A 112,828-nucleotide genomic window follows, 5' to 3' on the forward strand; every position below is an offset into this window, starting at 1 on the left:
CACCGGCTCGACGAGCTGGTCGCCCGCACCGGCGCGCGGTCGCTGGGCCTGGCGCAGCTGCGGGAAGACGACTCGCAGGCGCTGCTGACCGCGTTGCTCGGCGACCGGACCAGCGCCGAGCCCGAGGCGGCGGCCGAGCTGGCCCGGCTCTGCGGCCACCACCCGCTGGCGCTGCGGATCGCCGCGGCGAACACCGGCGTCGCCAGCATCGGCGAACTGGTCGACGAACTGCGCGGCGACCCGCTGGCCCAGCTCGGCTTCGACGGCGCCGAGGAAAGCGCCGTCGCCAAGGCGTTTTCGGTGTCCTACCAGGCACTGCCGGCCGCGCTGCGGCAGACGTTCCGGCTGCTCGCGCTGGTGCCGGGCGCCGACTTCACGCCGATCGCCGTGGCGGCGCTGCTGGAGGTGCCGCCCGAGGAGGCGGCCCGGCGGGTGCGCGGGCTGGCCGCGGCGAACCTGCTGGAGGCGCACGCGCCCCGCCGCTACCGCTTCCACGACCTCGCCCGCCGTTACGCCGAGCAGTGCGTCCGGGCCGAGGAGGACGAAGCCGCGCGCGAAGGGGCGTGGGAGCGGCTGTTCACCGGCTACTGCGCGGCCGCCGACGCCGCGGTCGCGCTGCTCGGCGCCCGGATCGTTTCGCTGCCCCGCGAAGACGCCCCGGCGGCGCCGAGCCCGATCGCGTTCGCCGACGCCGCGGCCGCCGTGGCCTGGCTGGACGTCGAAGTCCCGAACCTGTCGGCGGCGCTGCGGCAGGCCGCGACGCGCGGGCCGTACCCCGGCGCCTGGTACCTCGCCGACGCGCTGCGGCGGTTCTTCCACGACCACGGCCGCCGCGCGGAGTGGCTCGAACTGGCCCCGATCGTCCTGCGCGCGGCCCGCGACCACGGCGCCCAGCCGGCCGAGGCGCTGGTCCACCTGTCCATCGGCGGCGCGTACTTCCGCGAAGGCCAGCACGAAGCGGGCATCCGGCATTCGGAGAAGGCGGTGCTGGCCAGCCGGGCGTGCGGCTGGCGCGAGTGCGAAGCGACGGCCGTCGCGAACCTGGGCTCGATGCTGGAGTGGACCGGCAGGCTGTCGGAGGCCGTCGAGCACAGCCGTCGCGCGATCCAGCTGTTCCGCGAACTGGCCAACCGCTCGGGCGAGGCGCTCGCGCTGAACTCGCTGAGCTGCCACTACCGCCAGCTGGGCCGGCTGGAGCAGGCGGAGGACTGCCTGGTCGAGGCGATCGCGCTGGCCCGCAAGGAAGACCTGGGGTTCTGGGAAGCGGCGAACCTCGCCGACCTGGGCTGGGTGCTGCTGGCCACCGGACGGCTGACCGAGGCGGGCGAGGTCCTCGACCAGGCCCTCACGGCGTTCCGCGACCTCGGCACGAGCTTCGGCGAAGCGACGGCGCTGAACGCGGTGAGCGCCCTGCAGATTGCCCGCGGCGACCACGCCTCGGCGGCGCGGTCGGCGGAAGCGGCCCTCGAATCCGTCCGCCGCGACGGCGACCGGCAGGTCGAAGCGGCCGCGTTGATCGCGCTGGGCCGCGCGGAGGAAGGCCGGGGCGACCTGCCCGCGGCCGAGCGCGTCCTGCGTGAGGCCCGGGAGCTGACGGCGGAGTCCGGCCTGCGCGGCCAGCTGGCGGAGGCGGCGGCGACGCTGGCCCGGGTGCTCGCCGCGGGCGGCCGCGCCGGCGAGGCGGGCGAACACGCGCGAGCGGCCCTCGACGCGGCACGGGCCGGCGGCTTCCGCGTCGTCGAGGCGGAGGCGCTGCTGGGACTGGCCGCGGTCGAGGCCGCGGCGGGCCGCTCGACGCTCGCCGAGGGAACGGCACGGGAGTCGCGGTCGCTGTACCGCGCGGTCGGGCACGTCACCGGCGAAGCCGCCGTCGAAGATTTCCTCACCGCGCTGGCCGGCCGCGCCACCGGTTGACCGGAGTTCGTGACACGCGGACGCCCCCGGCGCGACATACTTAAGGCATGCCCCGTCCGAAACACGTCCCCGCGAGCGATCTCCGCCTCCCGGACGCGCTGCAGCCGGGGCGGCCGAAGGGCGATCAGCTCCGCGAAATCCTCGAAACCGTCGCGACGGAGGCGGGCCCCGGCCGGCTGATGCCGTCGGAGCGGTTCCTCGCCGAGCACTTCCAGGTCGCCCGCGGCACCGTGCGCCAGGAGATCAACCGCCTGGTCGCGGACGGTGTCCTGTACCGCCAGCACGGCACCGCGACCTTCACCGCGGAACGCCAGGCGGCGCACATCGACATGCTGACCTCGTTCACCGAGGACATGAAGGCCCGCGGCGTCGTCCCCAAGACGAAGGTGCTGCACGCCGAGGTGGAGAGCGCGAACCAGCGCATCGCCGGCCGCCTCAACGTCCCGCCGGGCGCGCGGGTGTTCCGGCTCGAGCGGCTCCGCTACGTCGAAGACGAGCCGTTCGCCGTCGAGCGCACCAACCTGTCGGTCGACCGGTTCCCGGGCATCGAGCTGTTCGACTGGGAAACCCAATCGCTGCACCGCACGATCGAGGAGCGCTGGGACGTCCGCGCGGAGTGGAACGACACGGCGATCTCGGCGGTCCTCCCGAACACCGGCGACGCGGCCCTGCTCGGCATCGAGGCCACCCAGCCGTGCCTGATCATCGAGGGCACGCTGCACGACCAGAGCGGCGGCGTCATCGAAGCGGGCCGCTCCCTGTACCGGGCGGATCGCTACACGGTCTTCACGCAGGCGCGGCGCAGCCCGGCCTAAGCGGGGCTCAGCTGGTGCGCCCGCAGCACCTTCAGGCAGTGCTCCACGAGCACGTCCGCGGCATCCGGGCCGAACAGCGTCACGTACGACTCGTAAATCCCGTCCCGATGCCCCTCCGCGTCCGGCAAGTACCCCAGATAACCATCGGTGTAGCCGATCACCCGCGTGTGCCGGAACGGGCTCCCGCGCCGGATCCGCAGCCCCAGTGACGCGAACAGCTCGAACGGCGTGTGCAGCCACGCGATGTCCCCCAGCGACACCACGCTGACCGGCACCTCGGCGCACCCCGTCGGCCGGTCGGTGGCCGCCATCGCCGCGAGCATCGCGCAGCCCTCGTAGCGGGTCTGCGCGATCCGGACCGCCGGGTGGTCCTCGCCGTGGCAGGCCAGCTCGCGCTGCCACTCGGCCTCCGCCGATTCGCGCAGCTCCAGGCTGTGCTCCAGCGACGGCACCTCGCGGTAGGGCAGGTGCAGCGACGACCGCGTCAGCCGGACCGGGCCGCTCGCGCCGATCGCCGACGCCGCCGCCAGCGTGCGGGCGATCGACGTCGCCAGGTGGCCGCCGAGGGTGCGGACCTCGGCGTGGTCGCGGCCCCGGCGGACGAAGCGGGAGCTCGCGTCGCCGGCCGCGCCCTGCAGGAACGCCGCCACCGGGCGGCCGATCAGCGCGGCCAGCTCGCGCCGGGTCGCGCCCGGCCAGTCCGCCGACCAGGCCAGGTTGTCCGGGCCGAGCACGGTCGGGTGGCTGGCGTAGTCGAACAGCAGCGCCGCCGGCGTGCCGTCGTCGCGGCTCAGTTCCAGCACCCCGAACGACGTGTCGTGCGGCCCGTCCGGCCGGTAGCGGTTGCCGCCGACGGCTTCGGTCGAGCCCGCGTGCCAGCGCGCCCGGACCCGGGAGCGGCAGGCGCGCAGCCGCAGCGCGGCCCCGGTGACCTTCTCCGCCATCCGGCCGACCAGCCCGGGGTCGCGCTCCCCCGGCAGGCCGGGGTGCAGCGGGCCGGTCCAGCCCTCGGGCCCGGAATGCGTGTGCGACGCGCAGACGAGCACCCGCTCCGGATCGACGCCCACCGCCGCGCCGACCGCGTCGGCCAGCGTGCGCGTGAGGCCGGCGTCGACCGCGAGCGCGTCCAGTGCCACCCAGACCACGCCCGGGTCGTCCTCGGTGGACAGCCAGATCAGCGACGCTTCGAGCTCGTCGTGCGTGCCGGTCGCGACGCCGTTTCGGGCCAGGTAGCCGCCGAGCGGGTGCCCGGGCTCCGGGGTGATCCGGACGTCTTGCGCGGCGAGCAGGAGGGCGGCGGTCACCAGGTCGATTCCAGGACGTCGACCACGCCGTCGCGGCCGGCGGCGCGGGCCACGCCGGCGAGCTCGGTCACGTCGCCGGTGGTGTGCAGCAGGACCTCCAGCAGCATCGGCAGGTTCAGCCCCGACACGAGCTGGATGCGCGGGTGCACGGCCGCGAGCGTGCGGACGGCGTTGAACGGCGAGCCGCCGTGCAGGTCGGCGAGCACGAGCACGCCCTCGGCGTCGCCGGCCAGCGCGAGCACGCGGGCGCCGAACTCCTCCGGGCTGTCGCGCGGGCTCAGCTCGCAGACCTTCAGCCGCGACTGCGGGCCGAGGATCATTTCGGCGGCCTCGCCGACGCCGGAGGGCAGCCGGCCGTGACCGGCCAGGATGATCGGGACGGACATGGCGGTTCCCCCTAACTCTTCGCCGGGGCCGACGGCGCGAACCAGCCGAGCCACCCCAGGACGACCCCGGCGACGACGACGATGCCGATGACCCAGACCGGCCGCAGCCGCATTTTGGCCGTCAGCAGGTACACCCCGGCGGTGACCAGCACCGGCAGCAGGAACGGCAGCAGCTCGTCGAGCCGGTCCTGGATCGCCACCGACTGGGTCACCGGCTGCCCCTGGACCGTGGTGGTCTGCCGGTAGGTCAGCGTGGTGACGACCTTGACGATCGACGGGATGAACCCGCCGAGCACGACGAACCCGAGCACGGTCGCCCCCTGCGCGACGCGCGCCAGCGCGCCCGCGGCGAGGTGCCCGGCCAGCCGCTTCCCTTCACGGTAGGCGAACCCGAACTGCCAGCGCCGCACCAGCGCGTACGGCACGAGCACCATGACGGCGGCGAACGCGGGGCCGAGCCAGTTGCCCTGCAGCGCCCACGACGCGCCCATGGTGAAGACGATGCTGTTGTACAGCGCGAAGACGACGGTGTCGCCGATGCCGGCCAGCGGCCCCATCAGCGCGACCTTGGTGCTCGCCGCCGACTTCGGCGTGCCGGCTTCTTCGAGCGCGACGCTGGAGCCGAGGATCAGCGGGCCGCCGACGAGCACGGACGTGTTGAAGAACTGCAGGTGGCGCTGCAGACCGGCGACGTAGTCGGCCTTCTCCGGGTACAGCCGGCGCAGCACCGGTTCCATCGAGTACGCGAACCCGAGCGCCTGCATCCGCTCGTAGTTCCAGGAGATCTGGCTCGACCAGAAGTACCGGCGGAACACCCGCCGCAGGTCCTGCTTGGTCAGCCGGGGGTCGACGGCGGTGTCCCCGGCGGGCTCGGGCTCCGGCACGGCGAGGGCCGGTTCGTCGCGCTTGAGCGTCACGAACAGCATCGCGACCGCGACGCCGACCAGCGCGATCCCCAGCACCGGCAGCTTCAGGTAGGCGTACCCGACGAAGCCGATCAGCAGCAGGTACCAGTACCGCGACAGCTCCATCATGCCGAGCAGCAGCGCGAAACCGACCGCCGGCAGCAGCGACCCGGCGAGCGTCATGCCCTGCACGAACCCGGCCGGGATGCTCGCGGTGATGTCCTTGACCAGGCCGCCGGACGCGGCGAGCGCGGCGAGGAACGTCGGGATCGCGCGCACCGCGACCCACGGCACCAGGCTGACCCAGTGGATCGTGGCCAGGCCGCGGGCATTGCCGTCGGCGGCGTAGGCGTCGGCCCGGTGCACCAGCGCGGTGGTGACCATCTTGCCGACCGGGTCCAGGGCCGACAGCAGGATCGCGGCCGGCAGCCCGACGCCGATCCCGACGGCGACCTGGGCGGACGTCCCGCCGGCGGCGCCCGCGGCCAGCGCGGTGCCGACGATCGCGCCGGTCTGGTAGTCCGGGATGGTCGCGCCGCCGTAGGTGTAGACACCGAGGGCGGCGAGCTCCAGCGTCGCGCCGATCAGCAGGCCGAGCAGCGGGTTGCCGGTGATCAGCCCGGCCACCGAGCCGGCGATCAGCGGGCGCTGGGCGTAGATGAGGAACGGGCCGAGCCCGTCGTAGGTGCAGTAGATCGCCCAGATGGTCAGGGCCAGCGCGACGAGCATGCGGGGCTAGAGCCCTTTCCGGTCGAGCAGTGGGACGAATTCGGCGGGCTTGTCCTGCGGCATCAGCTGCGTGACCAGCGGAACCCCGGCGGCGAGCTTGCGGTAGCCGCCGGCTTCGTCCGGAGTGACCGCGATCGAGCGGGTGACCATGGTGTACGCGGTGCCCGGGCGGGGCGCGACGTTGCCGACGTTGACGACCTCCGGCCGCAGCCCGCCCTCGACGAGGCGGAAGGCGTCCTCGGGATCCTTCGCGATGATCATGACATCCCCGTCGAGCGGGACGGTGAGCGCCGCGGCCACCGACAGCACGGCGGTGGGCAGCCCGCGGGCGGCCTGCGGGAGCAGCACCTGCTGCAGGTCGTCGGCGGCGACTTCGTCGTTGCAGACCAGCAGGCGGCGCACGCCGAGCCGGCGGGTCCAGGCGACGGTGACCTGCCCGTGGATCAGCCGGTTGTCGATCCGGACGTGTGCCCCCGCCATCTTTCTCCTCCCGGACGGCAAGAGACATACTGGTTCGTACCAGTATCTGTGTCAACTGCCGGTGACCGGTCTTCGCGCGGCCGACGGAAGGACCCCTCAGACCTTCCGTCGGCCCACGAGCGCGAAGCCCCCCTGGTGTTACCCCGGACCCTCCCATAAAGGTATATACCAGTATGGACGGTCGTGATCGACTGTCAAGAGCGAAAACCCGAAAATTATTCGACCGGGCGGCCGATCGAAATTACCTGGTGGGAGGTTCACCCGGAGCTGTCCGGTCCTGTCAGTGACGACCCCGGGAGCCGCTTTTATCATCCCATTGGTCTAGACCGCACTTCCGGCCCGAACATTTCGGCGATCGGGCGCAACCTGACCAGGCCGCCGTCGTTAACGCATCGTCGCATGAGGGAGGGGAAGGCATGCCGGCCGTCACATCGAACATCGTCCCGCTCCGGCACGCGAAGCCGGGAGTGGTGGCTTACGTGAAGAGCCCGGCCGAGTGGTTCGTCGCCAACAGCGGGTGGATCCAGGGCAGCGACGGCGTCGTGCTGATCGACACCTGCGGAACCGAGCAGGCGACGCTGGAGCTGGTGCGCGACGTGCGCAAGTACGCGGGTGACCGTGAGCTCACGGTCGTCATCACGCACGCGCACGGCGAGCACCACAACGGCCTCGGCGTCGCCCTGCGCGACGGCGGGACGGCACTGGCCGCGCCGGGCGCGCTCGACCTGGTCAAGGCCGGGCCACAGACGTACGGCAACGTCTTCACGTACACGCGCTGGGGCGTCCTCGAGCCACCGGAGCCGGACGCGGTCCACGCAGTCACCGGCTGGCGGCGCCTCGACCTCGGCGACGCGGCGGCCGACGTGGTCGCCGTCCCCGGCGTCGCGCACACGGCGGGCGACCTGGTGGTGCACGAGCCCCGCTCGGGCACGCTGTTCACCGGCGACCTGGTGGTCATCGGCGACACCCCGGTGGCGGTCCACGGCTCGATCCCGGGCTGGCTCGACGCGCTCGACTGGCTCCAGGACACGTTCCGCCCCCGCACCCTGGTCCCCGGCCACGGCCCGGTGGCCAACCCGGGCCACACGGCGTTCCACGCGATGCGCGTCTACCTCGAGTGGCTGCTGGAGGTGACCGAGCGCCAGACCGACTTCACGAAGCTGGCGCGGCAGGCGTCCCTGCGCTGGCCGTCGTGGCGCAACCCGGAACGCCACATCGGCAACCTGATGCGCGCGTACGCCGACCAGCACGGCCGCAAACTGGACGTGGACCTGGCGATCGACGCGATCCTGGCGGCGGCGGGCGGCCGCATCGACCTGGACTACCTGCTGGACGGCGAACCGGTCCGCCAGATCTCCTAGGACCCACTCAGGCTCTCCAGGAGCGTGCGCAGCGTCGCGGCGAGTTGATCGCGCTCGCCGGGGTTCAGCGCGCTCAAGATCCGGTGCTCGTTCTCGACGTGCTCCGGCAGCGCCCGGTCGATCAGCTCACCGCCCGCGTCGGTCAGCGCCACGCGGACGCCGCGGCCGTCGGTCTCGTTCGGCGTGCGCTTGACCAGCCCGCGCGCCTCCATCTTGTCCAGGCGCTGCGTGATCGCCCCGGACGTCACCATCGCCGAGCGCATCAGCTCGGTCGGGGTCAGCCGGTAGGGCGGGCCGCTACGGCGCAGGGTCGCGAGGACGTCGAAGGTCGCGCGGTCGATCCCGTGGCGGGCGAACGTGCGGCGCAGCTCGGCGTCGACCAGCGCACTCAGCCGGGACAGCCGGCCGATCACCGCCATCGGCGAGACGTCGAGGTCGGGGCGCTCGGCGTGCCACTGCGCCAGGACGCGGTCCACGTGGTCGGCCATCGGCCCAGCGTAGCCGATTCCTTAGCGCTAAGTGAGCGGTGGCCATTTACCTTAGCGCTGAGGTAAACTGCCTTAGTGCTAAACAAACAGCTTCTCGCCACCGCGCTGGCCCCCGCGATCTGGGGCTCCACCTACCTCGTCACGACCGAGTTCCTGCCGCCGGACCGCCCATTGCTTGCCGCGGTCGTCCGGGCCCTGCCCGCCGGGCTGCTGCTCGTCGCGCTCACCCGCCGTCTCCCGAAGGGCGACTGGTGGTGGCGCGCGCTCGTGCTCGGCACCCTCAACATCGGCGCGTTCCTCGCGCTGCTGTTCGTCGCGGCCTACCGCCTCCCCGGCGGGGTCGCCGCCACCCTCGGCGCCCTGCAGCCGCTGATCGTCGCCGGCCTGTCGACCGGCCTGCTCGGCGAACGCCTGACCCCGCGGACCGTGCTCGCGGGCGTCGCGGGAGTCGTCGGCGTCAGCCTCCTGGTCCTGCAGTCCGACGCCCGCCTCGACGCGATCGGCATCGCCGCCGCGGCGGGCGGCGCGGTCGTGATGGCCACCGGTGTCGTGCTCAGCAAGCGCTGGACCTCCCCCGCACCCCTGCTGGCGACGACCGGCTGGCAGCTCGTCGCGGGCGGCCTGGTGCTCGTGCCGGTCGCACTGGCCGTCGAGGGCATGCCGCCGTCGTCGCTGTCCGGCGCGAACCTCGCGGGCTACGCCTACCTCTCGCTGATCGGCGCCGCGTTCGCGTACGCCTTGTGGTTCCGCGGGATCCGCGCGCTGACGGCCACGCACGTGACGTTCCTCGGCCTGCTCAGCCCGGTCGTCGCGACCCTGCTCGGCTGGCTCGTCCTCGGCCAGAGCCTGACCCCGTGGCAGCTCCTGGGCGCGGCGATCGTGCTCGCCGCCGTCGTGACCGCCCAGCGCCGGAGCCAGCCGTCGCCGGTCGTCGAGCCGGTTTCCGAGAAGGTCTGATCCCGCCCGGCACCGGGGCCGGTAGAGGACACCCGGATATCCTCGCCGTCTTCGCCCCGCCGGAAGCTCGGAGAAACTGTGGAGTGGTTCAAGGTCAGCCTCGACTTCGTCAGCTCGCTCGCGTGGCCGCTCACCCTCATCGTTTTTCTGATCATCTTCCGGTCGTCCATCGGCACCCTGCTGACCCGCCTGACCAGAGCCGAGGTCGCCGGCCAGAAATTCGATTTCGGCAGCGAACTCAAGGCGGCGGAGAGCAGCACCGAGGCTGCGATCGACGCCGCACAGCGAGCCGGTGAGCCCCCGTCGAGTGATGACGCCGAGGTCTCGGAGGAGGACATCGACGAGGAGTACCAACCTCCCTCGCGCTCGGAAAAGGTCAAGTCCCTGATCGTCGGTTCGCAGCCCACCGGGCTGGTGATGCAGTCGTGGCTCACGATCGAATCGGCGATCGGTGATCTGCACGAGAAGTTGTTCGGCGCCCATCGGGGCACAAAACTCACCACTGTGCAGCGTCAAATCGACGAACTGGTCCCCTACCTCCCGGCCGACGCCGTCGACAGCATCCGGCGCATGCGAAAGATGCGCAACGAAGTGGCCCACGGCAACGCCCAGGTCGACCTGGGCGAAGCCATCGCCTACGCCGAAACCGCCGCCGCCGTCGTGGACCTCATCGGCTACCTCGACCGCGCCACCCCAAGCCGATAGGAGAACCGGAGTCCGGCACCACCGGCGTGTCCCCGAGCAACGCGCACCCGGGCACCCCGGCCCCCGCCGGAACCGGCACCGCCCGGCCGTCCACCGGCTGCCCGCACGCCGTCATTCCCCACACGAGCACCACGAACGCCACCACCCGCACGATCGGCTCACCCCGATCCGTCTCCACCACTCCCACCGCGCACACGGCGCCCGTCCCGGCGGGGTTCAGGTATTTCCCGCGGTCCCACCGGATCGGGGGAACAGGGAGAAAAACGCGAAGGAGTCCCCCGATGGCGTACCCGTCCGAAGGGCCGCTCTTGGCTAGGCTGAGCGGGTCAAGGGGAGGCGAAGTGGACACCACGACCCTGCTCTCAGCGGCCGCGCGCGGCGATCAGGCGGCCTGGGACGCGCTCGTCGAGCGGTACGCGAGCCTGCTCTGGTCGATCGCGCGCGCCCACCGGCTTTCCGACGCGGACGCCGCCGACGTCGTCCAGACCGTGTGGCTGAAGCTGGTCGAGAACCTCGGCCGGATCAACGATCCCGAGCGCCTGCCCGGCTGGCTGGGCACCACCACCCGGCACGAGTGCCTCCGCCAGCTCCGCCGCGGCGAGCGGGAACGCCCGGCCGACGACCACGTCTGGCAGAACGAGCCGGCGCCGGGCGAGCCGGTCGACGCGGGACTGCTGCTGAACGAACGCGACGCCACGCTCTGGCGCGCGCTGGCCGCGCTGCCGGAGCAGTGCCGCCGGCTGCTGCGCGCGCTGATGGCCACGCCCCCGCCGTCGTACGCGGAGGTGTCGGCCGCCCTCGACATGCCGGTCGGCAGCATCGGCCCGACGCGGCAGCGGTGCCTGGGCCGCCTGCGCGAGCGGGCGGGCGCGGCCGGGCTCGGAACGGAGGACCGGACGTGACCGGCGACGACGAACTCATGGACGTCCTGCGAGCGGCCGCGGCCCAGGCGGACCCGGTCCCGGACCTGGTGCTGCGCCAGGCCCGGGCAGCGCTGTCCACCCAAGACCTCGACGCCGAGCTGGCGGAGCTGGCCTTCGATTCGGACCTGGCGGAGGCCGGTGCCGTGCGCGCGGAAGGCGAAGACGTCCGGCTGCTGTCGTTCGAGGCGGCGCGGGTGTCGGTGGAGCTGCAGGTGGAGTACGCGGGCGGCCGCGTTTCCCTGCGCGGCTTGATCACCGGCGCCACGGGCGACGCGGTGATCGAGGTGGCCGGCGAGCGGTACGTCCGCCCGATCGGGGCAGAGGGCTGGTTCACGGCGGCGGGGCTCCCGCGCGGAGCGACCCGCGTGAAGGTGACCGCCGCGGACGGCACGGCGGTCACCACGGGCTGGGCGAGCCTCTAAACGCCCGGCTCGCGCACACACTCCACGTACGGAACGGGCGCCTCCCCGTTCACGTCCTGGACGTGCACCGTGACCGGCTCCTCGACGCCCTCCGGGTGCAGCACCGCTGGGCGGCCTCGAACGCGGAGGCACCCTTGGCTGTCCGGCTGCGACTCGGGCCGCTCGGCGATCCACGCGGGCGACGAGCTGCTGGGCCTGGCCTCGGCACTGCTGGCGCTGGGCACGACGAGCCTGGTGGCGACCGTGCTCCCGATCCCCGACGACGCGGGCCGCGCGCTGATGGTCCGCCATCACCGCCACCTCGCCGCCGGCCTCACCCCGGCCGCGGCCCTCGCCCGCGCCCAGTCGGAGCTACCGGACTCCCCCGCCGCCGCCAGTTACGTCTGCTACGGCGCCGGCTGAGCCAGGCATCATGGAACTGTGCGGATCACGGCTTGGTGGCGCGGCATCAGCCCGCGGCGACGGCTGATGCTGAGCAGCGTCGCCGTCGTCGTGGTGGCCGCCGTCGGCGCGACCGCCATCGCCGCCTCCGGCACGAAGGCCGCGCCGGAGGCCGGGACGCCGGACCAGGCCAAGCCCGGCCCGGTGCTCCTCGTCCCCGGCTACGGCGGCGGCCAGGGCGCGCTGGACGAACTCGCCGCGCGGATCCGCCAGGCCACCGGCCGCGACACCGAGGTGCTCACCCTGGCCGGCGACGGCACCGGCGACCTCGTCGAGCAAGCCGGTGTCCTGGCCGAAGCCGTCGAACGCGCGTACGCGCGGGGAGCGCCTTCGGTCGACGTCGTCGGCTACTCCGCGGGCGGGGTCGTGGCCCGGCTGTGGGTCAGCCGCGAAGGCGGTGACCACCAGGCCCGCCGGGTCGTCACGCTCGGCGCGCCGATGCACGGCACCGGCCTCGCCACGGCGGGCGGCGCGCTGGTCCCGGGCGGCTGCCCGGCCGCGTGCGTCCAGCTGGCCCCGGGCAGCGCCCTCCTGCAGGAGCTCGCGAAGGAGCCGATCCCGGCGACGCTGCCGTGGCTTTCCCTCTGGACCGAGCAGGACGAGACCGTGACCCCGCCGGAGTCCGCCCGCGTCGACGGCGCCGTCAACGTCGCCCTCCAGCAGGTGTGCCCGGGCAACCAGGCCGGCCACGGCGACCTGCCCACCGACCCCGCCGTCACCGAGATCGTCCTGCAGGCGCTCGGCACCACACCGCTCGAAGCGCCCACGGACTGCCTCAGCTCGTGACGTCCTTCGTCGCGAAGTTCGCCCACGCCGCCCCGAAGAACACGACGATGTAGCCGGCCTGCAGCAGCAGCCCGTGGTCGATGTTGCGCCACAGCACCGGATCGCGGAAGAAGTCGATCCAGGACAGCCAGTAGTGCGTCGGCAGGTACGGCTTCACCGCCGCGGCCGCGTCCAGGGTCTCCAGCACCGAGCTGGTGATCAGCACGGCCAGCCCGCACAGCGCCGCGCCCAGCGCCGAGTCGCTCACCGTGGACAGGAACATCGTGATCGCGGCGAACCCGAGCATCGACACGACGATGTAGGTCACCGCGCCGAGCAGCCGCAGGCCCAGCCCGGACGAGCTGAGCGACTGCCCGGACAGCGACGTCACGCCGGTCGGCTGCCCGCCCGGCCCGGCGACGCCGGGGGTGCCGCCGGTGCCGAACAGGAACACCCCGAGCACCAGCGACGTCAGCACGACGATGACGATCGCCGCGGTCACGTACGCCGCGATGGCGACCATCTTGGCGCTCAGCAGCCGGGTCCGGCCGACCGGGCGCACCAGCAGGTACCGCAGGGTGCCGCCGGACGCCTCGCCCGCGATCGAGTCGCCCGCGACCACCGCGACCGCGATCGGCAGGAACAGCGGCAGCACCAGGGCGAGCGCCGCGGCCGGGTACAGCGCGCCGTCGTGCACCACCGCCGACAGGAACGCCCCACCTTGCCCGGGCGGCGGCGCGAAGTCGGCCGTGGCCAGGAAGACGCCGACGACCGCGGGCAGCAGGCACAGCAGCAGCACGCTGACCCAGACCCGGGGCCGTAGCGCGAGCTTGCGCAGTTCGACGCCGATCACCCGGCCGCTCCGAACCGGTCCGAGCCCGGACCCGTCAGGTCGAGGACCACTTGTTCCAGCGTCCGCTGCTCGGCGTGGATGGACGTCACGCGCACCCCCGCTTCGACGAGCAGCGCGTTCAGCGCCGCCGGGTCGGTGTGCCGGATGACCAGCCGGTCGCCGTCGCGGGCTTCGAGCTGCCCGTCGAGGACCGCGGCCGCGGCCGCGGGATCCGGCGTCCCGACGAGCACCCGGCCGGTCTCGGCCCGCAGCGCGGCCAGGTCCTCTTCCAGCACCAGCCGGCCGCGGTCGACGACGCCGACGCGGGTGCACAGCTGCTCCACCTCGGCCAGCAGGTGACTGGAGAGGAACACCGTGGTGCCGCCCGCGTTCAGCGCGGTCAGCAGCTCCCGGATCTCCTTGATGCCCTGCGGGTCGAGCCCGTTCGTCGGCTCGTCCAGGATCAGCAGCCGGGGCTTGCGCAGCAGCGCGCCGGCCAGCCCGAGCCGCTGGCGCATGCCGAGCGAGTACGCCTTGACCGGCCGCTGGTCGACCCCGCCCAGCCCGACCTGCTCCAGCGCGTCGTCGATGCGACGGCGCCGCGTGCGCCGCCCGCCACCGCGCCCGGCGGCGTCGAGCAGCGCCAGGTTCCGCCGTCCGGACAGGTGCGGGTACGCGGCCGGGCCTTCGACGAGCGCGCCGACGTCGGGCAGCACTTCGGCGACCCGCTTCGGCACCGGCTTGCCGAGCACCTCGATCTCCCCGCTGGTCGCGTAGACCAGGCCGAGCAGCATCCGGACCAGCGTGGTCTTGCCCGAGCCGTTCGGGCCGAGGAAGCCGTAGCGGTCGCCCTCGCGGACGTCGAGGTCGACCGCGTTCACGGCGACGGTGCGGCCGTAGGCCTTGGTGAGCGCGCGCGTGACGATCATCGGCTGCCCCGCCGCAGCCGCGACAGCTCGTCCGCGACGGACTTCAGCACGTCGGCCGTCACCGTCCCGGCCAGCAGGTAGGAGCGGCGGGAGACGGCCGAGCGGACGATCGCCAGCGACAACGGCGTGATCGCCAGCTGCACCACGGTCCCGCCGGTCAGCTTGACCTGCACCCCGCCCGCCTTCCCGGCGGCGTCGCTCGCCGCGTTGGCCACCGCGCGCGGCACGGCGATCACCGCGAAGGACGCCAGCCCCTTGCCGTAGAGCGCGGCGCCCTGCACGCCCCCGAAGTCAGAAGACACCACCGGCCGCCCGGCCAGCGCCGAGGGCAGCGGCACCTGGTTGAAGGCGCCGAGCGTGTCCGAGACGTCCGGGGCGCTCGCCACGGTGAAGCCGGACCCGAGCACCGGCCGCGGGGCCTCGACGACCGGCGTGGTCTGGGCCAGCTCCTGGAACTCGGTGACGAGGATCGGGGCCTGCTGCCCGCGCGCGGTCACCTCGACGCGCACGGCCACCCCGGTCGCCGGGTCGGCCCACACGTCCACCCGGCCGATGGTCGTGTCCGGGTCGGCGGGAACGAGCCGGAACCCGGACGCGGCGACGCCGGCGACGTTCCGGCCCGGCAGCGCGCTCACCGGGTCGCCCTGCGCCGCGCGCAGGATCCGCCGCGCGAGTTCGGGCGGCAGCAGGTCCGCGGCCCGCGGCAGCCGGACGGCGGGTTCGCCGATCAGCTCGGTCAGCGTGTTGTCGCCGTAGTCCCACGTGTATTCGCCGTCGGGCAGCCGGTAGAGGTCGTGCTCGCCGGCGGTGCCGAGGATGTCGACCCGGTAGCGGTCGGGCCCGGCGTACCAGACGCGCATCGGCGTCCGCATCGAGAAGAGCGCGGTGACGGCGCCGAGGTTCGGCAGCTCGGGCAGGGCCAGCGAACCCGCGCTTTCGGCGTAGCCCTGGTACGGCCGTCCGGCGGAGTCCAGGACGAGATCCCGCAGCTTGCCGGCGTCGGCCGCCGCGCCGGCGGGGGCGAGCGCGCTGAGCACCGAAGGCAGGGCGACGAGGACGGCGGCCACGGCCGCGACGACCGCCCACCGGCGACGCTTTTCCCGCCGCACCACCGTCATCCGGCATCACCTCTGCACCCTTTGTACGCCACGAAGGCTAGGGTCGAAGGGTGACGAACCCCGTTCATGCCGCCGTCCTGAGCTAGTTCCCCGTCAGGACCTCCCGCACACCCGCCCGCTCGCGGGTGCTTCGACGTGCCCGCGGCAATGAACGGAAACCCTTTTCATGGCTTACCTCGTCGTGCCCGGCGAACCCGATCGCCGGCTGTTTTCCCCTCCCTCGCGCCATGCGGTCGCCGCGGACGACCGCCTTTCCGCCGCGGCCGCCCTGCGCATGGTTTCTTCCGGCGTCGCGCTGCTCTGGCGCGGTGACTACCCGGCGGCCCGGCGGCTCCTGGACGCGCTGGCCCGGCGCCTGCCTTCCCCGCCCCCGGATGACTTCGCGCGCTACCGGGCGGCCCGCGCCCACCGCGCCCGGCTCCTTTCGCTGCTGTACATACCGCTGGATCCGGGGTACCTCGTGCCCCTGCGCCGCGCTCCGGACGTCCGGGCGGCGTGCACCGACGTCTACGGCCCCTCGGACGTCCCCGCGGCCGTGCCGCTGCGGGAACTGCTCGGGGTGCTGAGCGCCGCCGAATGGCGCCGGACGGGCATCGCCGTGCCCGCGCTCGGCGCGCGGATCCACCCGCACTACGGCGTTTTCGCGCCGCTGCGGCCGGAGTACGTCGAGCTGGTCGCGCGAGCGCCGTTGCCGAGCGCGGAGCTGGCGTTCGACATCGGCACCGGCACCGGCGTGCTGGCCGCCGTCCTCGCCCACCGCGGGGTCGCGCGGGTGGTGGCCACGAACGCCTCGGCGCGGGCGGTCGCCTGCGCCCGGGAGAACCTGACCCGGCTGGGCTTCGGCGACCGCGCGGAAGTCGTGCGGACGGACCTGTTCCCGCCCGGCCGCGCCCCGCTGGTGGTGACGAACCCGCCGTGGCTCCCGGGCCGCCCGCGCACCCCGCTCGACCACGCGGTGTACGACCCGGGCCACCGCATGCTCCGCGGCTTCCTCGACCGCGCCCGCCGCCACCTGACCCCGGACGGCGAGGCGTGGCTGGTGCTGTCCGACCTCGCCGAGCACCTGGGCCTGCGCACGCGCGCGCAGTTGCTCGAGTGGATCGAGGCGGCGGGCTTGCGAGTGGTGGACCGGACCGGCACCCCGGCCCGCCACCCCCGCGCGCTCGATCCGGCGGACCCGCTGCACCGGGCCAGGGCCGCGGAGGTCACGTCACTCTGGCGACTCAGTCCCCGGCCCTGACACCTGCCCCCAAGCGCCCCAATGTGGCCTTCGGTGCGTCTGACGCACCCAAGGCGGCCTTCGGTGCGCAAGACGCAACCAAGGCCGCCTTGGGGCGCCCTGGACCGGGGCGGCTCAGTCCACAGTAGACAGACCGGCGACCGCCGCCACGGCTTCCCGCGTCTCGCGGACGTTGTGGGCGCGGAAGACCGCGGCGCCCGCGTGTGCCGCGATCGCCGTCGCCGCGAGGGTGCCCGCCAGGCGGTCGCGGGCTTCGACGTCGAGGGTCTCGCCGATCAGGTCCTTGTTCGACAGCGCGACCAGCACCGGCCAGCCGGTCGCCACCAGGCGGTCGAAGTGGCGGAGCAGCTCGAGGCCGTGGCGGGTGCTCTTGCCGAAGTCGAACGTCGGGTCGATGAGGACGCCGCCGCGCGGGACCCCGGCGGCGACCGTCCGCTCGGCCGCCGTGGTCAGCTCGGCGACCACGTCCGCGACGACGTCGTCGTAGCGCGGCCAGAACGGCCGTTCCGGGGTCGGCGCGGGGTACGGGTCGGTCCGCACCGGCATGCCCCCGACGTGGGAGCAGACGTAGCCCGCGCCGAACTCGGCGGCGACCTCGACCAGCTTGGGGTCGGCGCCGGCCCAGGTGTCGTTGAGCAGGTCGGCGCCGGCCTCGCACACCTGGCGGCCGACCTCGTGCCGCCAGGTGTCGACGCTGATCACCAGCCCGGGGTGGCGCTCGCGCACCTCGGCGACGAACGGCACCACCCGCCTGCTCTCTTCGTCGACGTCGATCTCGGGCCCCTCGCCCGCCTTGACGCCGCCGATGTCCACGATGTCGGCGCCGGCCGCGACCGCGCGGTCCACGGCTTCGCGGGCGGCGTCCTCGGCGAAGGTCGCGCCCTTGTCGTAGAACGAATCGGGCGTGCGGTTCACGATGGCCATGACCAGGGCGCGGTCGCCGGGCATGCGACGGCCCCGGAAGACCACCTCCGGCCGGTGTGACGTCATGACCTTCACCCTGCCAGGTCACGGCTGGGTCCGAAACGCCGCTCCGGGGCCCGCGAGCCGGTTATCCTCGGCGCACACCGAGCAGGGGGAACCATGAACGCGACCAGCGAGGGGCCGGCCCGCAGCGAAGCCGAGGCGATGATCGCCGAAGCCAAGAAGGCCCTCTGGGTGATGGTGGGCCTGCTGGCGGTGCTGTGGGCGGTGCAGATCGTCAACTCGCTCAGCGGCTACGACCTGAGCCAGGAGTTCGGCATCGAGGCGCGCGACCCGGCGTCGCTGCCGGAGATCTTCAGCGCGCCGTTCATGCACTCGAGCTGGGGCCACATCGAAGGCAATTCGGGCCCGCTGTTCGTCTTCGGCTTCCTCGCCGCCTACCGCGGGGTGAAGAAGTGGCTGGGCGTGAGCGTGCTGATCATCGTCGCAAGCGGCCTCGGCGTCTGGTTCATCTCGCCGTCGGACTCGATCACGGTCGGCGCCAGCGGCCTGGTCTTCGGGTACTTCGGCTACATCATCGTGCGCGGCCTGTTCGACCGGCACCCGATCGACATCGTGATCGGGATCGTGATGGCACTCTGCTTCGCCTACCAGTTCACGTCGCTGCTGCCGACCGACGAACGCGTCAGCTGGCAGGGTCACCTGTTCGGGTTCGCCGGCGGCATCGTCGGCGGCTGGCTGTTCCGCGACCGCAGGCCCAAGGTGGTCGCCGCCCCCGACGCGACGACCACCCTGCTCCCCAAGGACCTCAGCTAGGCGGCTCGAGCTCCGCTTCGACGTCGATCCGGACGTACCGGCCGATCACCGCGCGCGGCACCCGCATGCCGAGCGGAGCGCGGTCCAGCGTCCCCGTCGCGCGCACCCCGGTCGCGGTGACCGGCTCGACGGTCAGCGTCAGCGGGCACGACGTCCCGCGCAGCCGGAGGTCGCCGGTCACCTCCCAGCCGTCGCCGCGGCGCCGGACGCCGGTGGCCGTGAACGTCAGGTCCGGGTGGGCGCCGCTGTCGAGCAGGTTCGGCTTCCGCAGGTCGGCGTCGCGGCGGGCGTTCCCGGTCCCGAGCGCGCCGAGGTCGAGCTCGGCGTGGACGGCGGTCACGCCGCCGCCGGTGACCTCGACGCTCCCGGCGCGGACCGGGATCGTGCCGCCGACGCGGTTGAAGCCGAAGTTGCGGACCTCGAACGACGCCGTCGCCGTGCGGACGGTCCACGTCCCGGCGCGGAGCGCGGGAGCGGTGCGCGGGCTCATCGCGCACCCGCCGGCGACGGCAGGGCAGCGTGCGACACGCGGTGGACGTCGACGCGGTCCGGGCCGGGCAGCAGCGCCGGGTCCTCGCCGGGCAGCAGCTCCGTGGCCATGATCGCGTCCTGCACGGCCTCGATCGTGGCCATCGACGCGGTGAGCGCGACGACGACCAGTGACCGGTCTTCGGCGAGCAGGGCGTAGGTCGTCCCGACGCCCTCGAGGTCTCGGACGGCGGGCCAGATCCGCTCGCGGCCCGCGCGCAGCTCGGCGGCCGACTGCTCGGCGCCCCGGGGCCCGTCGAACCAGGTGAGCTGGGCGTACGCGGCCGCGGCGGACGCGGAGTGCACGTCGGCGACCCGGTAGGCGCCGGAGTCGAGCCAGGTGGTCCCGGCAGGCCGCCGGGCGGCGGCTTCGCCCGCGGTGGCGGCGTCGGGCCAGAAGGTGACGACGGCGCCGGCCAGGCCGCCGAGCTGGTTGAGCGTGCAGGCGCCGAGGGCGTCCGCGCCGAAGTCCGAGGTCCCGAGTGGACCCCGGAACTGGTGGATGGTGGCGTGCATGGGGTGCTCCTTCCGCTGTGCCGCCGACTCTCGCCCGCGACGGCGCCCGCGACATCAGTGCCAGTACGGAGAAGGGCACTGAAACCCGGCACGGAGGGGATACTGCTCGGGTGACGCGCAGCGAGCCGTTCGTCGGGCGAGCCGGTGCCGCGGCCGAGCTGCGCGCGTGGCTCGCCGCGGCGGCCGGGGGCACCGGCGCGCTGGTGCTCGTCGGCGGTCCGGCGGGGATCGGGAAGTCCCGGCTGGTCGAGGCGGTCACGGACCGCGAAGCCGTGTGGGGCCGGTGCGTCGACGACCCGGGCGCGCCGCCGCTCTGGCCGTGGCGCCGGGTGCTGCAGGCCCTGCCGGAGGTGGGCGCGGAGGTCTCGCGCGCGCTGGCCGAGCTGGACGGCCACGACGGCACCGACCTGGTCGCGGCCCGCTTCCGGTTCGTCGCGGTGGCCGCCGACGCGCTGGTCGCCGCGGCCGCGCCGGCCGGTCTCGTCGTCGTCCTCGAAGACGTCCACTGGGCCGACGAAACGTCGTTGCGGCTGCTGCGGCACCTCGCGGGCGAGATCCGGCGCTCGCGCCTCGCCGTCGTCGCGACCTACCGCGACACCGGCTCGCTCTCCGAAGCCCTGCCCGACCTGCTCGGGCGGCCGGGGACGGAGAGCCTGCGCCTGGAGCCGCTGACCGAACCCGACGTCCGCGCCTACCTCGCCGAGGTCGGCCGGTCCGCCGTCGACGCCGGGGAGGCGCTGCGGCGTTCGGGCGGGAACCCGCTCTACCTCAAGGCGGTCGCCCGCTCGTCGGCGACGGGCGGCGGCGAGGCGGAGCTGCGGCACCTCGTCCGCACCACCGTCGCCGGGCTCGACGACGGCGCGCGCGAGCTGCTGGCGATCGCTTCCGTGCTCGGTGAGGAGGTCGACGCGCACGTCGTCGCGGAGGTCGCCGGACGGCCGGCCGGCGACGTCGTCCCGGCGCTCGACCGCGCGGTGCGCGCCGGCGTGCTGCTGCCCGCCGAGGCCGGGTCCCGGCGGTTCGCCCACGCCGTCGTGCGCGACGGCATCTACGCCGACCTCGACCAGGGCGTCCGCGAGGACCTGCACGCCCGGGCCGCGGCCGCGCTGGAGCACCGCGCCGAACCGGGGGTCGTGGCCGGGCACTGGCTGCGTTCGGCGGCGACGCCGGACGCACTGGCCCGGGCGGCCGGGTGGGCCGAAGCGGCGGCCCGGGACGCCACCCGCACGCTCGCCTTCACCGAGGCCGCGCGCTTCCTGTCCTTGGCCCTCGACTGCCGTCGCCGCGCGGGCCTGCGCGACGGGCTCGCCGCTTTACTCGTCGACCTCGCGACCGCGGAATACCGGGCGGGCCGCTTCGCCCGCAGCTTCGGCCATGCGCGCGAAGCCGCCGGGCTGACGTCCGATCCGGCGCTGGCCGCCGCCGCGGCGCTCGTCGTCCGCGACACGTCGGCGCCCGACCTGCTGCCCGGGATGGCCGAGCTCACGGCGTCCGCGCTGGCGGCGCTCGGCCCCGAAGCGGACCCGGCGGTGCGGGCGAAACTCCTCGCGCAGGCCGCGGCCGTGGCGGCCGACTACGGGCGGGCGACCGAAGCCGTCAAGACCGCCGACGAGGCGATGGCCCTCGCGGAACTCTCCGGCGACCAAGAGGCGCGGCTCGACGCCGTCCGCGCCCGGCTGAAGATCCGCCCGACGGAGCTGCCGCTGGCCGAACGGCTGCGGCTCGGCTCGCTCGCCGTGGCACTCGGCGGCACGGGACGGCCGCTCGTGGCGCTGTGGGGGCACAAGTGGCGGCTCGACGCGGCGTTCGAGGTCGGCACGGTGCCCGTCGTCGACGCCGAGCTCGCCGCGATCTCCGCGCTGGCCGCGACCACCCGGCTGCCGCTGATCCGGTGGCACGAGCTGCGGCTGCGGGCGTCGGTGGCGGCCTACCGCGGGGCGTTCGCCGAAGCCCGCGCGCAGAACCGGCTCGCGAGCGAGCTCGCGGCGGCGGAACTGGCCGAAGACCGGTCCGCGGCCGGGATGTCGTTCGCGTTCGCGCAGCAGTTCGCCGACCTGGTCGGCGACCCGGCCGAGCTGCCCGCCGGGTACGAGGAGCTGCTGGCGATCGCGCCGCCGTTGCCGATCACGATCATCTCCCGGCCGCTCTGCGCCCTGCTCGACGGCCGCCGCGACGAGGCACGGGCCGGGTACGACGCCCTGCGCCCGCGCCTGCGCGACCCCGACTTCCTCGGCCAGTCCCCGGGTATCGGCCCGAACCTGCTGCCGCTGCTCGAAGCGTTCGAAGACGTCGAGACCGCGGAGTGGCTCGCCAAGCAGCTCGCCGACGCGCCGCCGGTCGCTTCCGGCGGCGCGGGCACCTTCTGCAGCGACTGCTCCAGCAGCTGGTCCGCCCGCCTGGCCGCGTTGCTGGGGCGGCACGACGAAGCCGTGCCGCTGCTCGAAGAAGCGGTCGCGTGGGACGCGCGCCTCGGCGCCCGGCCCTACGTCGTGCACAACCGCGTCCGCCTGGCGGCCGAGCTCCTCGCCCTCGGCGATCTTTCGCGCGCGGAAACCCTGGCGCGGCAAGCGGCGGACGAAGCCCGGCGGCTCGGGATGCCGGGCTGGCTGAGCGAGGCGACCGCGGTGCTCGACCGGGCGCGGACCGCGGCCGACCCGCTGACCGGCCGCGAACGGGAGATCGCGGCGCTCGTCGCCGGCGCGCTGAGCAACCGGCAGATCGCCCACCGCCTGGTGCTTTCCGAGCGCACGGTGGAAAGCCACGTCCGCAGCGTCCTGGCCAAGCTGGGCCTGGCCAACCGGACCGAGGTGGCGGCGTGGGCCCGCCGCCGGGGGCTCACCGCGGGCTGAAGGCGAACACCGCTTCGGTGAACTGGTCCGGGTCGAAGTCCATGGCCTGGTGCGCCTGGCCGTGCAGCGGCACGACGTCGGCGCCGGGAATCCGGTCCGCGACCGCCCGCACGGCCGGCCGGAGGTAGTCCGGGCTCTCCGTGCCGGCGAACAGCCGGACCGGGATCGCGATTTCGGCGAGCCGCCGGGGCCGGGGCGGCGATGCCCTCGCCCTCGCGCCGGATGGCGTACTCGGCGGCCGTTCCCCCCAAACGTCTTGAATGAGTCATTCAGGACGCCCGAAGACCTGAATGAGTCATTCAGGACGTTCGACGAGCCGGTCACCGGCGGCGGAGCAGGCCTGGCCGCGCGACTTTGCCGGAACCCTGGGCGCACCCGCTGTGAGGTCGCTGTGCATCCGCCGCCGTGCGCTGCCGATCCGGCCGACCTGTGGTGATCTGAAAGGGTGGCGATCAAGGTTCTCCGGCCGGCCGCGCTGGCCGTGGCGGCGGTGCTGGTGCTGGGCACCGGCTTGGCCGTCGGCGCGGACACGACCGTCGACGACGCCTACGCCGCCGGTTCCCCGCTCCCGGCCGCTTCGGCGGAAACCACCACTCCGGCGAAAACCGTTTCCCCGGTCGGCGCGTTGTTCGCGAACGGCGGCCATTTCTGCTCCGCGAGCGTCGTCCACTCGGGAACCGGCGATCTGGTGCTGACGGCCGCGCACTGCGTCCGGGACGGAATGGCGTTCGCGCCCGGTTATCACGACGGCGTCGCGCCACTGGGAATGTGGCCGGTGACCGGGACGACGGTTGCCGAAGGCTGGACTTCGTCGGCCGACCCGGATCTCGATTTCGCGTTCCTGACCGTTCAGCAGCCCGGGAATCCGGCTTCACTGGAAAGCCTCACCGGCGCGAACACCCTCGGCGTGAATCGCGGATTCGACCACCGGATCACCCTCACGGGGTACCCCGACACCACTGATTCCCCCGTCGTTTGCGACGGCACGACCACGCGCTCGGACACCTACCAGATGCAGGTCGCCTGCCCCGGTTTCCCCGACGGGACCAGCGGCGGCCCGTGGGTGACCGGCGGCGAGGTCATCGGCGTCATCGGCGGTTACCAGCTCGGCGGCGACACCCCGGACGTCTCCTACAGCGCCTATTTCGACGACGACATCGCGAAGCTCTACGCCACGGCCACGAGCTGAAAACGCGAACCGGGCCCGCGTCCCTGGCGGAGGACACGAGCCCGGTTCACCTCTCGCGAACCCTCAGCAGGTCACGATGAGCCCGGTGAGCGCCGAGCACGTCTTCGACGCGCTGTCGTTGGCGGCGTTGGGATCCGTCGGCGAACTCGCCGTCCGCACCGCGGTCGTGGTGTACGAACCGAGCGCGAGCAGGCCGCCGTTGACCGAGAACTTCGCCGTCGCCGAGGCTCCGCTGGCCAGCGACGCGACGTCGCAGTTCACGCTCCTCGTGGTGCCGACGTGGGCGCAGCCGGTGCCGCTGGCGTAGGACAGGCCCGACGCGTACGTGGCCACGACACGGATCCCGGTCGCGGCGGACGGGCCGTCGTTCGTCACGGTCACCGTGTAGTCGATGCGCGCGTTCAGCCCGCCGTGCCCGGTCGCGGCGAGCGCGACCTTGACGTCGGCCTGGGTCACCTGCTGGCCGACGGTCATGACCGGGCCGTCCAGGATGTCGAAGGCGTAGTTGTCGCCGACGAACTGGTGCTGCAGTGTGAACTGCCCGGGCGCGGCGGTGTCCTTGACCCGCAAGGTCCACACCGTGGTCCTCGTGCCGCCGGCTTCGAGGTCGCCGAACGCGGCGCGGTAGCTGCTGCCGGCCTGGAAGCAGCCGACCGCCGTCGTGTTGGTGCACGACACGACGTCGACGACGTCGGTGATCGCGGTGGGGTTCCCGTAAATGGCACCCTTCGCGAAGGTCACCGTGAAATCGCGGTCGTTGTGAATGGTCTGCGTGACGGTGAACGTCTGCCCCGGCACCACGCTCGTGGTGCTGACCGTGACGGCGCTCGAGGGATCGGCCGCCTGCGCGGCGGGTGCGATTGCGAAAAACGCCGTGGCCAGTGCGGCCACCGCGGACAGGATCGTGGTCCGTCGCCAGCTTCGTTGCATAGTCGTGATCTCGCTGTTCGGGTCCGGGAATGCCGCTATGACAGGTGGTGCGTGCTCTTTTCGGGGACGTCCGACGCTGTTCAGTCGCCCCGATCCCGGAATTCGTTACCGCCATCCGGCGGCCCCGCGGAGCCGCCGTCAGGACGGGCGCCAGCGGCCGTTCATCTCACCCGGGCGCGGCGGCGGGCCCGGCAGATCGGGCGCGCCGCCAGCGGCCAGCCCCTCGACGAGCAGCGCGAGGTAGCGCCGCCGCAGCTGGGTGGTGCGCTCCTGGTCTTCGACGCGGATGGCCGCGCAGCATTCGAGGACCATGCCGAGGTCTTCGGCGACGGCGTCCCGGCGCAGCCGCCCGGTCACGCGCGCCCGCTCGACCAGGTCCCGGGTCAGCTCGTTCGCGCGGCGGGCGTCCTCGCCCATGTCGGGCGTGGGGGTGAAGGTGCCGGCGAGGTGCACGGTCAGCGAGTGCACGTCGGCGTCCACGACCCGGCCGAGGAAGCCGGTGAGCGCCGCCCAGCCGTCGGGCTCTTCGGCGGCGGCTTCGGCTTCGCGGATGTAGGTGCGGAGGCCGTCGTGGCAGAGCCGGCAGAGCAGCACCTCCTTGCTCGGGTAGCGCCGGTAGAGCGCGCTGATGCCGACGCCGGCGCGCTCGGCCACGTGCGAGATCGGCGCCTTCGGGTCGACGAGGAAGACCTGGCGGGCGGCATCGAGGATGACGACGTCGTTGCGGGCGGCCTGGCCGCGGCGGCCGGGCAGGGCGGTCTCGGGCATGGCTCCAGATTAGCACTGGAACGGATCATTCCGCTCTGGTACAGTTCGGAACGAAGCATTCCGTTCCAGTCTTCCGAGGAGCCAGCCATGACCGTCCCCGCCATCCGCCCCTTCCGCGCCGAGATCCCCCAGGCCAAGCTCGACGACCTGCAGAACCGCCTGCGCGGTGCGCTGTGGCCGGACGACCTGCCCGCCGAGTACGGCGTCACGAACGAGCGGGTCCGCGCGCTGGCCGAACACTGGCTGGGCGGCTTCGACTGGCGGGCCTTCGAGGCGCGGCTCAACGCGCACCCGCAGTTCGTGACGGAGATCGACGGCGAGACCATCCACTTCCTGCACGTCCGGTCGTCGCGGCCGGACGCGACACCGCTGGTGCTGACGCACGGCTGGCCGGGGTCGATCGCGGAGTACCTGGACGTGATCGGCCCGCTGACCGAGCCGGAGTCGGCCGACGAGCCGGCGTTCCACCTGGTGATCCCGTCCCTGCCCGGCTTCGGCTTCTCGGGCCCGGCGAAGTCGGCGGGCTGGGGCACCCACCGCACGGCGGCGGCGTGGGCCGAGCTGATGAGCCGCCTCGGGTACGAGTCCTACGGCGCGGCGGGCAACGACGCGGGGTCGATGATCTCGCCGGAGATCGGCAGGCTGGCGCCGGACAAGGTCGTCGGCGTGCACGTCACGCAGCTGTTCTCGTTCCCGTCCGGCGACCCGGCGGAGATGGCGGACCTGAGCGAGGCCGACCAGGCCGCGCTCGCGCACCTCCAGTGGTTCTACGACAACATGTTCTCGTTCAACACGCTGCACAGCCAGCAGCCGCACACGCTGGCGTTCGCGCTGGCGGACTCCCCGCTCGGCCTGCTGGCGTGGAACGCCCAGCTGTTCGGCGAGCACCTGGACGCGGACTTCGTCCTGGCGAACGTGGCGCTGTACTGGCTGACCGGCACGGCGGGCTCGTCGATCCGGTTCTACTACGAGGACGCGCACAATCCGGCCCGCCCGGAGGGCCCCACCACGGTCCCGACGGCCCTGGCGATGTTCGCGGGCGACTTCCAGTCGATCCGCCGCTTCGCCGAGCGCGACCACGCGAACATCGTGAGCTGGAACGCGTACGACACGGCAGCGAAGGAGGGCGGCCCCCGCGACGCGGCCGGCCACTACGCGGCGCACGAAGCCCCGGAGGTCCTGGTGGCGGACATCCGCCAGTTCTTCGCGAGCCTGCGCCCGGCAACGCCGTGGCCGCTCCTGACCCAGTCCCACGAAGCCCTCCGCACGGCGATCGAGGACGTGCCGGACTGGTCGGCCCCGACCCCGTGCGCGGCGTGGAACGTCACCCAGGTCCTCCAGCACGCGGCAGGCGACCAGCTGGGCTACGCGGCCTTCATCACCGGCTCGGGCGGCCCGGACTTCGACCCGTTCTCCCCGTCGGGCACCCTCGCCACCAAGCCCGCGGACTTCCTCGAGCCCACCCTCGCCACCGCGGCAGCCGCCTTCGCCACGATCACCCCGGAAGCGACAGCGGTCCCCACGCCCCTCCCCCAGGGCGCCCTCCCGGCCCCGTTGGCCGTGGGCGCGGCAGCCCTGGACGCGGCGATCCACGCCTGGGACATCGCGATGGCTTCGGGCCGCCCGTCTCCGTTGACCGAGGAACTGGCGGAAGCCCTGCTCCCGGTGGCGAAGCAGCTGGCCGAACCCCTCCGCGGCTTCGCCTACGCCCCGGCCCTGGACGGCCCCGCCGACGACGACGCGGCCTCAGCCCTGCTGCGCTACCTGGGCCGCGATCCGCAGTGGACAGCTTGAACTCCGGGCCGGACAGCCTGCCGGGAACCACCGCGGTGGTTTCCGGCAGGCACACGCACAGGTCTTCCGCCCCCTGGCCACACCCACCAACGTCGCCACGCCAACCGCTCGCCCCACTACACCCGCCACACCAAGCGCCTGCCCCCACACGGCCACGCCCGCCACGCCAACCGCTCGCCCCCGCGACACCCGCCACGCCAACCGCTCGCCTCCGCCACACCAAGCGCCTGCCCCACCCGGCCACCACCGCCGAGGCCATCACGCCGAAACCCCGAGCCCGCCGCGCTCGCGGGTCGGCTGGCATTCCCGCCCCGGTCGCCCGGACAGCCCGAGCCCGCAGCCACCGCCCGCCAGCCGCGGAACCCGCCAGTACCGCGGCCCCAGCAGTCCGCCCCCACCGGTGCAGCCGCTCCGGCGGGCCAGTCGCCCCGGCGGCCTCGGGCCCGCGAGGCAGCCGCATCCACAACCAGGCCCACCGACCGCAACCATCACCCCAGAACTCCGCCCCCACCAAAGCCCCCACCCGGCCACCGGAACGCAAACCCGTCCTTCGTCGCCTCCCCTCTCCCCCGCCCCCTCGGTACCGTGTCCCGCATGATGCGCAAGGCGGTCGCCGTCCGGCGGGAGGAGATCGTGGGGGCCGCGCTCGGACAAATCCGTGAACGGGGCATCGCCGGAGTCCGGGCCGCCGACGTCGCCAAAGCCCTGGACGTCAGCACCGCGCTGATCTTCTACCACTTCGGCACCCTCGAAGCCCTCATCATCGAAGCCTTCCGCCAAGCCGCCGAAACCGCCCTCGCCACCCTCCGCGCCCAACTCGCGGAAGGCGGCCCCACCGAAGCCCGGCTCAACGCCGTCCTCACGCTCTACGGCCCCACGCACCCCGGCCACAACTGGCAGCTCTGGATCGAAGCGCAGGCCGCCGCCATGCGAGATCCCGAACTGCGGGGTGTCCTGCAACGGCTGGACCAGCGGTGGCGGGACGCCGTCGTCACCCTGATCACCGAGGGCGTGCGAACCGGGGTCTTCCGCTGCGAAGACCCGCGCGGGGCCGCCTGGCGGCTGACTTCGCTACTGGACGGCCTGGCCGTCCAGGTCGTCGCGAAGACGGGGTCCGTCACCGCCGCCGACTGTGCGCGGTGGGTCGAGCAGGCCGTGAAGCAGGAGCTCGGGTGACCGCCCTGCTCGAAGTGGCGTGGACCGATCCCGTCACCGGGTGCCGCGGGTACCTGGTGATCGACCGGCTCGTGCGGGGCGTCGCCAGCGGTGGGCTCCGGATGCGCCGCGGCTGCAGCCTCTTCGAAGTCCGCGGCCTGGCCCGGGGCATGACGCTCAAAGAAGGCCTCAACTACGACCCCGCCGGCCGCTACATCCCGCTCGGCGGCGCCAAGGGCGGCATCGACTTCGACCCGTACGACGAGCGCGCCCGCGACGTCGTCGCCCGCTACCTGCACGCCATGCGCCCGCTCATCGAGCAGTACTGGACCATGGGCGAAGACCTCGGGCTGCGCCAGGACGTCATCGACGGCGTCCTCGCCGAGATCGGGCTGCTCAGCCCCGTCCAGGCCGTCTACCCACTGCTCGAAGACCGCGAAGCGGCGACAGCCCGCCTCGCCGACGCCTTCCGGATCGAGGTCGGCGGGCTGGGGCTGGACGAGCTGGTCGGCGGCCTCGGCGTCGCACAGGCCACGCTGACCGGGCTCGAACTGCTCGGCCACACCGGACCGAGCCGTGCCGTCGTCCAGGGGTTCGGGTCGATGGGCGGGGCCACCGCGCGGTTCCTCGCCGAGGCCGGGCTGCCCGTCGTCGGCGTCTCGGACGTCCGCGGGGTCGTCGCCAACCCCGCCGGGCTCGACGTCGAGCACCTGCTGCGGCACCGCGACCGCTTCGGCGGGATCGACCGCGACCACCTCAAGCCCGGCGACGAACTCCTGCCGCCCGAAGCGTGGCTGGACGTGCCCGCCGAGGTGCTGGTGCCGGCCGCGATCTCCTACTGCGTCGACGCCGACAACCAGGCCAAGATCGGCGCGAAGCTCATCGTCGAGGCCGCGAACATGCCGGTCACCGCGGACGCCGAAGAGCTACTCGCCGCCCGCGGCATCCCGGTGGTCCCGGACTTCGTGGCCAACTCGGCGACCAACTCCTGGTGGTGGTGGACGCTCTTCGGCGACGTCGGCGCGGACGCCGAGGAGGCCTTCGGGAAGGTCCGCGCCCGGATGCGCGAGCTGGTCACCGCCGTCTTCGAGCTGGCCACCCTGGACGGCACGAGCCTGCGCGCCGCCGCCTTGCGGCTGTCCGAACGGAATCTCGAAGCCATCCAGGCCCGGTACGGCGAGGGAACGAATCCGCCCGCAAAGTAGTTGAGCGTTGTATGAAACTCGGCATCTACAGCTTCGGCGACCGCGCGCCCGACCCGCGGACCGGCGCGCAGCCGTCCGTCGCGCAGACGCTGGCCAACACCCTCGAGCGGATCAAGCTCGCCGACGAACTGGGCCTCGGCTTCTACGGCCTCGGCGAGCACCACCTCGACCAGTACGCGATCTCGAACCCGGGCACCGTCCTGGCCGCCGCGGCGAGCGTCACCAACCAGATCACGCTCAGCTCCGCGGTCACCGTCCTGAGCACCGAGGACCCGGTCCGCCTCTACCAGCAGTTCACCACCCTCGACCAGCTCAGCCACGGCCGCGCCGAGCTGCTCGCCGGGCGCGGGTCGTTCACCGAATCCTTCCCGCTGTTCGGCAACGACCTCGGCGACTACGACGAGCTGTTCGAAGAAAAGCTCGCGCTGCTGCTGCACATCGACCGCGAAGACCCGCTGACCTGGTCGGGCAAGTTCCGCCCGCCGCTGGAGAACGCGCGGATCCTGCCGCGCCCCTACAACAGAAGGCTGCGCATCTCGGTCGGCACCGGCGGCAACCCCGAGTCGTCGATCCGCGCCGGGCTGCTCGGCCTGCCCGTGGTGTACGCCGTGATCGGCGGCCGTCCCGAGCGCTTCGCCCCGCTCGTCGACCTCTACCGCCAGGCCGGCGAGGCCGGGGACCACCAGCGCGAAGACCTGCACGTGACCATGGGCGCGATCGGCTTCCTCGCGCCGAATTCGCAGGACGCCAAGGAGACGTTCTACCCGTACTGGCTCGAGACGATGAAGTACGGCGCCCGCGCCCGCGGCTGGGCGGTCCCGACCCGCGCCGAGTACGACCAGTACACCGCCGGCGCCCAGGCGTTGTTCGTCGGCAGCCCGCAGGAGATCGCCGAGCGGCTGATCGAGGTCGGCAAGCTGACCGGCGCGGACCGCTACGCGATGCAGATGGACTGGTCCGGCGTCCCGCACACCGAGGTCATGAAGGCCATCGAGCTGCTCGGCACCGAGGTGCTTCCGTTGGTGGAAAAGGAGTTCTAGACGTCGTTCGCGGCGATGTAGCCGAACGTCATCGCCGGGCCGATGGTCGAGCCCGCGCCGGCGTAGCTGTGGCCCATCACCGCGGCGCTCGCGTTGCCGGCCGCGTACAGGCCGGGGATGACCGTGCCGTCCGGGCGCAGCACGCGCGCCCGGGCGTCGGTGCGCATGCCGCCCTTCGTGCCGAGGTCGCCGGGGACGATCCGCAACGCGTAGAACGGCGGCGCCCACAGCGGCGCGAGGCAGGAGTTGGGCAGCACCAGCGGGTCCGTGTAGTAGTGGTCGTACGCGCTCGCGCCGCGGTGGAAGTCACTGTCCACTCCGGACCGAGCCAGACTATTGAAGCGGTCCACAGTGGACTTCAGTGCGGCGGACGGCACGCCGATCTTCGCGCCGAGGTCCTGGATGGTCGAGGCCTTGAACACCGCACCGGCCGCGTACCAGGAATCCGGGAACGGCAGCAGCGGCAGGATGTCGCGGAACAGGTACTTGTTCCGGTAGTTCTGGTCGACGACGAGCCACGCGGGGATGTCCGGCGCGGTCGGGTTCTTGTCGTACATCGTGTGCACGACGTCGCTGTAGGGTGCGGCTTCGTTGACGAACCGCTGCCCGGCCTGGTTGACCAGCAGCCCGCCGGGCAGGGTGCGCTCGGCCAGGCAGAAGTACGGGTCGCCGGGCACCGGGATGGCCGGGCCCCACCACGCGTCCTCCATCAGGTCGAGCGCGGCGCCGGCGCGCTGCCCGGCCCGGATGCCGTCGCCGGTGTTCTCCTTCGCGCCGACCGTCCAATCGGTCCCGATCGGCTGGCGCTGGTACTGCGCGCGCATCCCGGCGTTGTGCTCGAACCCGCCCGAGCCGACGATCACGCCGCGGCGCGCCCGCACCAGCCCCTGCGGCACCAGAACCCCGGTGACCGCACCGTTTTCGATGTTCAGGTCGACGAGCGGGGTGTTCAGCCACACCGGGACGTTCGCCGCGAGCAGCCCGGCCCGCAGCCCGGCGGCGAGGGACTGCCCCATGGTGAGCGGCTTCTGCCCGGCGACCGCGGCGGCCGTGCCGCGGGCCAGGCAGGCGGCCGCGACCGCCGCGCCCTTGGCGTTGACCGCGGCGAGGTTGAGCCACTTGTAGTCCGCGCTGAACACGACCATCCCGGCGGGCGTGGCCAGGTAGGGCGGGTTGAGGTGCGCCAGCTCCGCGCCGAGGAGGTTGCCGTCGAACTGGTCCGGCTCGATCGAGCGGCCGTTCGGCAGGCCGCCGGGGAGCTCCGGGTAGTAGTCGCTGTAGCCGTCCATGAACCGGAACCGCAGCGGACTGTTCGCCAGGACAAAGGAAATCATCGCGGGACCGTTGCGCAGGAAGGCTTCCTGGCGGGCGGCCGGCACGTCCGGCCCGACGACGGCGGCGAGGTACTGCGCGGCTTTCGCCGGTGTGTCGGGTACTCCCGCGGCGAGCAGCACCGGGTTGTTCGGGATCCAGATCCCCGCGCCGGAGCGGGCCGCGGAGCCGCCGAACGTCGGTGCCTTCTCGACCACGACGACGCTCAGCCCGCGCTTGGCCGCCGTCAACGCGGCGGTCATGCCCGCCGCCCCGGACCCGACCACGACGACGTCGTACTCGCCCACCTGCGCCGCGCTCGCGGCGGACGGCGCGGCCAGCGCGGACGTCGCCGCGAGGCCCACGCCCGCCGCGGTGCCGCGCAGGATCTGGCGGCGGGTCAGGTCGGCATCCATGGCGCACTCCTCGCTCGCGGAACGGCGAAGGTCATCGTGTCGGCACCACCCCGAAACTGGAACAGGTTCTACCCGCTTGGAGCAGCCGTGGACGTCGGCGTTGCGCCGGTGGCCTCAACCCATGACGACATTCGCCGCACACCGGAGCGAAGTTGACGACATCCTCAACTTCCGACTAACTTGAGAGCAATCTCAAGTTATTCCACGAGGAGGTTCCCTTGCCCAAAGTGATCGCCGTCCTGGGCGTCGGCCCCGGGCTCGGCCTGTCGATCGCCCGCCGCTTCGGCCGCGAAGGCTTTACGACGGCGCTGGTTTCCCGCACCGCCACCCGGCACGACGCCTATCGCGAGGCCCTGACCGGGATCCCCGCGCACACCTATACCGCCGACGTCACCGACGAAACCCAGCTCCGCGACGTCCTCGCCCGGATCACCACGGACACCGGCGAAATCGACACGGTGTACTTCGGCCCGGCCGACGCGACCGGCGGCCCGGGCATCAAGCCGCTCACCGAAGCGGGCCCCGACGACCTGCGCACGCCGTTCGAGAACTTCATGCTCCCGGCCGCGAACCTAGTCAAAGCGGCACTGCCGCCGATGCTGACCCGCGGCTCGGGCGCCCTGCTCTTCGCCGGTGGTCTCAGCGGCAAGCACCCGATGCCGATGCTCGGCACCCTCGCCCCGGCGTCGGCGGCGCTGCGCATGTACGTCCTGACGCTGCACGCGGCCCTGCGCGAGAAAGGCGTCTACGCCGGCATCCTCACCATCGGCGGCCTCATCGAGCGCGGCGACATCCACCGCGTGTTCACGTCGCAGGACCACGGGTTCACCGCCGGAACGCTGAACCCGGACGACATCGCCGACGAGGCGTGGTCGTTGTACGTCGAGCGCGACACGGCGGAGGCGGAGTTCAACGCGATGGCCGCGGTCTAGTGAACGCACCAGCGGCCGCGCGGCTTTCACCATGCGGATGTACGGCGAGCACGGCGCCGTGCACCACATGGACGTCGTGTTCGAGCGGTCGCGTTCTGGCCGGAAGCGGACTTCGGCGCGACGACGCCGAAGTTCCGGCTCCCGTTCGGCAAGGCGAACGAGCGCGACCAGGCGCGGCCCCCGGACGCCCGCCGCCTGATCGATCTGGCCTGGCTGCACGCCCTGCACGCGCGGTCGAGCCTCGCGCGCGGCCGCGGCTGGCAGGCCGAGTACATGGTCGGCCGGGTCCGGGAGCACACGCTCGCCCTCGCCTGCCTGCGGCACGGCTTGCCCGCCGTCGAAGGGCGGGGGCTCGACCGGCTGCCCGCCGTCGTCACGCGGCCGTTCGAAGCCACCCTCGCCGGCGGTCTCGCCGACGTCGGCCGGGCCTTTCAGGCCGTCACCGAGCTGTTCGTCGGCGAGATCGAGCAGGTCGACGCGGACCTGGCGCGCCGCATCGGCCCGCTGCTGCGCGCCCTCGTTCCCTAAGCCAGGTAAGAAAGTTCCGGGTGCGCGGCGGCGTACGCGTCGAGCAGCCGCCGCGCCACCGAAACCGAGTCGATCAGCGGGTGCAGCGCGAACGCCCGCAGCGCCGCCTCGCGCGAACCCGTCGTCGCCGCTTCGATCGTCGCCCGCTCGACGGCCTTGATCGCGGTCACCAGGCCGAGTGCGTGGCCGGGCAGCGGCGAGACCGCGAGCGGGCGCGCCCCGTTCGCGTCGACGACGCACGGCACCTCGACGACCGCGTCCGGCGGCACGTCCGGCAACGCGGATCCGTTGCGCACGTTGAGGATCAGGTTCGTGCGTTCCCCGAAAGCGATAGCGCGCATCAGCGCCAGCGCGACGTTTTCGTATCCGCCGCCTTCGAGATCGTCACGCTCCCCCTCGCGCGTTTCGGCCATATACGTCGCTTCCCGCTCCAAGCGCGTGCGATCCCACGCCGCCAGCGAAGGTTCGGCGTAGAAATCCCGTTGCTGCTCCAGGAGAAGCGCACCCCGCGAGGCCGACGACGACGCCGCCTCCCGCGCGAAGTAGTAATAGTGCAGGTATTCGTTCGGCACGGCGCCCAAAGCACGCAGCCAGGAAGCGCCGAAGAGCTTCCCCTCCTCGAACGACTCCAGCGCCCCGGGGTCGGCGAGCAGCCGTGGCAGGACGTCTTCGCCGCCGACGCGGACCGCGCGCAGCCAGCCCAGGTGGTTGAGGCCTGCGTAGTCGAACCACGCCGTCGCCGGGTCGATGCCGAGCGCGCCTGCGACGCGGCGGCACAGTCCCACCGGCGAGTCGCAGATGCCGAGCACCCGGCCGCCGAGGTGCGCGGCCATCGCTTCGGTGACCATCCCGGCCGGGTTCGTGAAGTTGATGACCCACGCGCGGGGCGCCAGCTCGCCGATCAGCCGCGCCAGCTCGACCGCGACCGGGATCGTCCGCAGGCCGTACGCGATCCCGCCCGCGCCGACGGTTTCCTGGCCCAGCACGCCTTCCGCGTGCGCGAGCTGCTCGTCCAGCCGGCGCCCGCGCAGGCCGCCGACCCGGATGGCGGAGAACACGAAGTCCACATCGGACAGTGCGTCGGCGAGGTCCGTCGCCACGCGCACCCGCGGCGCGCCGGCCACCCCGGCGGCCTGTTCGGCGAGGACCCGTTCGATCGCGGCGAGCCGTCCGGCGTCGACGTCGTGCAGCACCAGGTCCGTGACGCCGCCGTCGCGCAGCAGCGCGCCGTGCACCAGCGGCACGCGGAACCCGCCACCGCCGAGGATGGCCAGCTTCACCGCAGCACCTCCACCCCGGCGCCGGCCAGCGCGGCGCAGGTCGGTTCGTCGGCCCCGGCGCTGGTGACGACGACGTCGAGCGCGTCCGGTCCGCAGACCTTCGCCAGCCCGGTCCCGGGGAACTTGCCTGCGTCGGCGAGCAGCACCACCCGGTCCGCCGCGGCCACCATCGCCCGCTTCAGCGGCACTTCGACGACCGTCGAGTCCATCACGTGGCCGTCGCCGCGGACCCCGCTCGCGCCGAGGAAAACAGTGCCGGCGCGCACCTGGCGCAGCGCGTCCTCGGTCAGGAACCCCACCATCGAGTGCTGCCCGCGCCGGACGACGCCGCCGAGCAGGACGAGTTCGACGTCGGCGGCGTCCTTCAGCTCTTCGTAGACGGCGAGGCTGCTGGTGATCACCGTCAGCGCGCGGTCGCGCAGGTGCCGCGCCAGCCGGTGCGCGGTGGTGCCGACGTCGAGGAGCACGGTGTCGCCGTCGGCGACGAGCGCGGCCGCGCGCCGGGCCACGGCTTCCTTTTCGTCGGCGTGCTCGGCCACGGGCGCGAACGGCTCGCCGTCGCCGGCCGCCGCCATGGCGCCGCCGTGGACCCGGGTCAGCCGGCCTTCGCGGTCGAGCCGCACCAGATCCCGGCGCACGGTGGCCTGGCTGACGCCGAGCCGCTCGGCCAGCACGCCGACCGGCGCCGGCCCCTCCGCGCGGAGGGCCCGCAGGATCAGCTCGTGGCGACGCTGGGGCAGCATCCGGCGACCATAGCAGTCAACATTGCTCAGTTTCCGGTCAAGAATGCGCAGATCTTGCGGATCCTGCGTGGTTGACGCACTCTCGTGCGCACAGTTGCGCGACTTTTCGTGGAGGCGCCCGTGCCGGTTGAGCCTGTACCCGAAACCGATGTCTTCCTGTCCGGCCCGCTGTTCTTCGACCTGGTGTTCACCGGGCTCGAACAACCGCCGGCGCCGGGCCAGGAGGTGTGGACGGGCGGCATGGGCTCCGGGCCGGGCGGGATCGCGAACTTCGCCGTCGCGCTGAGCCGCCTCGGCCTGCGGACGTCGCTGGCGGCCGCGTTCGGCACCGACGTCTACGGGCGCTACTGCTGGGACGTCCTTTCGCGGCAGGAGCACATCGACCTGTCCCGCTCGCGGCGGTTCCCGGAGTGGCACTCCCCCGTCACGGTCTCCCTCGCCTACGCCGGCGACCGCGCGATGATCACCCACGGCCACGCGCCGCCCGTCCCGGTCGCGGAGCTGGCCGGCTCGCCGCCGCGGAGCCGCGCGACGGTCGCGCACATCGGCCTCGACACCGCGGAGTGGGTCCACACCGCGCACCAGGCCGGCAGCCTGGTCTTCGCCGACGTCGGCTGGGACCCGTCCGAGGCCTGGTCGGCCGCGTTGCTCGACCAGCTCGGGTGCTGCCACGCGTTCCTGCCGAACGACGTCGAAGCGATGGCCTACACCCGCACGGACACCCCGGAAGCGGCGCTGGCGAAGCTCGCGGACCTGGTCCCGGTCGCGGTGATCACCCGCGGCGGCGACGGGGTGCTGGCGGTCGACGGCACGACGGGCGAAACGGCGGCCGTCTCGGCCCTGCCGGTCGACGTCCTCGACGCGACGGGCGCGGGCGACGTCTTCGGGGCGGGCTTCCTCGCCGCGACGCTGACCGGCTGGCCGCTCGCGGAGCGCCTCCGCTTCGCGTGCTTGACGGCGAGCTTGTCGGTCCAGCACTTCGGCGGCGCGCTCGCCGCCCCCGGCTGGCACGAGATCGCCGAGTGGCACGCGCGCACCCGCCGCCCGGACTACGGGTTCCTGGACGAAGTCCTGCCGTCGGAGACGGTGGCGGGCATCCGCCGCGGCCCGGTCACGCTCGGGTTCGGCGACGACAGCTGGCGCTAGCGGCGGGACGAGATCTGCTGGACCGCCCAGGAATTGCCGTCCGGGTCGGCGAAGAAGACGAAGCCCACGTTGTCCAGGTCAGCCTTGCCGTCCCACGGGCCCGCGCCGACGACCTGGATGTCACCCACGTCGACCCCGCGTTCCCGCAGTTCCGCGTGCGCCTTCGGCAGGTCCTTGACCACGAGTTGCAGGCCCTTCATCGACCCCGGCGGCATGTCCGGCACCGCGCCTTTGCCGATCACCACCGAGCAGCCCGAGCCCGGCGGGGTCAGCTGGACGATCCGCACGCCCGGGGCGGGCGCGACGTCGTGGTCGAGGGTGAACCCGAGCTGATCGGCGTAGAAGGCCTTGGCGCGGTCGATGTCGGACACCGGGACCACGACCACTTCGAGCGTCCATTCCATGGGCGCGACGCTACTCGGCCGAAGCCCCGCGCTGCTCGACCACGAGCCGCTGGTGCCGGGCCGCGCGGACCCGGTCGCCGCAGGTCGTGGAGCACCAGCGGCGGCGGGCGTGCTCGCGGAAGAAGAAGCGGACGCAGCCGTGCGCTTCGCACGGGCGGACCAGCCGGCCGAGGTCGCCGCCGACGACGTCGATCGCGTCGCGGGCCAGTGCCGCCACGGCCTCGTCGAGGGTGCCCGGCCGGGTGCTGCGCCATTCGCGCAGCGGGCCGCCCCGCCAGACGAGCTGGGGCGCGGCGGCGTCGGCGCGAGCGGCCGCGTTCACCGCCGACACGGCGGCGGCGTCGGGTTCGCGGTCGTCCACCAGCGCGGCCAGCAGTTCGCGGACGGCACCGCGCAGTTCGCTCAGCCGGGCCACGCCGGCCGGGTTCAGCGCCGCCGCCGGCAGGTCGTGCCGGCGCAGCCAGGCGGCGGCGCCGTGCGGTTCGGCGAGGTCGTCGACGTCGCCGCCCGGGCTCAACCGCCGGGTGTTGACCAGCGCCAGCGCGGGCGAGCGGTCCTCGCCGGGTGCCGCAGTGACCACGTCCGCCTCCCGAGTTCGGCTGCCCAGTTTTCCCTGGCTCGTTGACAGCCTACCTGTCTCATGGATAAATAAGAAAATAACCATGAGACACAAGGAGGATCCGATGGTCGCCGTGCACCACCGCCACGCCACCGTCGCCGGGCACCGGCTCTTCTACCGGGAGGCCGGGCCCGCGGACGCGCCCACGATCGTGCTGCTCCACGGGTTCCCGACGAGCTCGCACATGTTCCGGCACCTCATCCCGGCGCTGGCCGACCGCTACCACGTCGTCGCGCCCGACTACCTGGGCGCGGGCGCGTCCGACGCCCCGCCGGTGACGGAGTTCGCCTACACCTTCGACGCGCTCGCCGACCTCACGCTCGGCCTGCTCGACGAGATCGGCCTGACCCACTTCGCGCTCTACATCCAGGACTTCGGCTCGCCGGTCGGCCTGCGCATCGCGACCGCCAACCCGGACCGGGTGACGGCGATCGTCACGCAGAACGGCAACGCCTACGTCGAAGGGCTGGGCGCCGGGCTGCCGCAGAAGCTCGCCGCCGGCACGCTGACCGAGGACGACCTGCGGGCCATGGTCACCCTCGAAGCCACCAAGGCGCAGTACCTCGACGGCGTGCCCGACCCGTCACTGGTCAGCCCGGACGTCTGGATCCACGACCAGGCCCTGCTCGACCGGCCCGGCGCCGCGGCGATCCAGCAGGCGCTGCTCGCCGGCTACCACCACAACATCGGCCTGTACCCGAAGTTCCACGAGTACTTCCGGACCAGCCAGGTCCCGCTGCTCGCCGTCTGGGGCGCCAACGACGAGATCTTCGTCGCCGACGGCGCCCGCGCCTACGCCCGCGACCTGCCCGACGCCGAGATCCACCTCCTCGATTCGGGGCACTTCGCGCTGGAGACGCACCTCGACGCCATCGCCGGGTACATCCGCGGGTTCCTCGGGCGGGTAGTGGGTTAGTCGACCAGCGCCCCGGCGCTGACGTTGACCGTGGCCGCCGTCATCGTGCGGGCCCGGTCGGACGCGACGAACGCCGCCACCGCCCCGACGTCGGCGAGGGTCGCCGCGCGGCCGAGCATCGTCTTGCCCACGATGTTCTTCTCGATCGCGTCGCGGCCGGGAAAACCGGCCGGGAGCACTTCGGGGATGCCGCCCGTCCGCAGCGTCACCGTCCGGATCCCGTGCGGCCCCAGCTCGGCGGCGAGCTGGCGGCGCATCGCCTCGAGCGCGTGGAAGGCCACCTGCAGCCCGCCGACGGGGTACTCGCGCACGGGATCCGCGTCGCCCCCGAACAGCAGGATGGCGCCGGACCGCTGCCCGATCATGTGCCGCGCCGCCGCGCGCGCGGTCAGGAACTGGGTGCGCACGGCGGTCACCACCGGCCGTTCGTAGTCCGCGAGCGCCATCTCGGCCAGCGGCTTGCCCTGGACGTCGCCGTGCGAGATCAGGTTGAACGACACGTGCAGCCCACCCCGCGCGGCGACGGCGTCGGCGTGCTCGTCGACGGCCCGCTCGTCGAGCGCGTCGACCTCCGCGGTCTCGGCCGCGCCGCCGTCGGCCCGGATCCGCGCGGCGACTTCCTCCAGCCGCGCCCGGGTCCGCCCGGCGAGGAAGACGGTGGCGCCTTCCCCGGCGAAAGCGGCGGCGACGGCCGAGCCGATCCGGCCGCCGGCGCCGTAGACGATGGCGTTCTTGCCTGCGAGCAGGGTCATGAGTCCTCCCTTGTCCGGGTGTGGTCACCCGTGCGTCGAACGGGAGGACCCGGAATCGACAGGGAGGCTCAGGCGGGGCGCGGCAGGATCGCGTGCCCGTGCACTTCCTTGGCCGCGAGGTACCGCACCGTCTCGCCGCTCGGGTCCGGCTGCACCAGCTGGCGCATCTCCGCCTTGATGCCCGCCGCCTCGAGCGCCGAGATCTTCGCCGGGTTGTTGGTCAGCAGCTGCACCGACTTGAGCTCGAGCTGCGCGAGCAGGGCCGCGGCGTCCCCGTAGGACCGGCTGTCCGCCTTGTACCCGAGTGCCGCGTAGCTCGCGAAGGTGTCCAGGCCCTTCTTCTGCGACAGCTCGTACCCCTCCGCTTTCGCGAACAAGCCGGCGCCACGGCCCTCCTGGTCGAGGTAGACCAGCACGCCCGAGCCGTGCTTCCGGATGATGCGGAGGGATTCCTGCAGCTGCCAGCGGCAGTCGCAGTTCGTGGACTCGAAGATTTCGCCGTAGAGGCACCGGGAGTGGATGCGGACGGGGCACCCGTCCACGGGCTCGCCGTAGACCGCCGCGCTCGGCGGGTTCATCCATTCGGGCCCGCCGTCGAGGACGATCGCGCGGAACGCCCCCTCCGCACCCTCCAGCTGGTGCACCACTGCTCCGGTCACGGGGTCTCCAGGGTCTGGTCGGTCTCGAGGGTGCGCTCGACCTCCTCGAGACCCGGCATCGAGTCGGCGATCTCGTCGAGAGTCGGGTTCGTCGCCATCGCCGCGATCGCCCAGTGCAGGGCTTCCTCGCGGCTCCGGCCGGCACCCTCTTGAATGAGTTTTTGGATGAGCGCCGCGGAAAAAGCTTCGCGGACGCCTGGTGCGTCGTCGAGCGGGACCGGCGGGCCCTCGATGTCGCGGGAGATCACGCTCGAGCGGATCCTACAACCAAAATTCTCGACGACACAGACCGCGCCCACTCCCAGCGCGAGCAGTGACCGGGCCAGGTCGTCGAGTGATTGTGGACTGTCCGGATCGGACAGCAGCCGGCGCAGCTCGCTTTCGCGGCCGACGAGGTAGTCGACCCCGCGCAGGAGCCGGTAGAGCTGCTGCGGAGCGGAGCGGGGTGGCGAAGCCTGCAGCAGCACCAGGGGTTTCCGCGCCTGCGTGGCCGCGGCCGACAGCGCCCACTTGATCGTGTCCATCGGCGGTTCGAGGGTGACCAGCACGGCGTCCGCCTCGGCCATCGCGTCCCGGACGCGCGGCGCGCGAAGGTCCTCTCTGGACAGCGAGACCTCGTCCTTGTTCATCCAGCCGAGGTACCGGGTCTCGCCGGTCTGGCTGACGAGCACCAGCGCCCGCGGGTTGGCGACGCCGGGGGTTTCCTTGACCAGCGCGGTCGACAGGCCTTCCTTGCGCATGAACTGCAGCAGGTCCTGGGCCTGGGAGTCGCCGCCGATCGCGGTGACGAGCCGCGCGTCGAGACCGAGGCGCCGCCCGGCCACCGCGAGGAGAAGGCCCTTGCCGCCCGGGTGCACGTCGAAGGACTGCGCCTGGACGGCCTCGCCGACCTCGGGCAGCTCGTCCGAAACCACGACGTGGTCGGTCACCGCGCTGCCGACCACCACGACGGCACCCACGCTGTCGCCGGCGGGCTCGGCCACCACGGGCTCGACGTCGTGGACGCAGCGTTCGGCCAGCACGCCCAGCGTCCGGGTCTCGATGGAGCCGCGGAGGCTCCGGACCGTCGGCGGCGGGTACTCGCTCGAGACGCCGACCAGCGCGTGCAGGGCCTCCCACCCCTCGGCCAGCGCGCGGCGGCGCTCGCCCAGGTCGTCGGCGTACAGGCGGTCGATCTCGGGGCGCTCGCCCACGCGCGCGCGGAGTACACCGAGCGCCAGCGCGGCGTCCGCGATCAGGAGGTCGGCCGGGTCGAGCGCGGCGGCGGCGGAAGTCACGACGTGGACGATCGCTTCGCCTTCGGACTCGCCGGTCTCGCGGGCGCGGCGGCGGACGGCGGGCAGCTCGGCGAGCAGGCGGACGTCGACCTCGGTCGCGTCGAGGCGCTCGACAGTGAGCCCGCTGCGCGTCCTCAGCTTGAGGAAGACGCTCCGGACGCCCTCGACGGTGGCGTCGTATCTCGCCATCGCCTCAGCCTACCCCTCGGATGTCACTTGCCCTTCTCCGCATGGCACTTGCGCGCCGCGGTCCCACCACTCGTCGCAGCGGAGCCGCGAAGTTGCTCCATTCGGCCCGTTTGGGTCCGGCGTTCAGCGCTCTCTGATCGATCAAAGGGCGTCGACCAGGGATCGCTTCTTGATGTCATCGCATTGTCAATTGACATCGTTACAGGGCAAATGACAACCTGAGATTGCTTCATCGACCGTCGGGAGGTCGTCATGCAGCTCAAGAACACCCCGCTCAGCCTGCGGAAGGCGACACCGCGACCAGCGCGTGTCACTCGGTCGGCATTTGCCGGGATGCTGGCACTGGGCGCCGTCATGGGCGGCTGCGCGGTGCCCGCGCGGAACGTCGTCCCCGCCGGCGGGGACCGGGTCGTCGTGGTCGTCAGCGGGACGGCGAACGAGCCGCGGGCCGCCGTCACCGATGCCGTGCTCGCCGTGCTGCGCGACGCCGCGAACAGCGGGAACGTCTCGCAGCAGGGCTCGGGCAAGAGCAGCGTCGTGCTGATCTCGGCCGCGGACGGCGGGGACCGGCGCTCAGTCGTGCTCACCCCGCGGCGGGCCGACGGTTCCCTGGAACACGGCCTTTCCCGGCCGTCGCTGATCGACCGCAACGTGGCGAGCGCGGTCGACGCCATCGGTGCCACGGTGGCGCACAAGAGCGGGCTCGACCTGCTCGCCGGCATCGCCGACGCCGTCCGCGGGGTGCCCGCCGGGACGCTGGTCGTGGACAGCAGCGGCCTGAGCACCGGCGGGGCGTTCGACCTCCGGCAGGTCGGCTGGGCGGCGGACCCGGCGGCCGTCGCCGGGCAGCTGAGCGCGGCCCGGCAATTGCCGCGGCTGGACGGCTGGCACGTCGTCTTCGCCGGGCTCGGGTCGGTCGCCGGCCCGCAGCCGCCGCTGCCGGCGCCGGCGCGCGACCGGCTGGCCGCGTACTGGCAGGCGATCTGCCGGGCGGCCGGTGCGGCCGCCTGCGACGTCGACCAGAGCCGGGTGCCGGCCGAGCCGTCGCGGGCCACCGCGGCGACGCCGGTCGTGCCCGTGCCGGGGGTGACGTCGGTGATCGGCCCGCGGGGCGAGGTCACCACCACGGTTTCGGACGCCGCGCTCGGCTTCGCCGGGAACTCCGCGGTGCTCTCCGAATCCGCCCGCGACTTGCTGCGGTCGCTGGCGGGCAGCATCACGGCCGGCCGTTCGAGCGCGCCGGTCACCGTCCGCGGCTTCGCGGCCGACCCCCCGGGGTCGACCGACGCGGGGCGGCGGGAACTGGCGGAACAACGAGCGCGTGCCGTCGCCGGCGCGCTCACCGGGGCCGGCGTGACCCAGCGGGTCGACGCCACCGGCACCGGCACCGAACCCGGGGTCACCGCGGTGACCGGCGGGCGGTTCGACGAAGCGGCGGCGGCCCGGATGAGGCGGGTGGAGATCACGTACCAGGGCCCCGGCCCGAGCACGTAGACCGACCAGGAGGCACGGCCATGACCAGCACCGACCAGACGAGAAACCTGCCACTCCCCCAGCCGCGGCCCCGCGCCGAGACGCCGGCGGGCGACCTGCTCCTCGCCCGTGTGCAGGAGCTGACCTACCGAGCCGCCCGCGCGATGGACGGCCACGTGGTGGGCCCGCACGGCCAGAACCTGACCGTCGGCGAGGCGCAGGCCCGCGCCGAGCTGATCGACCGGCTCATCGAGCTCGAGCAGCTGCGCGGCAGCCTGCGACACCGCCGCGTCGGCCGCGTAACGCGGGTGCTGACGCTGCTCACGGTGACGGTGGTCGACCTGCCGATCATGTTGTGGCTGGCCAGTTCCGTGTTCAACGTCGACTGGAGCGACCCGCTCGGCCTGCCGCTGGCGATCAGCATCGTGATCTCGGTGCTGGCCACCGGCGGCGCGGCGACGGCGCTGCACCACCTCGGCCACAACCAGCGCCAGCACAAGAACGCCAAGCGGCAGCTGGACTGGCCGAAGCTGTCGGTGGGTTCGAAGCTCAGCCTGGTCACGGTGGGGCTGCTGGTCGGGCTGATGGGCGTGGTGATGTTCGTCCGGGTGTACACGGAGGGCGTGCTGTCCGGGATGAACGACCTCGCCGTGCTGATGGCGGTGCTGGTCGCGCTGGTGATGGTGGTGTCGGCGACCTTGGTGTTCTGGACGGCCTTCCGCGACGGCTCGCTGGAGCAGGACGACCTGCGCCACTACAGCGACAGCGTCCGGCCGTTCCTGGCGGCGAAGCGCGAGTACGAGGACCAAGCGCACGAGCTGAGCTGCCAGTACGACCTCCTGCGCCGCCAGGCGGGCCGCGCGGAGGAATGACCTCGGGGGAACCCGGGGACCCGGGCCGGCGGGAAAGGGGCTGCCCGCCGGCCCGGGTGACGACGAGACGCGGTGTCTTGAATGACTCATTCAGGTCTTCGGAGGTCCTGAATGAGTCATTCAAGACGTGCGGCGCGAGCGTCAGGGGCGGGGCACGCCCATCGGGTTCGGCACCGGCACCACCCCGCTGTCGATCACCGCCCGGCTCAGCGGGACCGCCAGCTCCAGCGCCCGCTCGAGATCCGCTCCCAGCGCGTCCACCGGCGCGGCCGCCAGCCGATCGGTGTCGGCCTCGATTCCCCGCCGCAGCTCCCGCCCCGCCTCCGTCAGCCGCCCCTCCCCATCGAGAACTCCCCGATCCCGCAACCGATCCACCGCCGCGTCCCACTCCTCGTCCGACCACCCGCGGTGCGGCTGGACGTCCGCGCGGCCGATCACCCCGTCGCCGATGTGGGTCAACGTCGTCTCCAGCCCGCTCAAGCCCGCGTGGACCGCCGCCAGGACGTGGCCGTCGCCGCGGTGCTCGCGCAGGATCGTCGTCGCCAGCCACAGCGCCGCCGCCGGGTTCGCGGGCTTCGGGACCGCCGCCCACGCCGCCGCCAGCGGGCGCCCGCCGAAGTCGCACGCCTCGACCGCGCGCCACAGCAGCGCTGCCAGTTCCGGAGCCGGGGGCACCGCCGCCGAGACCGCCTCGAGCCGCGACTCCACGACGTCCGCGGGCGAGGCGAACGACCACGCGTCCGGCAGCGCCCGCGCCACCATCGCGGGCGCGAAGCCGAACAGCACCGACGCCGCCGGCCCGGGGCCGATCGGGCCCAGCGGCGCCAGGCGGCCCGCGAAGTAGCCCATCCAGTACCCGCGCAGGCCCGCCGCCTTGGCCGCCGCCGCGGTCTCGGGCGCGAAGTAGACGACGGCGTGCAACGGTTCCACGGCCGCCCAGAGCCGGCGTGCGGTCATGCTTCTCCTCACGGGGTCAGCCGGTGCAGGTCGCGCGGGAACAGCGTGACCTCCCGGACGTTCGCGGCGCCGAACAGCCGCGCGGTCCAGCGTTCCAGACCGATCGCGAACCCGCCGTGGGGCGGCATGCCGTGCGCGAACGCCCGCAGGTAGTCCGCGTACCGCGGCGCGTCGTCCCCGAGCACCGCGAGGTAGTCGGCGTGCCGGTGCAGGCGCTGGCCGCCGGTCACCAGTTCCAGGCCGCGGAAGAGCAGGTCGAAGCTGTTCGAGTAGCCGGGCCGCGCCGGGTCCGGGTGCGTGTAGAACGGCCGCTTCGCCAGCGGGTAGCCGGTGACGAACAGAAACTCCGAGCCGTGCTCCCGCAGCGCCCACGCCGAGAGCGCGCGCTCGTGCGCCGGCGCGAGGTCCGGTTCGTCGGCCGGCACGCCGAGGAACTCCAGCGCCTCGGCGAAGTGGATCTCCGGGATTTCGGCCGGGACGGCGATGTGCTCGCCCGCCATCCCCGCGAGCACCTCCCGCAGCACCGCCATGACGTCGCGGTGGTCGGAGATGAAGCCCAGCTCGACGTCGAGGCTGGTGTACTGCGCGAGGTGCCGGGCGGTGTCGTGCGGTTCGGCGCGGAACACCGGCCCGACCTCGTACACCCGCTCGAACACCCCCACGAGCGCCTGCTTGAAGAACTGCGGCGACTGCGCGAGGTAGGCGGGACGCCCGAAGTAGTCGATGCCGAAGACGTTCGCGCCGGATTCCGTCGCCGACGCCACGATCTTGGGCGTGTGCACCTCGGTGAACCCCAGCGAGTCCAATGTGGACCGGAAGCCGCGCACCGATTCCGCCGCCGCGGCGAAACGCGCTTTCAGCGCCGGGTGCCGCAACGCGACCGGCGCGTGGTCGAGGATCGTCGGCAGCGAAGCGGTGACCGCGGGCCGGTAGAGGTCGAACGGCGGCGGCTGCCCGGCTTCCCCCAGCGTGCGGAGCTCCGGCGAGGTCAGCTCGACGCCGCCGGGCGCGCGCGGGTTCGCCGTGACGGTGGCGTGCACCTCCACCACGGTTTCCTCCGGCGGCGCGGCACCCCGCAGCACGACCTGCGCGGTCCCGGAGCGGTCCCGGACCACGACGAACGTGACGGACTTCAGCCGTCGCCGCCGGTGCACCCACCCGGCCACGCGGACGCGGGCACCGACGTGCCGCGGCAGTTCGGCGGTCAAAACGCGAGAACTCATCACCCTCCCAACGCGGAACCCCTCGGGAGCGCGGGCGAGCAGGGAAACTCGCGGTGCCACCGCACTTTCACCGCCGGAAAGCGGCCTCGTCGTGGCCCGGTGACGGGGGCCGGCCGGCGGGGCATGGGGCGCGCGGGCGCCGTTCCTCCCCGCACTCCGGAGGGTCTTCACCACCGGGCACGGGACCGCCTTCCCAGCTGCCGGCGGCTCTCTTGACCCGTGCGCTCCCGGGGCTACTCGGCTCCATCAGCGCGTTGCCGGACACGGTAACCCGCCCGCCGGAAAGCCGCCCCCGATTTTTCAGCCCCAGGCCACCGGCAGCTCCCGGACCCCGTACACCAGCGTGTTGTGCTTGAACGCCAACGACTCCCGCGGTACCGCCAGCCGCAGATCGGGCACCCGGCGGAACAACCGCGTCAACGCTTCCTGCAGCTCGACCCGCGCGAGCTGCTGGCCGATGCACTGGTGCGCGCCGAACCCGAAGGCGACGTGCGTGCGCGGCGACTCGCGGTCGAAGTCGAGCTTGTCCCCACCCGGGAACAGCTCCTCGTCGCGGTTCGCCGAGTTCAACGCGGCGACCAGCCACTCCCCCGCCTTCACCGAACGCCCGCCGACCTCGACGTCCGCGGTCGCGTACCGCAGCACGCCGAACTGCACGACCGACAGGTACCGCAGCAGTTCCTCGACCGCCCGCTCCGGCCGGGCGAGCACGACGTCCCGCTGCGCCGGCTGCTCCATCAGGACCAGCGCGCTGAGCGCGATCATGTTCGCCGTCGTCTCGTGCCCCGCCACCAGCAGGCTGAGCCCGAGCACGACCAGCTCCTCCATCGACAGCGGGTCACCGGACGACTCGCCGCGGGAAATCAGCCTGCTGAACAGATCATCCTGCGGATTCCGCCGCTTGTCGGTGAACAGTTCGGCCAGGAAGGTGGAAAGCTCGTCGTACGCCTGCTTCCCCTCCTCGGGGGTGGCGTCGGTGCTGACCAGCAAGCCGCTCTGCCGCTGGAACCGCGACCGGTCCTCGTACGGCACGCCGAGCAGCTCGCAGATCACCAGCGACGGGATCGGCAACGCGAAGTCCGCCACCAGGTCCGCCTGCCCCGGCTTCGCGAGCATCGCGTCGAGGTGGCTCTCCACCAGCTCCTGGACGTAGCCGCGCATCGCCTCCACGCGCCGCACGGTGAACTCCGCGATCACCTTCTTGCGCAGCCGGGAGTGCTCGGCGCCGTCGAGCTGGATGATCGAGCCCGGGCTGACCTCCTCGTCGAGGTCGGCGTCCGGGTGGACGTGCACCGAAGACGCGCCGCGGGAGCTCAGCGCGCGATCGGCGAGCACCGCGCGGACGTCCTGGTAGCGCGTCACCAGCCAGGCGTCCATGCCCGCCGGGCAGCGGACCTGCGACACCGGCTCGGTTTCCCGCAGCTCGGCGTAGCTCCCGGGCGGGTCGAACGGGCATCCGGCCGGTCGCGTCGTCGGGAGGGCCGGGGTTGCGGATGCTGCCGTCACGGCGGATCACACCTCTCTGCCGGTGGACTGGTCTCCCTTCCACCATGGAGAGAACCGGCGCCCCCGTGGGACTTCCGGCCGGCTTGCGACCCGGATGGCCTAGCGGGCCCCGTACGCGCCGCCGTTCACGTGCACGACCTGCCCGGTGACGTGCCCGGCGCCCGGGGCGGCCAGGAACACCACCGTTTCCGCGACCTCGTCCGGCGTGCCGGCCCGCTTGTCGAAGGCGACGGAGACCCGTGCGTTCACCCATTCTTCGGAAACCGTGCCGTGGAAGAACTCCGTGTCGAGGGTGACACCGGGCGCCACGACGTTGGCCGAGCCGGCCGCGCCGAGTTGCCGCGCGAGGTCGGTGTTCCACGCCTCGATCGCGGCCTTCGCCGCGCCGTACGAGCCGGAGCCCTGCTTCGCCGCGATGGAGCCGAGGGTCACCACGCGCACGTTGTCCGCGAAGCGCGGCTTCAACGCGGCCGTCACGAGGACCGCGGAGACGACGTTGGCCTCGAAGTTCGCGCGCCACGCGTCGGCCAGGCCGGCCAGGTCGCCGGGCGCGGGGGCCTCGCGGACGCGGTCGGTGTTGCCGCCGGCGTTGTTGACCAGGACGTCGACGCGCCCGGGCAGCTCGGCCAGCGCCGCCCGCACGGCCGCCGGGTCGCTCGCGTCGAAGGCCACCGCCCGCGCGCCGATCCGCTCGGCCGCGGCCTCGAGCACGTCCTTGCGGCGCCCGGTGACGGTCACCCGCTCGCCCGCCGCCGCGAAGCGGGCGGCGATAGCCAGCCCGATGCCGGTGCCGCCGCCGGTGACCACGATTTCCCGCTGTTCGCTCATGCCGCCATCTTCACCGAAGAAAGCGCTTACTCACCACCGGGTTCCCGCCGACCGGGACACCGGCCCGCATTCGTCAGGAAAGTTTACGAAGTGGGGTTGACGGGCCGCGCCCGCCCGGCGAACCTGGGAGCCACGCCGCAGTCATCGTCCGCCCAGTCCCCTTCCGGAGGCAGCATGACCCGGCGCGCGCTCGTGCTCGTCGTGACCCTGTTCCTCGCCCTGGCCACCGCGCTCACCGCCGGTGGCACGGCGAACGCGGCCACCACGCAACCGACCTTCCTCACCTTCTACGGCTGGTGGGACAACACGCCACCCGGCGGCGACATCTCCTACCCGCGGATCCACGACACCGCGGGCGGCAAGGGCAGCTACGCCGACCCGATCACCTTCGCCACCAGCAGCGACGAACTCAAGCCCGGCACCAAGGTCTGGGTGCCGCGGGTGAAGAAGTACTTCATCATGGAGGACGGCTGCGACGAGTGTTCCGACGACTGGAACGGCCAGGGCCCCAACGGCGGACCCGGCCTGCGCCACATCGACCTCTGGCTCGGCGGCAAGGGCGGCAGCGCCTTCGACGCGATCGACTGCGAGGACGCGCTCACGCACTACAACGCCGACAACACGCCGGTCATGGAGCCAGTGGTCGTCGACCCGCCGTCGAACGAGCCGTACGACGCGACGCCGATCTTCAACACCAGCACCGGTGAATGCTGGGGCGGCGCGCAGCCGAACACCACGGTCGGCCAGTACCGCAACAACTCCACCGGCACCTGCCTCGAAGCCCCGGGCAGCGGCACGACGCTGAAAGTGGCCGCCTGCACCGGCGGCGACTCGCAGCGCTTCACCTTCCACGGCGCTTTCCTGGTGATCAACGACAAGTGCGCGGGCATCTCCGGCAGCTCGATCGTGCTGCAGACGTGCACCGGCGGCCCGGCCCAGCAGTGGTCGATCAACCCGGACGGCACGATCTCGGACATCCAGTCGAGCACGAAGTGCTTCCGCGCCTCGGGCACGACGCTCACCGCGGGCAGCTGCTCCGGGACGCAGGCGCGGTGGACGTTCACCGCGGCCGGCGGCACCTCGGGCCTGAGCGTGACGCCGTCGTCGGTGTCGGTCGCGCCGGGCGCTTCGGCGACGGCCACCGTCACGGCCACGGACGCGGTCTCGCTGTCCGCGAGCGGCGCGCCCGCCGGGGTCACCGTGTCCTTCGCGCCCGCGTCGGTGCCGGCCGGCGGGACCTCGACCGTCACGGTCGCCGCCGCCACGACGGCGAGCCCGGGTTCGGCGACGGTCACGATCACCGGCGGCGGAAAGACCGCTTCCCTGGGCGTCACGGTCACGGGTGGCACGGAAACCCTGCTCTCCCAAGGCAAAACGGCGGCGGCGTCGTCAACGGAGTCGTCGTCCTACCCGGCGAGCGCGGCCTTCGACGGCAACCTGACCGGCACGCGCTGGGCGTCCAAGGAAGGCACGGCGAGCGAGTGGCTGCGCGTCGACCTCGGCGCCACGAAGGCGATCACGCACGTCAAGCTGAGCTGGGAAGCCGCGTACGCCAAGGCGTACCGCGTCGAGACCTCCGCCGACGGCGCCACCTGGACGACGATCTACAGCACCACGACCGGCAACGGCGCCACCGACGACCTCACCGGCCTGACCGGCAGCGGCCGCTACGTGCGGATGGACGGCGTCACGCGCGGCACGTCGTACGGCTACTCGCTGTACGAGATGCAGGTGTACGGCCCGGCCTGAGTTGCCGGATCGGCAACACGATTTGCCTCTTCGGTGACGTCGTCCGCATGCTGGGGACGTCACCGAGGAGGACCCATGCCCCACGCACACGACCAGCCGATGATCGTCGAGAACATGCTCAAGCAGGAGTTCTGGGAGTCGATGTACCAGCGCGACGAGCACCGGATCTGGAGCGGGAACGTCAACGCCAACCTCAGCTCGGAGGTCGACGGGCTGAAACCCGGGCACGCCCTCGACCTCGGCTGCGGCGAAGGCGGCGACGCGATCTGGCTGGCCAAGCGCGGCTGGACGGTCGACGGCGCCGACATCTCGACCGTCGCGCTCGCCCGCGCCGAAGAAGCGGCCAAGGAGGCGGGGGTGAGCGTCCGCTGGCTGCACCGCGACATCCTGAAGTGGCAGCCCGAAGAGCAGTACGACCTGATTTCGGCGCAGTACATGCACCTGCCGCCGGCGCTGCGCCGCGACGTCTTCACGGCGGCCGCGGCGGCGATCCGGCCGGGCGGGACGCTGCTGGTGGTCGGGCACTCGCCGAAGGCCATGCGCGAGTTCGACGGCCAGAAGCCGCCGGAGGAGCTGTACTTCGAGCCGGAGGAGATCACGACGTTCCTCGGCGACCCGTGGCAGTGGGTCGTCGAGACGTGCGAGACGCGCGGCGAGGGGCACCACACCGACGCCGTCTACCGCGCGAAGCGGCTGGAGGCATGAGAAAAGCCCCCTTTCACCTGCCCTCGACGCGGGTGAAAGGGGGCTTTTCCGGCTATCAGGCGAGCTCGAGGCCGTAAGCCTGCAGCTCCAGGGTGAGCGGGTAGAAGTAGCTGGTCACGGTGTCGCCGCCGGACAGCGTGCCGAGGCCCTTCTCACCGTCGTACGCCGGGCCACCGGAGTCGCCGTGGTCGGTGTGCGCGGTGGTGCCGAACTCGTGATTGAGCACGCCGACGTCGAAGTTGACCGACTCGTCGACCGAGGTGACCTCGCCGCTGCCGCCACCGGTGGTCGAGCCCTGCTTCTGGATCTGCTCACCGACGGTCGGCTCGGCCGCGCTGGTGATCTGCTGGCCGGTGTTGATCTCGCCAGGGCCGGTCCCGTTCGGCCGGGTCAGCAGGCCGGAGTCGGCGCCCGGGCAGTCGCTCTCGACGACCTCGGCCCCGGAGACGTCCCCGCCGGACCAGGTGCCACCGAGGTTGGTGCAGTGCCCGGCGGTGAGCAGGAACGGCTCCCCGCCGCGCGTCACGTTGAAGCCGAGCGAGCAGCGGCCCTGGCTGTTCTGGATGGCGTCGCCGTCCTGGATGTGCAGCTCGAGCTTGCCGGTCCGGTGCTCGACGCGGACGCTGTCGCCGTACTTCGCGGCGGCCGCGCTGACCTTGTCGGCGGTTTCCTTGCTGGCCGCGTCGTAGACCTTCACCACGACCTGGTTGGTCTTGGTGTCGATGCCCCACGCGGTCTGCGGCACGTTCTTCACCGCGTCCAGCTGGTTCTTGACACCGGTGAGCGCGGCGAAGGTGTGCTTGACCTTCTTCGCGCTGAGCCCGGCGGCCTGCACCTTCTGCAACGCGGCGTCGTCGACGACGTTCACGACGGCCTTGCCGTTCTCCAGGTAGACACCACCGGAGGCGGCGCCCAGCGACTGCGCGACCTGGGTGGCGCTGGTGATGGCGTGGGCCTGCATTTCGGAGAAGGCCAGTGGGGACGCGGTGGCCGCCGACGCGCACACGCCGCTCGTCAGCGCCGCTGCCGACAAGACGGCGAAGGTCTTGAGAGCGGTCTTCCGGGGAGTCATCAACTTCCTCCAGTTTGCCGGTTCGAAGCCTGCGCCGGTCACTTTCGTTGCCGAGCAACCAACGCAACACCGACGAAGGTTGGTTAATAACCAATAGAACCGGACATACCTCTCCTTCTGGACCCGTACGGCCCAGTGCCACTCACGCTTTCGGCCCAGCGGACGGCGCTCGTGTGCCGTGAACGCAAAGACCTCCGGCGACGGCGCCGATCGCCGCTGGTGGCGTCTTGAATGAGTCATTCAGGTCTTCGGAGGTCCTGAATGACTCATTCAAGACCTCGCCGCACCCCCGGCACTCACCCCTTCGGCCACCGAACGTGGTCCTCGTACCCCGGGTGCTTCCGCAGGTACCCCGCGATGAACGGGCAAACCGGCACGATCGTCCGCCCCGCCGCGACGACGTCGTCCAGCGCGCCCGCCGCCAGCGCCTTCCCCAGCCCCTGCCCGGCGAACGCGTCGTCGATCTCCGTGTGCGTGAACACCGTCAGCTCGCCCCGCCGGTCGTAGAACGCCATCCCGGCCAGCTTCTCGCCCACCCACACCTCGTACCGGTTCTCGTCCGGGTTGTCGGTCACTCGGGTCTCGTCGGTCATCAGGTTCTCCTCGCTCGGGTACGTCCCCCATCGTGCGATGCCCGTCCGGCGGGAGCCGACCGGGTCGTGATGGGCGCTGGGCCGGCCGGGGGACGCGGCCGTCCCGTTCGTGTGCAACCCGGCCGGCGGCCTTGGCGGGCACCCGCGTTTTCGGTTGCCTCACAGGGTGCCTGAGCAGCCGTTCGTCCTCCCCGAGTTCTACCTCCCGCACCCCGCCCGGCTGAACCCGCACCTCGAAGGCGCGCGCGTGCACAGCAAAGCGTGGGCCACCGGGTTCGACATGATCGACGTGCCGCAGCACGGCACCGTGATCTGGACCGAGCACGACCTCGATTCCCACGACTACGCCCTGCTCTGCGCCTACACCCACCCGGACGCCGGCGCCGAAGAGCTCGACCTGATCACCGACTGGTACGTCTGGGTCTTCTACTTCGACGACCACTTCCTCGAGCTCTACAAGCGCACCGGCGACATCGAAAGCGCGCGCACGTATCTCGGCCGGCTCGAGCTCTTCATGCCCGCCGAAGGCGAAATCACCGCGGAGCCGGAAAACCCCGTCGAGCGCGGGCTCGCCGATCTGTGGGCCCGGACCGTGCCCCACCGGTCGGCCGGCTGGCGGAAGCGGTTCATCGCGAGCACGAAGGCGTTGCTGGACGAGTCGCTGTGGGAGCTCGCCAACATCAACGAGGGCCGGCTGGCCAACCCGATCGAGTACGTCGAGATGCGGCGGAAGGTCGGCGGCGCGCCGTGGTCGGCGAACCTGATCGAGCACTCGGTGCACGCCGAGGTACCCGATGAGATCGCCGCGTCGCGGCCGATGGAAGTCCTGCGAGACTGCTTCGCCGACAGCGTCCACCTGCGCAACGATATCTTCTCCTACCAGCGTGAGGTGCAGGACGAGGGCGAGCTGTCCAACGGCGTGCTCGTCTTCGAGCGGTTCCTCGGCCTCCCCACCCAGCGGGCGGCCGACGCGGTCAACGACCTGATCACCTCGCGGCTGCACCAGTTCGAGCACACCGCGCTCACCGAGGTGCCCGCCCTGTTCGACGAGCACGGTGTCGACCCGGCCGCCCGCGCCGCGACGTTCGCCTACGTCAAGGGCCTGCAGGACTGGCAGGCCGGCGGGCACGAGTGGCACCTGCGCTCCAGCCGGTACATGAACGACGGAGGCCCGGAGCCGGGCACCGCGACCGGACTCGGGACGTCCGCGGCGCGCGTCTTCACGTCGGTGCTCGCGACCACGCCGCAGCGGCTGCGGTCCTACTCGCACACCCCGTTCGGCGAGGTTTCGACGCCGCGGCCGTCGTTCGAGGTGCCGTTCCCGCTGCGGCTCAGCCCGCACCTGGAGTCCTGCCGCCGCCGCAACGTCGACTGGGCGCGGCGGACGGGCTTCCTCGACGGCGTCGTCTGGGACGAGCGGAAGCTGCGCGCCGCGGACCTGCCGCTGTGCGCGGCGGGCATCCACCCGGACGCGACGGCGGAAGAACTGGACGTCACCAGCGACTGGCTCACCTGGGGCACGTACGCCGACGACTACTACCCGGCGGTGTTCGGCCCGGCCCGCGACCTCGCGGCGGCGAAGGCGGCCAACCTGCGCCTGTCGGCGTGCATGCCGCTGGACGGCTCACCGGCGCCCGCTCCGCTGAACGCGCTGGAGGCGGGACTGGCCGACCTGTGGGCGCGCACGGCACCGGCCGACCGGCTCCCGGTGCGGCGCGCGGTCGACACGATGACGTCGAGCTGGCTCTGGGAGCTGGCGAACCAGGCGCAGAACCGCGTCCCGGACCCGATCGACTACATCGAGATGCGGCGCCGGACCTTCGGCACGGACCTCACGACAGCCCTCGCGCGCCGGGGCGCCGTACCGGCCGGGCTGGCCGGGTCCCGGCCGGTGCGGACGCTGGAAAACAGCGCCGGCGACTACGCCGCCCTGCTGAACGACCTGTACTCCTACCGGAAGGAGATCCGGTTCGAGGGCGAGCTGCACAACTGCGTCCTGGTGGTCCGGAACTTCCTGGACTGCCCCGAGGACCGCGCGTTCGCCGTGGTCGGCGACCTCGCACGGGCACGGCTCGCCGAGTTCCGCCACGCGACGGACGTCGAACTGCCCGTGCTGCTCGCCGGCCGCGGGCTCGCCCCGGACGCCCTCGACGGGTACGTCGAGCGCCTCCGGAACTGGATGACCGGGATCGCGCACTGGCACGAGAGCGTCAGCCGGTACACCGACACCGAACTCGGCCGCCACCCCCGGCTCGGGCAGCCGACCGGGCTCGGGACCTCGGCGCTGCGGATCTCGTCCCTGCTGCCCGCGGGCGGCTGAGGTGCCCTCCGCCAAACAGGTCCGGGTCGCCGAGCTGCTGCACGAGATCGGCATGCACCGCGAGGCCAAGCAAGCGCTCCGCACCGATCTCCGGGCGCGGTGGCGCCGGACGCGAAGACGTCTCCGCCTGCGGTGGTCCCGGCGCCGGCCGCGCGCCTCGCGCTAGCGGAGCCGTCACCGGGCAGCGTTGTCCGCGCCACTCCGCCGGGCGTTCGCGCGGCGCGAAGGCGATACTCGACAGCGTGAGCGGCTTCAACCTGCGATTCCTCGGCCATTCGACCGTCCGGCTCGAACTCGGTGGCCGGGTCGTGCTGACCGATCCCGTGCTCACCGCCCGCGTCGGCGGGCTCACCCGGGTCGTCCCGCCGCCCCCGCCGCCGAGCTACGCCGACGCCGACCTCGTGCTGCTCTCCCACCTGCACGGCGACCACCTGCACCTGCCCTCCCTCAAGCTGCTCGGGCGGAACACCCGCGTCGTCGTCCCGAAAGGGGCCGGGTCCTGGCTCGCCAAGAAGGGCTTCGCGCGCGTCGAAGAGATCGCGCCCGGCGAAACCCTGACCGAAGGCGGGCTGACCGTCACCGCGACCGAAGCCGTGCACTCCGGGCACCGGTGGGGGCCGCGGCTCACCCACGGTCCGCAGAGTCCCGCGCTCGGGCACCTGATCGAGACCGCGGAAACGACCGTCTACAACGCCGGCGACACCGACCTCTTCCCCAGGATGGCGGACTTCGGCCCGGTCGACGTCGCACTGCTGCCCGTCTGGGGCTGGGGGCCGAACCTCGGGCCGGGTCACCTGGACCCGGCCCGCGCCGCGAAGGCCGCCGAACGCGTCCGGGCGCGCGCCGCCGTGCCCGTGCACTGGGGCACCCTCGCCGTGCCGGGGCTGCGGCGGACCGCGCGGATGCGGCGGCTGCTCGCCGACCCGCCGCGGGTGTTCGCGGCCGAAGTCCGCAAGCACGGCATCGCCACCGAGGTCCTGTTCACCGAGCCCGGCGCCGAAGTCGTGCTCCCCGCGCGTGAGGACCGCGCGTGAACTGGACCGACCCGGCCGCCCTCGGTTACCCGGCCGTGTTCGGCGGCGTGCTGCTCGGCTCGATCATCCCGATCGTGCCCACCGGGGCCGTGGTCGGCGCCGCGGCCGCCGTCGCCACCACCACCGACCACCTTTCGCTCCCGCTGGTGATCGTCCTTTCCGTGCTCGGCGCCTATATCGGCGACGTAGTGACGTTCGGGATCCCGCGCCTGGGCAGCGAAGCCGCGTTCCGCTGGGTCAGCCGCCGCCAGCCCGCCGAACGGCTCGAGAAGGCCCGCGACCAGTTCACCCGCCGGGGCTGGCAGCTCATCGTGATCGGCAGGCTCGTCCCGGCCGGCCGGATTCCGGTGCTGCTCGCGGCGGCCGCGCTGAGCTACCCGTGGCGGCGCCTGCTGCCCGCCGCGCTCGTCGCGTGCGTGCTCTGGGCGACCGCCTACAGCCTGCTCGGCATCCTCAGCGGCGGGATCTTCGACTCGCCGCTGATCGCGACATTGCTCGCCACGGTGCTGGTCCTGCTGGTCACCGTGGCCCTGAACCTGATCGCCCGGTGGCGGCGCAAGACCAAGGAGCGAGTGTGACGACGACCGCGCCGAAGGGCAGGCTGCTGCGCGGCGGCCGCGCCGTCGCCCGGATCCTGCTGGTCTGGGCCGCGGTGACCGGCGCGCTGCGGCTGCTCGACGTCCTCCTGCCGGGCTTCCGGATGACGCACTGGTGGCAGCCGACGGTCTGCGCGCTGCTGCTCGGCCTGCTCGCCGGCGTGGTCTGGCCGCTCGTCATGCGGATCGCCTACCCGCTGGCGTTCTTCACCTTCGGGCTCTTCGGGTTCCTGCTGCTCGGCGCGGGCACGCTGGCGGTGTTCAAGACCGTGCCCGGCGTCGAGATCGCCGACCTCCGCAGCGCGGTGCTCGTCACCCTCGGCATGGCCGCCGTCGGCGCGCTCATCTCCAGCCTCCTCGCGATCGACGAGGACGAGATCTTCTTCCGTCGCGCCGCCCGGCGCCGCCGTCGCCACGCCCCTGCCGACGTCGCCGCGGACCAGCCGCCGGGCGTGGTGTTCCTGCAGATCGACGGCCTCGGCTTCGACACCGTCCGCCGCGCGATCCGCGACGGCGACATGCCGACGTTCGCCGCGTGGCTCGCCGAGGGCAGCCACGCGCTGACGCGGTGGCACACCGACTGGAGCTCGCAGACCGGCGCCAGCGTCTGCGGCATCCTGCACGGGTCCAACCACGACATCCTCGGCTTCCGCTGGTACGAAAAGGACCGCGACCACGTGATGGCGTGCGCGCACCCGACCGACGCGGCCGAGATCGAACGGCGGCATTCCGACGGCCGCGGCCTGCTCTCCGGCGACGGCGCGAGCCGCGGCAACCTCTTCTCCGGCGACGCCGACCACGTCAGCCTCACCATGAGCTCGATCCCGGTGCTGGTGCCGAAGAAGCTGCTGCGCCGCCACCGCGACCGGCTCGGCGCGGGCTACTACGCCTACTTCGCGAACCCGGTCAACGCGTTGCGCACGTTCGTCGTCGCGCTGGTCGACGTCTTCCGCGAGATCAACGCCGCGGTCCGCCAGCGCCGCGCCGGAGTCGTGCCGCGAGTCCCGCGCGGCGGCTGGTACCCGCTGGCCCGCCCGGGCACGACGGTGATCGCGCGCGACGTCGTCGTGTCGGCGGTCCTCGGCGACATGCTCGCCGGGCGCCCGGTGGTGTACGCGGACTTCCTCGGCTACGACGAGGTCGCGCACCACTCCGGCATCGAGCGCTTCGACACCCTCTCCGTGCTGCGCTCGATCGACCAGCAGATCGCGCGGCTGCACCGGGCTTCGCGGCTCGCCCCGCGCCGCTACCACGTCGTGGCGCTGTCGGACCACGGCCAGACCCAGGGCCAAGCGTTCTCGCAGCGGTTCGGCGAGACGATCGAGGCGTACATCGGACGCCTGTGCGGCGGCTCGCCGTCCGCTCTCGCCGGCAAACGACGCCAGGCCGAGAGCTGGCAGATCAACGCGGCGCTGGCGGAGGCGACGAAGAGCGGCGGCCTGATCGCGCGCCGGCTGCGGGCCCGGGTGGAAGACGCGGAGTGCGCCGAAGACCGCCCGCGCACGACGTCCGGCTCCCCCGGCGCGGTCACCCGGGTCGCGCCGGGCGTGGTCGCGGTGGTGTCCGGCCACCTCGCGATGGTGTCGTTCACCGAGCACGAAGGCCGCGTCGAGCTGGAGACGATCGAGCGCGAGTTCCCCGACCTGCTGCCGTCGCTGGTGGACCACCCCGGCGTCGGGTTCCTGCTGGTCCGCAGCCGCGAGTTCGGCCCGGTGGTGCTGGGCCGCGACGGCCTGCACCGGCTCGCGACGAGCGTCGTCATCGGCGAGGACCCGCTGCTGCCGTACGGCCCGCACGCGGCCGACCTGATCCGGCGCGTCGACACGTTCCCGCACTGCGCGGACGTCATGATCAACAGCCGGTACGACCCGGACTCGGACCAGGCTTCGCCGTTCGAGACGCACGTGGGCTCGCACGGCGGCCTCGGCGGGCCGCAGCAGCGCGGTTTCGTCGTGCACCCGCGCGAGTTCGGCTTTCCCGGTGAGGTCGTCGGGGCCGAATCCCTGCACCGGGTGTTCCGCGGGTGGCTCACGGACTTGGGCCACCCCGCACCGGTTTCCCCAGCTGTTTCGGAGGTAGTTTCGTGAGTCTTACGGTGTACGGCGCGTCCTGGTGCCCGGACGTCAAGCGCAGCCGCGCCCTCCTCGACCGGCTCGGCGTCGAGTATTCCTATGTGGACGTCGAGGCCGACGCGGCCGCCGAGGCCCGCGTCCGCGAGCTGCAGGACGGCGCGCGCCGGATCCCCACGATCGTCTGGGCGGACGGGACGTTCCTGGTCGAGCCGTCCGACGACGAGCTGAGCGCGCGCCTGTGAAGCTGCTGCGGGAGCTGCCGCTGGGCACCCGGGTCGTGGTCCGCTACCGGATCGAGGGCGGGTTCACCGACGCGCTCGGCGACCTGGTGGCGCGCGACTCCACGACGTGCACTGTGGACACTCGCCGCGGCCCGGTCGTGGTGGCGTTCGCCGCGGTCACCCTGGCCAAACCCGTTCCGCCGCCCCCGGTGCGCCGCTCGCGTTTCGAGGAGCTGGTGGCCGAAGCCGACGCGGTCCCGGTCGACGGCTGGGACTTCTCGTGGCTCGACGGCCGCGCCACGGAGGCCCGCCCGTCGTGGGGCTACCAGCGCCTGCTCGCCGAGCGCCTGGCCGGCGTCCAGTCCGCCCTGGACCTGGAAACCGGCGGCGGCGAGGTCCTGGACGGCTGCCCCACGCTGCCGCCCCTGATGGTGGCGACCGAATCGTGGCCCCCGAACATCGCCCGCGCCGCGTCCCGCCTGCGCCCGCGCGGAGTATCCGTGGTGTCCACATCGGACTTCCCGTTCGCCGACAACGCGTTCGACCTGGTCTCCAGCCGCCACCCGGTGACCACGCCGTGGCCGGAGATCGCCCGCGTCCTGCGCCCCGGCGGCACGTACTTCTCCCAGCAGGTCGGCCCGGCGAGCGTGTTCGAGCTGGTGGAGTTCTTCCTTGTCCCACAACCACTTTCGACCCGCTCGAGCCGCGACCCGTCCCACGCGGTCGCGGCGGCGACGGCGGCGGGGTTCGAGGTGGTCGACCTGCGTTCGGAGTCGCTGCGCACCGAGTTCTTCGACATCGGCGCGGTGGTTTACTTCCTGCGCAAGGTGATCTGGATGGTGCCGGGGTTCACGGTGGAGCAGTACCTCCCGAAGCTGCGGGAACTGCACGAGCTGATCGAGCGCGACGGGCCGTTCATCGCCCACACGACCCGGCTCTTGATCGAAGCCCACCTGATCGAGTGATGAACGTCTGTTCGTATGTCGGTAATCTTGTTGTGTGGACGGAGAAACGGTGTGGCAAGCAGACGCGGAGGCCCTGGCCAACCGCCTCCGCGGGCTACTCACCGTCATGCGGTCCGCCGAAGCGGAAATCGGTGCACTGCTGGCGGAAATCGAATCCCGTGGCGTGCTGGAACTGTTCGGATACCGTTCCGCAGCCCGGTTGTTGGAGCATCTCGCCGACCTCCCGCGCGCCGCCGCCGACAAAATGGTCAAACGAGCCCACGCCCTCCACCCCGCCCACTCTCTCGACGCCACCCCCGCCGTCGCTCCCGCCACCGGTGTCGCCGCCCTTGCTGGTCGGTTGAGCACCCCGATGATCGACACCATCATCGACGCCGTTTCCCGCATCCCCGCCGAACACCGCGACACCGCTGAAGCGGACCTGCTGGCCTTCGCCGCCGACGCGGGCCACAAACAAGTCGCCGCCCTCGGCGCCCGGATCCTGGCCCACCTCGACCCCGACGGCACCGCCCCCGACGACACCGAACCCACCACCCCGGTGCGGGAACTCTCCCTGCGCCGCAAACGCACCGGCACCTGGGAACTGACCGGCCGCTTCGACGACGAGACCGGCACCCGCGCCAGCGCCCTCCTCGACGCCCTCGCAGAACGCCGACACGCCGACGACGGCCCGGACTTCCGGTCCCCCCAGGAACGCTACGGCGACGCCTTCTCCGACGCCCTCGACCTGGCCCTCAACTCCCCAGAATTGCCCACCCAAGCCGGAGAACGCGTCCACGTCATGGTCGCGGTGTCCCTGACCGACCTGCGCTCCGGCCTCGGCACGGCGACTCTCGGCGACACCGGCCTGATCTCGGCCGCCGAGGCTCGCGTCCATGCCTGCGACTGCACCCTGATCCCCGCGGTCCTGGGCACCGCCAGCGAACCGCTGAACCTGGGCCGGGCCCGCCGCCTCATCTCACCCGGACTGCGCCGGGCGTTGTTCCTGCGCGACCGCGGGTGTGCGTTCCCCGGCTGTCACCGCCCACCCCGGCATTGCCAGGGCCACCACATCCACCACTGGTCCGAAGGCGGCCTGACCGACCTAGCGAACCTGGTACTGCTCTGCGGGCACCATCACCGGTTACTGCATCGGTCGGGTTGGCAGGTCCGCATCACCCCCGACGGCCACCCCGAATTCCTACCACCCCGGTTCTTGGACAAACGCCGAAAACCCAGGCGCAACAACATCCATCAGCCCCTGCCCTTCGCAGCCTGAACACGGGACAGGCCCGCAGCCACCGGCTACGGGCCTACCCGCACGTCCGCGATCCGCAGACCGACTCGTGGCATTCCTTGGCCGGCCAACACCGAACTCCAGCCAAGAGCCCTATTCGACAAGCTCACCCGCCGGCGGACGTAACGGCCACGATCAGACGCGGCCGGGCATCAGGTGACGTATCCGCCTGGCCTCACGATGCGCCACATCGCCGACGCCGGCCGGTCGGGGCCGCCCCGGATCAGCAACCACATCCGGGCCTGCTCACCGACTTCGCTTCCGAGCTACTGGAAATCCTCTCGCGCGGCGGCGTCCCGCCCGGGATCGCCAAGGGGTCCTTGATGCGCACCCTTTGGCCGGGGCCCTGCCCCAATGCCCGGCATCGGCGTCAGCACCGCAGGCCGCCCCCGCTCGAAGACGGCGACCGCCTCCTCGGGCCATCTGACGGCCTACGCAGGCTTCACCCCGGTCTCCCGCGGGCTACACCCGGCCGACCGCACCCCGGCCCAAGCGACAGTCACCGCCCGTCGATCCGCCGCCGGGCCACCCGCCGCGCGATGACCTCCGCGTCCAGGCCCTCGCATTTCAGCTCCAGCGTCAGACAGCATCGTCGGCCGTAGCCCCAACGGTCAACGAACCCGCACGATCGCCGCCTCGACGCCGTCCAGCAGCAGCTCCAACCCCGCCTCGAACGACAACCGCGCCTCCCGCTCCAGATACGGCTCCTCCGTGTCCACCGGCTCGTGCCCCAGCCGAGCCACCGTCGGGAACCGCGCCGCCAAGTCCGGCACCAGCTCACCCAGCAACGCCGAGCGCGCGTACCACCAGTCCTCTTCGGACTGTCCCGTCTCGGCCGCCGCCTGCCGGGACTCCGCCGCCGCCTGGACCGAGCCGCGGACGATGTTGAACAGCGCCGAGACCACCCAGCGCACCCGAGACAACGGCAAGCCCGTCGCCGACAAAACGGACAGCAGCGTCTCCTGGACGTGAAACTCCCCCGGGCCCAGCACCGGACGCGCCGGCGACACCTGCAACAGCCACGGATGCCGCAAGTGCAGTTCCCACAACGAATCGGCCAGCGCCAACGCGGCCGAACGCCACCCCGACGCAGACGAATACGACGACGGCAGCTCCGCCAGCGCCCGGTCGTACATCAGGTCGACCAGCTCGGTCTTGCCCGGCACGTACGTATACAGCGCCATCGCCGTGCGGCCGAGGCGCTCGCCGACCGAACGCATCGACAGCGCCGCCATGCCGTCGGCGTCGGCGATCTCGATCGCCGCCGACACGATCGCCTCGACGGACAGGCCGGGTTTGGGGCCCGGGCCGGTGCGCGGGGCACCCACCCGCGGCCCCCACAGCAGCTCCATGGACCGGCGGGCGTCGCCCTGACCCGCGAAGACGACCACCTTGCCGACTCCTTACACCCTAAAGTAATGTATCCCGAAGAATCACTTTACAGCCTAAACTATCTAGAAGGACCGTATGACTTCACCCAGGCGGGCCGCCGACACCCACGACGTGATCGAGGTCCGGGGGGCCCGGGAGAACAACCTGACCGGCATCGACCTGGACATCCCGAAGCGCCGGCTCACGGTGTTCACGGGCGTGTCCGGCTCCGGCAAGTCGTCCCTGGTCTTCGGCACCATCGCGGCCGAGTCCCAGCGGCTGATCAACGAGACCTACAGCGCCTTCCTCCAGTCGTTCATGCCGAGCCTGTCGCGCCCGGACGTCGACCTGCTGGAGAACCTCAGCGCGGCCATCGTCGTCGACCAGGAGCGGATGGGTGCCAACTCGCGCTCCACTGTCGGCACCGCGACCGACGCCTACGCGATGCTGCGGATCGCCTTCTCGCGGCTCGGCGAGCCGTACGTCGGCACGTCCGGCGCCTTCAGCTTCAACCTCCCCGAGGGCATGTGCCCGGCCTGCGAGGGCCTCGGCCGCGTGTCCGACCTCGACGTCAACGCCCTGCTGGACTTCGACCTTTCCCTCCACGAAGGCGCGATCCAGGTGCCGGGCTTCACGCCGGACACCTGGTACGTGCAGACCTACCTCTCCTCCGGCTTCTACGACCCCGACGCCAAGATCCGCGACTTCACGCCGGAACAGCTCGACGCCCTGCTGCACAAGGACTCCTGCAAAGTCAAAGTCGGCAAGACCAACGTGACCTATGAAGGCCTCGCGGTGAAGGTCCGGCGGCTCTACCTGCACAAGGACGTCGAGTCGCTGCAGCCGAAGCTGCGCGCGTTCATCGAGCGAGCCGCCACCTTCAAGACCTGCGGCGAGTGCGGCGGCGCCCGGCTGAACCAGGCCGCGCTCTCGGCGAAGATCGACGGCAAGAACATCGCCGACTGCGCCGCGCTGCAGATCAGCGACCTCGCCGACTTCGTCCGGTCCCTCGACGCGCCGTCGATCCGGCCGCTGCTGGGCAACCTGCGCGACACCCTCGACTCGCTCGTCGAGATCGGTCTCGGCTACCTCTCGCTCGACCGCGAGTCCGCGACGCTCTCCGGCGGCGAGGCGCAGCGCGTGAAGATGGTGCGCCACCTCGGTTCCAGCCTCACCGACGTCACCTACGTCTTCGACGAGCCGACCGTCGGGCTGCACCCGCACGACATCGAGCGGATGAACAACCTCCTGCTCTGCCTGCGGGACAAGGGGAACACGATCCTGGTCGTCGAGCACAAGCCGGAGACGATCCGGATCGCCGACCACGTCGTCGACCTCGGGCCCGGCGCGGGCACCGACGGCGGGCGGCTCTGCTACGCCGGGGACATCGACGGCCTGCGCGCGTCCGGCACGCTCACCGGGCGGCACCTCGACCACCGCGTCACGCTGCGGGAGCACGTCCGCGAACCGGCGGGCCACCTGAGGATCAGCGGCGCGAAGCTGCACAACCTGCGTGACGTCAGCGTGGACGTCCCGCTCGGCGTCCTCACCGTGGTCACCGGCGTGGCCGGCTCGGGGAAGTCGTCGCTGATCCACGGCTCGCTGGCGCACCGCGACGGCGTCGTCGTGGTCGACCAGTCCGCGATCCGCGGGTCCCGCCGGTCCAACCCGGCCACCTACACCGGCCTGCTCGACCCGATCCGCGCCGCCTTCGCCAAGGCCAACGGCGTGAAGGCGAGCCTGTTCAGCGCCAACTCCGAAGGCGCCTGCCCGAAGTGCAAGGGCCTCGGCGTGATCTACACGGACCTGGCGATGATGGCCGGGGTCGCGTCGGCCTGCGAGGAGTGCGAGGGCCGCCGGTTCACGCCGGAGGTGCTGACGTACGAGCTGCGCGGCAAGAACATCAGCGAGGTCTTCGGGATGTCCGTCGCCGAGGCGCGCGAGTTCTTCGCCACCGGCACCGCGCGGACGGTGCTCGACCGGCTCGCCGACGTCGGCCTCGGCTACCTGACGCTCGGCCAGCCGCTGACCACGCTCTCCGGCGGCGAACGGCAGCGGCTCAAGCTGGCGATCCGGATGGCCGAAAAGGGCTCGACCTACATCCTCGACGAACCGACCACCGGCCTGCACCTCGCCGACGTCGACCAGCTGCTCGCGCTGATGGACCGGATCGTCGACGCGGGCAACACGGTGATCGTGATCGAGCACCACCAGGCCGTGATGGCCCACGCCGACTGGCTGATCGACCTCGGCCCGGGCGCCGGGCACGACGGCGGGCGCGTGGTGTTCGAAGGAACCCCGGCGGCGCTCGTCGAGAACGCTTCCACGCTCACCGCCCGCCACCTGCGCGAATACCTGGGGAAGCCGTGAACGCGACCGGACTGCTCGAAGTGACCGCGGTGCGGCGCGTGACCCCGCGCACCACCCGCGTCACCTTCACCGGCGACGGCCTCGACGCCCTGGAGCCGTGGCCGGACCAGCAGCTCAAGCTCCTCTTCCCGCCGCGGGGCCGCCCGGTGCGACTGCCCGAGGCCGACGCTGACGTGATGCGCTGGTACCAGGCGTACCTGGCGATCCCCGAGGACGAGCGCCCGCTGATGCGCAGCTACACCGTGCGGAACCGCGGCAAGAACACGATCGACGTCGACTTCGTGCTGCACCCCGGCGAGGCGGGCCCGGCCACGGCTTGGGCCCGCTCCGCAGCGCCCGGCCAGGTCCTCGGCCGTTACGGCCCGGACGCGGCCTACCGCCGTCCGGTCCCGGCGGCGGACACGGTGCTGCTCGCCGGGGACGAGACAGCACTGCCCGCGATCGCCACCTTGCTGTCCGAAGTGGACAACGCGGTGGTGTTCGTCGAAGTCGCAGACGCGGCCGAGGAACAACCACTGCCGGACGTCCGCTGGGTGCACCGTGACGGCGCCGAGCACGGAACCCGGCTGCTGGCCGCGGTGCGCGACGTGCCGTTGCCCGCCGGTTCGGCGGCGTGGATCGCCGGCGAGGCGTCGACGGTCCGTGCCCTGCGACGGCATCTCGTCGAGCGAGGCCTCGACAAGAGCGCCATCGAGTTCACCGGCTACTGGCGGCGCAAGCTGACCCAGGACGACGCCCCGACCCCGGAAGACCTGGCCGACGCGCGGGAAAAGCTCGGCGGCTGAGCCCGCGTCACCACGTGACCGGCAGGCTGTGCACCCCGTACACCAGCATGTCGTCCTTGAACGCCAGCTCCTCCACCGGAACGGCGAGCCGCAGGTCCGGGATCCGGCGGTAGAGCGTCCCGTACACCACCTGCAGCTCCACCCGAGCCAGCGTCTGGCCGAGACACTGGTGCACGCCGTAGCCGAAGGCCACGTGGTGACGCGCTTCCCGGGTCACGTCGAGGCGGTCCGCGTCCTCGAACACCGCTTCGTCGCGGTTCGCCACGTCCCCGGCCGCGATGATGCCCTCGCCCGCACGGATCACTTCGCCGCCGACTTCGATGTCCTCGGTCGCGACGCGGCGGCGTCCGGTGTGCGTGATGTTCAAGTAGCGCAACAACTCTTCGACCGCGCGGCGCAGCAGGTCGGCGTCGCCGGTGCGCACCAGGTCCAGCTGCGCCGGGTGCTCCAGGAGCGCGACCGTGCCGAGCGCGATCATGTTCGCCGTCGTCTCGTGACCCGCCACCAGCAGCAGCTGGCCCATCGACGCGACCTCTTCGGCGGTCATCCGGCCGGTCGCGTACTGCGTCACGGCCAGCTTGCTCAGCACGTCGTCGCCCGGCGCCGCCGCCTTCCGCTCGACCAGCCCGCCGAGGTACGCCAGCAGCTCTTCGGTGGCCCGCACCGCTTCCGCCGGGGTCGCCGTCGTCGAAACCATCACCTTCGTGATGTCCTGGAACAGCTCCCGGTCCTCGTACGGCACGCCGAGCAGCTCGCAGATCACCAGCGACGGCACCGGCAGCGCGAACGCCGTCACCAGGTCGACCGGCTTCGGGCCGGCCAGCAGCCCGTCGACGAGGTCGTCGACGATGCGCTGGATCGCCGGGCGCAGCGCCTCCATCTTCTTGACCAGGAAGTCGCCGGTCAGCAGCTTGCGCTGGGCCGCGTGCTCGGCGCCGTCCATGGTGATGAACGACTTCGCGCGGTGCCGCCGCGCCGCCGAGGCCGCGCTCTGGTGCGGGTAGCCGGGCCGGTCCGAGTCGGCGCTGACCCGCGAATCGCGCAGCAGCGCGCGGACGTCGTCGTAGCGCGTGACCAGCCACGGCGTCTCGCCGTTCCACAAGCGCACGCGGGAAACGGGCGGCAGCTCGGCGAGTTCGGCGGGCGGGTCGAAGGGACACCGCCGGGTCATCGGAAACGCGGGCACGCCGTCCACCGGATACCTCCCGAAGCTGCCGGAAATTTACATAGCCATGCTAAGCATCTTCCGGCCGTCTCGCCACAGGGCCGATCAGGCGAACACGAGCGACACCAGTTCGTCCACGAACGGCTCCACCAGCTCGGCCCCGGTCCGGTTCAGCGCGCTGTGGAACAACGCGACCCGCCCGTGCGCCCCGACGAACACCACCGCCGCCGCGCGACCCGGCGTGACACGCAGCTCATGCCCCGCCTCGACGCAGCGCTCGAAGCCCGCCGTCAGCCGGTCGATCACGTCCAGCAGCGGGCCCTTCGGGCGGCTGTCCGGCTCGAGGTCGGACGCGCCGTTCGCGAGCATCAGGCGGTAGTGCCCCGGATTCCGCATCGCGAAGGCGCAGTAGGCGTGAATCTGTGCGCGGATGCGGCCGACGGCGTCGGTTTCCACAACGGACTCTTCGGCCACGCGCATCGATTCGGCCAGCCGCGCGTATTCGTGGTCGAGGAGCCCGCGCACCAATTCCGCACGATCGGAGAAATGCTGGTAGATACTCGCCGGGGCGATGCCGACGGCCCGCGCCACGCCGCGGATCGTCAGCCCGTCCTCGCCGCCGAGCTCGGCGAGGAGACGGCCGGCCGCCTCCAGGATTTCCCCGCGCAGCCGTTCGCCTTCGCCCCAGCGGTTCCTCGTTCGGCCGATTCCGGCCGCGACGTTCTCCGGCACCCGCACATTCATACGCCCGGGTAGCACGGCCCCGTATTCCGGGGTGCCGGAAACCGCATTCCGAATGGTCAGGAAACCAGCGCCGGGTACAGCCCGGGAAGCTCGCCGGACAGCCCGGCGCGCACGTTCCGGGTGACGTCGTCGGCGAGCACCTCGAACCGGCCCGCTTCGACGCCGTCGAGCGCGAGCCCGGCCACCAGCGCCGGGTCGACCTTCGGGCCGTCGACGTGCTTGGCCATGTCCGTGTCCATGTAGCCGACGTGCAGCGCGGTCACCTGCGTCTTCTGCGGCGCGAGCTCCAAGCGCAGCGCGTTGGTCAGCGACCAGGCTGCCGACTTCGCCGCGGAGTACGCCGCGACCTGGGGCGCGGTGAACCACGACAGCACCGACAGGACGTTGAGGACCGCGCCGCCGCCGTTGCGCTCGAGGATCGGCGCGAACTCGCGCGTCACGGCCAGCGTGCCGAAGTAGTGCGTGTCCATCTCCAGCCGGATGTCCTCCAGCTTCCCGCCGAGCAGCGTCGACCCGGTGGACGAGCCGGCGTTGTTCACCAGCAGCGTGACGTCCCCCGCGATCGCGGCCGCTTCCCGGATCGACGCCGGATCGGTCACGTCGAGGCGCAGCGGCACCACGCCCGGCAGGTCGACCGACTCCGGGTTCCGGGCGGCGGCGTACACCTTCGCCGCGCCGCGCTCCAGCAGCGCTTCGGTGAACTTGCGGCCGAGTCCGCGGTTGGCCCCGGTGACCAGCACGACCGCACCCTTGATGTCCATGACGAGCTCCTCTCGCACCTGGCTTGCTCATTGCAAGCTAGCTACGGCCGACTGTACGACGTAGACTTGCTCCAAGCAAGCCAGGTAGGAGGGATCACAAATGAGCCGCCGCACCACGTGGGAGGACAACTCCTGCCCGATCGCCCGCGCCGCCGACATCCTCGGCGAGCCGTGGACACTGCTGATCCTGCGCAACGCGACCGCCGGCACCACCCGGTTCGAGGACTTCCGCGCCCAGCTCGGCATCGCTGACAACGTGCTGACGACCCGCCTGGCCAAGCTCGTCGAGCGCGGGCTGCTGACGAAGCTCCCCTACCGCGACGGCGGCCGCACCCGCCACGAGTACCGCCTGACGCGGGCCGGTTCGGACGCGCTGCCGGTGCTGCACGCCCTCGGCGCATGGGGCGACGCGCACACTTCCGCGACGAGCGCGTACGGCCCGATGCAGCTGGTCCACGCCGGCTGCGGACAGCTCACCCGGCCGGGCGAGAAGTGCGACAACTGCGGGAAACCGCTGGTCAGGGACGATCTGGCGTGGCGCGGCTCCTGGCTCAGCCGGGGCGAGATCCCGCTGGCCGACCCCGTCGGCTGAGCCGAACGGCGCATCCTCGTATGCGTCATCACGCATGTCAAGACTCCGCCATGGTTGGTAATTCACCGTTCGCAGCGCAGTACGAAAGTCGGGTCACAAGAGCCGGACAATTCCGTAAGTTCGACACCCAGCGCGCGCAAACCCGGCAAATTCCCCACGGCAAGGAGTCGTTCCGATGTCCAGGAAGTACCTGCTGCCCGGTGCCGCCGTCGCACTGGCGATGATCGCGACCCCGCTGACGGCCGGCCCGGCCTTCGCGGCCCCGGAAGCGGCCACGGTCGTCTACTACGACACCTCGGACGCCCCCACCTTCCGCGACGTGATCAACGCGGGCGCGGCGAACTGGAACGCGGCGGTGTCGAACGTCAAGCTCGAGGAGAGCTCTTCGGGCGCGACGCTGCACTACACGGAGGGCAACGACCCGCGCGGCTCGTACGCCCAGACCGACGGCCACGGCAGCGGCACGATCTTCATCGACTACACCCAGGCCGAGCAGTACAACCAGACCCGCATCGCGGCCCACGAGACCGGGCACGCGCTGGGCCTGCCGGACCACTACGAGGGTCCGTGCTCGGAGCTGATGTCGGGCGGTGGCCCCGGCCCGTCCTGCACCAACGCGAACCCGAACGCCGAGGAGTCCTCGCAGGTGGAATCCCTGTGGGCCAACGGCTTCGCGGGCGCGCGCAAGGCGCCGACCCGCGTCTACGAAGTGACGATGCCGGTCAAGTGACCGGCGTCTGACGTCGTCGGGGGAGGCCGCACCGGGTACGCCCGGTGCGGCCTTCGTGCGTCAGAGGCGCGACAGCAGCCTGTCCCGCGCCACCTCGAGGTGGGCCGTCATCGCCTTCCTCGCCGCGACCGCGTTGCCCGCGATCAGCGCGTCCACGATCGCCCGGTGCTCCGTGATCGTCTGCTCGCCGAACGGCTGGTTGTAGTTCAGCCGGAAGAAGTGCAGGTGGCAGTGGGTACGCGCGAACGCCTGCTCGACCGCGACGTTGCCGGCCAGGCGCAGGATCAGCTCGTGCAGCCGCTGGTCGTGCGCAGTCAGCGCCTTGTAGTCCTTGTACGCGTCTTCCGCCGGGGCCGGCGGGCACGTCGCCAGCTCCGCGTCGAGCAGGGCCACGTTCTCGTCCGACATCGCGGCCGCCGCCAGTGCCGCCGACGGCGGCTCCAGCAGCAGGCGCAGCGCGTACATGTCGTCGACTTCCTTGCGGTTCAGCAGTTCCGTGACGCGGTAACCGCGCAGCGGGAGCCTGCTGACGAGTTCCTCCGACTCGAGCCGGGCCAGCGCTTCGCGCACCGGGGTGCCCGAGACGCCGAGCTCACGGGCGATCTCGTCGATGTTGACCCGGGCGCCCGGCGCGATGCCGTCGTTCATGATCAGCGCCCGGATCTGCTCGTAGACGCCGTCGGCCAGCACCTGCCTGCCCGGCAGGGCCTCGAGCCGCCGTTCGCCCGTCATCGGACCCCTCTCTCCGTCGGTCCAGGCTACTGCGTGGCCGGCTCCATCGTGGCTGGTTCGAGCAGCGGGCCGAACGCGTCGAGCACCGCGCGCAGGTCGTCGGCTCCCCCGGCTTCGTGGCCGTTGTAGTCCCAGACGCCGATCTCCTTCGGCCCCCGGTAGGCGTGGTAGGCGCCGAACACCGTGGAGGGCGGCACGATGCCGTCCATCAGCCCGGCGCTGAACCAGGCGGGTGCCTCGGCGCGCGCGGCGAACCCGACCCCGTCGAAGTAGGCCAGCACCGCGAAGACCCGATCGACGGCGTCCCGGTGCTCGGCCAGGTACCGCGACAGCTCCACGTACGGCCGCTCACCGCCGATCAGGCTCGCGCGCCGGAAGTCGCAGAGGAACGGCGCCTGCGCGTGCAGCGCCGCGACGTCCGGCACCAGTCCCGCGGCGGCCAGCGCGATGCCGCCGCCCTGGCTGTTGCCGAGCACCGCGACCCGCGCCGGATCGACCTCCGGCAGCGCGCGCACGGCGTCGACCGCGCGCGCCGCGTCGGTGAAGATCCGCCGGTAGACGTAGGTTTCGCGGCTCTCGATGCCGCGGGTCAGGTGGCCGGGATAAGCGGGCCCGCTGCCGGCCGGGTCGGGCGTCACCCCGCCCTGGCCACGCACGTCGACCTGCAGGTGCGCGTACCCGGCGGACGCCCAGTGCAGCTCCTGGAGCGCACTTCCCCGGCTGCCGCCGTAGCCGTGGAACTGGACGATCGCGGGCAGCGGCCCGACGTCGCCGCGGGGCCGCCGCAGCCAGGCCCGGATCGGGTGTCCGCCGAACCCGGCGAACGTCACGTCGAAGACGTCGAGGGTGCGCAGCGGCGTCTCGACCGGTGTCACGCGCACGTCGATGTCGTGCGCCCGCGCTTCGGTCAGCGTCGAGGCCCAGAAGGCGTCGAAGTCCGGCGGTGCCTCGTATTCGCTGCGGTAGGCCCACAGCGCGTCGCGGCCGAGGTCGGTCAGCATCACAGTCCTTTCAGGACGGTCGACTCCCCGGTCCGCAGCCACAGCTCGGTGTCCCGGCCGCGGTAGCGCACCCGGACCGGCTCGGCCGGGTCGCCGGAGAGCCGCCGAACGACGGCGTAGCGCAGTTCGCCGTCGCGCCACTCGAGGTCGACCGCGAGCCCGCCGCGGCAGCGCAAACTGCGCGCTTCGCCGAAGGTCCAGTCCGCCGGCAGTGCGGGCAGCAGCGAAACCACGCCGTGCTGGCTCTGCACCACCAGTTCCGCGAGCCCGGCCGGGAAGCCGTAGTTGCCGTCGATCTGGAACGGCGGGTGCGTGCTGAAGAGGTTGGGCAGCAGCCCGCCCCACTCGGAGCCGTCGACGGGGGCGTCGCGGTGGCGGTCGCCGGTGAACGGCTGGGTCGCCTCGCCCAGCAGCTTCCGCGCGGTCTCGCCGTCGCCGAGCCGGGCGCGCAGCGCGATCTTCCAGGCCCAGGACCAGCCCATCGCGCCCGGTCCCCGCCGGTCCAGGACCCGCCGGGCCGCCTCCACCAGTTCCGGGGTGTCGAGCTGCCCCAGCGGGTACAGCGCGACCAGGTGCGACAGGTGGCGGTGGGTCGGATCCTCCTCGGGCAGGTCTTCGGCCCACTCCCCCAGCCGCCCGTCGGGCAGCACGGGCACCGGACGCAGCCGCGGCAGCGCGGCCTCGATCTCGGTGCACACCGGGTCGTACACCCCGAGCGTCTCCGCGGCGGCGAGGCTCCGCTCGAACACCGCGCGGATCAGGACGAGGTCCATGGTCGCCGAATGCGTCAGCGACTCCTTCGTCCCGGCCTCGGAAAGGAACAGGTTCTCCGGCGACGTCGACGGGCAGGTGCCGAGGAAGCCGTCGTGCTCGACCAGCCAGTCGAGGCAGAATTCGGCGCAGCCGCGCAGCAGCGGCCACGCCGTGCGCTCGAGAAAAGCGCGGTCACGGGTGAAGTCGTAGTGGTCCCAAGCGTGCTGGACGAGCCAGGCGCCGCCCAGCTGCCACAACGCCCACGAGGGATTGCCGTGGCCCATGCCCGCCGGCAGCGCCCAGCCCCACGGGTCGGTGTTGTGGTGGGCGACCCAGCCGCGGGCGCCGTACAGCTCGCGCGCGACGCCGGCACCGGTGACGGCGAGCTTGCCGAGCAGCTCGAACAGCGGCTGGTGGCACTCGCCGAGCCCGGTCGTCTCGGCGGCCCAGTAGTTCATCTGGGTATTGATGTTGATCGTGTAGTTCGACGACCAGGCCGGGCGCAGGTCGTCGTTCCAGATGCCGGACAGGTTCGCCGGGGGCGCGCCGGGCCGGGACGCGCTCGCCAGGAGATAGCGCCCGTACTGGAAGAGCACGGTCGCGGTGAGCTGCTCGTCCGGCCCGGACAGCAGCTCGGCGACGTCGTGGGTGCCACCCCGCCGTTCGCCGAACCGCAAGCTGGACGCACCGAGCAACGGCCGCAGGTCGGCTTCGTGGTCCCGCCGCAATGTCTCGATACCTGCCGCCACGGCCCGTTCGGCGAGCACGGCCGCGCGTCGCCGGTGCTCGTCGCGGGTGTGCTGACGGTCGCCGATCCAGGCGTCGTACGCGCTGGTGGAGCTGGCCAGGACGATCAAGAAGCCGGACCCGGTCCGGGCGACCCGGACGGAAACCGCGCCGAACGGGTCGTAGTCTCCGGCCGTGCCGTACCGCAAGGGCTCCTCGACCTGCGGTTCGTGCCGCGGCGCCCCGTCGACCGGGATCTCGATGCCCAGGTCCAGGCCCTCGCGCGACACCTCCCGCAGACGTGTCGACACCTCGACACCGACGTCGACCGGGCCGGACAGCGCGACGCACAACACCTGCGCGGGCCGGCTCACCCAGACCGTCCGCTCGACGTCGTGCCCGCCGATGGTGAGCTTTTCGGTGACGACGCCGCTGTCCAGGTTGAGGGTGCGGCCGTGCGAAGTTCCTTCGGGCAGCGTCAGCCAGAGGTCCACATACGGCAGGAACTCCTGGCTGTACGGGCCTTCGAACGCCATCAGGAGTTCTTCGGCACGCCGGGAGTCCTTCGCGAACACGGCTTCCCGCACTTCGGCGAGCCGGTCCGGTCCGGCGTCGACGGCGGCCAGCGCGGCGGCCGGGCCGTCCGGGGTGCCGGACCAGACCGTGGCGTCGTTGACCTGGATCCGCGTGCGGCCGGCACCGCCGAAGACCATCGCGCCGAGCCGGCCGTTGCCGACCGGCATCGCCTCGGTCCAGTCGCGCGCCGGACGCGGCCAGGAGAGCAGGAGATCCGTCATTTCACCCCGCGAACCCTAGACGGTGATCTTGTCGACGTCGTAGACATAGCCTGCCTGGTTGCCGATCTGGACGGTGTTCGCGCCCGCCCGCAGGTACACCGGGACGGTCGTCGTCTGCGGCGTGTTCCAGTCGTTGTCGTTGCTCCCGTCGACCGGCAGCGGGAACGAGGTCCCGTTCACCGTGACGATCCCGGTGCGGCTGGAATCACCGTCCACGTAGGACAGCTGCAGCAGGTAGGTGCCCGCCTTGGCCACGGTCACCGCCGGCAGGACGACGTACCCGCTGCCGCCGAGGTAGCCGACCTTCTTTCCGTTGCTGCACGCGCAGTCGTAGACGGTGGCACCGCCTTGCGGACTGCCGTTTTCCGCCTCGTACGCCTTGGGTCCGTCGGCGGCGGGCGTGGTCAGGCCGACTTTCTTACTGGGCGCGGACGGCCTGCCGTACCGCTGGTTCGCGACCACCGTGAATTCGTACGCGGTCGAAGGCTGGAGACCGGTGACCGTGGCACCCGGGCCGTTCACCGTGCTGACCTTGCGGCCGTTCACGAGGACGTCGTAGTTCTGCGCGCCCTTCGAGGCGTCCCAGGCCAGGGAGACACTGGTGCCGGTGGTCGTAGTGCCGTGCACGACCGCGGGCGCCTGAAGCGCGGCTCGGTCGCGCGGGGTGACCTTGAACAGCCGGGAACCGTGCGCCGGCAGGTCGGCCGACGCGGTGCCGACGTTCTGGTGCGCCCAGAGGTCACGGATCTCCACCGGGCCGGCGATGCCGAGCTGCGCGAAGTCCGCGCTGACGCGGGCGGGCGTGGCGGCGAGGTTGAACAGCGCGACCGTGTAGCTGCCGTCGGCGTTGCGGTTGTACCAGACCTGCTGGTCGGTCGTCCGGCTCACCGGCTTGGCCGGGATCCCGGCCTGGTTGACCGCGATGACCTCGTCGTTGGTCAGCAGCTTGACGCCGTAGTCGTCGAGTTTGGTCAGGTCGTCGCCGATGTAGAGCGGCGCGGCTTCGATCGCCCACAGCGTCATGTAGCTCTGGCGCTCGGCTTCGGTGAGCCCGTCCATCTCGCCGCTGCCGACGTCGAGGGAGTCGAGGTTGTTCCAGTGCCCTGGCCCGGCGTCGGGGATCCACTGCACGACGTCGTTCCAGCGCTGCTTGACCGAGTTGTCCCAGGTCACCAGGGTGTCGCAATAGCACTCGACGTCGGTGTCGACGCGCCAGCCGTTGGTGTTGGCCTGCCAGACGTCGGCCTGGCGGTGGCTGAGCGCCCAGGAGACGACGAACTCCATCGGGCGGCCGGTCTTGGCGATGGCCTTGTGCCACGCCTCGACGTCGCTGGTGTTGGTGTAGTTCTCGCCGCCCTTGAAGGAGCCGGGGCCGACGCCGTCGAGCTTGAGGAAGTCGACACCCCAGCCGGCCAGCAGCTTCGCCACGGAGTCCACATAGGACTGGGCGCACGGGTTCGTGAAGTCGATCTTGTAGGCGGAGTCCCAGCCGTTGGTCTTGCGCAGGTCCGGGTAGACGAGGTCCCGGGTGTGGCAGTCCGCGGCGCCCGCGATGGGCGAGTTGCCGTCGTTGTAGGCCTTGAGGTCGAGGCCGACGGCCAGGTAGGACCCGAGCTTGAGGCCCTTCTGGTGGACGTAGTCGGCAACGTACTTCATGCCGTCGGGGAACGTCGCCGGGTTGACGACCGGGCGGGCGTACTCGTCGAAGCCGTTGGACCAGCCGGCGTCGATGTTGACGTAGTCGTAGCCGTGCTGCTTGAACTTCGCGGCGAGGACGTCGGCCTGCTGGAGGACGTGGGCCTCGGTGAGCCAGCTGGCCGAGCCGGTCGGGTTCACGCCCGGGTAGTTCGTCGATTCGAGACTCCAGCTGCTCCAGCCCATGTACGGCTTCTGAGCCAAGGGTTGTTGCTGTGGTTCCGCTGCCGTGGCCGGGGGAGCCGCGAGCAGGCCCGCGAGCACCGTCAGTCCGGCGAGGGCACCCAGGGCCCGTCTGCCGCGTGCTGCCATGACCACTCCTTCGAGGTCGGTGGGGACTTCGTCAGACATCGGAGGACCACGGCCGTTATCGAGGGAACCGTGGATCCTATAGGATCGACGGTTACGGATTCTTGCTGCGCTGGCTCACCGATGTCAACGCCCGACCAGGACAAAGATCGGACGAATCTGGAACTGTCGGGGGTGGCGGCTAGGTTCGGGGCATGTTGACCACGCTGGCCGTCGCGAACTACCGCTCGTTGCGCGACCTCGTGCTGCCGCTGTCCGGGCTGACGGTGGTCACCGGCCCGAACGGCAGCGGCAAGTCGAGCCTGTATCGGGCGTTGCGCTTGCTTGCGGACGCGTCCCGCAACGGCGCGGTGGCGGCCCTCGCGCGTGAAGGCGGCCTGCCATCGACGTTGTGGGCGGGCCCGGAGACGATCGGCAGCGCGGTACGCGAAGGCCGCACGCCGGTCCAGGGCACGGTCCGCTCGAAAGCGGTCGGTCTCCGCCTGGGCTTCGCGGGCGACGAGTTCGGCTACGCCCTCGACCTCGGCCTCCCCGTGCCCGCCGAGACGGTGTTCAACCTGGACCCGGAGTTCAAACGCGAAGCGGTCTGGTCCGGCCCGGTCCTGCGGCCCACGGCGTTGCTGGCCGACCGCGCGGGCCCGTCGGTGCGCACACGCGTCGCTTCCGGTGGCTGGGGTTCGGAGCAGTTCAAGATCCGGCTGTCCGACAGCATGCTGAGCGAGTTCGCGGACCCGCGCGCGTGCCCGGAACTGCTGGTCCTGCGCGAGCGCATCCGGTCGTGGCGCTTCTACGACCACTTCCGCACGGACGCCGCGGCCCCGGCCCGCCAATCCCAGCTGGGCACCCGGACGTTCGTCCTGTCCCACGACGGCGCCGACCTCGCGGCGGCGTTGCAGACGATCATCGAAGTGGGCCGCGCTTCGGACCTGGAATCAGTGGTGGACGCGGCCTTCCCGGGCTCACGCCTATCGGTGACTTCCACCGACGGTGCGCTGTCGATCCGCTTCCACCAGCACGGCTTGCTGCGCCCACTGTCGGCGGCGGAGCTGTCGGACGGGACCCTGCGGTACCTGCTGTGGGTGGCGGCGCTGCTGACCCCGCGGCCGCCGGAGCTGCTGGTGCTGAACGAGCCGGAGACGAGCCTCCATCCGGACCTCCTCCCGGCCCTGGCGGTGTTGATCGCCACGGCGGCGAAGGAGACACAGGTCGTGGTGGTTTCGCACGCGGGTCCGTTGATCCGGGCGCTGTCCGAGGTGGCGGAGGTGGGGACGGTGGAGCTGGAGAAGGAGTACGGGGAGACGAAGATAGTGGGGCAAGGGAGGTTGGACCGCCCTTCGTGGCACTGGCCCGCCCGCTGATCCCAACCCGGCCGCTCTCACACTCCAGCCGCCACCACTCTCGCGCTCAGCCGCCCCCACACCTCGGCCTCGCTGGGCCGGCGTCCCGCGCCCGCACACTGCTTCGCGCCAGGCCGCCGTGTTGCTCGCGCGTTTCGCGCCCGCGGTTTCAGCGTTCCACGCCCCGGCAACGGTCCTGAATGAGTCATTCAGGTCACCGGAGGTCCTGAATGACTCATTCAAGACCTCGGCCGACCGGTTCAAGCCGGACCCAACGGCCCTACTCCCCCGCGGCACCGAGCCCGATGGTGGATGGGCACGTTCCCGCGCCCGAAAGCTGCCGATCATGCGGTTTCCCGCCCTCGCCACCGGACTCCTGGCCGCCGTACTCGTGAGCGCCTGCTCCGCGACACCCGCCGCGCAGACCCCTCACCCGGTACCGACCACAGTGACCGCCGAGCCCGTAACCGTCACCGAAACAGCGACCACCACGGCCACCGTCGCGGTCACCACGACCACCACCGCACCGGCACGCAAAGCCCCGGCCACCCGCCCCAAAGCCGAGGACTGCCAGACCGGCAGCTGCCTCAACGCCGCCCGCGGACTCACCCAAGACCAAGTCCTCCGCGAACGGGACGCCTGGCTCGCCACTCACCCCGGCTGGTGCGCGGCCGGCAAAACCGGCGCCGTCGCACCCTGCTGATCACTCCAGCAGCCAAGCCAAAGACCCATCCGCAGCCAGCCCCGCAACCGCCTCCCGCACCGAAGACGGATCCGACGACGGCAGCACCAACAAGTTCTCCGCGTAGAACCGCGTAGGCCGAGGCCGATTCCCGAACCAATGGGTGGTCTCCAGATCCGCCCACCCGAGCGCAACCGCCAGCTCCTCCGGCGAGTAAACCCGCAACGCGAACCGCCGATCACCGAAGGCCAGCCCACCGTCCGACACCGACCAAGCACCCGCGCCCCCCGGCGCGAGCGAAAGCAGCCAGTCGAATCGCCCCTCCGCCGCCAGCCGGCCGATCTCCTCCTCCGCCGCCTCGCGCGTGATCTCCGGCACCACCACGACGTTCATGTCGTAGTAGCGCGGCTCATCCTCGACGACCTGGACGATCCGGGTCGGGTCGAACAGCATCATCGGGAACCGCCGGTCGCCGTACGCCAGGTGGGCGTGCAGCACCACGCCGCGGTCAGCCGCCAGCAGCCAGTCCGGCCGGTCGAAGCCCTCCGGCGTGACGAGTTCCCACTTCACCGCCCGCGCGTACTTTCGCGTATCTCCAACGCGAACGGCGTCTGGATGTCCTGCGCCGGCAACGCCTTGTCCCCCGTGATCCGCCGGTGCACCAGATCGATCGCCGCCTCGGCCAGCGCCGCCTTGTCCGGCGCGATCGTCGTCAGCGACGGCAAGGAAAACGCGCTCTCCTCGTTGTTGTCGAAGCCCACGATGGCCACGTCCTCCGGCACCCGCAGCCCCAGCTCCGCCACCGCCCGCATCGCGCCGATCGCCAGCAGGTCGTTGAAGCAGAACACCGCGTCAGGCGGCGACGGCAACCCCAGCAACGCCTTCATCGCCGCCGAACCCACCGAACGGTGCCACTTCTCGGCGGGCGCAACCAGAGCGTCCGAATAGGACAGTCCAGCGGCGGTCAACGCCTCCCGATACCCCGCCAGACGCTGCGAAGACGTCCCACGAGCGGGATTGCGCCCGATCGCCGCGATCCGCGTGCGCCCCAAGGAAGCCAGGTGGGACACCGCCGTGTGCGCGGCCAGGACGTTGTCGATCGCCACGTGGTCGATCGGCACGTCGACCGCGTGCTCGCCCAGCATCACCAGCGGGATCTCGCCCGGGGACGGGAAGTCCGCCGCCTCCAGGGCTTCCGGGTGCACCAGCGCCCCGTCGACCAGGTGCGGGCCCAGCGACGACAGCGTCTCGCGCTCCCGGGACCGCGTGCCCTGCGTCTGTTCGATCAGGACGCTCCACCCGCGCTTCTGGGCGGCCGTGATGACCAGGCCGGCCAGCTCGCCGAAGTACGGGATGGACAGCTCCGGCACCATCAGCGCCAGGAACCCGGTGCGGCCGCGGCGCAGGTTCCGCGCCCCGACGTTGGGCCGGTACCCCGTGGCCGCCAGCGCCTCCTCCACCCGCCGCCGGTTTTCCGGCTTGACGAAGGCGTAGCCGTTCACCACGTTCGACACCGTCTTCACCGACACTCCGGCGAGCGTGGCCACGTCCTTGAGCGTCACGGTCACGGGCGGCTCCTTCGAGATAGTGAGCCCGAAGCATAGCGACATTTTGCCGGTTTACAACGTTGTTCCAACGATGTAAAAAGTACCTCAAGGCTCCCGCGGTGACTCCGATCACCCCGGTGAGCGGGCCACCACCGTCGCTGCCCGAGGAGTCACCCGTGCCGCTGTCCACCCGTCCCCTCCTGATCGCCGCCACCACGGCCGCCGCCGCGCTCGCCCTCACCTCCTGCACCAGCAGGGAAGAGTCCCCGGCTGCCCCCTCCAGCGGCGGCGGCCCCGCCGCCAGCGCCCAGTCCGTCGCGCCCAGCGCCGACGGCTGCACGCTCCAGAAGACCGGTTACCCCAAGGTCGACCTGAAGACCGCGGTCGTGGGTTTCTCACAGTCCGAAAAGGAAGCCAACCCCTTCCGGATCGCCGAGACGCAGTCCATCAAGGACGAAGCCGCCAAGCTCGGCATCGCGAGCGACAAGCTGCTCGTCACCAACGCCCAGAGCGACCTCAACAAGCAGATCAGCGACATCAAGTCGATGCTCGACCGCGGCGCGCAGCTGCTCGTCGTCGCGCCGCTGAACTCCGACGGCCTCCAGCCGGCGCTCGACGCCGCGAAGGCCAAGAAGGTCCCGGTCGTCACCATCGACCGCAAGGTGACCTCGCAGCCCTGCACCGACTACCTGACCTTCATCGGCTCCAACTTCGTCGAGCAGGGCAAGCGCGCGGCGCAGGAGATGGCGCGGGTCACCGGCGGCACCGGCAAGGTCGCGATCCTGCTCGGCGCGTCCGGCAACAACGTCACCACCGACCGCACCTCCGGCTTCAAGGACGAGCTGGCGAAGACGCCCGGGCTGTCCGTGGTCGCCGAGCAGACCGGCGAATTCGACCGGTCCAAGGGCCAGGCCGTGATGGAGCAGCTCATCCAGAGCCACCCGGACATCACCGCCGTCTACGCCGAAAACGACGAAATGGGCGTCGGCGCCGTCAACGCGCTGAAGACCGCCGGCAAGACGCCGGGCAAGGACGTCAAGGTCGTCTCGATCGACGGCACCCGCAACGCCGTGCAGCTCATCGCCGACGGCAGCTACAACGCCGTGATCGAGTCGAACCCGCGCTTCGGCCCGCTGGCTTTCCAGACGCTGCAGAAGTTCGAGTCCGGCGAAGCGATCCCGGCCAGCATCGTGATCACCGACGACCAGTACGACGAGACCAACGCGTCGCAGAAGGTCGGGAACGCGTACTGATGACGGCAGCCACCGAAGAGGACGTCGCCATGACGACCGCACCGGTGCTCGAGGTGGCCGGGGTGACCAAGCGGTTCCCCGGCACCCTCGCGCTCGACGACGTCAGCTTCGCGCTGCGGCCGGGCGAGGTGCACGCGCTGGTCGGCGAGAACGGCGCCGGCAAGTCCACGCTGATCAAGGTGCTCACCGGCGTCTACCAGCCCGACGAGGGCGAAGTGCGCCACCTCGGCGAGCCGGTGTCGTTCAAGCGCCCGATCGACGCGCAGCGCGCCGGGATCTCCACGATCTACCAGGAGGTCAACCTCGTCCCGCTGATGAGCATCGCCGGCAACGTCTTCCTCGGTCGCGAGCCGCGCACCAAGGCCGGTCTGGTCGACTGGTCGAAGATGTACGCCGACGCCCGCGAGCTGCTCAAGGGCTACGGCATCGACGACGACGTCAAGCGCCCGCTGCACACCTTGGGCGTCGGCGCGCAGCAGATGGTCGCGCTCGCCCGCGCGGTCTCGACCGACGCGAAGGTCGTCATCATGGACGAACCGACGTCGTCGCTCGAGCCGCGCGAGGTCGAGACGCTCTTCGAGGTGCTGAACCGCCTGCACGCGGAAGGCATCGCGATCGTCTACGTCAGCCACCGCATGGACGAGCTGTACCGGGTCTGCGAAAGCGTCACCGTGCTGCGCGACGGTCGGGTCGTCCACAGCGGACCGTTGAAGGACCTGCCGCGCATCGAACTGGTGAGCAAGATGCTCGGCCGGGAGATCAAGCAGATCCGCGAAGAGGGCGTCACGGCGTTCGGCGAGGAACACGACGTCGAGCGCGAGCCGCTGCTCAAGGCGGAAAACCTGTCCGGCATGCGGAAGCTGCACGACGTCTCGGTGAGCATCCGGCCCGGCGAGGTCGTCGGCCTCGCCGGACTGCTCGGCTCCGGCCGCAGCGAGACCGCGCGGGCCATCGTCGGGGCGTTCCCCCTCGACGGCGGGTCCGTGCTGCTGGCCGGGAAACCGCTCAAGAAGGGCCGGATCAAGGCCGCCATGCGGGCCGGGATCGCGCTGCTGGCCGAGGACCGCAAGACCGACGGGATCATCCCGAACCTGTCGGTGCGCGAGAACATCGTGCTCGCCGCGCTGCCGACGCTCTCGCCGTTCGGCCTGGTCAGCAAGGCCAAGCAGGACAAGGTCGTGAAGATCTTCATGGAGCGCCTGCGGATCAAGGCGGCCAGTCCCGAGCAGAAGGTGTCGGAGCTGTCCGGCGGCAACCAGCAAAAAGTACTGCTCGCCCGCTGGCTCGCCACCGGCCCGAAGATCCTGCTCCTCGACGAACCGACGCGCGGCATCGACGTCGGCGCCAAGGCCGAAGTCCAGGCGCTGATCGACGAGCTCGCGCAGGAAGGGCTCGGCGTGCTGCTCATCTCGTCCGAACTCGAAGAGCTGATCGACGGCTCCGACCGCGTGGTCGTGCTGCGCGACGGCTCGGTCGTCGGCGAGCTGACCGGCGACGGCATCACCGAGGAGAACGTACTGACCGCGATCGCCGCCGAAACCACCGAGGGTGACAACGATGTCTAGCGCCACCCTGACGAGAACCCCCGACCGCGCGAAAGTCACGGCGTGGCTGCAGAACTACGGCGTCTACCTGGCCGTCGTGGTGCTGCTGCTGTTCAATGTCGTGTTCACCGAGAACTTCCTGTCCGCGGCCAACTTCCGCACCCAGCTGGTGCAGGCGGCGCCGGTCTGCATCGTCGCGCTGGGCATGGCGCTGGTGATCGGCACCGAGGGCATCGACCTGTCGGTCGGCTCGGTGATGGCGATCGCCGCCGCGCTCATCCCGCTCTACCTCGGCGCGGGCCCGCTGATGGCGATCATCGTCGCCGTCATCGCGGGCGTGGTCTCCGGCCTGTTCAGCGGCTACCTGGTGGCGTACCTCGGCATCCAGCCGATCATCGCGACCCTGGCGCTGCTCGTCGGCGGCCGCGGACTCGCGCTGGTCATCGCCCACGGCCAGCTCGTCCAGCTGCACAACCAGGACTTCCTGGAACTGGGCACCGGAGACCTGCTCGGCATCCCGATCATGGTGATCGTCGCGGGCGTGCTGGCGGTGCTGACCGGGCTGGTCGTGCAGCGCACGACGTTCGGGCGGCACCTGGTCGCGGTCGGCGGCAACCGCCCCGCGAGCACCCTGGCCGGCCTGCCGGTGAAGCGCGTGCTCATCAGCGTCTACGTGATCTCCGGGGCGCTGGCCGCGATCGCCGGCGTGCTGGCGACGTCGCGGCTGGCCGCCAGCGACCCGAGCGACGTCGGCCTGCTCATGGAGCTGTCCGCGATCACCGCGGTCGTCGTCGGCGGCACGCCGCTGACCGGCGGCCGGGTCCGCGTGCTCGGCACCGTGTTCGGCGCGCTGCTCATGCAGCTCGTCCAGGCCACCCTGATCAAGCACAACCTGCCGGACTCGACCGCGCAGATGGTCCAGGCGGCCATCATCGTCGTCGCGGTCTACGTCGCGCGCGAGCGGAGCAGCCGATGACAGCCCAGACCGCCACTCCGGTTCCGGCGCGCAACGCCGCGTTCGCCGGTGTCCTGCAGCGCCAGGGCGCGGCCGTCGTCCTCGTGCTCGGCGTCGCCGCGGCGTGGTTCGCGTTCCCGCACTTCGGCACCGCGGACAACTTGCGCAGCCTGGTGCTGCAGGGGTCGTTCCTCGCGGTGATCGCGCTCGGCATGACGTTCGTGATCATCTCCGGCGGCATCGACCTCTCGGTCGGCTCGAACTACGCGCTCGGCGGCATCCTCGCCGCGTGGGGCGCGCAGTACGGGATCGTCGTCGCGATCCTGCTGCCGCTCGCGGTGTGTTCGCTGATCGGCCTGGTCAACGGCCTGCTCATCGCGCGCACCGGGATGGCGCCGTTCATCGTGACGCTGGCGTCCCTGCTGTTCGCCAGGGGACTCCTGCTCGCGCTGACGTCCGAAGGCTCGACGACGTACAAAGTCGACCCCGGCTCGGCGTTCCTCTGGCTCGGCCAGGGCACGATCTTCGGCGTCGGCGTCCCGGTGTACCTGACGCTGATCCTGTTCGCGCTCGGCGGGCTCCTGCTGCGCCGCACCCGGTTCGGCCAGTCGGTGTTCGCCATCGGCGGTGCCGAGCAGTCCGCGCTGCTGATGGGCCTGCCGGTGGCCCGCACCAAGATCAGCCTCTACACGCTGAGCGGCGCGCTGGCCGGCTTCGCGGGCGTGCTCACCGCCGCGTACCTGCAGTCCGGCGTCACGGTGATCGGCGTCGGCACCGAACTGGACGCGATCTCCGTCGTCGTCATCGGCGGCACGCTGCTCACCGGCGGTGCCGGGACGATCATCGGCACGCTCGTCGGCGTGCTGCTGCGGACGCTGATCCAGAACGTCATCAACCAGATCGGCACCCTCGACTCCAACTACCAGACGGTGGTGAGCGGGGCCTTCCTGCTCGTCGTCGTGGTGATCCAGCGCCTGCTGGCGCGTTCCCGAACCCGCTGAGTCCCCAGCCCCCCACCAGGAGGTCTCAACGATGTTCCGTCCTGCCCGAAATACCCGGAGATGGCTGACCGCGGCCGCCGCGTTCGCCGTCGCGGTGGCCGGCCTCGGCACCGTGCCGGCCGCCAGCGCCGCCGACGCACCCCAGTGGCAGCGGCTCACCCCGCCGCTGAGCACCCCGTGGACGAAGGACGTTTCGCCGGCGAACGCCCTCCCCGACTACCCCCGGCCCCAGCTGACCCGCGACAAGTGGCAGAACCTCAACGGCGTCTGGGAGTTCGCCAAGGCGACCCCGGGTGAGGCCGCGCCGGTCGGCAAGACGCTCGGCGAGCGCATCCTCGTGCCGTACCCGGTCGAGTCCGCGCTGTCCGGGATCATGCGCCACGAAACGAACATGTGGTACCGCCGCACGTTCGAGGTCCCGAAGACCTGGCAGGTCGGCAAGGGCGGCCAGCGGCTCCTGCTGCACTTCCAGGCCGTCGACTACGACGCCACGGTGATCGTCAACGGCAAGACCGTCGGCCGCCACACCGGCGGCTACGACGCCTGGTCCGTCGACGTCACCGACGCGCTGACCACGGCGAAGTCGCAGGAAGTCGTCGTCGGCGTCGCCGACCCGAACGACCAGGGCGGGCAGCCGATCGGCAAGCAGCGCCAGCCCGGCGACGGCATCTTCTACACGCCGTCGTCCGGCATCTGGCAGACCGTCTGGCTGGAACCGGTGGCGTCCGCGCGCGTCGACCGGCTCGACGTCACGCCCGACGTGGCGAGCGGTTCGGTCACGGTGAACGCCGTGGTCGGCGGCCCGGTCAGGCAGCGCGTCGAAGCCGTCGCCTACGACCACGGGCGCCCGGTCGGGCGCGTGTCCGGTGACGCGAACCAGCCGTTGAAGCTCAAGGTGGACCGGCCGCACCTGTGGTCGCCGGACGACCCGTTCCTCTACGACCTGCGCGTGAAGCTGTCGGGCGGGGACGAGGTCGGTTCGTACTTCGGCATCCGGTCGATCAGCGTCGGCAAGACCGCCGACGGCAAGCAGCGGATGCTGCTCAACGGCAAGTTCGTCATGCAGGTCGGCCCGCTCGACCAGGGCTTCTGGCCGGACGGCATCTACACCGCGCCGACCGACGCGGCGCTGAAGTTCGACCTGGAGCAGGAGAAGGCGCTCGGCTTCAACATGGTGCGCAAGCACATCAAGGTCGAGCCGGACCGCTGGTACTACTACGCCGACAAGCTCGGGCTGCTGGTGTGGCAGGACATGCCGGCGATGAAGGACGACGTCGAGCCGTCCGCGGCTTCGCGCGTCAACTACGAGTCCGAGATGAAGCGGATGATCGACCAGCACCGCAGCTTCCCGTCGATCGTCACGTGGGTGCCGTTCAACGAGGGCTGGGGCGACTACGAAGTCGGCCGGATCGCCGACGAGGTCAAGTCGTGGGACCCCTCGCGGCTCGTCAACGCGGAATCCGGCGTCAACTGCTGCCGGTCCGAACCGGACAGCGGTCGCGGTGACATCTACGACGACCACACCTACACCGGTCCGGGCACGCCGATCCAGACCGGGACGCGCGCGGCGGTCGACGGCGAGTACGGCGGCCTCGGCCTGAAGGTCGCCGGCCACGAGTTCGACGCCGCGGGCAGCTTCGCCTACGAGATGGAGCCCGACAGCGCGACGCTGACCCGGCGCTACGGCGAGCTGCAGCAGCGCCTGCTGCTGGTCGCCCAGCGGTGCGGCGTCTCGGCCGGCGTCTACACGCAGACCACCGACGTCGAGAAGGAGGTCAACGGCTTCTTCACCTACGACCGGCAGGTGAAGAAGATGGACTTCGCGGCGGTCCGCGCGGCGAACCTCGCGGTCATCAAGGGCGCCACCGGGGCTCCGGTCTCCGGTCCGTCGGTGCCCGCGGGCACCCCGGGCATCGACGGCATCGCGGCCTACGGTTTCGACGAGAACACCGGTACGACGGCCGCGGACAGCGTCGGCGACCACGACGCCACGCTCGTCGGCGGCGCGTCCTGGACGGCGGGCAAGACCGGCTCGGCGCTGGCGGTCAACGGGTCGGGCCAGTACGCCGACACGGGTGCCGCGCTGGTGAACACCGAAGGCAGCTACAGCGCGGCGGCGTGGGTGAAGTTCAACGCCGTGGGTGACGGCTTCCAGACCGTGGTCAGCCAGGACGGCGACAGCAACAGCGCGTTCTTCCTGCAGTACTCCGGTCAGGACCACCGGCTCGCGATGAGCTTCGTGGGCACGCGGGCTCTGGCGCCCACGGCCCCGGAAGCGAACCGCTGGTACCACGTGGTCGGCGTCCGCGACGCGGCCGCGGGCACGCTGAAGCTGTACGTCGACGGCCAGCTGGCGGCCACGAAGAGCGTCTGCCTCGGCGACGCGTCGACGGGCCACACGGTGATCGGCCGCGGCAAGTACGGCGGCAACCCGGTCGACTACCTCAACGGCGCGGTCGACCAGGTGCACGTGTACGACCGCGCCCTGTCCGACGCGGACGTGAGCGCGTTGTACTCGAGCGGCAAGTAAGCAGTCCCCCGAAATCCGGGGAGGCCGGGCGACCGGCCTCCCCGGATTTTTTCGTCCTCGCGTTTGACCTGGAGCGCGCTCCAGCCCCTAGCGTCGTCCTCGCAACGACGTACTGGGGAAAGGAACCCGCCATGACCGACGAGCGCTTCGAACTCGGCCTGAAGACCCTGTCCGCCATCGACGGCGAGAGCGGGCAGCGCGTGCTCGACAACCTCGCCGACGTCTCCCCCGCGCTGGCGGAAGCCGTCGTGTCGTGGGGATTCGGGGAGATCTACGCGCGGCCGGGGCTCGAGCCGCGCGAGCGCCAGCTCGTGACGCTCGGCATGCTCACCGCGCTCGGGGGCTGCGAGCCGCAACTGGAGGTGCACGTCAACGCGTCGCTCAACGTCGGGCTCACGCCCGCGGAGATCGTCGAAGCGCTCCTGCACTCGGCGGTCTACTGTGGATTTCCGAAGGCGCTGAACGCGACCTTCACGGCCAAGAAGGTCTTCGCCGAGAGGGGGCTGCTGCCGGTGACGAGCGCATGAGGGTCGTCCTGTTCGGCGCGACCGGCATGGTCGGCCAAGGCGTGCTGCGGGAATGCCTGCGCGACGAACGGGTCGAGGCGGTGCTGGCGGTCGGCCGGTCCCCGGCCGGCACCAGCCACCCGAAGCTGCGCGAAGTCGTCGAGCGGGACCTGTTCGCCCTCGAGCCGATCACCGGGTACGACACCTGCTTCTTCTGCCTCGGGGTGTCGTCGGTGGGCGTGTCACCGGAGGACTACGAGCGGATCACCTACCAGCTCACCCTTTCGGTGGCCCGGAAGCTGCCCGAAGACACCACTTTCGTGTACGTCTCGGGCGCGGGCACCGACAGCACCGAGCGCGGCCGCGTGCGCTGGGCCCGGGTGAAGGGCGCGACGGAGAACGCGCTGGCGCGGCTGCCGCTGCGGACGTTCGCCTTCCGCCCCGGCTACATCCAGCCGCTGCACGGCATCACGTCGAAAACCCCGCTGTACCGGGTGCTCTACCGCGTCGCGATGCCGCTGTACCCGGTGCTCAAGCGGCTGTTCCCGCGCGCGGTGACGACCACCGAGGACATCGGGCTCGCGATGCTGGCGGTGGCCTCGTCGGGGTACGAGAAGCCGATCCTGGAGAACGCGGACATCACCGCCCTCGCGCGACGAGACCGGCCAGCAGGTTCGTGAGGTTCTCCGCCACCACGGCCTCGAACCCGGGCGCGCCACCGGCCTCGGCCGTCGCGAGTGCCACTGCCTCCGTCGGGTTCGCGTAGGGCCACGCCCCCGACACCACGACCACGACGGACCGCGCGAACACCCGGGCCGCGTCCGCCGACAGCTCCGGGACGCCGGCGCGGACCAGCGACGCCAGTCGTTCGAGGTTCGCGGCCGCGCGGTGCTTGAAGCCGCGGGCGAAGTCCAGGGAGATGTTGCGTTCCAGCACCGGCGCCATCGCGCTGATCAGCTCGCACAGCAGCCGACGTTCCGCGAGCGTCGATGCAATCGTCCCGGCGATCCGCTCCTCGCGCGCGGAGGGCGGGCCCGGCAGGTCCCCGAACGCCAGCTCGTCGAGCCACGCCGACCACGATCCGTCGAGGACCTCGAGGAAGATCGCCTCCCGGCTGTCGAAGTAGCGGAGCACATTGGACTTCGCGAGCCCGACGCGGCAGCTGAGCTCCCGCAGGCTGATCTCGGCGACCGGCCGCTGCCCCAGCATCTCCCGGGCGGCGGCGAGGATCGCGGTCCGGCGCGCCTCGATCTGCTCGGGACGGCGGGCGCGCTGGAATCCGGCGCTCATGCTCCCCGACGGTACCGGTCAGTCGCGGCGGGCGGCCGGTTCCGCGCGGCGCGCCTTCACCCGGCGGTAGCTCCAGATCAGCAGCGCGAACAGGATCGCCGACGACAGGATCAGGCTCGACCCGGTGCTCCAGCCGCTGAACGGCAGCGACTTCACGGTGCCCCAGACGATCCCCGCAGCCAGCAGCGCCAGCCCGGCCAGCACCGAGCCTGCGATCCGCAGCGGCGAGGACACGCTGTCCTCGGCCGCCTTCATCGCGCGGTCGCGGACCGGGTCGACGTACTTCTCGAGCGCCGGGAACTCCGAGGCGAGCAGCAGCAGCCCGGCGAGCACCAGGAGCAGCCCCGGCCCGGGCAGTACGAGCAGCAGCACCCCGACCACCAGCAGGACCGCGCCCGCCGAGGCGATCAGGACGCGCTTGGCCTGTTTGCCGATGCCCACCGGTGCTCTCCCCTCGTTTCGCCCGATTCTTCCTGGTCGCGGGTTCGCGTGCCACTCACGAGGGCGGATACCCGCGCCAAGGCCACCGCAAAGCCCGCGAGCGCGACCAGTCCGAGCGCGATCACCAGACCCGGCCAGACGTAGAGCACCTGGCCGAAGGTCCCCTGCCGGCCGGCGAACACCACGCCCAGCAGCTGCGGCAGAAACGCGAGCACCGCGAACGGCAGCAACGGCGGCACGACGCGCCACCACCGGGACTTCCGCCGGGCTCGCCGCACCCCCAGGACAGCGAGCCCGGCAGCGATGAGCGCCAAGCCTCCGAGCACCCAGTCGGCCACGACGCCGGCGGGCAGGGACACCTCGGGCGCGCCGCCTTCGAGCAGGTCCGCGAGGCCCTGGGCCAGCAGTTCGGCTTCGTTGTCCAGTGCCATACCGGTGTTCGCCATGACGGCGACGCCGTAGCCGCCGGGCAGCAGCACCTGGGCCGCGGTGTGGGAGAACCAGTCGCCGGTGTGCGAAACCCGGCCGTCCCGGACGGTCCAGCCCAGCGCGTAGCCGCGACCGGGGGCCGGGGTGTGCGCGAGCGCGGCCGAAGCCGGCGAGAGGACGCCACCGCCGTCGCGCTGGGCGATCAGCCACCTGGCCAGGTCCCCGGCGGTGCTCAGGACGCCGTGGCTGCCGCCGGTGAACCAGTCCGGTTCGGACACCGGCACCTCGATCCCGAACGCCCGGACGTACCCGGCGGTCCCGGCCGGCGGCGTGTCCACGGTGGTGCTCGCCGTCATGCCGAGCGGCCCGAACAGCCGGGTGCGCAGGTACTCCGCGAACGGCTGCCCGGCCACCACCTCGACGATGCGGGCGGCCACCTCGTAGTTGGGGTTGTGGTAGTGGAACTCGGCCCCCGGTTCGCTCGCCAGCGGCGCTTCGCGCAGCCGGGTGACCGCTTCGGCGAGGGTGCGCGGCTGCGCCAGCTTCAGGTCGGGGAACGCGGAGTCGGCCATCCCGGACGTCTGGTCCAGCAGCATCCGGACGGTGATCCGGGCGCCCCGCGGGTCGGCGAGCCGGAAGTCCGGGAGGTAGCGCGTGACCGGCTCGTCGAGCCGGAGCTTCCCGGCCTCGGCGAGCTGGAGCACCGCGAACGCCGTCATGGACTTGCTCACCGACGCGATCGGCAGCCGGCTCGCCGCGGTGACCGGCGCGCCCGCGGCGTCGTGACCGTAGCCCGCGACGCGGACGACGTCACCGTTGTGAGTGACGGCTACCGCGGCACCGGGCAGGCCCGTGTGGTCGAGGTAGGCGCGGACGTAGCCGTCGACGTCCGGAGGCGCAGCGGCGGTGGCCGCGGGAGTCGCGGTGGCGAGCAGCAGAGCCGTGAGCACGAGGAAAAGCCTGGTCATGGGGGTAAAGCTAGGGATTTCGCGGGTCCGCCACCGCTGCCGGACGACGTCGGGGACCCCCTACTTTCGGCACCTCCTTGACGGCCGCGGCACCTCGTGCCATAGTCAACGCATCGGTTGATAAACAGATTGGTTGATAAAGATGGCGCTTGACGAGGAGGGACTGAACCGGGCGTTCACCGCACTCGGCGACCCGGTGCGGCGGGCGATCGTCGCCCGGCTCTCTCGCGGCGAAGCGACGGTGAACGAGCTGGCCGAGCCCTTCGAGATCACCAAGCAGGCGATCTCCCGGCACATCCAGGTGCTGGAACAGGCCGGGCTGATCACGCGCAGCCGCGACGGCCAGCGCCGGCCGTGCCACCTCGTCCCGGCCGCCCTCGAAGCGCTGACCGGCTGGATCGACACCTACCGGCTGGCCACCGAACGCACCTACCGGCGGCTCGACGCCGTCCTGGAAACCCTGGAGGAAAACCCATGAGCACCACGATCACCGCCCAGCCCGCCACCCCGTTCATCGAGATCACCCGCGAGTTCGCGGCCTCGCCGGACAAGGTCCTGCGCGCCCACACCGACCCGGAGCTCGTCGTCCGCTGGCTGGGCCCGCGCGGCATGGAGATGGAGCTGCTCGAGTTCGACGCCCGCTCGGGCGGCGGCTACCACTACGTCCACCGCGACGACCGCGGCGAATACCGCTTCCGCGACGTCTACCACACGGTGAGCGCCGACCGGATCATCCAGACCTTCGAGTTCGAGGGCGCCCCCGGCGAGGTCTGCCTGGAGTCGATGACGCTGGTCGACCTCGGCGGCCGCACCCGGCTCGAGAGCCGCTCGGTGTTCCCCTCGGTCGAGGCCCGCGACGCGGCGGTCGAGAGCGGCATGAACAACGGCATCACGCAGTCGTACGAGCGCCTCGACGAGGTACTGGAGAAGGAGGACTGACATGCCGGTCGTCGCGAGCTTTTGCATGTCGCTCGACGGCTTCGTGGCGCGGCCCGACGACAGCGTCGGGCCACTCTTCGACTGGTACACCGCGGGCGACATCGAAGTGCCGATGGTGGGCTACCCGATCACGTTCCGCGTCACGCCGTCGAGCGCGGACTACCTGCGAGCGCAGCTGGAATCGGCGCGCCACAGCGCTTTCGTCTGCGGCCGCCGGGTGTTCGACCACACCCACGGCTGGGGCGGCCACCCGCCCGGCGGCGGGACGGCGTTCGTGGTGACCCACCGGCCGCCGCCCACGGATTGGTCCGCGGAAAACCTGGCGCCGTTCACGTTCGTCGGCGACGTCGCCACCGCGATCGAGCAGGCGAAGGCGGCCGGCGACGGCAACGTCGGCGTCTCCGGGCCGGACATCGCCCGGCAGTGCCTGAACCTGGGCCTGCTGGACGAGGTACGGATCGACCTGGTGCCGGTGTTCCTCGGCGAAGGCGTGCGCTACTTCGAAGACCTCGGCGCCACGAAGGCCGAACTGGAACGCGTGGAGGTCGTGGCCGGCGAAGTCGTCACCCATCTGCGATACCGGGTGCACCACCGCTGACTTCACCTCTTCGTGTGATGAACGACTGTTCGAAGATCGGTAATCTCGAAGACGTGGACACCAACGACCTCCAGCAAGCCGATGCGGCGGCCCTGACCGACCGCATCGGCTCGCTGCTCGCTGTCGTGAGATCCGCCGAGGCGGAAATCGGTGCGCTGCTGGTGGAAATCGAGTCACGCGGCGCACCGGAAACGTTCGGTTACCGATCGGCCGCCCAGCTGTACGCGCATCTCGCCGACGTACCGAAGGCCACGGCCGACGCCGTCATGAGGCGCGCCCGGGCGATGCATTCCCCAGAGGGCGGCCCCACCGAGTCTTTCGCGCCCGCAACGAAAATCGCGGCGTCGGCCGGGCAGTTGAGCACCCCGATGATCGACGCGATCGTCAAGGTCATGGCGCAGGTTCCGCCCGAGCACCGGGAAGACACCGAGCACCAACTGCTGCTGTCCGCCGCTTCCGAAGCAGGGCACCGGAAGGTCGCGGCGCTGGGTTCCCGGCTCCTGTCCGAGCTGGACCCCGGCGACGCCGAGCCGACCGCCCCCGAGCCCGCCACCCCGCCCCGCAAACTTTCCCTGCGCCGCAAGAGATCCGGCACCTGGGAGCTGTCCGGCCGCTTCGACGACGAGACCGGCAACCGCGCCAGCGCCCTGCTCGACGCCTTGGCCGAGCGCCGCGCCGCCGAAGAGGGCGAAGAGTCCCGCACCTCGCAGGAGCGCTACGGCGACGCCTTTTCCGACGCGATCGACCTGGCCCTCGACTCCCCGGACTTGCCGATGCAGTACGGCGACCGCGTCCAGGTACTGCTGCCTGTTCCCGCAGAGGGTTTCGACACCGCCCAGTCCACACTCGACGACACACCCGCCGCCGAGAACCAGACCCACGCCCACGCCGACGCCGACCCGGTCACTCCCGCCGCCACGGACGAGACAACCGAATCCCCGGCCCCAGGCCGCCTCCGCCGCCTGATCACCACCGGCTTCCGCCACGCGGGACCCGAGCGATCGCGCCGGCGCCTCCCCCACCAGCCACAGCCCACGACTCCGCCGCCAGGGCCGCCACGCCCGGCACCGGATCGCTGGCAGCCCGACACGGCGGCGCACCAACCTCCGGCAGCTGCCTGAGCCACGGTGCAAGTTCAGACCGCTGCCCTGGCACCGCGCTGAGACAACCGTTAACGGGAAAGGCCCGCAGCCACCAGGCTCCGGGCCCACACCCACGCGACGGCCGGGCCTACTCGCCCGTCCCCGCCAGCAACTGGTCGAACGGCACGAACTCCGGCTCGGCAGCCACCGCGGGCCGCCCCGCAGCCAGCGAGGCCAGCTCCGCGCCGGCCTTCTCGATCCGCCGCTGCAGCGCGCCTTCACCGCCGCCCCAGTCGGACGAAGCCGCGTACACGCCCGTCGCGACCGGATCCGCCTTCAGGTACCCAAACAGCGGACGCAGCTGGTAGTCGAGCACCAGCGAGTGCCGCTCGGTACCGCCGGTCGCGCCGAGCAGCACCGGCTTGCCCACCAGCGAATCCGCGTCGAGCACGTCGAAGAACGACTTGAACAGCCCGCTGTAGCCCGCCGTGAACACCGGCGTCACCGCGATCAGCGCGTCCGCACCGGTCACCGCCTCGATCGCCCCACGCAGCTCCGGACTCGGGAATCTGGTGAGCAGGTTCTTCGTGACGTCGAGCGCGATGTCCCGCAGTTCGACGACAGTCACGGAGACCGGCTCACCGGCCGCGGCGACGGTCGCCGCGGCCAGCCGGTCGGCCAGCAACCGGGTCGACGAGGGCACCGAAAGCCCCGCCGTCACCACCGCGAGCTTCATGCCTGGCTCCCGACGAGCGCCGCGGCCTTCAGGGACTCGTGGGTCGGCGCGTCCGGGACGTGGGCCGGGCGCAGCGCGTCCAGTTCCTTGCGCAGCACCGGGACGACGTGCTCGCCGAGCAGATCGAGCTGTTCCAGGACGGTCTTCAGCGGCAGGCCGGCGTGGTCCATCAGGAACAACTGGCGCTGGTAGTCGCCGAAGTGCTCGCGGAAGGTCAGTGTCTTGTCGATGACCTCCTGCGGGCTGCCGACGGTCAGCGGCGTCTGGTCGGTGAACTCCTCCAGCGACGGGCCGTGCCCGTACACCGGCGCGTTGTCGAAGTACGGCCGGAACTCGTTCCAGGCGTCCTGGGACTTCGGGCGGATGAACGCCTGGCCGCCGAGGCCGACGATGGCCTGGTCGGCCTGGCCGTGGCCGTAGTGCTCGAAGCGCTGGCGGTAGAAGGCGATCAGCTGCTGGAAGTGCTCCTTCGGCCAGAAGATGTGGTTGGCGAAGAAGCCGTCGCCGTAGTAGGCGGCCTGCTCGGCGATCTCCGGGCTGCGGATCGAACCGTGCCAGATGAACGGCGGGACGCCGTCGAGCGGGCGCGGCGTCGAGGTGAAGCCCTGCAGCGGCGTGCGGAACTTGCCCTGCCAGTCGACGACGTCCTCGCGCCAGAGCTTGCGCAGCAGCGCGTAGTTCTCGATGGCCAGCGGGATGCCCTGGCGGATGTCCTGGCCGAACCACGGGTAGACCGGGCCGGTGTTGCCGCGGCCCATCATCAGGTCGACGCGGCCGTCGGCGAGGTGCTGCAGCATCGCGAAGTCCTCGGCGATCTTCACCGGGTCGTTCGTGGTGATCAGCGTCGTCGACGTCGAGAGGATCAGCTTGGACGTCTGCGCCGCGATGTGGCCGAGCATCGTCGTGGGCGACGACGGCACGAACGGCGGGTTGTGGTGCTCGCCGGTCGCGAAGACGTCGAGCCCGACCTCCTCCGCCTTGAGCGCGATCCGGACCATCGCCTTGATCCGCTCGTGTTCCGTCGGCGTGCTGCCGTTCGTGGGATCGGTCGTGACGTCGCCCACCGTGAAGATTCCGAACTGCATGACCTGCTCCCTTCGCGAGCACCATCTTACATGCGCGTTCAACTACTTCCAAGCAAGACATATTCCGCCCGTCAATGCCGTAGGGGGCACCAAGTAAGGTCAGGGACATGGACGCGGAGCTCGGTCGGCTGGGTCTGGCAGAACGTTCGGTACGACTTCTCACGGGCCGCGACATCTGGGGCTCGATCACCCCACTGCTCGCGCCTCGCCGGAACCTGGTGGCGGCCTTCGGCCACGTCGGGCCCGGCGCGGCCGCGCTGCTGCCACTGGAACCCGGCGACACGCTGATCACGGACGCGAGCCTGGACACGGTGCTGTCCGGCGCGACGAGCCCGCACGCGCTGCTGCACTGGGTCAAGGCTGGCGTGATCGTGCACTCGCTGCGCGGGCTGAACGCCAAGCTGGTGATCGCGGAGGACGACCCGTCGTTCGTGGTGGTCGGCTCGGCCGACGTCACCGCGGCCGGGCCCCGGCAGCTGTTCGAGGCGGTCACGGTCTCGCACGAGAAGCACACCGTCGAGGAGGCCCAGGAGGCCTGGCTCGACTGGTGCGACCTCGCGGGCCCCGCACTCACGGCGGGCGACCTGGAGCCGCTCCTGGAGCAGTACGGCGCCGGTAAGCCGGTCACGGCGCGCCCCACGACGCCGGCCCGCAGCGCACCCGCCCGCTCGGTGGTGACGAGCCGCCCCGCGACGCCGGTCCGGCCCGCGGCCGCGACGCCGCCTCCCTCGCCGGTGCGCCCGGCACCTCCCGCTTCCCCGGTCCGGCCCGCGGCCGCGACGCCGCCCCCATCGCCGGTGCGCCCCGCCGCCGCCTCGCCGGTGCAGCCGGGCACACCCGCCACCGGCTCGCAGCCCGGCGACCCGGCCACGGCTTCCGACTCGCAGCCCGGCGCTTCCACGCCGTCCGCAGCCGAGGCAGGCACCCCGGCCGCTGAGCCCACCGCCACCCCGACCGAAACCCCCGCGGCCACCGCCGGCGCGGAACCGGTTGCGGCGGCGGCCGAAACCGAAGCCGCCGAACCCACCGACGTCCCCCGGCCCGCCTGGCCCCGTCCGGCCGAGCTCTACCTGGTCAGCCTCGTCGAAGGCGGGGAACCGTCCGCCGAAGCCGAGTACCGCCTGGAGGAACTCGGCCGCGACTACACGCACCCCGGCGAGAACGGCGAATCCCCCTTCCGCGTCGAACTGTTCTGGGCCGACGACGGCCAGGGCCAGGACCCGCCGCGCACCCTCCGCGCCGGCGTGCACGTGATCCGCGTCTACAGCCAGAAACAGGGCCGGGCGCTGGTCGGGTCGCGGATCGAGGCCCCCGGCCTGGTCCTGCACGCCTACGCCGACGAGTTCGCCTACCCCCGGCGCACGTACTGCTACATCCTGACCCGGGAGACGGCGGCGCGGCCGGCGTTCGGCGACCTGCGCAAGGGGCTCGCCACGATCGGCGAGAAGCCGAATTTCCGCAACAGTTTCCAGGTCCCGCGGAAGATCGAAGCCCTGCTGGGCCTGTGGCCCGACCTGGGCTACGACCCCCGCTAGCGGGCGGCGCCCGCCACTCCGGGAGCGGGAGCGCGCGGAACTTGTCGGGGTGGGCGGATATCCTGCACTACGGTGCAGGCGAGTCCGCACCACCACCAGCACTTTCGCGAGCCACGATCCGGGAGAACGACCCTGTGACTGCCGAGACCTTGTACGGGGCCGATGACCTGACCCATCTCGAGGGTCTCGAGGCCGTCCGCAAACGACCCGGGATGTACATCGGCTCCACCGACAGCCGGGGCATCAACCACCTCTTCTCCGAGGTGGTGGACAACTCGACGGACGAAGGTGTCGCCGGCCACGCGACGAAGATCGTGGTCACGCTGCACGCCGACGGGAGCGTTCAGGTGGACGACGACGGCCGGGGCATCCCGACCGGCACCCACGCGAAGTCCGGTTTGTCCGGCGTCGAGCTGGTGCTGACCCGGCTGCACGCCGGCGGCAAGTTCGGCGGCTCCGGCTACAAGACCTCCGGCGGCCTGCACGGCGTCGGTGCTTCGGCGGTCAACGCGCTGTCGCACCGCTTCGACGTCACGGTGAAGCAGGACGGCAAGGTCCACCAGATGTCGTTCAAGCACGGCGTCCCCGGCACGTTCGACGCGCCCGGCCCGAAGGCGAAGTTCACCCGCCGGTCCGGGCTGAACCTCGTCGGCAAGATGAAGCGTGGCGAGCGCAGCGGCACGTCGATCCGCTACTGGTACGACGCGCGCTACTTCGAGTCCGGCGCGGCGCTGGACGTCGAGGGCGTCCGGGCGAAGCTGCGCAACACCGCGTTCCTGGTCCCGGGCGTCACGTACGTGCTGCGCACCGCGATCGAAGACACGATCAACGAAGAGACGTTCCACTTCCCGAACGGCCTGGTCGACATGGTCGACTTCCTGACGCCGTCGGGCGAGAAGCCGGTCTGCGGCACGCTGCTGATCACCGGCGAGGGCACGTACAAGGAGAACGCGGCCGACGCGGCCGGCGTCATGCAGTCCAATGTGGAGCGCCACGCCGAGGTCGAGGTGGCGCTGCGCTGGGGCACCGGCTACGAGCGCACGGTCGAATGCTTCACCAACACGATCCGCAACGTCCACGGCGGCACCCACCGCCGCGGGTTCGACCGCGCGGTGGCGAAGGCGTTGCAGGAGGCCATCTCCAAGACCCGCGGGCTGCTCAAGCCCAAGGAGGACATGCCGACGATCGAGGACGTCCTCGAGGGCATGACGGCCGTGGTGCACGTCCGGCTGCCGGAGCCGCAGTTCACCTCGCAGACGAAGGACGAGCTGTCCACCGCCGGCATCACCCGGGTCCTGCAAAGCATCGTCGACAAGCACGTCAAGGCGTGGACCGAGGACCGCAAGACCAAGTCCGAGGCCAAGGTCGTGCTGCAGAAGGTGGTCGACGCCTCCCGCGTCCGGCTGACCCAGAAGCAGCAGAAGGACGCGGCTCGCCGCAAGACCGCCCTCGAAGGCGCGGCCATGCCGCCCAAGCTGGTCGACTGCCGCACCACCGGCGTCTCGCGCAGCGAGCTGTTCCTGGTCGAGGGCGACAGCGCGCTGGGGTCGGCGCGGATGGCGCGCGTGTCGGAGTACCAGGCGCTGCTGCCGCTGCGGGGCAAGATCCTGAACGTGCAGAAGGCGTCGCTGGGCGACACGCTGAAGAACGCCGAGATCGCGTCGATCGTGCAGGTGCTGGGCGCGGGCACCGGGCGCACGTTCGACCTGTCGACCATGCGCTACGGCCGCGTCATCCTGATGGCGGACGCGGACGTCGACGGCTCGCACATCCGCACCCTGCTGATCACGCTGTTCGCGAAGTACATGCGCCCGGTGATCGAGGACGGCCGGCTGTACGCGGCGATGCCGCCGCTGCACAAGCTCGTCACGAAGGGCCGCAACCCGGAGACGATCTTCACCTTCACCCAGCAGGAGATGGAGACGAAGTTCGCCGAGCTGGAGCGGGCGGGCAAGAACATCGTCACGCCGGTGCCGCGGTTCAAGGGCCTCGGCGAGATGGACGCCGACGAGCTGTGGGAGACCACGATGAACCCGGCCACCCGTTCGGTCCGCCGGATCACCATGGACGACGCCGAGGCCGCCGAGGGCGCGCTGGAGCTGCTGATGGGCGAGAAGGTCGAGCCCCGGCGCAACTGGCTGGTCGCCTCGTCGGACCGGATCGACCGCGAAGCCATCGACGCCTGAGTTTTCACAGCTACCAAGGAGTTCTGCCGTGGCACGCCGCAAGGGCACCACCACCAAGGTCGATCCGAGCGCGTTCGACGCCGCCGGGGCGCAGGTCTTCGAGAACCCGCTGAAGACCGAGATCGAAGACTCCTACCTGGAGTACGCGTACTCGGTCATCCACTCCCGCGCCCTGCCGGACGCGCGTGACGGGTTGAAGCCGGTCCACCGCCGGATCCTGTACTCGATGAACGAGAACGGCTACCGCCCGACGCACGCGTACGTGAAGTCGTCGCGCGTGGTCGGCGACGTGATGGGCAAGTACCACCCGCACGGCGACGTCGCGATCTACGACGCGATGGTGCGGCTGGCGCAGGACTTCTCGCTGAACGTCCCGCTCATCGACGGCCACGGCAACTTCGGTTCGCCGGACGACGGCCCGGCCGCTTCGCGGTACACCGAAGCGCGGATGTCGCCCGAGGCGATGCAGCTGGTCGGCGAGCTCGGCGAGGAGACCGTCGACTTCCGGCCCAACTACGACGGTTCGCTGCAGGAGCCGTCCGTGCTGCCGGCGGCGTTCCCGAACCTGCTGGTCAACGGCACGTCCGGGATCGCGGTCGGGATGGCGACCAACATGATCCCGCACAACCTCGGCGAGGTCATCGCGGCGGCGCGGTGGCTGATCACGCACCCGGCGGCGACGCTCGACAAGCTGATGGAGTTCGTGCCGGGCCCGGACCTCCCGACCGGCGGCAGCCTGCTGGGCCTCGACGAGGTCCGCCGCGCGTACGAGACCGGCCGCGGCGTGGTCCGGATGCGCGCGAACTGCGAGACCGGGCCGCTGGAGGGCAGCCGCGGCCGGCAGGCGATCACCGTCACCGAGCTGCCGTACGGCGTCGGGCCGGAGAAGGTGATCGAGAAGATCACCGACGAGGTCAACAAGTCCAAGCGGCTCACCGGCATCGCCGACGTCAAGGACCTCACCGACCGCGAGAACGGCACGCGGCTGGTCATCGAGTGCAAGGTCGGCGTCAACCCGCAGGCCCTGCTGGCGGACCTGTACCGGCTGACGCCGCTGGAGCAGTCGTTCGGCATCAACAACCTGGTGCTCGTCGACGGCCAGCCGCAGACGCTGGGCCTGAAAGAACTCCTCGAGGTCTTCCTCCGGCACCGCTACGACGTCGTCACGCGGCGGACGAAGTACCGCCGCCGCAAGCGCGAAGAGCGGCTGCACCTGGTCGAGGGCCTGCTGATCGCCCTGCTGAACATCGACAAGGTGATCCGGCTCATCCGCGAGAGCGAGAACGCCGCGGCCGCGAAGGACGGCCTGATGAAGCGGTTCAAGCTGTCGGAGATCCAGGCGACGTACATCCTGGACACGCCGCTGCGCCGCCTCACGAAGTACGACCGGCTCGAGCTGGAGTCGGAGCAGGACCAGCTGCGCGACGAGATCGAGGAGCTGAGCAAGATCCTCGACGACGAGTCGGTGCTGAAGAAGCTCGTCTCGGCGGAGCTGGCGAAGATCGCGAAGGACTTCCCGACCGAGCGCCGCACGGCCCTGATCGACGGCGATCTGAAGGAGGTCCTGGCCGCGTCGAAGCCGTCGGGCCCCCTCGAAGTCGCGGACGACCCGTGCCAGGTCATCCTGTCGGCGACCGGCCTGGTGGCCCGCACGGCGGCGGAGTCGGAGGAAGCGACGGAGACGCGCCGCCGCAACGGCCGCGTGAAGCACGACGCGGTCTCGGCGGTGGTCCACACCACGGCCCGCGGCCAGGTCCTGCTGGTGACCTCGCGCGGCCGCGCGTTCAAGACGGACGTGCTGCCGTTGCCGGTGCTCCCGGAGCAGGCGGGCACGGTCTCCCTGCGCGGCGGCATGGCGGCCCGCGAACTGGTCCCGCTGGAGAAGGGCGAGACGGTCGTCGGCATCGCCCCTCTCGGTGAGCAGGCGGCGGGCTCCCCCGGCCTCGCGCTGGGCACCCGGGCGGGCGTGGTGAAGATCTGCTCGCCGGAGTGGCCGGTCCGCTCGGACGAGTTCGAGGTGATCTCGCTGAAGGACGGCGACGAGGTCGTCGGAGCGACGTGGCTGACGGACGGCACGGAGACCCTGGCGTTCGTGTCCTCGGAAGCATCGCTGCTGAAGTACGCGGCTTCGCTGGTCCGCCCCCAAGGCCTCAAGGGCGGCGGCATGGCGGGCATCAACGTGGGTTCGGGCTCGGTGGTGTTCTTCGGCGCGGTCCGCACGGACGACGACGAACACGGCGAACCCCTGGTGATCACGGCCACCGGGCAAAGCGTGAAGGTGACGCCGTTCAGCGAGTACCCGGCGAAGGGCCGGGCGACCGGCGGCGTCCGGGCCCAGCGCTTCCTGAAGGGCGAAACCGCCTTGCAGGTGGCCTGGATCGGCCCGCGCCCGGCGGGTTCGGCCAAGAACGGCGACCCGGTGGAACTCCCGGAGATCGACGTCCGCCGAGACGGCTCGGGCCACGCCCACCCCGGCCCGGACGTCGTGGGCCACCTGATCGAACGAGGCTGACGCTCGAGGGGTGTTCAGGCGGGCCGCAACCCGCCTGAACACCCACTCAGGCCAGCAGTGCCTTCGCGATGTGCGTCACCTGGATCTCGTTGCTGCCCGCGTAGATCATCAGCGACTTCGCGTCCCGCGCCAGCTGCTCGACCCGGTACTCGGCCATGTAGCCGTTCCCGCCGAACAGCTGCACCGCCTCCATCGCCACCTCCGTCGCGGCTTCGGAGGAATACAGCTTCATCGCCGACGCCTCCGCCAGCGAAGGCCGCTTCCCGGCGCGGGCCTTGGCCACCGCCTGGAACACCATGTTCTGGACGTTGACCCGCGCGACTTCCATCTTCGCCAGCTTGAGCTGGATCAGCTGGAACCGCCCGATCTCCTGACCCCACAGCTTTCGCGACTTGGCGTAGTCGACGCACAGCCGCAGGCACTCGTTGATGATCCCCAGCGACAACGCCGCCACGCCGACCCGCTCGGCCACGAAACTCTCCCGGGCGCTCTCGGCACCCGACGACGACAGCAGCCGGTCGGTGCCGAGCCGGACGTCGTCGAAGAACAGCTCGCCCGTCGGGGACGACATCATCCCCATCTTCTTGAACGGCTTGCCCTGCACGAAGCCTGGCATCCCGCGGTCCAGCACGAACGTCAGCACCGGCCGGTCTCGGACCGGCGATCCGTCGTCCAGCTTCGCGTACACCACCACCGTGTCCGCGAACGGGCCGTTCGTGATGAAGGTCTTCCGCCCGTTCAGCACGTACTCGTCGCCGTCCCGGCGGACCGTGGTCTGCATGCCGCCGAAGGCGTCCGAGCCCGAGTCCGGTTCCGTGATCGCCCACGCGCCGATCTTCTCGAACGTCGCCAGGCCCGGCAGCCAGCGTTCCTTCTGCTCCCGGGAGCCCTTGGCCAGGATCGTCGCCGCGGCCAGGCCCAGCGACACACCCAGCGAGGCCACGATCCCGAGGCTCACCCCGGCCAGCTCGCTGATCGCGATCAGCGCCAAGGTCTCCTGCCCGCCCAGGGAACCCGGGGAAGAAGACTTCGGCGAGGAAGAAAGCAGCTTCGAAACCGCCTCCGCCGCCATGACGTCCAGCCCGAACGCCGCGTACAGCTTGCGGATGATGTCGTACGGCGGCAGCGCGCCGCTCTCCAGCTCGTCCAGGTGCGGCCGGATCTCCTTGGCGATGAAGTCCCGGATCGAGTCGCGGACCAGCAGGTCCGTCTCCGACCACTCGATCACGGGAGCCTCGCCGCGATGTCGTCGATCTCCCACGGGCCGTCCGTCTCGATCACCTTGACGTCGTGCCAGCCCGCCAGCTCCGAGATCGCGCCGCCCTGGACCGCGAACACCTTGCCCGTCAGCGCGCACTTCTCCGAAGCCAGGTAGGCCACCAGCGGTGAGATGTTCGCCGGCGAGAAGGCGTCGAACTCGCCCTCGGCGACCGGTGCCGCGAAGATCGTCCCCATTCCCGGTGTCGCGAGCGTCAGCCGGGTGCGGGCGATCGGGGCGATCGCGTTCACGCGCACCCCGTAGCGCTCCAGTTCGGCCGCCGCCACCAGGGTCATCGCCGCGATGCCCGCCTTCGCCGCGCCGTAGTTGAGCTGGCCGGCGTTCGGCAGGGTGACCCCGGACGCCGACGCCGTGTTGATCACCGACGCCGAAACCGGCGAGCCCGCCTTCGACGCCGACTTCCAGTACGCCGCCGCGTGGTGCAGGACCGCCGCGTGGCCCTTGAGGTGGACCGCGATCACGTCGTCCCACTGCTGCTCGGTGATGCCCGCGACGAACGCGTCGCGCAGGATGCCCGCGTTGTTCACCACGACGTCCAGCCGGCCGAACTCCGTCACGGCCTGCTCCACCAGCTCCGCCGCGCCCGCCCAGGACGTCACGCTCGACGTGTTCGCGACCGCCGAGCCACCCAGCGCGCGGATTTCCGCGACCACCGAGGACGCCGGCCCGTCGTCCGCGCCGCTCCCGTCGTTGCCGCCGCCCAGGTCGTTGACGACGACGGAAGCGCCTTCCCTGGCTAACAGCAGTGCGTGCTCGCGGCCGATCCCGCGGCCCGCGCCGGTGATCAGCGCGACGCGCCCGTCCAATGCGCCCATCAGTTCTCTCCGATCTCGGCGAGGCCGTCCTTGATCACCAAGGTGTCCCCCATGGTGGTTTCGAAGGCGTACGAGCCGGGGCCCGCCGCCCAGATCGACGTCGTCAGGTCCCGGCCCGGAAGCACCGGGGCGGCGAACCGGACGGCAAAGCGGCGCAGCCGGCCGGCCGGGGCCACTTCGGTCAGCACGGCCCACGACGTGAACGCCATCGTGCACAGCCCGTGCGCGATGATCCCCGGCAGCCCGGCCGCCTTCGCGACCTCTTCGTCGAGGTGGATCGGCATCGGGTCGCCGGCCGCCGGGCCGTAGCGGTACGTCTGGTCGTCGTCGACGTGCTGGACGACCTTCGCGACCGGAGCCGAAGAGCGCAGCGCGTCGTTGAAGCGGTGCGAAGGCCCGAGCGTGCCGCGCTGTTCGCCGGTGTCGAAGCCGCGCACGAAGAACGTCACGTACTGCTCGTTCACCAGCTCGCCGGACGCGGACCGGCATTCGAGGTAGACGGTCGCCCGAGTGCCCTTCGGCAGTCCCTCGTAGCCGGTCATCTTCGCCCGCGACACCAGTTCGTCGCCGGGCCGGATCGGGCGGTGGAAGCGGAAGTCCTGCTCGCCGTGCAGCACCCGCCCGAACAGCGACGGCGGCACCACCTCCAGCGCCGGTTCGAGCAGCGACTGGAACACCGGCACGATCGCGAAGACCGGGCTCGCGACGTCCCCCGCGCGGTGGGCCGGGATCGGGTCGTTCGTCGCCGCCGCGTACTCGGCGAGCCGCTCGCGCGTGACGTCGAACGACACCGGCGAAGTCCACTTGTCGAGCCCGGCCGGATCGAACTTCACGCGACCAGCGCCTTGAACTTCTCGAGGGACTCGTCGAGGTTCTTCTTGCCGTCCTTCTCCACGGCCTTGCCGAGCGCGCCGACGATCATCTGGCCGGTGAACTCGGCGTCGATGCTCGCGGCCGAGCCGGACCCGGCCGGTGCCACCGAAAGCGAGAAGCTGATCTTCACCCCGGCCATCCCGGTTCCGGAAATGACCAGCTGGTGAGGGGCGTCGTAGGTGTCGACGGTCCAGGTGATCGTGTTCGCCATCCCGAGCATCGTGACGACTTCGGACACCTGCGAGCCCTGCGAGAACTCCGCGGGGACGTCCCCCTTCCACTTGGTGTGGATGGTCAGCCACTTCTCGAAGTTGTTCGGGTTCGAGAACTCCGCCCACACCTTGTCCGGCGGGGCGGGCAGTTCGACGCTGGCGCTGATCCGGCCCATGTTTTCTCCTAAGCTCGCTGGTAGGCGGTGACGACGGCAGCGCCACCGAGTCCGATGTTGTGCTGCAAGGCGGCGCGCACGTCCGGGACCTGACGCCGGTCCGCGTCGCCGCGCAGCTGCCAGGTGAGTTCGGCGCACTGGGCGAGTCCGGTGGCGCCGAGCGGGTGCCCCTTCGAGATCAGCCCGCCGGACGGGTTGACGACCCAGCGCCCGCCGTACGTCGTGTCGCCGGCGTCGACCAGGTGCCCGCCCTCGCCCTCTTCGCAGAGCCCGAGTGCTTCGTAGGTCAGCAGTTCGTTGGCGGAGAAGCAGTCGTGCAGCTCGACGACCTGGAAGTCCGCAGGCCCCAGCCCGGCCTGGTCGTACACGCGGAGCGCGGCTTGGCGGGTCATGTCATAGCCGACGATGTTCTTCGCGCTGCCGTCGAAGGTGCTGCGGAAGTCGGTGGTCAGCGCCTGCCCGACGATCTCGACCGCGCGGTCCGCGAGGTCGTGGTCCGCCACGAAGGACTCGCTGGCCAGGATCGCGGCGCCGGAGCCGTCCGACGTCGGCGAGCACTGGAGCTTCGTGAGCGGGTCGTAGATCATCCGCGACGCCAGGATGTCGTCGAGCGAGTAGACGTCCTGGAACTGCGCGTAGGGGTTGTTCACCGAGTGCCGGTGGTTCTTCTCGCCGATCTTCGCGAAGTGCTCGGCGGTGGTGCCGTACTTCGCCATGTGCTCCCGGCCGGCGGCGCCGAACATCCACGGCGCCGGTGGGAACAGCACTTCGGAGATCTCCGCGAGGGCCTGGAGGTGGTTGCCCAGCGGCTGTTCGCGGTCGTCGTAGGTCGACGCGAGCGAGCCCGGCTGCATCTTCTCGAAGCCCAGCGCGAGCGCGCAGTCCGCGCGGCCGCCGCGGATCGCCTCCGCTGCCAGGTACAGCGCGGTCGAGCCGGTGGAGCAGTTGTTGTTGACGTTGACCACGGGGATCCCGGTCATCCCCAGTTCGTAGACCGCGCGCTGCCCGGACGTCGACTCGCCGTAGACGTAGCCGACGTAGGCCTGCTGGACGACGTCGAACGCGACCCCGGCGTCGGCCAGCGCCTTGGTCCCGGCCTCCCGGGCCATCTGCGGGTAGTCCCAGTCTTCGCGCCGCCCGGGTTTCTCGAACTTCGTCATCCCGACCCCGACGACGTACACCCTGTTCGCCATGCAACAAACATACAGACCGGCATGTATTTATCAAGACCGGACCGCGGACCCGCAGGTCAGCGGCGGAAAATCAGCCCAGCGGAACGACCGGCCCCGGGTAGCGTGCGGGGTCGAGGCAGCTGCTGAGCCCGTCGACGACCGAGCAGAAGCCCGGCGGCCGCACCGGCGCGTACCCGCCCGGGACGCCGTGGTCCGCGATCAGCTGCCGGTAGGCCGCGACGGCGTCGGTCGGCCGCCGGGTCAGCGCCGGGTCGCTCGCGGCGTCCACTGTGTACAGTCCGAAGCGCGGCTGGTAGCTGCCCCACTCGTAGTTGTCGGTGAGGCTCCAGTAGTTGTAGCCGATCACGTTCACGCCGTCGGCCTTCGCGCGCTGCACCCAGTAGACGTGGTCGCGCAGGTGATCCGACCGCGTGTAGGCGTCGGGCCGCGCGGCGCCGTTGTCGGTCGGCATCCCGTTTTCGACGACGTAGAGCGGCAGGTCCGGGAACTTCCGCGCGTAGTACCGCAGCGCGTAGTAGATCCCGTCCGGCTGCGGGGTGACCTTCCAGAACTCGCCATTGGCCGCGTGCGCGGCGCTGACGTTGTCGAGGCTGGCGCCGTAGTAGTAGTCGACCCCCGCGAAGTCGAGCTTGTCCTTGACGTGGTCCAGGAACGACGCGTCCAGCACGCCCTGCACCGCGGGGATGAAGGCGGTGTTGCTGGAGACGAGCGCGCCCGGGTCCAGCTGGTGGATGAGGTCGTAGGCGGCGCGGTGCACCTGCACCAGCCGCGAGAGCATCCACGGCGCCTTCCACGCGGCGAGCCCGCCGTTGCTGATCTCGTTCTGCAGGTAGACGGTCGGCTCGTTGATCGTGATCCACAGCGCGCCGAGGCCCTTGTACCGGTCGACGACGCGGCGGGCGTTGACGAGCCAGGCATCGCGCGTGCGGTCGCTGTCCCAGCCGCCCTGGTCGGCGACCCAGCCCGGGTAGACCCAGTGGTCGAGGGTGATCATCGGCCGCATCCCGGCGGCGACGACCCGCCGGACGACGTCGTCGTAGTACGCGAGCTCGGCCTGGTCGACCTGGCCGGGCCGGGGTTCGATGCGCGCCCACTCGACGCTGAAGCGGAAGACGTTCACACCCAGCTGCTTCGCGCGGTCGATGTCCTCGGCGTAGCGGTGCCGGAAGTCGACGGCGTCGCGGTAGGGCTCCTTGATCGACGACGTCTTCGCCTGCTCGTAGCGGCGCCAGTTGCTGTCGGGCGCCGAACCTTCCGACTGGTACCCGGAGGTCGCGACGCCCCAGAAGAACGCCGACGACGCGACCGCGGGTGTCACCCCGGCGAGCAGGCCGGCCACCAGGACCAGAACGACGACGAGAGCTCGGCGCACCACAGCACCCTCCTCAGTCAACGTGAAGGTCATTCATGTTAACTGAGGGGGCGCCGTGGCGCACCCTTCTCGTCAGGCGACCTTGAACGACTGAGCGGCGCTGCCGTCACAGGTCGACTGGACCAGCTGGACACTGTCCGCGGTGGAAGCTCCCGGCACCGTCAGGCACTTGCCGCTGTGGCGGACGACGAAGTGGTAGTACCCGCTGCCCTCCGACACCGGCTGCCACTGCTGGTTGTTCCCGCCGCTGTAGGACCACAGCTGCAGGCCGGCGTTGTCCGTCGTCGCCACGTCGGTGACGTCGATGACCTCGGCCGGGTTGGTGCGGTTGTTGATCCGGTCGAAGCCGCCGCTGGTCGCGGCGAACTGGTACTGCTGGGCCGTGGTGCCGTTGCAGGTGTACTGCTGGATCACGGTGCCGTTGGTGCTGCCCGCGGCCCGCGCGTCGACGCACTTGCCGGACGCCTTGTTCGTCACCGCGTACCAGGCCGACGGGTCGATCGTGCCCGGGTCGGTCGGCGTGGTCGAACCGCCGCCGAGCCACTTCAGGCCGTCGAGCACGAACCGGTTCTGGTCGGCGCTCTCGAACGTCGACGACAGCGCGGTGTTCGTCTCGTAGTTCATCGCGTTGTGCCCGAAGTTGGCGTAGAGCATCTTGTAGTTCTTGTTCGTCCACGCGATCGGGTAGTAACCGCTGTACCAGGTCTGATTGGGGTCCGTGCCGATCGGGAACGTGGACTGGTCCATCGACGCCAGGATGGCGATGTTCGGGTTCTGGCGCAGGTCGTTCTGCCAGGCGTACCACTCCGACGTCGACGACTTGATGGTCGCCGGCAGGTTGACCGTCGAGGGGTGCGTGCGGTTCTCGATCTTCAGCGTCTCCGGCGTCGGGCCCCACGTGTTCGACGTGAACCGGCCGGTGCCGAGGAAGTCGTTGTGGAACCAGTTGGCGTACGACGGCGTCGAGCTGTCGTTGTACGCCGTGACGTGGAAGCCGAAGAACCCGCCACCGTTCTGCATGTAATTCTGGAAGCCCTGGAACTGCGCGGCCGACTGCGGCTGGTCGTCGAAGAACAGCACGACGTCGGCCGTCGACTTGGTGATACTGGTGAGCCGGTTCCAGTCGGTCGTCGAGGAGTAGGTGTAGCCGTTGGCCGCCGCCTGCTGGGCGAACCAGACGTTGGCCTCCTTCTCGAAGCTGATGTGCGCGGCGTCGTAGGTGCCGCTGTAGAACGCGAGCACCTTGAACGGTGTCGCGGCCTGCACGGCCGGCGCACCCAGGCTCAAGCCCAGGCAGGCGGCGAAGAAGGCCAGGATTCTGACCAGGGGACGGCGGGGCATGCGATGTTCCTTCCGGTGGGGGACGGGGATCACCAGTGGCGCGGGTAGTGCAGGCCGAAGCCGAACGGGAACAGCGCGGGCTTGCCGTCGCCGGCGTTGATGGGCTGCTGGTCCGCGCTGCGCATCCAGGTCACCGGCAGCTTGCCGGTGGGGTTGTAGTCGCCGAAGAGGACGTCGGCGACACCTTGCCCCTCGCTCCCGGGCAGCCACGACTCGACGAGCCCGGCCCAGTCCGGCAGCTGCGCGCTGACATCCAGCGGGCGCCCGGACACGAGCACGACCACCGTCGGCACGCCGGAGTCCTTCAGCTTCCGCAGCGTGGCGAGGTCGGCGGCGTCCAGCCCCATCCCTTGTGGACGGTCGCCCTTGCCTTCGGCGTAGGGCGTTTCGCCGATGACCGCGACGGCGACGTCGTAACTCGGGTCGATCCCGGTGCCGTCCTTGGCGTAGGTGACCGACGAGGACTTGCTCTCGATACCCTGCAGGATGGTGGTACCCGGGATGACCGGGCCGCTGGTCCCCTGCCAGCCGACCGTCCAGCCGCCGGACTGGTTCCCGATGTCGTCGGCGCTCTTGCCGGCGACGAAGATCTTCTCGTGCCGCTTGGCCAGCGGCAGCACGCCGCCCTCGTTCTTCAGCAGCACCTGGGATTCCCGGACGGCCTGGCGCGCGAGGTCCCGGTGCTGCTTGCTGCCGATCGTGCCCAGGAAGCGCCGGTCGGTCAGCGGGTGCTCGAACAGGCCGAGCTCGAATTTCTTGGTGAGGATGCGCCGGTTCGCGTCGTCGATCCGCGCCATCGGCACGCGGCCGTCCTGGACGAGGGTGCGCAGCGTGTCGATGAACTTCCGCCACTCGTAGGGCACCATCACCATGTCGATGCCGGCGTTGATCGATGCCTCGACCTCTTCGGGGGTGAACCCGCTCTTGCCGTCGATCTTGTCGACGCCGTTGTAGTCCGAAACGACGATCCCGGTGAAGCCGAGCTCCTTCTTGAGGACGTCGTTGATCAGGTACGCACCCGCGTGCATCTTGACGCTGTTCCAGCTGCTGTAGGAGATCATCACCGAGCCGACCCCGCGCTGGACCGCGGCCTTGAACGGCGGCAGGTGGATCGCGCGCAGCTCCTGCTCGCTGATCTCGGTGTTGCCCTCGTTGACGCCGCCGGTGGTGCCGCCGTCGCCGACGTAGTGCTTGGCGGTGGCCAGCACCGAGCCGGGCCGGTCCAGCCGCGGCCCCTGCAGGCCGGTGATGATCGACGTCATTTCGGTGGCCAGCTGCGGGACCTCGCCGAACGACTCGTAGGTGCGGCCCCAGCGGTCATTGCGGGCGACGCACAGGCAAGGCGCGAAATCCCAGTCGATGCCGGTACCGGACACCTCTTCGGCGGTGGCGCGGCCGATCTTCTCGACCAGCCGCGGATCGCGCGTCGCGCCGAGGCCGATGTTGTGCGGGAAGACGGTGGCGCCGTAGAGGCCGTTGTGCCCGTGGACGGCGTCGACGCCGTAGATGAGCGGGATCCCCAACGGCGTGGCCAGCGCGGCTTTCTGGAAGCCGTCGTACATGTCGGCCCAGCTGACCGGCGTGTTCGGGGTCGGCTGGGAGCTGCCGCCGGAGAGCAGCGAACCGAGCCGCCCGGTGGTGACGTCGGCCGGGCTCGTGACGCCGAGCCGCTCGGCCTGCATCATCTGGCCGAGCTTGTCGTCGAGGGTCATCCGGGACATCAGGTCGGCGACGCGGACCTTGACCGGTCGCCAGGAATCCTTGTAGGCCGGGCCGTTCCCGGCGAGGGCGGTGGTTTCCGAAGCCAGCAGCAGCCCGACGGCGAGCGCGCCGATCCCCAGCCTGCGTCCGAGGCCCATTCGGGTCCTCCTCGTCGAGAGACCAAAATTCACGCCTTGAATTAATACACAGCCGAGGTAGTTGGTCCAGACCTCTCAGCGAACTCGGGTGCCGCTGAGCGGGATTGTCCGTTGCGGCCGGGATCTGACCTAATTCGGTTCTACGGTGCCTTCATGACTCGCGAAACCGACGACCTGCTCTCCCTCCTCGCCGAGGTCCGCAAGCGCTTGCTGATCCCGGCCCGCGGCCTCTCCGACGCCGACGCGGCCCGCCGCACGACGGTCAGCACCCTCACACTGGGCGGACTGATCCGGCACTTGGCGACGGGCGAACGCCTCTGGCTCGAGATCCTGCGCAAGGGCGACGGGGAGCTGCCGGAGGGCATGCTCGACACCGAGCAGTACTCGATGAGCGAAACGCTGGACCACTGGCTGGCCGAGTACTCGGCGGCCGCCGCCGAGACCGACGCGTACGTGGCTTCCCTGCCCTCACTGGACATCGAGGCGCGGCTGCCGACGACGCCGTGGTCCCCGCCCGAGCCCCAGTTCTGGTCCGCGCGGCGGATCATCTTGCACCTGATCCACGAGACGGCCCAGCACGCGGGCCACGCCGACATCCTCCGGGAGGCGCTGGACGGCGCGAACTCCACGGCCCAGCTCGCGTGACAGTTCGGGCGTAGGCTGGCGGCCGATGCCGGAAACCCGCCACCCCACGCCCGAAGGCCGTACGCCCGCAGGAAAGGGCCGGCTGCCGCACGGCTTCCACCTCGGCCCCCACCGCCACGCCGACGGCCAGCTGGTCTACGCGGCCGCCGGCGCCTTCGCCACGACGACCGAACGCGGGACCTGGGTCGCCCCGGCCGACCGGGTCGCCTGGACGCCACCCGGGTTCGACCACTCGCACCGCTGCTACGGCCGGACCGACTTCCGGCTCGTCGTCATCCCGGCCGAGCTGTGCGGCGAGCTCGCGGCGCACCCCGGCGTGTTCGCGGTGAGCCCGCTCCTGCGCGAGGTCCTCCTGGCACTGACGGACGAGCGCGAGAGCCGCCCGGGCGCCCATCGGCGGCTGCGCGAGGTCGTGCTCGACGAACTCGCCGGGCCGCCCGAAGAGGCCCTGCACCTGCCCGAACCGCGGGACGACCGGCTGCGCGCCGTCACCGCCCTCCTGCACGCCGACCCGGCGCGGACCACGACGCTGGCCGAGCTGGGCCGCGCGGCCGGGGCGAGCGAACGCACCCTCAGCCGGCTGTTCCAGGCCGAGCTCGGCATGGGCTTCCACCGCTGGCGCACCATCCTGCGCGTCCACCACGCGCTGGCCCACCTGACCGAAGGCCACTCGGTCACCGACACCGCGATGGCGTGCGGGTGGTCCAACCCGTCGAGTTTCATCGACGCCTTCACCGAGGTCGTCGGCCAGACTCCGGGCCGGTACCAGGCCGGGCGCACCCGGCGGCGGTGAATTGGCGGGTTTCCGGTATCCGGTGTCCCCGCACCGGTTGGTGGCGGCCGCCGCCGGGACCACAGTGGACCCATGACCGAACACACCACCGTCGTCGTCATCGGAGCCGGGGTCGCCGGGCTCACCCTCGCGAACCTGTTGCAGCGCAGCGGAATCGACTGCGTCGTCCTGGAGAAGCGGAGTCGGGCATACGTCGAACAGCGGCAACGGGCCGGAACCATCGACACCCGCGGCGTGCGCATGTTCCGCGAGTGGGGACTCGAGGAGGTGTTCGCGAACGACGCCTTGCCGGACGTCGAGGGCGGCTTCTTCCTCGACGGCGAGGAACTGCCGATCGACTTCGCCGAGGACGACGAGAGCGTCTTCTGCCCCCAGCAGGTCCTCGTCCGCAACCTCACGGACGTCTTCCTGCGCGCCGGCGGGGATCTCCGCTTCGAAGCCGACGGCATCACCTTGGCGAACCTCGAAAATCCCGTCGTGCGGTACGCCGACGTCACCATCCACTGCGACTTCATCGCCGGCTGCGACGGCGACCGCGGGGTCAGCCGGACGGCCGTGCCCGCCGGTGCCCTCACCCGCTACTCCCGCGAGTACGGCTACGCCTGGCTGAGCGTGCTGGCCGAGGTGCCCGCGAACCCGTCCGGCATGGCGATCCATTCCCGCGGCCTGGCGGGGATGATCCCGCGCGGCGCGCACGCCAGCCGCGGCTACCTCCAGTGCGCCCTCGACGACGTACTCGCGGATTGGCCGGACGAGCGCGTCTGGAGTGAATTGAGCGCCCGGTTCGGCCGGCCGGTCACGCCCGGCCGGATCGCCGAAAAGCGGTTGGTGCCCCTGCGAAACGTGGTCTACAGCCCGATGCACCACGGCCGGCTGTACCTGCTCGGCGACGCGGCCCACATCGTCCCGCCGATGAGCGCCAAGGGGATCCACCTCGCCCTCTTCGACGCCGAAACCTTCGCGCGCGCCGTCATCCGGCAGGCGAAGGAAGACGATCCGAGCCTGCTCGACGCATATTCGGAGACTTGCCTGGACCACGTCTGGAACTACCAGGCGTTCGCGGCGTGGATCACCGACGTCATGCACGACGCCGGTGACGCCTCCTACGCGGGCGAGTTCCGCAAGCGGATCGCCCGCGCGGAACTGACGCGCCAGTTCACGTCACCCGCCGCGAGCCGCCTGTTCGGCGAACTCGCCGCCGGGGTGAACTAGCGGTCCGAGCGCAGGGAGGCCGGGTCGAAGGACTCCCAGTACGCGTCCTCGTCCTCGGTACTCGGCACGGACGGCGCCGCCGCGGGTTCGGCACCCAGCCGCTCGGCCCGCAGCCGCTGGAACTCCTCGACCGTCATGCCCGGGTCGTCGTCCGCCGCGCGGGCCGGCGCCGGCATCCCCGTCATCTGCTCGATCATGTACGTCATGTCCTCGCCGAGCAGCAAGGCGACCTTGTTGTAGGCGTCCTGGGTCGCTTCCCGCATCGCGGCCTGCGCGACCTCCACCACCCGCGGTCCCAGCTGCTCGCCG

108 protein-coding genes and 1 pseudogene (2 of these 109 running past the window's edge) are annotated in these 112,828 nt (G+C 71.6%); 57 read left to right on the forward strand and 52 right to left on the reverse strand.

The annotated features are described in order from the left end of the window. Both H4696_RS26605 and H4696_RS26610 read left to right on the forward strand, forming a co-directional pair. Window positions 1-1,914, forward strand: the 3' portion of a protein-coding gene (locus H4696_RS26605) for an AfsR/SARP family transcriptional regulator (RefSeq protein ID WP_086863264.1). It extends 1,176 nt beyond the left edge of the window; only the last 1,914 of its 3,090 coding nucleotides appear in the window; its start codon lies beyond the left edge, outside the window; the stop codon is at window positions 1,912-1,914. Window positions 1,915-1,961: 47 nt separating this feature from the next. Continuing rightward, window positions 1,962-2,729, forward strand: coding sequence for a GntR family transcriptional regulator (locus tag H4696_RS26610; protein WP_086863263.1), 768 nt, complete (start codon window positions 1,962-1,964; stop codon window positions 2,727-2,729). Here the strand turns inward: H4696_RS26610 and H4696_RS26615 are convergent. From H4696_RS26615 to H4696_RS26630, 4 genes are read right to left on the reverse strand one after another with little or no spacing between them, the layout of a single operon-like run. Then, the gene (locus tag H4696_RS26615) at window positions 2,726-4,033 is read right to left on the reverse strand and encodes a hypothetical protein (protein WP_086863262.1); all 1,308 of its coding nucleotides are present in this window, start codon (window positions 4,031-4,033) and stop codon (window positions 2,726-2,728) included. The genes H4696_RS26610 and H4696_RS26615 overlap by 4 nt on opposite strands. Further along, entirely contained in the window at window positions 4,030-4,419 is a 390-nt protein-coding gene (locus H4696_RS26620) for a PTS sugar transporter subunit IIA (RefSeq protein WP_086863261.1), read from the reverse strand. The genes H4696_RS26615 and H4696_RS26620 overlap by 4 nt, the downstream gene beginning before the upstream one ends. Before the next feature lie 11 nt (window positions 4,420-4,430). Then, window positions 4,431-6,053, reverse strand: coding sequence for a PTS system mannose/fructose/sorbose family transporter subunit IID (locus tag H4696_RS26625; protein ID WP_086863260.1), 1,623 nt, complete (start codon window positions 6,051-6,053; stop codon window positions 4,431-4,433). 6 nt (window positions 6,054-6,059) lie between these two features. Next, window positions 6,060-6,533 carry a PTS sugar transporter subunit IIB gene (locus H4696_RS26630; protein ID WP_086863259.1) on the reverse strand — a complete coding sequence of 158 codons (474 nt, stop codon included), beginning with the start codon at window positions 6,531-6,533 and terminating at the stop codon, window positions 6,060-6,062. A 416-nt stretch (window positions 6,534-6,949) separates the two neighbouring features. Between H4696_RS26630 and H4696_RS26635 the strand changes: the two genes are divergently transcribed. Beyond that, a complete protein-coding gene (locus H4696_RS26635; protein ID WP_192782552.1) occupies window positions 6,950-7,894 on the forward strand; it encodes an MBL fold metallo-hydrolase in 945 nt (314 codons plus the stop codon). Here H4696_RS26635 and H4696_RS26640 read toward each other — a convergent pair. After that, window positions 7,891-8,382 (reverse strand): MarR family winged helix-turn-helix transcriptional regulator, encoded by a 492-nt coding sequence (locus H4696_RS26640; RefSeq protein WP_086865387.1) that lies wholly within the window; start codon window positions 8,380-8,382, stop codon window positions 7,891-7,893. The two genes, H4696_RS26635 and H4696_RS26640, sit on opposite strands and share 4 nt — an antisense overlap. 75 nt (window positions 8,383-8,457) lie before the next feature. Between H4696_RS26640 and H4696_RS26645 the strand changes: the two genes are divergently transcribed. The 6 genes from H4696_RS26645 to H4696_RS26670 all read left to right on the forward strand — a co-directional run bounded on the left by H4696_RS26645 (window position 8,458) and on the right by H4696_RS26670 (window position 12,616). Continuing rightward, window positions 8,458-9,339 carry an EamA family transporter gene (locus H4696_RS26645; RefSeq protein ID WP_086865386.1) on the forward strand — a complete coding sequence of 294 codons (882 nt, stop codon included), beginning with the start codon at window positions 8,458-8,460 and terminating at the stop codon, window positions 9,337-9,339. 78 nt (window positions 9,340-9,417) lie between these two features. Beyond that, the gene (locus H4696_RS26650) at window positions 9,418-10,044 is read left to right on the forward strand and encodes a hypothetical protein (protein WP_086865385.1); all 627 of its coding nucleotides are present in this window, start codon (window positions 9,418-9,420) and stop codon (window positions 10,042-10,044) included. 341 nt (window positions 10,045-10,385) lie between these two features. Continuing rightward, the gene (locus tag H4696_RS26655; protein WP_192782553.1) at window positions 10,386-10,946 is read left to right on the forward strand and encodes a sigma-70 family RNA polymerase sigma factor; all 561 of its coding nucleotides are present in this window, start codon (window positions 10,386-10,388) and stop codon (window positions 10,944-10,946) included. Beyond that, entirely contained in the window at window positions 10,943-11,389 is a 447-nt protein-coding gene (locus H4696_RS26660; RefSeq protein WP_086856125.1) for a hypothetical protein, read from the forward strand. The genes H4696_RS26655 and H4696_RS26660 overlap by 4 nt, the downstream gene beginning before the upstream one ends. Window positions 11,390-11,458: 69 nt before the next feature. Next, on the forward strand, window positions 11,459-11,791 hold the full coding sequence (locus tag H4696_RS26665) for a CHAT domain-containing protein (RefSeq protein ID WP_249026822.1): 333 nt from the start codon (window positions 11,459-11,461) through the stop codon (window positions 11,789-11,791). 18 nt (window positions 11,792-11,809) lie between these two features. Next, on the forward strand, window positions 11,810-12,616 hold the full coding sequence (locus H4696_RS26670) for a PGAP1-like alpha/beta domain-containing protein (RefSeq protein WP_249026823.1): 807 nt from the start codon (window positions 11,810-11,812) through the stop codon (window positions 12,614-12,616). Here the strand turns inward: H4696_RS26670 and H4696_RS26675 are convergent. From H4696_RS26675 to H4696_RS26685, 3 genes are read right to left on the reverse strand one after another with little or no spacing between them, the layout of a single operon-like run. Beyond that, the gene (locus H4696_RS26675; protein WP_086856126.1) at window positions 12,606-13,448 is read right to left on the reverse strand and encodes an ABC transporter permease; all 843 of its coding nucleotides are present in this window, start codon (window positions 13,446-13,448) and stop codon (window positions 12,606-12,608) included. The genes H4696_RS26670 and H4696_RS26675 overlap by 11 nt on opposite strands. Then, window positions 13,445-14,356 carry an ABC transporter ATP-binding protein gene (locus tag H4696_RS26680; RefSeq protein ID WP_086856127.1) on the reverse strand — a complete coding sequence of 304 codons (912 nt, stop codon included), beginning with the start codon at window positions 14,354-14,356 and terminating at the stop codon, window positions 13,445-13,447. Before H4696_RS26680 ends, H4696_RS26675 begins: the two co-directional genes overlap by 4 nt. Next, window positions 14,353-15,474, reverse strand: coding sequence for a hypothetical protein (locus tag H4696_RS26685; RefSeq protein ID WP_086856128.1), 1,122 nt, complete (start codon window positions 15,472-15,474; stop codon window positions 14,353-14,355). The genes H4696_RS26680 and H4696_RS26685 overlap by 4 nt, the downstream gene beginning before the upstream one ends. 166 nt (window positions 15,475-15,640) lie before the next feature. Here H4696_RS26685 and H4696_RS26690 point away from each other — a divergent pair, with 166 nt between their 5' ends. After that, window positions 15,641-16,714 carry a methyltransferase gene (locus tag H4696_RS26690; protein ID WP_086856129.1) on the forward strand — a complete coding sequence of 358 codons (1,074 nt, stop codon included), beginning with the start codon at window positions 15,641-15,643 and terminating at the stop codon, window positions 16,712-16,714. Between the two features lie 114 nt (window positions 16,715-16,828). Here H4696_RS26690 and folP read toward each other — a convergent pair whose 3' ends face one another. Further along, the gene (folP, locus tag H4696_RS26695; RefSeq protein WP_086856139.1) at window positions 16,829-17,704 is read right to left on the reverse strand and encodes a dihydropteroate synthase; all 876 of its coding nucleotides are present in this window, start codon (window positions 17,702-17,704) and stop codon (window positions 16,829-16,831) included. Between the two features lie 93 nt (window positions 17,705-17,797). Between folP and H4696_RS26700 the strand changes: the two genes are divergently transcribed. Continuing rightward, window positions 17,798-18,454 (forward strand): rhomboid family intramembrane serine protease, encoded by a 657-nt coding sequence (locus tag H4696_RS26700; RefSeq protein ID WP_086856130.1) that lies wholly within the window; start codon window positions 17,798-17,800, stop codon window positions 18,452-18,454. Here the strand turns inward: H4696_RS26700 and H4696_RS26705 are convergent. Continuing rightward, entirely contained in the window at window positions 18,447-18,944 is a 498-nt protein-coding gene (locus H4696_RS26705; protein ID WP_086856131.1) for a YceI family protein, read from the reverse strand. The genes H4696_RS26700 and H4696_RS26705 overlap by 8 nt on opposite strands. After that, entirely contained in the window at window positions 18,941-19,498 is a 558-nt protein-coding gene (locus tag H4696_RS26710) for a hypothetical protein (protein WP_086856132.1), read from the reverse strand. The genes H4696_RS26705 and H4696_RS26710 overlap by 4 nt, the downstream gene beginning before the upstream one ends. Before the next feature lie 110 nt (window positions 19,499-19,608). Between H4696_RS26710 and H4696_RS51310 the strand changes: the two genes are divergently transcribed. After that, entirely contained in the window at window positions 19,609-22,347 is a 2,739-nt protein-coding gene (locus H4696_RS51310) for an ATP-binding protein (protein WP_086856133.1), read from the forward strand. Here H4696_RS51310 and H4696_RS50905 read toward each other — a convergent pair. Next, window positions 22,334-22,459, reverse strand: coding sequence for a hypothetical protein (locus tag H4696_RS50905; RefSeq protein ID WP_264086329.1), 126 nt, complete (start codon window positions 22,457-22,459; stop codon window positions 22,334-22,336). The genes H4696_RS51310 and H4696_RS50905 overlap by 14 nt on opposite strands. A 333-nt stretch (window positions 22,460-22,792) precedes the next feature. Here H4696_RS50905 and H4696_RS26725 point away from each other — a divergent pair, with 333 nt between their 5' ends. Next, window positions 22,793-23,536, forward strand: coding sequence for a trypsin-like serine peptidase (locus tag H4696_RS26725; RefSeq protein ID WP_086856134.1), 744 nt, complete (start codon window positions 22,793-22,795; stop codon window positions 23,534-23,536). A 63-nt stretch (window positions 23,537-23,599) separates the two neighbouring features. Here H4696_RS26725 and H4696_RS26730 read toward each other — a convergent pair whose 3' ends face one another. Next, window positions 23,600-24,427, reverse strand: coding sequence for a DUF11 domain-containing protein (locus H4696_RS26730; RefSeq protein ID WP_086856135.1), 828 nt, complete (start codon window positions 24,425-24,427; stop codon window positions 23,600-23,602). A 177-nt stretch (window positions 24,428-24,604) separates the two neighbouring features. Then, window positions 24,605-25,234, reverse strand: coding sequence for a TetR/AcrR family transcriptional regulator (locus H4696_RS26735; protein WP_086856136.1), 630 nt, complete (start codon window positions 25,232-25,234; stop codon window positions 24,605-24,607). 87 nt (window positions 25,235-25,321) lie between these two features. Here H4696_RS26735 and H4696_RS26740 point away from each other — a divergent pair, with 87 nt between their 5' ends. From H4696_RS26740 to H4696_RS26755, 4 genes are all read left to right on the forward strand, one after another. Next, the gene (locus H4696_RS26740; protein ID WP_192782554.1) at window positions 25,322-27,028 is read left to right on the forward strand and encodes a TIGR03086 family metal-binding protein; all 1,707 of its coding nucleotides are present in this window, start codon (window positions 25,322-25,324) and stop codon (window positions 27,026-27,028) included. Between the two features lie 594 nt (window positions 27,029-27,622). Continuing rightward, window positions 27,623-28,204, forward strand: a complete 582-nt coding sequence (locus tag H4696_RS26745) for a TetR/AcrR family transcriptional regulator (RefSeq protein ID WP_192782555.1) — start codon at window positions 27,623-27,625, stop codon at window positions 28,202-28,204. Further along, window positions 28,201-29,388, forward strand: a complete 1,188-nt coding sequence (locus tag H4696_RS26750; protein WP_192782556.1) for a Glu/Leu/Phe/Val dehydrogenase dimerization domain-containing protein — start codon at window positions 28,201-28,203, stop codon at window positions 29,386-29,388. The genes H4696_RS26745 and H4696_RS26750 overlap by 4 nt, the downstream gene beginning before the upstream one ends. Before the next feature lie 11 nt (window positions 29,389-29,399). Further along, entirely contained in the window at window positions 29,400-30,428 is a 1,029-nt protein-coding gene (locus tag H4696_RS26755) for an LLM class flavin-dependent oxidoreductase (RefSeq protein WP_086865529.1), read from the forward strand. Here the strand turns inward: H4696_RS26755 and kstD are convergent. Further along, entirely contained in the window at window positions 30,425-32,155 is a 1,731-nt protein-coding gene (gene kstD, locus H4696_RS26760) for a 3-oxosteroid 1-dehydrogenase (protein WP_192782557.1), read from the reverse strand. The two genes, H4696_RS26755 and kstD, sit on opposite strands and share 4 nt — an antisense overlap. Window positions 32,156-32,382: 227 nt before the next feature. Here kstD and H4696_RS26765 point away from each other — a divergent pair, with 227 nt between their 5' ends. Beyond that, window positions 32,383-33,087, forward strand: coding sequence for an SDR family NAD(P)-dependent oxidoreductase (locus H4696_RS26765; RefSeq protein ID WP_249027197.1), 705 nt, complete (start codon window positions 32,383-32,385; stop codon window positions 33,085-33,087). A gap of 273 nt (window positions 33,088-33,360) precedes the next feature. Then, window positions 33,361-33,615, forward strand: coding sequence for a hypothetical protein (locus tag H4696_RS26770; RefSeq protein ID WP_086864267.1), 255 nt, complete (start codon window positions 33,361-33,363; stop codon window positions 33,613-33,615). Here H4696_RS26770 and H4696_RS26775 read toward each other — a convergent pair. Together H4696_RS26775 and H4696_RS26780 are read right to left on the reverse strand one after the other, a co-directional pair. After that, complete coding sequence (locus H4696_RS26775; protein WP_086864266.1) at window positions 33,612-34,895, reverse strand: 6-phospho-beta-glucosidase; 1,284 nt, start codon at window positions 34,893-34,895, stop codon at window positions 33,612-33,614. The two genes, H4696_RS26770 and H4696_RS26775, sit on opposite strands and share 4 nt — an antisense overlap. Beyond that, on the reverse strand, window positions 34,892-35,638 hold the full coding sequence (locus tag H4696_RS26780) for a DeoR/GlpR family DNA-binding transcription regulator (protein ID WP_086864265.1): 747 nt from the start codon (window positions 35,636-35,638) through the stop codon (window positions 34,892-34,894). Before H4696_RS26780 ends, H4696_RS26775 begins: the two co-directional genes overlap by 4 nt. Window positions 35,639-35,758: 120 nt before the next feature. On the opposite strand from H4696_RS26780, the gene H4696_RS26785 reads away from it, so the two are divergent. Further along, window positions 35,759-36,784: a PfkB family carbohydrate kinase gene (locus H4696_RS26785; RefSeq protein WP_086864264.1), complete on the forward strand. Its 1,026-nt coding sequence runs from the start codon at window positions 35,759-35,761 to the stop codon at window positions 36,782-36,784. On the opposite strand, the gene H4696_RS26790 is transcribed toward H4696_RS26785, so the two are convergent. Both H4696_RS26790 and H4696_RS26795 read right to left on the reverse strand, forming a co-directional pair. Further along, window positions 36,781-37,188 (reverse strand): VOC family protein, encoded by a 408-nt coding sequence (locus H4696_RS26790; protein ID WP_086864263.1) that lies wholly within the window; start codon window positions 37,186-37,188, stop codon window positions 36,781-36,783. The two genes, H4696_RS26785 and H4696_RS26790, sit on opposite strands and share 4 nt — an antisense overlap. A 10-nt stretch (window positions 37,189-37,198) precedes the next feature. Continuing rightward, the gene (locus H4696_RS26795) at window positions 37,199-37,768 is read right to left on the reverse strand and encodes a CGNR zinc finger domain-containing protein (protein WP_086864262.1); all 570 of its coding nucleotides are present in this window, start codon (window positions 37,766-37,768) and stop codon (window positions 37,199-37,201) included. A gap of 103 nt (window positions 37,769-37,871) precedes the next feature. Here H4696_RS26795 and H4696_RS26800 point away from each other — a divergent pair, with 103 nt between their 5' ends. Continuing rightward, the gene (locus tag H4696_RS26800) at window positions 37,872-38,723 is read left to right on the forward strand and encodes an alpha/beta fold hydrolase (protein WP_086864261.1); all 852 of its coding nucleotides are present in this window, start codon (window positions 37,872-37,874) and stop codon (window positions 38,721-38,723) included. Here H4696_RS26800 and H4696_RS26805 read toward each other — a convergent pair. The 3 genes from H4696_RS26805 to H4696_RS26815 form a co-directional block, all read right to left on the reverse strand. Further along, entirely contained in the window at window positions 38,720-39,475 is a 756-nt protein-coding gene (locus H4696_RS26805; RefSeq protein ID WP_086864260.1) for an SDR family NAD(P)-dependent oxidoreductase, read from the reverse strand. The two genes, H4696_RS26800 and H4696_RS26805, sit on opposite strands and share 4 nt — an antisense overlap. A 68-nt stretch (window positions 39,476-39,543) precedes the next feature. Further along, entirely contained in the window at window positions 39,544-40,134 is a 591-nt protein-coding gene (gene ribA / locus H4696_RS26810) for a GTP cyclohydrolase II RibA (protein ID WP_086864259.1), read from the reverse strand. After that, window positions 40,131-41,600 (reverse strand): PfkB family carbohydrate kinase, encoded by a 1,470-nt coding sequence (locus H4696_RS26815; RefSeq protein ID WP_086864258.1) that lies wholly within the window; start codon window positions 41,598-41,600, stop codon window positions 40,131-40,133. Before H4696_RS26815 ends, ribA begins: the two co-directional genes overlap by 4 nt. Window positions 41,601-41,933: 333 nt before the next feature. Between H4696_RS26815 and H4696_RS26820 the strand changes: the two genes are divergently transcribed. Together H4696_RS26820 and H4696_RS26825 are read left to right on the forward strand one after the other, a co-directional pair. Then, window positions 41,934-43,094, forward strand: a complete 1,161-nt coding sequence (locus H4696_RS26820) for an OmpA family protein (protein WP_225955815.1) — start codon at window positions 41,934-41,936, stop codon at window positions 43,092-43,094. Between the two features lie 20 nt (window positions 43,095-43,114). Continuing rightward, window positions 43,115-43,945: a hypothetical protein gene (locus tag H4696_RS26825; protein WP_192782558.1), complete on the forward strand. Its 831-nt coding sequence runs from the start codon at window positions 43,115-43,117 to the stop codon at window positions 43,943-43,945. 141 nt (window positions 43,946-44,086) lie between these two features. On the opposite strand, the gene H4696_RS26830 is transcribed toward H4696_RS26825, so the two are convergent. The 4 genes from H4696_RS26830 to H4696_RS26845 all read right to left on the reverse strand — a co-directional run bounded on the left by H4696_RS26830 (window position 44,087) and on the right by H4696_RS26845 (window position 48,459). After that, complete coding sequence (locus tag H4696_RS26830; protein WP_192782559.1) at window positions 44,087-44,902, reverse strand: SCO6745 family protein; 816 nt, start codon at window positions 44,900-44,902, stop codon at window positions 44,087-44,089. An 8-nt stretch (window positions 44,903-44,910) separates the two neighbouring features. After that, window positions 44,911-46,125: an aspartate--tRNA(Asn) ligase gene (aspS, locus tag H4696_RS26835; protein ID WP_169734917.1), complete on the reverse strand. Its 1,215-nt coding sequence runs from the start codon at window positions 46,123-46,125 to the stop codon at window positions 44,911-44,913. Window positions 46,126-46,425: 300 nt separating this feature from the next. After that, window positions 46,426-47,631, reverse strand: coding sequence for a cytochrome P450 (locus H4696_RS26840; RefSeq protein WP_086858300.1), 1,206 nt, complete (start codon window positions 47,629-47,631; stop codon window positions 46,426-46,428). A 99-nt stretch (window positions 47,632-47,730) separates the two neighbouring features. Beyond that, window positions 47,731-48,459 (reverse strand): SDR family oxidoreductase, encoded by a 729-nt coding sequence (locus tag H4696_RS26845; RefSeq protein WP_086858299.1) that lies wholly within the window; start codon window positions 48,457-48,459, stop codon window positions 47,731-47,733. Window positions 48,460-48,633: 174 nt separating this feature from the next. Between H4696_RS26845 and H4696_RS26850 the strand changes: the two genes are divergently transcribed. Together H4696_RS26850 and H4696_RS26855 are read left to right on the forward strand one after the other, a co-directional pair. Beyond that, entirely contained in the window at window positions 48,634-50,208 is a 1,575-nt protein-coding gene (locus tag H4696_RS26850; protein WP_086858298.1) for a discoidin domain-containing protein, read from the forward strand. Between the two features lie 75 nt (window positions 50,209-50,283). Beyond that, window positions 50,284-50,913, forward strand: a complete 630-nt coding sequence (locus tag H4696_RS26855) for an SAM-dependent methyltransferase (protein WP_192782560.1) — start codon at window positions 50,284-50,286, stop codon at window positions 50,911-50,913. Window positions 50,914-50,968: 55 nt separating this feature from the next. Here the strand turns inward: H4696_RS26855 and H4696_RS26860 are convergent, their stop codons facing one another. Together H4696_RS26860 and H4696_RS26865 are read right to left on the reverse strand one after the other, a co-directional pair. Then, entirely contained in the window at window positions 50,969-51,985 is a 1,017-nt protein-coding gene (locus H4696_RS26860; RefSeq protein WP_086858297.1) for a S1 family peptidase, read from the reverse strand. Window positions 51,986-52,281: 296 nt separating this feature from the next. After that, window positions 52,282-52,578, reverse strand: a complete 297-nt coding sequence (locus H4696_RS26865; RefSeq protein ID WP_086858296.1) for a GNAT family N-acetyltransferase — start codon at window positions 52,576-52,578, stop codon at window positions 52,282-52,284. Window positions 52,579-52,744: 166 nt separating this feature from the next. Between H4696_RS26865 and H4696_RS26870 the strand changes: the two genes are divergently transcribed. From H4696_RS26870 to H4696_RS26905, 9 genes and pseudogenes are all read left to right on the forward strand, one after another. Further along, a complete protein-coding gene (locus H4696_RS26870; RefSeq protein WP_192782561.1) occupies window positions 52,745-54,898 on the forward strand; it encodes a terpene synthase family protein in 2,154 nt (717 codons plus the stop codon). 1 nt (window position 54,899) lies between these two features. Further along, window positions 54,900-55,064, forward strand: coding sequence for a hypothetical protein (locus H4696_RS26875; protein ID WP_158104268.1), 165 nt, complete (start codon window positions 54,900-54,902; stop codon window positions 55,062-55,064). Between the two features lie 76 nt (window positions 55,065-55,140). After that, window positions 55,141-55,932 carry an MBL fold metallo-hydrolase gene (locus H4696_RS26880; protein WP_086856752.1) on the forward strand — a complete coding sequence of 264 codons (792 nt, stop codon included), beginning with the start codon at window positions 55,141-55,143 and terminating at the stop codon, window positions 55,930-55,932. Then, a complete protein-coding gene (locus H4696_RS26885) occupies window positions 55,929-56,510 on the forward strand; it encodes a DedA family protein (RefSeq protein ID WP_086856753.1) in 582 nt (193 codons plus the stop codon). Before H4696_RS26880 ends, H4696_RS26885 begins: the two co-directional genes overlap by 4 nt. Further along, a complete protein-coding gene (locus tag H4696_RS26890; RefSeq protein ID WP_086856754.1) occupies window positions 56,507-58,615 on the forward strand; it encodes a phage holin family protein in 2,109 nt (702 codons plus the stop codon). Before H4696_RS26885 ends, H4696_RS26890 begins: the two co-directional genes overlap by 4 nt. After that, window positions 58,612-58,842, forward strand: a complete 231-nt coding sequence (locus tag H4696_RS26895) for a glutaredoxin domain-containing protein (RefSeq protein ID WP_086856755.1) — start codon at window positions 58,612-58,614, stop codon at window positions 58,840-58,842. Before H4696_RS26890 ends, H4696_RS26895 begins: the two co-directional genes overlap by 4 nt. Beyond that, a pseudogene (locus H4696_RS50305) lies at window positions 58,839-59,042 on the forward strand (putative acetyltransferase); the annotation flags it as partial. The gene H4696_RS26895 and the pseudogene H4696_RS50305, both read left to right, overlap by 4 nt. Continuing rightward, window positions 59,031-59,786, forward strand: a complete 756-nt coding sequence (locus H4696_RS26900; RefSeq protein WP_143264937.1) for a class I SAM-dependent methyltransferase — start codon at window positions 59,031-59,033, stop codon at window positions 59,784-59,786. The pseudogene H4696_RS50305 and the gene H4696_RS26900, both read left to right, overlap by 12 nt. A 106-nt stretch (window positions 59,787-59,892) precedes the next feature. Beyond that, window positions 59,893-61,044, forward strand: a complete 1,152-nt coding sequence (locus H4696_RS26905) for an HNH endonuclease signature motif containing protein (protein WP_192783073.1) — start codon at window positions 59,893-59,895, stop codon at window positions 61,042-61,044. A 629-nt stretch (window positions 61,045-61,673) separates the two neighbouring features. On the opposite strand, the gene H4696_RS26910 is transcribed toward H4696_RS26905, so the two are convergent. Continuing rightward, a complete protein-coding gene (locus H4696_RS26910) occupies window positions 61,674-62,453 on the reverse strand; it encodes a TetR/AcrR family transcriptional regulator (protein ID WP_086858745.1) in 780 nt (259 codons plus the stop codon). Between the two features lie 76 nt (window positions 62,454-62,529). Here H4696_RS26910 and H4696_RS26915 point away from each other — a divergent pair, with 76 nt between their 5' ends. Beyond that, window positions 62,530-64,803, forward strand: coding sequence for an ATP-binding cassette domain-containing protein (locus H4696_RS26915; RefSeq protein WP_086858744.1), 2,274 nt, complete (start codon window positions 62,530-62,532; stop codon window positions 64,801-64,803). Further along, on the forward strand, window positions 64,800-65,588 hold the full coding sequence (locus tag H4696_RS26920; RefSeq protein ID WP_086858743.1) for a siderophore-interacting protein: 789 nt from the start codon (window positions 64,800-64,802) through the stop codon (window positions 65,586-65,588). Before H4696_RS26915 ends, H4696_RS26920 begins: the two co-directional genes overlap by 4 nt. Before the next feature lie 7 nt (window positions 65,589-65,595). Here the strand turns inward: H4696_RS26920 and H4696_RS26925 are convergent, their stop codons facing one another. From H4696_RS26925 to H4696_RS26935, 3 genes are all read right to left on the reverse strand, one after another. After that, window positions 65,596-66,759, reverse strand: a complete 1,164-nt coding sequence (locus H4696_RS26925) for a cytochrome P450 (RefSeq protein ID WP_086858748.1) — start codon at window positions 66,757-66,759, stop codon at window positions 65,596-65,598. Window positions 66,760-66,858: 99 nt separating this feature from the next. After that, window positions 66,859-67,422, reverse strand: a complete 564-nt coding sequence (locus H4696_RS26930; RefSeq protein ID WP_086858747.1) for a WHG domain-containing protein — start codon at window positions 67,420-67,422, stop codon at window positions 66,859-66,861. Window positions 67,423-67,553: 131 nt separating this feature from the next. Further along, window positions 67,554-68,258, reverse strand: coding sequence for an SDR family oxidoreductase (locus H4696_RS26935; RefSeq protein ID WP_086858742.1), 705 nt, complete (start codon window positions 68,256-68,258; stop codon window positions 67,554-67,556). Between the two features lie 100 nt (window positions 68,259-68,358). Between H4696_RS26935 and H4696_RS26940 the strand changes: the two genes are divergently transcribed. After that, entirely contained in the window at window positions 68,359-68,850 is a 492-nt protein-coding gene (locus H4696_RS26940; RefSeq protein ID WP_086858741.1) for a winged helix-turn-helix transcriptional regulator, read from the forward strand. 175 nt (window positions 68,851-69,025) lie between these two features. Next, window positions 69,026-69,580 carry a snapalysin family zinc-dependent metalloprotease gene (locus tag H4696_RS26945; RefSeq protein ID WP_086858740.1) on the forward strand — a complete coding sequence of 185 codons (555 nt, stop codon included), beginning with the start codon at window positions 69,026-69,028 and terminating at the stop codon, window positions 69,578-69,580. A 60-nt stretch (window positions 69,581-69,640) separates the two neighbouring features. Here H4696_RS26945 and H4696_RS26950 read toward each other — a convergent pair whose 3' ends face one another. The 4 genes from H4696_RS26950 to H4696_RS26965 are packed head-to-tail and all read right to left on the reverse strand — an operon-like array spanning window position 69,641 to window position 75,596. Further along, complete coding sequence (locus H4696_RS26950; RefSeq protein ID WP_086858739.1) at window positions 69,641-70,312, reverse strand: GntR family transcriptional regulator; 672 nt, start codon at window positions 70,310-70,312, stop codon at window positions 69,641-69,643. 26 nt (window positions 70,313-70,338) lie between these two features. Continuing rightward, window positions 70,339-71,313: an acetylxylan esterase gene (locus H4696_RS26955; protein WP_086858738.1), complete on the reverse strand. Its 975-nt coding sequence runs from the start codon at window positions 71,311-71,313 to the stop codon at window positions 70,339-70,341. Then, a complete protein-coding gene (locus tag H4696_RS26960; RefSeq protein ID WP_086858737.1) occupies window positions 71,313-73,589 on the reverse strand; it encodes a glycosyl hydrolase family 95 catalytic domain-containing protein in 2,277 nt (758 codons plus the stop codon). The genes H4696_RS26955 and H4696_RS26960 overlap by 1 nt, the downstream gene beginning before the upstream one ends. A gap of 15 nt (window positions 73,590-73,604) precedes the next feature. After that, a complete protein-coding gene (locus H4696_RS26965) occupies window positions 73,605-75,596 on the reverse strand; it encodes a CBM35 domain-containing protein (protein WP_211299658.1) in 1,992 nt (663 codons plus the stop codon). Between the two features lie 191 nt (window positions 75,597-75,787). Here H4696_RS26965 and H4696_RS26970 point away from each other — a divergent pair, with 191 nt between their 5' ends. Continuing rightward, on the forward strand, window positions 75,788-76,951 hold the full coding sequence (locus H4696_RS26970) for an AAA family ATPase (RefSeq protein WP_086858735.1): 1,164 nt from the start codon (window positions 75,788-75,790) through the stop codon (window positions 76,949-76,951). 325 nt (window positions 76,952-77,276) lie between these two features. Further along, entirely contained in the window at window positions 77,277-77,633 is a 357-nt protein-coding gene (locus tag H4696_RS26975; RefSeq protein WP_143265032.1) for a hypothetical protein, read from the forward strand. Here the strand turns inward: H4696_RS26975 and H4696_RS26980 are convergent, their stop codons facing one another. Together H4696_RS26980 and H4696_RS26985 are read right to left on the reverse strand one after the other, a co-directional pair. Then, window positions 77,634-78,182: a hypothetical protein gene (locus tag H4696_RS26980; protein WP_086858733.1), complete on the reverse strand. Its 549-nt coding sequence runs from the start codon at window positions 78,180-78,182 to the stop codon at window positions 77,634-77,636. Next, window positions 78,179-79,180 carry a LacI family DNA-binding transcriptional regulator gene (locus H4696_RS26985; RefSeq protein WP_086858732.1) on the reverse strand — a complete coding sequence of 334 codons (1,002 nt, stop codon included), beginning with the start codon at window positions 79,178-79,180 and terminating at the stop codon, window positions 78,179-78,181. The genes H4696_RS26980 and H4696_RS26985 overlap by 4 nt, the downstream gene beginning before the upstream one ends. 155 nt (window positions 79,181-79,335) lie before the next feature. Between H4696_RS26985 and H4696_RS26990 the strand changes: the two genes are divergently transcribed. From H4696_RS26990 to H4696_RS27020, 7 genes are all read left to right on the forward strand, one after another. Next, window positions 79,336-80,412, forward strand: a complete 1,077-nt coding sequence (locus tag H4696_RS26990) for an ABC transporter substrate-binding protein (protein ID WP_086858731.1) — start codon at window positions 79,336-79,338, stop codon at window positions 80,410-80,412. Next, window positions 80,412-81,977: a sugar ABC transporter ATP-binding protein gene (locus H4696_RS26995; RefSeq protein WP_086858730.1), complete on the forward strand. Its 1,566-nt coding sequence runs from the start codon at window positions 80,412-80,414 to the stop codon at window positions 81,975-81,977. The genes H4696_RS26990 and H4696_RS26995 overlap by 1 nt, the downstream gene beginning before the upstream one ends. Beyond that, on the forward strand, window positions 81,970-82,932 hold the full coding sequence (locus H4696_RS27000) for an ABC transporter permease (RefSeq protein ID WP_086858729.1): 963 nt from the start codon (window positions 81,970-81,972) through the stop codon (window positions 82,930-82,932). Before H4696_RS26995 ends, H4696_RS27000 begins: the two co-directional genes overlap by 8 nt. After that, a complete protein-coding gene (locus tag H4696_RS27005; RefSeq protein WP_086858728.1) occupies window positions 82,929-83,912 on the forward strand; it encodes an ABC transporter permease in 984 nt (327 codons plus the stop codon). Before H4696_RS27000 ends, H4696_RS27005 begins: the two co-directional genes overlap by 4 nt. Window positions 83,913-83,943: 31 nt before the next feature. Beyond that, entirely contained in the window at window positions 83,944-86,442 is a 2,499-nt protein-coding gene (locus tag H4696_RS27010) for a LamG-like jellyroll fold domain-containing protein (protein WP_086858727.1), read from the forward strand. A gap of 131 nt (window positions 86,443-86,573) precedes the next feature. Beyond that, window positions 86,574-86,969 carry a carboxymuconolactone decarboxylase family protein gene (locus H4696_RS27015; RefSeq protein WP_086858726.1) on the forward strand — a complete coding sequence of 132 codons (396 nt, stop codon included), beginning with the start codon at window positions 86,574-86,576 and terminating at the stop codon, window positions 86,967-86,969. Then, on the forward strand, window positions 86,966-87,628 hold the full coding sequence (locus H4696_RS27020) for a Rossmann-fold NAD(P)-binding domain-containing protein (RefSeq protein ID WP_086858725.1): 663 nt from the start codon (window positions 86,966-86,968) through the stop codon (window positions 87,626-87,628). Before H4696_RS27015 ends, H4696_RS27020 begins: the two co-directional genes overlap by 4 nt. Here H4696_RS27020 and H4696_RS27025 read toward each other — a convergent pair. From H4696_RS27025 to H4696_RS27035, 3 genes are read right to left on the reverse strand one after another with little or no spacing between them, the layout of a single operon-like run. After that, on the reverse strand, window positions 87,588-88,238 hold the full coding sequence (locus tag H4696_RS27025) for a TetR/AcrR family transcriptional regulator (RefSeq protein WP_086858724.1): 651 nt from the start codon (window positions 88,236-88,238) through the stop codon (window positions 87,588-87,590). The two genes, H4696_RS27020 and H4696_RS27025, sit on opposite strands and share 41 nt — an antisense overlap. Before the next feature lie 18 nt (window positions 88,239-88,256). After that, on the reverse strand, window positions 88,257-88,679 hold the full coding sequence (locus tag H4696_RS27030) for a PGPGW domain-containing protein (protein ID WP_086858723.1): 423 nt from the start codon (window positions 88,677-88,679) through the stop codon (window positions 88,257-88,259). Next, on the reverse strand, window positions 88,646-90,076 hold the full coding sequence (locus tag H4696_RS27035; RefSeq protein ID WP_225955818.1) for a serine hydrolase domain-containing protein: 1,431 nt from the start codon (window positions 90,074-90,076) through the stop codon (window positions 88,646-88,648). Before H4696_RS27035 ends, H4696_RS27030 begins: the two co-directional genes overlap by 34 nt. 142 nt (window positions 90,077-90,218) lie before the next feature. Between H4696_RS27035 and H4696_RS27040 the strand changes: the two genes are divergently transcribed. From H4696_RS27040 to H4696_RS27055, 4 genes are read left to right on the forward strand one after another with little or no spacing between them, the layout of a single operon-like run. After that, window positions 90,219-90,554 (forward strand): ArsR/SmtB family transcription factor, encoded by a 336-nt coding sequence (locus tag H4696_RS27040; protein ID WP_086858722.1) that lies wholly within the window; start codon window positions 90,219-90,221, stop codon window positions 90,552-90,554. After that, window positions 90,551-91,015, forward strand: coding sequence for an SRPBCC family protein (locus H4696_RS27045; RefSeq protein WP_086858721.1), 465 nt, complete (start codon window positions 90,551-90,553; stop codon window positions 91,013-91,015). The genes H4696_RS27040 and H4696_RS27045 overlap by 4 nt, the downstream gene beginning before the upstream one ends. A gap of 1 nt (window position 91,016) precedes the next feature. After that, window positions 91,017-91,613, forward strand: coding sequence for a dihydrofolate reductase family protein (locus H4696_RS27050; protein WP_086858720.1), 597 nt, complete (start codon window positions 91,017-91,019; stop codon window positions 91,611-91,613). Window positions 91,614-91,666: 53 nt separating this feature from the next. Further along, entirely contained in the window at window positions 91,667-92,734 is a 1,068-nt protein-coding gene (locus H4696_RS27055; protein WP_143265031.1) for a DUF222 domain-containing protein, read from the forward strand. A gap of 109 nt (window positions 92,735-92,843) precedes the next feature. Here H4696_RS27055 and H4696_RS27060 read toward each other — a convergent pair whose 3' ends face one another. Both H4696_RS27060 and H4696_RS27065 read right to left on the reverse strand, forming a co-directional pair. Beyond that, the gene (locus H4696_RS27060; RefSeq protein ID WP_086858718.1) at window positions 92,844-93,431 is read right to left on the reverse strand and encodes an FMN reductase; all 588 of its coding nucleotides are present in this window, start codon (window positions 93,429-93,431) and stop codon (window positions 92,844-92,846) included. Continuing rightward, entirely contained in the window at window positions 93,428-94,516 is a 1,089-nt protein-coding gene (locus H4696_RS27065; RefSeq protein ID WP_086858717.1) for an LLM class flavin-dependent oxidoreductase, read from the reverse strand. The genes H4696_RS27060 and H4696_RS27065 overlap by 4 nt, the downstream gene beginning before the upstream one ends. 107 nt (window positions 94,517-94,623) lie before the next feature. Here H4696_RS27065 and H4696_RS27070 point away from each other — a divergent pair, with 107 nt between their 5' ends. From H4696_RS27070 to H4696_RS27080, 3 genes are all read left to right on the forward strand, one after another. After that, the gene (locus H4696_RS27070) at window positions 94,624-96,051 is read left to right on the forward strand and encodes a hypothetical protein (protein ID WP_192782563.1); all 1,428 of its coding nucleotides are present in this window, start codon (window positions 94,624-94,626) and stop codon (window positions 96,049-96,051) included. Window positions 96,052-96,185: 134 nt separating this feature from the next. Then, window positions 96,186-98,237, forward strand: a complete 2,052-nt coding sequence (locus H4696_RS27075; RefSeq protein WP_086862669.1) for a DNA gyrase/topoisomerase IV subunit B — start codon at window positions 96,186-96,188, stop codon at window positions 98,235-98,237. Between the two features lie 28 nt (window positions 98,238-98,265). Continuing rightward, window positions 98,266-100,749 (forward strand): DNA gyrase/topoisomerase IV subunit A, encoded by a 2,484-nt coding sequence (locus tag H4696_RS27080; RefSeq protein ID WP_086862668.1) that lies wholly within the window; start codon window positions 98,266-98,268, stop codon window positions 100,747-100,749. Window positions 100,750-100,795: 46 nt separating this feature from the next. Here H4696_RS27080 and H4696_RS27085 read toward each other — a convergent pair whose 3' ends face one another. The 8 genes from H4696_RS27085 to H4696_RS27120 all read right to left on the reverse strand — a co-directional run bounded on the left by H4696_RS27085 (window position 100,796) and on the right by H4696_RS27120 (window position 109,869). Beyond that, window positions 100,796-101,977, reverse strand: coding sequence for an acyl-CoA dehydrogenase family protein (locus H4696_RS27085; RefSeq protein ID WP_086862667.1), 1,182 nt, complete (start codon window positions 101,975-101,977; stop codon window positions 100,796-100,798). After that, on the reverse strand, window positions 101,974-102,843 hold the full coding sequence (locus tag H4696_RS27090) for an SDR family oxidoreductase (RefSeq protein WP_086862666.1): 870 nt from the start codon (window positions 102,841-102,843) through the stop codon (window positions 101,974-101,976). Before H4696_RS27090 ends, H4696_RS27085 begins: the two co-directional genes overlap by 4 nt. Continuing rightward, window positions 102,843-103,676 (reverse strand): MaoC/PaaZ C-terminal domain-containing protein, encoded by an 834-nt coding sequence (locus tag H4696_RS27095; protein ID WP_086862665.1) that lies wholly within the window; start codon window positions 103,674-103,676, stop codon window positions 102,843-102,845. The genes H4696_RS27090 and H4696_RS27095 overlap by 1 nt, the downstream gene beginning before the upstream one ends. Beyond that, entirely contained in the window at window positions 103,673-104,104 is a 432-nt protein-coding gene (locus H4696_RS27100) for a type II toxin-antitoxin system Rv0910 family toxin (protein ID WP_086862664.1), read from the reverse strand. The genes H4696_RS27095 and H4696_RS27100 overlap by 4 nt, the downstream gene beginning before the upstream one ends. Window positions 104,105-104,112: 8 nt before the next feature. Beyond that, a complete protein-coding gene (locus H4696_RS27105) occupies window positions 104,113-105,297 on the reverse strand; it encodes a lipid-transfer protein (protein ID WP_192782564.1) in 1,185 nt (394 codons plus the stop codon). A gap of 70 nt (window positions 105,298-105,367) precedes the next feature. After that, entirely contained in the window at window positions 105,368-106,672 is a 1,305-nt protein-coding gene (locus tag H4696_RS27110; RefSeq protein WP_249027064.1) for a glycoside hydrolase family 1 protein, read from the reverse strand. Window positions 106,673-106,741: 69 nt separating this feature from the next. Then, window positions 106,742-108,010, reverse strand: a complete 1,269-nt coding sequence (locus H4696_RS27115) for an RICIN domain-containing protein (RefSeq protein ID WP_086861986.1) — start codon at window positions 108,008-108,010, stop codon at window positions 106,742-106,744. Window positions 108,011-108,039: 29 nt separating this feature from the next. After that, window positions 108,040-109,869: a glycoside hydrolase family 3 protein gene (locus H4696_RS27120; protein ID WP_086861987.1), complete on the reverse strand. Its 1,830-nt coding sequence runs from the start codon at window positions 109,867-109,869 to the stop codon at window positions 108,040-108,042. Between the two features lie 153 nt (window positions 109,870-110,022). Between H4696_RS27120 and H4696_RS27125 the strand changes: the two genes are divergently transcribed. From H4696_RS27125 to H4696_RS27135, 3 genes are all read left to right on the forward strand, one after another. After that, the gene (locus H4696_RS27125; protein WP_086861988.1) at window positions 110,023-110,514 is read left to right on the forward strand and encodes a DinB family protein; all 492 of its coding nucleotides are present in this window, start codon (window positions 110,023-110,025) and stop codon (window positions 110,512-110,514) included. 25 nt (window positions 110,515-110,539) lie between these two features. Continuing rightward, window positions 110,540-111,307 (forward strand): helix-turn-helix transcriptional regulator, encoded by a 768-nt coding sequence (locus H4696_RS27130; RefSeq protein ID WP_086861989.1) that lies wholly within the window; start codon window positions 110,540-110,542, stop codon window positions 111,305-111,307. 72 nt (window positions 111,308-111,379) lie between these two features. After that, the gene (locus H4696_RS27135; RefSeq protein WP_086861990.1) at window positions 111,380-112,519 is read left to right on the forward strand and encodes a 4-hydroxybenzoate 3-monooxygenase; all 1,140 of its coding nucleotides are present in this window, start codon (window positions 111,380-111,382) and stop codon (window positions 112,517-112,519) included. Here the strand turns inward: H4696_RS27135 and H4696_RS27140 are convergent. Beyond that, a protein-coding gene (locus H4696_RS27140) for a YbaB/EbfC family nucleoid-associated protein (protein WP_086861991.1) crosses the window boundary here: on the reverse strand, window positions 112,516-112,828 show its 3' portion. It continues 182 nt past the right edge of the window; 313 of the gene's 495 nt are visible here — the last part of the coding sequence; the start codon falls outside the window, past its right edge — the gene reads right to left on this strand; its stop codon occupies window positions 112,516-112,518. The two genes, H4696_RS27135 and H4696_RS27140, sit on opposite strands and share 4 nt — an antisense overlap.

Origin of the sequence: Amycolatopsis lexingtonensis, from assembly GCF_014873755.1 — a bacterium.
GTDB lineage: Bacteria > Actinomycetota > Actinomycetes > Mycobacteriales > Pseudonocardiaceae > Amycolatopsis > Amycolatopsis lexingtonensis.

What these genes read in the sequence shown, in the direction of transcription:
- H4696_RS26960 (WP_086858737.1), bottom strand. Translation starts at nt 73,589, where the DNA reads ATGACGGATCTCCTGCTCTCCTGGCCGCGTCCGGCGCGCGACTGGACC.
- H4696_RS26965 (WP_211299658.1), bottom strand. Translation starts at nt 75,596, where the DNA reads ATGGCAGCACGCGGCAGACGGGCCCTGGGTGCCCTCGCCGGACTGACG.
- H4696_RS26740 (WP_192782554.1), top strand. Translation starts at nt 25,322, where the DNA reads ATGACCGTCCCCGCCATCCGCCCCTTCCGCGCCGAGATCCCCCAGGCC.
- H4696_RS26680 (WP_086856127.1), bottom strand. Translation starts at nt 14,356, where the DNA reads ATGATCGTCACGCGCGCGCTCACCAAGGCCTACGGCCGCACCGTCGCC.
- H4696_RS27020 (WP_086858725.1), top strand. Translation starts at nt 86,966, where the DNA reads ATGAGGGTCGTCCTGTTCGGCGCGACCGGCATGGTCGGCCAAGGCGTG.
- H4696_RS26830 (WP_192782559.1), bottom strand. Translation starts at nt 44,902, where the DNA reads ATGACCGCACGCCGGCTCTGGGCGGCCGTGGAACCGTTGCACGCCGTC.
- H4696_RS26770 (WP_086864267.1), top strand. Translation starts at nt 33,361, where the DNA reads ATGGTCGGCCGGGTCCGGGAGCACACGCTCGCCCTCGCCTGCCTGCGG.
- kstD (WP_192782557.1), bottom strand. Translation starts at nt 32,155, where the DNA reads ATGGATGCCGACCTGACCCGCCGCCAGATCCTGCGCGGCACCGCGGCG.
- H4696_RS26620 (WP_086863261.1), bottom strand. Translation starts at nt 4,419, where the DNA reads ATGTCCGTCCCGATCATCCTGGCCGGTCACGGCCGGCTGCCCTCCGGC.
- H4696_RS27050 (WP_086858720.1), top strand. Translation starts at nt 91,017, where the DNA reads ATGCCGGTCGTCGCGAGCTTTTGCATGTCGCTCGACGGCTTCGTGGCG.
- H4696_RS26845 (WP_086858299.1), bottom strand. Translation starts at nt 48,459, where the DNA reads ATGAGCGAACAGCGGGAAATCGTGGTCACCGGCGGCGGCACCGGCATC.
- H4696_RS26630 (WP_086863259.1), bottom strand. Translation starts at nt 6,533, where the DNA reads ATGGCGGGGGCACACGTCCGGATCGACAACCGGCTGATCCACGGGCAG.
- H4696_RS27100 (WP_086862664.1), bottom strand. Translation starts at nt 104,104, where the DNA reads ATGGGCCGGATCAGCGCCAGCGTCGAACTGCCCGCCCCGCCGGACAAG.
- H4696_RS26780 (WP_086864265.1), bottom strand. Translation starts at nt 35,638, where the DNA reads ATGCTGCCCCAGCGTCGCCACGAGCTGATCCTGCGGGCCCTCCGCGCG.
- H4696_RS26815 (WP_086864258.1), bottom strand. Translation starts at nt 41,600, where the DNA reads ATGGCGAGATACGACGCCACCGTCGAGGGCGTCCGGAGCGTCTTCCTC.
- H4696_RS26635 (WP_192782552.1), top strand. Translation starts at nt 6,950, where the DNA reads ATGCCGGCCGTCACATCGAACATCGTCCCGCTCCGGCACGCGAAGCCG.
- H4696_RS26735 (WP_086856136.1), bottom strand. Translation starts at nt 25,234, where the DNA reads ATGCCCGAGACCGCCCTGCCCGGCCGCCGCGGCCAGGCCGCCCGCAAC.
- H4696_RS26685 (WP_086856128.1), bottom strand. Translation starts at nt 15,474, where the DNA reads ATGACGGTGGTGCGGCGGGAAAAGCGTCGCCGGTGGGCGGTCGTCGCG.
- H4696_RS27045 (WP_086858721.1), top strand. Translation starts at nt 90,551, where the DNA reads ATGAGCACCACGATCACCGCCCAGCCCGCCACCCCGTTCATCGAGATC.
- H4696_RS27105 (WP_192782564.1), bottom strand. Translation starts at nt 105,297, where the DNA reads ATGGCGAACAGGGTGTACGTCGTCGGGGTCGGGATGACGAAGTTCGAG.
- H4696_RS27115 (WP_086861986.1), bottom strand. Translation starts at nt 108,010, where the DNA reads ATGCCCCGCCGTCCCCTGGTCAGAATCCTGGCCTTCTTCGCCGCCTGC.
- H4696_RS26935 (WP_086858742.1), bottom strand. Translation starts at nt 68,258, where the DNA reads ATGGACATCAAGGGTGCGGTCGTGCTGGTCACCGGGGCCAACCGCGGA.
- H4696_RS27025 (WP_086858724.1), bottom strand. Translation starts at nt 88,238, where the DNA reads ATGAGCGCCGGATTCCAGCGCGCCCGCCGTCCCGAGCAGATCGAGGCG.
- H4696_RS26625 (WP_086863260.1), bottom strand. Translation starts at nt 6,053, where the DNA reads ATGCTCGTCGCGCTGGCCCTGACCATCTGGGCGATCTACTGCACCTAC.
- H4696_RS27090 (WP_086862666.1), bottom strand. Translation starts at nt 102,843, where the DNA reads ATGGGCGCATTGGACGGGCGCGTCGCGCTGATCACCGGCGCGGGCCGC.
- H4696_RS26945 (WP_086858740.1), top strand. Translation starts at nt 69,026, where the DNA reads ATGTCCAGGAAGTACCTGCTGCCCGGTGCCGCCGTCGCACTGGCGATG.
- H4696_RS26640 (WP_086865387.1), bottom strand. Translation starts at nt 8,382, where the DNA reads ATGGCCGACCACGTGGACCGCGTCCTGGCGCAGTGGCACGCCGAGCGC.
- folP (WP_086856139.1), bottom strand. Translation starts at nt 17,704, where the DNA reads ATGACGTCACACCGGCCGGAGGTGGTCTTCCGGGGCCGTCGCATGCCC.
- H4696_RS26790 (WP_086864263.1), bottom strand. Translation starts at nt 37,188, where the DNA reads ATGGAATGGACGCTCGAAGTGGTCGTGGTCCCGGTGTCCGACATCGAC.
- H4696_RS26745 (WP_192782555.1), top strand. Translation starts at nt 27,623, where the DNA reads ATGATGCGCAAGGCGGTCGCCGTCCGGCGGGAGGAGATCGTGGGGGCC.
- H4696_RS26825 (WP_192782558.1), top strand. Translation starts at nt 43,115, where the DNA reads ATGACCAGCACCGACCAGACGAGAAACCTGCCACTCCCCCAGCCGCGG.
- H4696_RS27135 (WP_086861990.1), top strand. Translation starts at nt 111,380, where the DNA reads ATGACCGAACACACCACCGTCGTCGTCATCGGAGCCGGGGTCGCCGGG.
- H4696_RS26755 (WP_086865529.1), top strand. Translation starts at nt 29,400, where the DNA reads ATGAAACTCGGCATCTACAGCTTCGGCGACCGCGCGCCCGACCCGCGG.
- H4696_RS27130 (WP_086861989.1), top strand. Translation starts at nt 110,540, where the DNA reads ATGCCGGAAACCCGCCACCCCACGCCCGAAGGCCGTACGCCCGCAGGA.
- H4696_RS26865 (WP_086858296.1), bottom strand. Translation starts at nt 52,578, where the DNA reads ATGACCGACGAGACCCGAGTGACCGACAACCCGGACGAGAACCGGTAC.
- aspS (WP_169734917.1), bottom strand. Translation starts at nt 46,125, where the DNA reads ATGAGTTCTCGCGTTTTGACCGCCGAACTGCCGCGGCACGTCGGTGCC.
- H4696_RS27035 (WP_225955818.1), bottom strand. Translation starts at nt 90,076, where the DNA reads ATGACCAGGCTTTTCCTCGTGCTCACGGCTCTGCTGCTCGCCACCGCG.
- H4696_RS27015 (WP_086858726.1), top strand. Translation starts at nt 86,574, where the DNA reads ATGACCGACGAGCGCTTCGAACTCGGCCTGAAGACCCTGTCCGCCATC.
- H4696_RS26975 (WP_143265032.1), top strand. Translation starts at nt 77,277, where the DNA reads ATGCGGTTTCCCGCCCTCGCCACCGGACTCCTGGCCGCCGTACTCGTG.
- H4696_RS26690 (WP_086856129.1), top strand. Translation starts at nt 15,641, where the DNA reads ATGGCTTACCTCGTCGTGCCCGGCGAACCCGATCGCCGGCTGTTTTCC.
- H4696_RS26700 (WP_086856130.1), top strand. Translation starts at nt 17,798, where the DNA reads ATGAACGCGACCAGCGAGGGGCCGGCCCGCAGCGAAGCCGAGGCGATG.
- H4696_RS26820 (WP_225955815.1), top strand. Translation starts at nt 41,934, where the DNA reads ATGCTGGCACTGGGCGCCGTCATGGGCGGCTGCGCGGTGCCCGCGCGG.
- H4696_RS26800 (WP_086864261.1), top strand. Translation starts at nt 37,872, where the DNA reads ATGGTCGCCGTGCACCACCGCCACGCCACCGTCGCCGGGCACCGGCTC.
- H4696_RS26850 (WP_086858298.1), top strand. Translation starts at nt 48,634, where the DNA reads ATGACCCGGCGCGCGCTCGTGCTCGTCGTGACCCTGTTCCTCGCCCTG.
- H4696_RS26710 (WP_086856132.1), bottom strand. Translation starts at nt 19,498, where the DNA reads ATGCACGCCACCATCCACCAGTTCCGGGGTCCACTCGGGACCTCGGAC.
- H4696_RS26950 (WP_086858739.1), bottom strand. Translation starts at nt 70,312, where the DNA reads ATGACGGGCGAACGGCGGCTCGAGGCCCTGCCGGGCAGGCAGGTGCTG.
- H4696_RS26705 (WP_086856131.1), bottom strand. Translation starts at nt 18,944, where the DNA reads ATGAGCCCGCGCACCGCTCCCGCGCTCCGCGCCGGGACGTGGACCGTC.
- H4696_RS27060 (WP_086858718.1), bottom strand. Translation starts at nt 93,431, where the DNA reads ATGAAGCTCGCGGTGGTGACGGCGGGGCTTTCGGTGCCCTCGTCGACC.
- H4696_RS26955 (WP_086858738.1), bottom strand. Translation starts at nt 71,313, where the DNA reads ATGCTGACCGACCTCGGCCGCGACGCGCTGTGGGCCTACCGCAGCGAA.
- H4696_RS26905 (WP_192783073.1), top strand. Translation starts at nt 59,893, where the DNA reads ATGCGGTCCGCCGAAGCGGAAATCGGTGCACTGCTGGCGGAAATCGAA.
- H4696_RS26940 (WP_086858741.1), top strand. Translation starts at nt 68,359, where the DNA reads ATGAGCCGCCGCACCACGTGGGAGGACAACTCCTGCCCGATCGCCCGC.
- H4696_RS26995 (WP_086858730.1), top strand. Translation starts at nt 80,412, where the DNA reads ATGACGGCAGCCACCGAAGAGGACGTCGCCATGACGACCGCACCGGTG.
- H4696_RS26925 (WP_086858748.1), bottom strand. Translation starts at nt 66,759, where the DNA reads ATGACCCGGCGGTGTCCCTTCGACCCGCCCGCCGAACTCGCCGAGCTG.
- H4696_RS26915 (WP_086858744.1), top strand. Translation starts at nt 62,530, where the DNA reads ATGACTTCACCCAGGCGGGCCGCCGACACCCACGACGTGATCGAGGTC.
- H4696_RS26860 (WP_086858297.1), bottom strand. Translation starts at nt 51,985, where the DNA reads ATGACTCCCCGGAAGACCGCTCTCAAGACCTTCGCCGTCTTGTCGGCA.
- H4696_RS27000 (WP_086858729.1), top strand. Translation starts at nt 81,970, where the DNA reads ATGTCTAGCGCCACCCTGACGAGAACCCCCGACCGCGCGAAAGTCACG.
- H4696_RS26805 (WP_086864260.1), bottom strand. Translation starts at nt 39,475, where the DNA reads ATGACCCTGCTCGCAGGCAAGAACGCCATCGTCTACGGCGCCGGCGGC.
- H4696_RS26855 (WP_192782560.1), top strand. Translation starts at nt 50,284, where the DNA reads ATGCCCCACGCACACGACCAGCCGATGATCGTCGAGAACATGCTCAAG.
- H4696_RS27120 (WP_086861987.1), bottom strand. Translation starts at nt 109,869, where the DNA reads ATGGGCCTCGGACGCAGGCTGGGGATCGGCGCGCTCGCCGTCGGGCTG.
- H4696_RS26610 (WP_086863263.1), top strand. Translation starts at nt 1,962, where the DNA reads ATGCCCCGTCCGAAACACGTCCCCGCGAGCGATCTCCGCCTCCCGGAC.
- H4696_RS27010 (WP_086858727.1), top strand. Translation starts at nt 83,944, where the DNA reads ATGTTCCGTCCTGCCCGAAATACCCGGAGATGGCTGACCGCGGCCGCC.
- H4696_RS27040 (WP_086858722.1), top strand. Translation starts at nt 90,219, where the DNA reads ATGGCGCTTGACGAGGAGGGACTGAACCGGGCGTTCACCGCACTCGGC.
- H4696_RS27005 (WP_086858728.1), top strand. Translation starts at nt 82,929, where the DNA reads ATGACAGCCCAGACCGCCACTCCGGTTCCGGCGCGCAACGCCGCGTTC.
- H4696_RS27070 (WP_192782563.1), top strand. Translation starts at nt 94,624, where the DNA reads ATGGACGCGGAGCTCGGTCGGCTGGGTCTGGCAGAACGTTCGGTACGA.
- H4696_RS26970 (WP_086858735.1), top strand. Translation starts at nt 75,788, where the DNA reads ATGTTGACCACGCTGGCCGTCGCGAACTACCGCTCGTTGCGCGACCTC.
- H4696_RS27125 (WP_086861988.1), top strand. Translation starts at nt 110,023, where the DNA reads ATGACTCGCGAAACCGACGACCTGCTCTCCCTCCTCGCCGAGGTCCGC.
- H4696_RS27065 (WP_086858717.1), bottom strand. Translation starts at nt 94,516, where the DNA reads ATGCAGTTCGGAATCTTCACGGTGGGCGACGTCACGACCGATCCCACG.